85 protein-coding genes, 1 tRNA gene and 1 pseudogene are annotated in these 103308 nt (G+C 62.0%); 33 read left to right on the top strand and 54 right to left on the bottom strand.

The genetic code is table 11. From position 1 onward, the window contains the following. The 9 genes from CSQ95_RS29760 to CSQ95_RS24920 all read left to right on the top strand — a co-directional run. A partial coding sequence (locus tag CSQ95_RS29760) for a hypothetical protein (RefSeq protein ID WP_180279153.1) occupies positions 1–226 on the top strand: 226 nt, incomplete at its 5' end. Continuing rightward, on the top strand, positions 223–957 hold the full coding sequence (locus CSQ95_RS24955; RefSeq protein WP_099411445.1) for a hypothetical protein: 735 nt from the start codon (positions 223–225) through the stop codon (positions 955–957). The genes CSQ95_RS29760 and CSQ95_RS24955, both read left to right, overlap by 4 nt. Then, entirely contained in the window at positions 954–1664 is a 711-nt protein-coding gene (locus CSQ95_RS24950) for a type II secretion system protein (protein ID WP_099411444.1), read from the top strand. The genes CSQ95_RS24955 and CSQ95_RS24950 overlap by 4 nt, the downstream gene beginning before the upstream one ends. Next, positions 1664–2437: an ABC transporter permease gene (locus CSQ95_RS24945; RefSeq protein WP_180279152.1), complete on the top strand. Its 774-nt coding sequence runs from the start codon at positions 1664–1666 to the stop codon at positions 2435–2437. The genes CSQ95_RS24950 and CSQ95_RS24945 overlap by 1 nt, the downstream gene beginning before the upstream one ends. Continuing rightward, positions 2437–3156, top strand: coding sequence for a hypothetical protein (locus tag CSQ95_RS24940; RefSeq protein ID WP_099411443.1), 720 nt, complete (start codon positions 2437–2439; stop codon positions 3154–3156). The genes CSQ95_RS24945 and CSQ95_RS24940 overlap by 1 nt, the downstream gene beginning before the upstream one ends. An 86-nt stretch (positions 3157–3242) precedes the next feature. Continuing rightward, on the top strand, positions 3243–3815 hold the full coding sequence (locus tag CSQ95_RS24935) for a prepilin-type N-terminal cleavage/methylation domain-containing protein (protein WP_070291219.1): 573 nt from the start codon (positions 3243–3245) through the stop codon (positions 3813–3815). Positions 3816–3842: 27 nt separating this feature from the next. Further along, positions 3843–4208 carry a YgiW/YdeI family stress tolerance OB fold protein gene (locus tag CSQ95_RS24930; RefSeq protein ID WP_099411442.1) on the top strand — a complete coding sequence of 122 codons (366 nt, stop codon included), beginning with the start codon at positions 3843–3845 and terminating at the stop codon, positions 4206–4208. Between the two features lie 233 nt (positions 4209–4441). Beyond that, positions 4442–8926 (top strand): PAS domain-containing protein, encoded by a 4485-nt coding sequence (locus CSQ95_RS24925; protein WP_257218211.1) that lies wholly within the window; start codon positions 4442–4444, stop codon positions 8924–8926. Beyond that, positions 8923–9846: a diguanylate cyclase domain-containing protein gene (locus CSQ95_RS24920; RefSeq protein ID WP_099411440.1), complete on the top strand. Its 924-nt coding sequence runs from the start codon at positions 8923–8925 to the stop codon at positions 9844–9846. Before CSQ95_RS24925 ends, CSQ95_RS24920 begins: the two co-directional genes overlap by 4 nt. Positions 9847–9931: 85 nt before the next feature. On the opposite strand, the gene CSQ95_RS24915 is transcribed toward CSQ95_RS24920, so the two are convergent. The 6 genes from CSQ95_RS24915 to CSQ95_RS24890 form a co-directional block, all read right to left on the bottom strand. After that, entirely contained in the window at positions 9932–10387 is a 456-nt protein-coding gene (locus CSQ95_RS24915; RefSeq protein ID WP_099411439.1) for a MaoC family dehydratase, read from the bottom strand. Then, positions 10380–10868 (bottom strand): MaoC family dehydratase, encoded by a 489-nt coding sequence (locus CSQ95_RS24910; RefSeq protein WP_099411438.1) that lies wholly within the window; start codon positions 10866–10868, stop codon positions 10380–10382. The genes CSQ95_RS24915 and CSQ95_RS24910 overlap by 8 nt, the downstream gene beginning before the upstream one ends. Further along, positions 10865–12010: an acyl-CoA dehydrogenase family protein gene (locus CSQ95_RS24905; RefSeq protein ID WP_099411437.1), complete on the bottom strand. Its 1146-nt coding sequence runs from the start codon at positions 12008–12010 to the stop codon at positions 10865–10867. The genes CSQ95_RS24910 and CSQ95_RS24905 overlap by 4 nt, the downstream gene beginning before the upstream one ends. 16 nt (positions 12011–12026) lie before the next feature. Continuing rightward, positions 12027–13217, bottom strand: coding sequence for an acyl-CoA dehydrogenase family protein (locus tag CSQ95_RS24900; RefSeq protein ID WP_099411436.1), 1191 nt, complete (start codon positions 13215–13217; stop codon positions 12027–12029). 183 nt (positions 13218–13400) lie between these two features. Then, a complete protein-coding gene (locus CSQ95_RS24895) occupies positions 13401–13751 on the bottom strand; it encodes a VOC family protein (RefSeq protein ID WP_099411435.1) in 351 nt (116 codons plus the stop codon). 430 nt (positions 13752–14181) lie between these two features. Further along, a complete protein-coding gene (locus CSQ95_RS24890) occupies positions 14182–14769 on the bottom strand; it encodes a TetR/AcrR family transcriptional regulator (RefSeq protein ID WP_070222914.1) in 588 nt (195 codons plus the stop codon). Positions 14770–15001: 232 nt separating this feature from the next. Between CSQ95_RS24890 and CSQ95_RS24885 the strand changes: the two genes are divergently transcribed. Further along, positions 15002–16210: an MFS transporter gene (locus CSQ95_RS24885; RefSeq protein WP_099411434.1), complete on the top strand. Its 1209-nt coding sequence runs from the start codon at positions 15002–15004 to the stop codon at positions 16208–16210. 12 nt (positions 16211–16222) lie between these two features. Here CSQ95_RS24885 and CSQ95_RS24880 read toward each other — a convergent pair whose 3' ends face one another. The 3 genes from CSQ95_RS24880 to aceE all read right to left on the bottom strand — a co-directional run bounded on the left by CSQ95_RS24880 (position 16223) and on the right by aceE (position 21351). Then, a complete protein-coding gene (locus tag CSQ95_RS24880) occupies positions 16223–17812 on the bottom strand; it encodes an aspartate:alanine exchanger family transporter (protein WP_099411433.1) in 1590 nt (529 codons plus the stop codon). A 230-nt stretch (positions 17813–18042) separates the two neighbouring features. Then, positions 18043–18663 carry a glutathione transferase GstA gene (gstA, locus tag CSQ95_RS24875; protein WP_099411432.1) on the bottom strand — a complete coding sequence of 207 codons (621 nt, stop codon included), beginning with the start codon at positions 18661–18663 and terminating at the stop codon, positions 18043–18045. Between the two features lie 18 nt (positions 18664–18681). Continuing rightward, complete coding sequence (gene aceE, locus CSQ95_RS24870) at positions 18682–21351, bottom strand: pyruvate dehydrogenase (acetyl-transferring), homodimeric type (protein WP_099411451.1); 2670 nt, start codon at positions 21349–21351, stop codon at positions 18682–18684. A gap of 134 nt (positions 21352–21485) precedes the next feature. On the opposite strand from aceE, the gene CSQ95_RS24865 reads away from it, so the two are divergent. Beyond that, complete coding sequence (locus CSQ95_RS24865; protein ID WP_099411431.1) at positions 21486–21965, top strand: MarR family winged helix-turn-helix transcriptional regulator; 480 nt, start codon at positions 21486–21488, stop codon at positions 21963–21965. On the opposite strand, the gene CSQ95_RS24860 is transcribed toward CSQ95_RS24865, so the two are convergent. Next, on the bottom strand, positions 21950–23068 hold the full coding sequence (locus CSQ95_RS24860; protein ID WP_099411430.1) for a pyruvate dehydrogenase: 1119 nt from the start codon (positions 23066–23068) through the stop codon (positions 21950–21952). The two genes, CSQ95_RS24865 and CSQ95_RS24860, sit on opposite strands and share 16 nt — an antisense overlap. Before the next feature lie 133 nt (positions 23069–23201). Between CSQ95_RS24860 and CSQ95_RS24855 the strand changes: the two genes are divergently transcribed. Next, positions 23202–23390 carry a hypothetical protein gene (locus CSQ95_RS24855; RefSeq protein WP_099411429.1) on the top strand — a complete coding sequence of 63 codons (189 nt, stop codon included), beginning with the start codon at positions 23202–23204 and terminating at the stop codon, positions 23388–23390. A gap of 161 nt (positions 23391–23551) precedes the next feature. Here the strand turns inward: CSQ95_RS24855 and CSQ95_RS24850 are convergent, their stop codons facing one another. From CSQ95_RS24850 to CSQ95_RS24840, 3 genes are all read right to left on the bottom strand, one after another. Beyond that, positions 23552–24049: a hypothetical protein gene (locus CSQ95_RS24850; RefSeq protein ID WP_099411428.1), complete on the bottom strand. Its 498-nt coding sequence runs from the start codon at positions 24047–24049 to the stop codon at positions 23552–23554. Between the two features lie 49 nt (positions 24050–24098). After that, a protein-coding gene (locus tag CSQ95_RS24845) for an IS5 family transposase (RefSeq protein WP_099411427.1) occupies positions 24099–24930 on the bottom strand; the annotation gives its coding sequence in 2 pieces (ribosomal slippage) (positions 24099–24566 and positions 24568–24930; 831 coding nt in all). A 127-nt stretch (positions 24931–25057) separates the two neighbouring features. After that, the gene (locus CSQ95_RS24840) at positions 25058–26545 is read right to left on the bottom strand and encodes an FAD-dependent oxidoreductase (RefSeq protein ID WP_099411426.1); all 1488 of its coding nucleotides are present in this window, start codon (positions 26543–26545) and stop codon (positions 25058–25060) included. A gap of 76 nt (positions 26546–26621) precedes the next feature. Here CSQ95_RS24840 and CSQ95_RS24835 point away from each other — a divergent pair, with 76 nt between their 5' ends. After that, positions 26622–27278, top strand: a complete 657-nt coding sequence (locus CSQ95_RS24835) for a TetR/AcrR family transcriptional regulator C-terminal domain-containing protein (protein WP_099411425.1) — start codon at positions 26622–26624, stop codon at positions 27276–27278. Positions 27279–27921: 643 nt separating this feature from the next. Here CSQ95_RS24835 and metE read toward each other — a convergent pair. Next, positions 27922–30210: a 5-methyltetrahydropteroyltriglutamate--homocysteine S-methyltransferase gene (gene metE / locus CSQ95_RS24830; RefSeq protein WP_099411424.1), complete on the bottom strand. Its 2289-nt coding sequence runs from the start codon at positions 30208–30210 to the stop codon at positions 27922–27924. A gap of 362 nt (positions 30211–30572) precedes the next feature. Further along, positions 30573–31790 (bottom strand): alanine transaminase, encoded by a 1218-nt coding sequence (alaC, locus tag CSQ95_RS24825; RefSeq protein ID WP_099411423.1) that lies wholly within the window; start codon positions 31788–31790, stop codon positions 30573–30575. A 308-nt stretch (positions 31791–32098) separates the two neighbouring features. On the opposite strand from alaC, the gene CSQ95_RS24820 reads away from it, so the two are divergent. Both CSQ95_RS24820 and CSQ95_RS24815 read left to right on the top strand, forming a co-directional pair. Further along, a complete protein-coding gene (locus tag CSQ95_RS24820; RefSeq protein ID WP_373632935.1) occupies positions 32099–32782 on the top strand; it encodes a pentapeptide repeat-containing protein in 684 nt (227 codons plus the stop codon). Positions 32783–33031: 249 nt separating this feature from the next. Continuing rightward, a complete protein-coding gene (locus CSQ95_RS24815) occupies positions 33032–34078 on the top strand; it encodes a hypothetical protein (RefSeq protein ID WP_099411421.1) in 1047 nt (348 codons plus the stop codon). 158 nt (positions 34079–34236) lie between these two features. Here the strand turns inward: CSQ95_RS24815 and CSQ95_RS24810 are convergent, their stop codons facing one another. Continuing rightward, complete coding sequence (locus CSQ95_RS24810; RefSeq protein ID WP_099411420.1) at positions 34237–35451, bottom strand: MFS transporter; 1215 nt, start codon at positions 35449–35451, stop codon at positions 34237–34239. 120 nt (positions 35452–35571) lie between these two features. Here CSQ95_RS24810 and CSQ95_RS24805 point away from each other — a divergent pair, with 120 nt between their 5' ends. Next, positions 35572–36498 (top strand): LysR family transcriptional regulator, encoded by a 927-nt coding sequence (locus tag CSQ95_RS24805; protein WP_099411419.1) that lies wholly within the window; start codon positions 35572–35574, stop codon positions 36496–36498. Between the two features lie 198 nt (positions 36499–36696). On the opposite strand, the gene CSQ95_RS24800 is transcribed toward CSQ95_RS24805, so the two are convergent. Continuing rightward, positions 36697–38964, bottom strand: a complete 2268-nt coding sequence (locus CSQ95_RS24800; RefSeq protein WP_099411418.1) for a carboxy terminal-processing peptidase — start codon at positions 38962–38964, stop codon at positions 36697–36699. A 521-nt stretch (positions 38965–39485) separates the two neighbouring features. On the opposite strand from CSQ95_RS24800, the gene CSQ95_RS24795 reads away from it, so the two are divergent. Both CSQ95_RS24795 and CSQ95_RS24790 read left to right on the top strand, forming a co-directional pair. Next, positions 39486–41456: a Cache 3/Cache 2 fusion domain-containing protein gene (locus CSQ95_RS24795; RefSeq protein ID WP_180279151.1), complete on the top strand. Its 1971-nt coding sequence runs from the start codon at positions 39486–39488 to the stop codon at positions 41454–41456. Between the two features lie 51 nt (positions 41457–41507). Next, the gene (locus CSQ95_RS24790; RefSeq protein WP_099411417.1) at positions 41508–41780 is read left to right on the top strand and encodes a putative signal transducing protein; all 273 of its coding nucleotides are present in this window, start codon (positions 41508–41510) and stop codon (positions 41778–41780) included. Positions 41781–41789: 9 nt separating this feature from the next. On the opposite strand, the gene CSQ95_RS24785 is transcribed toward CSQ95_RS24790, so the two are convergent. Then, entirely contained in the window at positions 41790–42338 is a 549-nt protein-coding gene (locus CSQ95_RS24785) for a thymidine kinase (RefSeq protein WP_034755172.1), read from the bottom strand. Between the two features lie 290 nt (positions 42339–42628). Between CSQ95_RS24785 and CSQ95_RS24780 the strand changes: the two genes are divergently transcribed. Both CSQ95_RS24780 and CSQ95_RS24775 read left to right on the top strand, forming a co-directional pair. Then, positions 42629–44020 (top strand): pyridoxal-phosphate dependent enzyme, encoded by a 1392-nt coding sequence (locus CSQ95_RS24780; protein ID WP_373632929.1) that lies wholly within the window; start codon positions 42629–42631, stop codon positions 44018–44020. Continuing rightward, the gene (locus tag CSQ95_RS24775) at positions 44017–45198 is read left to right on the top strand and encodes a PLP-dependent aspartate aminotransferase family protein (RefSeq protein WP_099411416.1); all 1182 of its coding nucleotides are present in this window, start codon (positions 44017–44019) and stop codon (positions 45196–45198) included. Before CSQ95_RS24780 ends, CSQ95_RS24775 begins: the two co-directional genes overlap by 4 nt. A gap of 107 nt (positions 45199–45305) precedes the next feature. On the opposite strand, the gene CSQ95_RS24770 is transcribed toward CSQ95_RS24775, so the two are convergent. Both CSQ95_RS24770 and CSQ95_RS24765 read right to left on the bottom strand, forming a co-directional pair. Beyond that, positions 45306–47525: an acylase gene (locus tag CSQ95_RS24770; protein ID WP_099411415.1), complete on the bottom strand. Its 2220-nt coding sequence runs from the start codon at positions 47523–47525 to the stop codon at positions 45306–45308. A 14-nt stretch (positions 47526–47539) separates the two neighbouring features. Then, complete coding sequence (locus CSQ95_RS24765) at positions 47540–48379, bottom strand: hypothetical protein (RefSeq protein ID WP_099411414.1); 840 nt, start codon at positions 48377–48379, stop codon at positions 47540–47542. Between the two features lie 112 nt (positions 48380–48491). Here CSQ95_RS24765 and CSQ95_RS24760 point away from each other — a divergent pair, with 112 nt between their 5' ends. The 4 genes from CSQ95_RS24760 to CSQ95_RS24745 all read left to right on the top strand — a co-directional run bounded on the left by CSQ95_RS24760 (position 48492) and on the right by CSQ95_RS24745 (position 50267). Then, positions 48492–48938, top strand: a complete 447-nt coding sequence (locus CSQ95_RS24760; protein WP_099411413.1) for a DUF2939 domain-containing protein — start codon at positions 48492–48494, stop codon at positions 48936–48938. Positions 48939–49063: 125 nt separating this feature from the next. Next, positions 49064–49567 (top strand): DUF2939 domain-containing protein, encoded by a 504-nt coding sequence (locus tag CSQ95_RS24755; RefSeq protein WP_070222954.1) that lies wholly within the window; start codon positions 49064–49066, stop codon positions 49565–49567. Between the two features lie 86 nt (positions 49568–49653). Then, positions 49654–49866, top strand: a complete 213-nt coding sequence (locus tag CSQ95_RS24750; RefSeq protein ID WP_086136650.1) for a hypothetical protein — start codon at positions 49654–49656, stop codon at positions 49864–49866. Positions 49867–49877: 11 nt separating this feature from the next. After that, complete coding sequence (locus tag CSQ95_RS24745; protein ID WP_099411412.1) at positions 49878–50267, top strand: DUF4440 domain-containing protein; 390 nt, start codon at positions 49878–49880, stop codon at positions 50265–50267. Between the two features lie 99 nt (positions 50268–50366). Here CSQ95_RS24745 and CSQ95_RS29360 read toward each other — a convergent pair whose 3' ends face one another. Next, entirely contained in the window at positions 50367–50558 is a 192-nt protein-coding gene (locus CSQ95_RS29360) for a hypothetical protein (RefSeq protein WP_143450071.1), read from the bottom strand. 21 nt (positions 50559–50579) lie between these two features. Here CSQ95_RS29360 and CSQ95_RS24740 point away from each other — a divergent pair, with 21 nt between their 5' ends. After that, a complete protein-coding gene (locus tag CSQ95_RS24740; RefSeq protein ID WP_099411411.1) occupies positions 50580–52313 on the top strand; it encodes a methyl-accepting chemotaxis protein in 1734 nt (577 codons plus the stop codon). Positions 52314–52748: 435 nt separating this feature from the next. Continuing rightward, positions 52749–55034: a TonB-dependent receptor gene (locus CSQ95_RS24735; protein WP_099411449.1), complete on the top strand. Its 2286-nt coding sequence runs from the start codon at positions 52749–52751 to the stop codon at positions 55032–55034. 98 nt (positions 55035–55132) lie between these two features. Here the strand turns inward: CSQ95_RS24735 and CSQ95_RS24730 are convergent, their stop codons facing one another. Further along, the gene (locus CSQ95_RS24730; RefSeq protein ID WP_143450070.1) at positions 55133–56950 is read right to left on the bottom strand and encodes a hypothetical protein; all 1818 of its coding nucleotides are present in this window, start codon (positions 56948–56950) and stop codon (positions 55133–55135) included. Positions 56951–57745: 795 nt separating this feature from the next. On the opposite strand from CSQ95_RS24730, the gene CSQ95_RS24725 reads away from it, so the two are divergent. Both CSQ95_RS24725 and CSQ95_RS24720 read left to right on the top strand, forming a co-directional pair. Further along, positions 57746–57832: transfer RNA gene (locus tag CSQ95_RS24725), tRNA-Leu, on the top strand. A gap of 169 nt (positions 57833–58001) precedes the next feature. After that, positions 58002–59009, top strand: coding sequence for a site-specific integrase (locus tag CSQ95_RS24720; RefSeq protein ID WP_099411409.1), 1008 nt, complete (start codon positions 58002–58004; stop codon positions 59007–59009). A gap of 173 nt (positions 59010–59182) precedes the next feature. Here CSQ95_RS24720 and CSQ95_RS29355 read toward each other — a convergent pair whose 3' ends face one another. Then, positions 59183–60607: a hypothetical protein gene (locus tag CSQ95_RS29355; protein ID WP_143450069.1), complete on the bottom strand. Its 1425-nt coding sequence runs from the start codon at positions 60605–60607 to the stop codon at positions 59183–59185. A 1008-nt stretch (positions 60608–61615) separates the two neighbouring features. Here CSQ95_RS29355 and CSQ95_RS24705 point away from each other — a divergent pair. After that, positions 61616–62065: a hypothetical protein gene (locus tag CSQ95_RS24705; RefSeq protein WP_143450068.1), complete on the top strand. Its 450-nt coding sequence runs from the start codon at positions 61616–61618 to the stop codon at positions 62063–62065. A 225-nt stretch (positions 62066–62290) separates the two neighbouring features. Here the strand turns inward: CSQ95_RS24705 and CSQ95_RS24700 are convergent, their stop codons facing one another. The 5 genes and pseudogenes from CSQ95_RS24700 to CSQ95_RS24685 form a co-directional block, all read right to left on the bottom strand. Continuing rightward, complete coding sequence (locus tag CSQ95_RS24700) at positions 62291–62929, bottom strand: SOS response-associated peptidase (RefSeq protein ID WP_099411405.1); 639 nt, start codon at positions 62927–62929, stop codon at positions 62291–62293. Positions 62930–62939: 10 nt separating this feature from the next. Continuing rightward, complete coding sequence (locus CSQ95_RS29350; protein WP_143450067.1) at positions 62940–63278, bottom strand: hypothetical protein; 339 nt, start codon at positions 63276–63278, stop codon at positions 62940–62942. Positions 63279–63782: 504 nt separating this feature from the next. After that, entirely contained in the window at positions 63783–63998 is a 216-nt protein-coding gene (locus CSQ95_RS24695) for a hypothetical protein (RefSeq protein WP_099411404.1), read from the bottom strand. Further along, positions 63995–65053: a phage portal protein gene (locus tag CSQ95_RS24690; protein ID WP_373632921.1), complete on the bottom strand. Its 1059-nt coding sequence runs from the start codon at positions 65051–65053 to the stop codon at positions 63995–63997. Before CSQ95_RS24690 ends, CSQ95_RS24695 begins: the two co-directional genes overlap by 4 nt. After that, a pseudogene (locus tag CSQ95_RS24685) lies at positions 65050–65946 on the bottom strand (terminase large subunit domain-containing protein); the annotation flags it as partial. The pseudogene CSQ95_RS24685 and the gene CSQ95_RS24690, both read right to left, overlap by 4 nt. A gap of 564 nt (positions 65947–66510) precedes the next feature. Here CSQ95_RS24685 and CSQ95_RS24680 point away from each other — a divergent pair. Then, positions 66511–71553, top strand: coding sequence for a diguanylate cyclase domain-containing protein (locus CSQ95_RS24680; RefSeq protein ID WP_099411402.1), 5043 nt, complete (start codon positions 66511–66513; stop codon positions 71551–71553). A 34-nt stretch (positions 71554–71587) separates the two neighbouring features. Here the strand turns inward: CSQ95_RS24680 and CSQ95_RS24675 are convergent, their stop codons facing one another. From CSQ95_RS24675 to CSQ95_RS24605, 17 genes are all read right to left on the bottom strand, one after another. Next, positions 71588–73087: a nucleobase:cation symporter-2 family protein gene (locus tag CSQ95_RS24675; RefSeq protein WP_257218207.1), complete on the bottom strand. Its 1500-nt coding sequence runs from the start codon at positions 73085–73087 to the stop codon at positions 71588–71590. Positions 73088–73556: 469 nt separating this feature from the next. Then, on the bottom strand, positions 73557–73721 hold the full coding sequence (locus CSQ95_RS29755; protein ID WP_180279150.1) for a hypothetical protein: 165 nt from the start codon (positions 73719–73721) through the stop codon (positions 73557–73559). Between the two features lie 128 nt (positions 73722–73849). After that, the gene (locus CSQ95_RS24665) at positions 73850–74176 is read right to left on the bottom strand and encodes a hypothetical protein (RefSeq protein WP_099411400.1); all 327 of its coding nucleotides are present in this window, start codon (positions 74174–74176) and stop codon (positions 73850–73852) included. Continuing rightward, positions 74173–74670: a glycoside hydrolase family 19 protein gene (locus CSQ95_RS24660; protein ID WP_099411447.1), complete on the bottom strand. Its 498-nt coding sequence runs from the start codon at positions 74668–74670 to the stop codon at positions 74173–74175. Before CSQ95_RS24660 ends, CSQ95_RS24665 begins: the two co-directional genes overlap by 4 nt. Positions 74671–74684: 14 nt before the next feature. Next, positions 74685–75113: a hypothetical protein gene (locus tag CSQ95_RS24655; RefSeq protein WP_034785835.1), complete on the bottom strand. Its 429-nt coding sequence runs from the start codon at positions 75111–75113 to the stop codon at positions 74685–74687. A 68-nt stretch (positions 75114–75181) separates the two neighbouring features. Beyond that, positions 75182–77167 (bottom strand): tail fiber domain-containing protein, encoded by a 1986-nt coding sequence (locus tag CSQ95_RS24650; protein WP_099411399.1) that lies wholly within the window; start codon positions 77165–77167, stop codon positions 75182–75184. Continuing rightward, positions 77167–77997 (bottom strand): hypothetical protein, encoded by an 831-nt coding sequence (locus CSQ95_RS24645; RefSeq protein ID WP_099411398.1) that lies wholly within the window; start codon positions 77995–77997, stop codon positions 77167–77169. Before CSQ95_RS24645 ends, CSQ95_RS24650 begins: the two co-directional genes overlap by 1 nt. A 33-nt stretch (positions 77998–78030) precedes the next feature. Continuing rightward, complete coding sequence (locus CSQ95_RS29345; protein WP_143450066.1) at positions 78031–78741, bottom strand: hypothetical protein; 711 nt, start codon at positions 78739–78741, stop codon at positions 78031–78033. Then, positions 78738–79028, bottom strand: coding sequence for a hypothetical protein (locus tag CSQ95_RS29340; RefSeq protein WP_143450065.1), 291 nt, complete (start codon positions 79026–79028; stop codon positions 78738–78740). The genes CSQ95_RS29345 and CSQ95_RS29340 overlap by 4 nt, the downstream gene beginning before the upstream one ends. After that, a complete protein-coding gene (locus CSQ95_RS24640; RefSeq protein WP_099411397.1) occupies positions 79025–79879 on the bottom strand; it encodes a hypothetical protein in 855 nt (284 codons plus the stop codon). The genes CSQ95_RS29340 and CSQ95_RS24640 overlap by 4 nt, the downstream gene beginning before the upstream one ends. Further along, positions 79876–81345 (bottom strand): hypothetical protein, encoded by a 1470-nt coding sequence (locus CSQ95_RS24635; protein ID WP_099411396.1) that lies wholly within the window; start codon positions 81343–81345, stop codon positions 79876–79878. The genes CSQ95_RS24640 and CSQ95_RS24635 overlap by 4 nt, the downstream gene beginning before the upstream one ends. A gap of 20 nt (positions 81346–81365) precedes the next feature. Then, the gene (locus CSQ95_RS24630) at positions 81366–85916 is read right to left on the bottom strand and encodes a tape measure protein (protein ID WP_099411395.1); all 4551 of its coding nucleotides are present in this window, start codon (positions 85914–85916) and stop codon (positions 81366–81368) included. 116 nt (positions 85917–86032) lie between these two features. After that, a complete protein-coding gene (locus tag CSQ95_RS24625; protein ID WP_099411394.1) occupies positions 86033–86368 on the bottom strand; it encodes a hypothetical protein in 336 nt (111 codons plus the stop codon). An 8-nt stretch (positions 86369–86376) separates the two neighbouring features. After that, a complete protein-coding gene (locus CSQ95_RS24620) occupies positions 86377–86829 on the bottom strand; it encodes a hypothetical protein (protein WP_143450064.1) in 453 nt (150 codons plus the stop codon). 76 nt (positions 86830–86905) lie between these two features. Continuing rightward, entirely contained in the window at positions 86906–88111 is a 1206-nt protein-coding gene (locus tag CSQ95_RS24615) for a phage tail tube protein (RefSeq protein ID WP_099411392.1), read from the bottom strand. Between the two features lie 329 nt (positions 88112–88440). Further along, positions 88441–88983, bottom strand: coding sequence for a zinc finger-like domain-containing protein (locus CSQ95_RS24610; protein WP_099411391.1), 543 nt, complete (start codon positions 88981–88983; stop codon positions 88441–88443). A gap of 25 nt (positions 88984–89008) precedes the next feature. Then, positions 89009–89422, bottom strand: coding sequence for a FeoC-like transcriptional regulator (locus CSQ95_RS24605; RefSeq protein WP_099411390.1), 414 nt, complete (start codon positions 89420–89422; stop codon positions 89009–89011). A 149-nt stretch (positions 89423–89571) separates the two neighbouring features. Between CSQ95_RS24605 and CSQ95_RS24600 the strand changes: the two genes are divergently transcribed. After that, entirely contained in the window at positions 89572–90285 is a 714-nt protein-coding gene (locus CSQ95_RS24600; protein ID WP_070220944.1) for a S24 family peptidase, read from the top strand. Positions 90286–90320: 35 nt separating this feature from the next. Here the strand turns inward: CSQ95_RS24600 and CSQ95_RS24595 are convergent, their stop codons facing one another. The 7 genes from CSQ95_RS24595 to prpB all read right to left on the bottom strand — a co-directional run bounded on the left by CSQ95_RS24595 (position 90321) and on the right by prpB (position 101255). Further along, complete coding sequence (locus CSQ95_RS24595; RefSeq protein WP_099411389.1) at positions 90321–92216, bottom strand: propionate--CoA ligase; 1896 nt, start codon at positions 92214–92216, stop codon at positions 90321–90323. A gap of 60 nt (positions 92217–92276) precedes the next feature. Next, the gene (locus CSQ95_RS24590; RefSeq protein ID WP_099411388.1) at positions 92277–93503 is read right to left on the bottom strand and encodes a hypothetical protein; all 1227 of its coding nucleotides are present in this window, start codon (positions 93501–93503) and stop codon (positions 92277–92279) included. 12 nt (positions 93504–93515) lie between these two features. Then, positions 93516–95051, bottom strand: coding sequence for an MBOAT family protein (locus tag CSQ95_RS24585; RefSeq protein WP_099411387.1), 1536 nt, complete (start codon positions 95049–95051; stop codon positions 93516–93518). 144 nt (positions 95052–95195) lie between these two features. After that, complete coding sequence (prpF, locus tag CSQ95_RS24580) at positions 95196–96395, bottom strand: 2-methylaconitate cis-trans isomerase PrpF (RefSeq protein ID WP_099411386.1); 1200 nt, start codon at positions 96393–96395, stop codon at positions 95196–95198. Positions 96396–96515: 120 nt separating this feature from the next. After that, positions 96516–99110, bottom strand: a complete 2595-nt coding sequence (gene acnD / locus CSQ95_RS24575; RefSeq protein WP_099411385.1) for a Fe/S-dependent 2-methylisocitrate dehydratase AcnD — start codon at positions 99108–99110, stop codon at positions 96516–96518. Positions 99111–99133: 23 nt separating this feature from the next. Then, complete coding sequence (prpC, locus tag CSQ95_RS24570; RefSeq protein ID WP_099411384.1) at positions 99134–100288, bottom strand: 2-methylcitrate synthase; 1155 nt, start codon at positions 100286–100288, stop codon at positions 99134–99136. Between the two features lie 79 nt (positions 100289–100367). Then, positions 100368–101255 carry a methylisocitrate lyase gene (gene prpB / locus CSQ95_RS24565; protein ID WP_034783951.1) on the bottom strand — a complete coding sequence of 296 codons (888 nt, stop codon included), beginning with the start codon at positions 101253–101255 and terminating at the stop codon, positions 100368–100370. Positions 101256–101305: 50 nt separating this feature from the next. Here prpB and CSQ95_RS29335 point away from each other — a divergent pair, with 50 nt between their 5' ends. Continuing rightward, positions 101306–101578, top strand: a complete 273-nt coding sequence (locus CSQ95_RS29335) for a hypothetical protein (RefSeq protein WP_143450063.1) — start codon at positions 101306–101308, stop codon at positions 101576–101578. Positions 101579–101606: 28 nt separating this feature from the next. Here the strand turns inward: CSQ95_RS29335 and CSQ95_RS24560 are convergent, their stop codons facing one another. Both CSQ95_RS24560 and CSQ95_RS24555 read right to left on the bottom strand, forming a co-directional pair. Beyond that, positions 101607–101855 carry a hypothetical protein gene (locus CSQ95_RS24560; protein WP_034751890.1) on the bottom strand — a complete coding sequence of 83 codons (249 nt, stop codon included), beginning with the start codon at positions 101853–101855 and terminating at the stop codon, positions 101607–101609. Between the two features lie 121 nt (positions 101856–101976). Then, entirely contained in the window at positions 101977–102213 is a 237-nt protein-coding gene (locus CSQ95_RS24555; protein ID WP_070257673.1) for a hypothetical protein, read from the bottom strand. A 178-nt stretch (positions 102214–102391) separates the two neighbouring features. Between CSQ95_RS24555 and CSQ95_RS24550 the strand changes: the two genes are divergently transcribed. Further along, positions 102392–103249, top strand: a complete 858-nt coding sequence (locus CSQ95_RS24550) for an MBL fold metallo-hydrolase (RefSeq protein ID WP_099411383.1) — start codon at positions 102392–102394, stop codon at positions 103247–103249. Positions 103250–103308: the final 59 nt, after the last annotated feature.

Here is a 103308-nt window from a genome sequence, read left to right as displayed (position 1 = left end):
GGCCCCGCCCGTGGAATTGAATGGCGTGGTACAGCGCAGCAGCGGCCGCTCTACCGTCTGGCTGAACCAGGAAACGCAAAACGAACCGCACAACCGCCTTGCGCGCGAGAAGTCCGGCACGCCCGGCGCCCTGACCTTGCGCCTGTCGAACGGCCAGGTGGTGCTGCTGAAGCCCGGCCAGCGCTACGACCCGGCCAGCGGCACGGTCACCGAGGCGCAGCCATGACGCCGCGCCAGGCGCATCGCCAACCCCGTCGCCAGCGCGGCGCCGCCCTGTTGCTGCTGGTGGCCGTGCTGGGCCTGGGCGCGGCCAGCCTGCTGATCGGCGCCTTCGGGCGCAACACGGGCGAGGCCGAACGCCAGCAGCGCACCCTGGCCACCCTGGCGCAGGCGCGCGACGCCTTGCTGGGCTTTGCGGCGGCCAATGGCCGCCTGCCCCGCCCTGCCGCGTCCGCCCTCGACGGGCGCGAGCGCCCCGCCGACTGCGCCGGCGACGCCGAGTGCAGCGGCTTTTTGCCGTGGGTGGCGCTGGGCGTGGACGGCGTCGACGCCTGGGGCAAGCTGCTGCGCTACAGCGTCACGCCGGAAATGGCGCGCGCCCCCATCGTCTCGTTTTCCGCTGTCGCCAACAGAGTCGTGCTCACGCGCGACGGGCGCGGCGCATTCGCCTTCGTGGCGGGCCAGGACCAGTGCGACGTCAGCGCGCAATGCCTGCCCGCCGTGCTGTTCTCGCAAGGCAAGAATCACTACGGCACGGCCGCCAGCGGCGTACCGCAGATCAATACGGCACGCGGCAATATCGACGAAGCCGCCAACGACGGCGCCAGCCGCCGCTTCATTAACCGCCCCGCCACCGAGCTTGCCACGCCGCCCGGTGGCGCCTTTGACGACATGCTCACCTGGATTACCTTGCCCACCCTGTATCAACGCATGCGCGCCGCGCGCAACCTGCCATGAGCGCCCTCCATGCGCGCCGCCAGGGCGGCTTTTCCCTGATCGAGATCGCCATCGTGCTCGTCATCGTCGGCCTGATGATCGGCGGCCTGGTCACGCCCTTGACGGTGCAGCTGGAACAGCGCAAGGTGGCCGAGACGCAACAGGCGCTCAATGAAGCGAAGGAAGCGCTGACGGGCTACGCGCTGCGCTACGGCTACCTGCCGTGTCCCGCCATCTCCGCCGGCAATGGCCTGGAAGACCGGCGCGGCGCCCGCTGCACGGGCGAAAAACGTGCGGGCTTCCTGCCCTGGGCCACCCTGGGGCTGCGCCAAGGCGACAGCTGGAACAATCTGTTCCGCTACAGCGTGACGCCCGCCTTCAGCGACAGCGAGCAGCAATTCAACCTGGGCACGCCGCGCGACATCAGCATCGTCACGCGCAATGGCGGCGCGCTGCTGCAGGCGACGGCATTAAGGGACATCCCCGCCATGATCATGTCCCACGGCAAGAACGGCTTTGGCGCCACGGGCGTGCAGGGCCAGCGCCAGGCTGTTCCTTTCGGCAACAATGTCGACGAGCGCAACAATGCATCGAACGCCACCACTGTCATCAGCCGCGCCGCCAGCGGCCCGCAGCAGCCCGGCGGCGAATTCGACGATATCGTCGTCTGGCTGTCGCCGAACATCCTGTTCAACCGCATGGTGGCGGCGCAAAGGCTGCCCCGCTGATGCCGATGCTCTGGCCCGCCCTCACCATCGCCCGCTACACGCTGCTCGAAGCGCTGCGCAGCCGCCTGCCGTGGCTGTTCGTGCTGGCCGCCTGCGCCGCCGCCGGCCTGGCCGGCTTCCTGCAGCAACTGGCGCTGACGGAAAGCGGCGCCGTGCAGGCGGCGCTGCTCGCGGCCGCCTTGCGCCTGGCCAGCGTCTTCCTGCTGGCCACGTTCATCATCACCAGCATGGCGCGCGAAGCGGCCGACCGGGCCCTCGAGCTGCTGCTGGCCTTGCCCATGCCGCGCGCAGCCTACCTGCTGGGCAAATTGCTGGGCTACGGGGCGCTGGCGGCAGCGCCCGCCGTGCTATTCGGCTTGCTGATGGCGCTGTTCGCCGCGCCCGCGCAAAGCGCGCTGTGGGCGCTGTCCTTGCTGGGAGAATTGTGGATCGTCGCCGCCTTCAGCCTGCTGTGCGCGGCCAGCCTGCAGCAGGCCCTGCCCGCGCTGGCCGCGACTAGCGCTTTCTATGTGCTGGCGCGCATGCTGGGCAGCCTGCAGCTACTCGCGCACGGCCCGCAGGCGGGCGACTCCCTGGTGCAACGGGCCACGGCAGGCGCCATCGACGTGCTGGCCCTGCTCTTGCCCCGCCTCGACGCCTTTGCGCGCACGGAGTGGCTGCTATACGCCACCGGCGACTGGCAAGCCCTGGCCAATGTGGCGGCGCAAACGGCCATCTATGTGGCCTTGCTGGCCAGTTGCGCGCTGTGCGACTTTTACCGCAGGAACATCTGATGGCCGCCGCCCAGCGTCCGTGGTCGAGCGTGCCGCGCCCCCTGTGCTGGCTGCTGGCGGCCTGCTTGCTGCTGCAGCTGGGCTGGCGCCTGGCGCAGCAGCAGGCACCGCCACAGGCGCGGCCCCTGCCTGCCGCGCCGTCGGCAGCCGTGGCACGCCTGGCCAGCCTGGGCGAGCCGCTGGCCATGGCCAAGGCCATGCTGCTGTACCTGCAATCGTTCGAAGACCAGCCCGGCGTCAGCCTGCCGTGGCGCAAGCTCGACTATGACCGCCTGGCCGGCTGGCTGGAGACGGCGCAAACACTCGACCCGCGCAGCCGCTACGCGCTGGTGGCCGCCAGCGAAGTGTACGCGGGCGTGGCCGATCCGCAGCGCGCGCGGCGCATGCTCGATTTTGTCGCCGCCAGCTTCGCCGCCGACCCGCAGCACCGCTGGCCCGCCATGGCGCAGGCGGCGCTGGTGGCCAAACACCAGTTGCACGACCTGCCGCTGGCGCTCGCCTATGCACGCGACCTGCGCCGGCTGGCGACGGGGCCGCAAGTGCCAGCCTGGGTGCGCGAAATGGAAGCGTTCATCCTGGAAGACATGGACCAGCTCGACAGTGCCCGCCTGGTGATCGGCGGCCTGATCGCCAGCGGCCAGATCAGCGACCCGCACGAACTCGCTTTTCTCGCGCGCAAGCTCGATGCACTGGCCGACAAGAAAAAGGCGGCGCCATGAGCGGCCGTCCGACATGCCGTGCGCGCGCGGCGCCATTTGCAGTAAACTGCCATCCCAAGCACCAGCACTTTTTCCAAGGAAATCCCATGCTCCCACGCCGCCAGCACGGCTTTACGCTCGTAGAAATCGCCATCGTCTTGGTCATCATCGGCTTGCTGCTCGGCGGCGTGCTCAAGGGACAAGGCTTGATCGACAGCGCCAAGGTGAAAAACATCATCCAGCAGTCGAATGCGCTGACGGCCGCCGTCAACGCCTACCAGGACAAGTTCCGCGCCCTGCCCGGCGACGATATCCAGGGCACCGTGCACGTACCCAATTCGGCCGGCAACGGCAATGGCGACGGCCAGATCGGCGACGGCCAGCCGCGCGAATTCACGCTGGCGCCGCAGCACCTGGCACTGGGCGGCTTCATTACCGGCTCGTTCAACGGCACCTCGCAATTCATGACCAGCGCCCAGGGCGGCGCCGTCTACCTGTACAACGATGAAGTGGGCGGTCGGGCCGGCAACGGCATTCGTTTCGACAACCTGCCCGAAGGCTACGCCGAGCAGATCGACAGCAAACTCGACGATGGCGTGGCCAGCACGGGCAGCGTCCGGGCGAACATGCCCTATGGCAATACCGGTGCTATCATCCCCCGCACCGCCGTCTTTTTCTGAGCCGCCACTCACTATCGAAGGAATACCATGTCCCTGCACCGCCAACTCATCGTCTCCCTGGCCGCCGCCTGCGCCTTGCTGGCCGGCGGCGCGCACGCCCAATACGTGGGGCCGTCGGCCGGCCCGGCCGCGCCCGGCAATGTGGCCGCCATCCTGAAAAATCCCGTCGACGACCAGGCCGTCGTGCTGCGCGGCAACCTGCTGCGCAAAGTGGGCAACGAGAAATACACGTTTTCCGACGGCACGGCGGAAATCCGCGTGGACATCGACGACAAGGTCTTCATGAACCGCAAGATCGACGCCAGGACCCGGGTGGAAATTCGCGGCGAAGTGGAAAAGGATTTCATGGAAAGCCCGGAAATCGATGTCGACGTGCTGACCGTGGTCCCCTAAGTTTCCCTGCCCTCCCGCCGCCACGGCGGGAGGGGCGTCACCTCCCTTCTGTATGCCTTGCGCAACCTTTTTTCCATCCAAGAAACTAGGCTTGTCAGAACAATCAATTTCGTCTAGCATCTTTTCATTCAAGGTCAGCCAGCGCCAGCGTGAGCCTGCCTGTCGACTCATCCATTCTGGGAGCTTTCCGGGTGCAAGATTTGCCTTCGATACGCTCAAGAATTTCATGGCTGGTGCTCGCCTGGGTCATTCCGACGGCCCTCGTGTTTCTCCTGCTCGTGGCGCAAAGCTACACGCGCGAACGCGACCATGTCGTCAGCGAAACGGCACAGGCGGCGCGCGCCGTCTCCGCCGCCATCGAACGCGACTTGAGCGGCGCCCAGATGGCCGCAAGCCTGCTGGCCGCCTCGCCCGCCCTGCAAGACGACGATATCGGCGCCCTGCGCACGCTGGCCGGCAGCCTGCTGCAGCCGGGCCTGGCCGTCAGCGCCTTCATCGTCTCCGACGCCAAGGGACGCCAGCTCATCAATACATCGCTGCCCGCCGGCCAGACACCGCCCCCTTTGCCGCAAAAATGGGCCGCCAGCATGGACCGCGCGCGCGACTACGGCAAGCCACGGCTGACCAGTTTGCTGACGTCGCCGGACGAGGTGCCGCGGCTGGCCCTGAACCAACGCTTGCCGCGTAACAAGGGACCCGCCTATGTGCTGACGGCGCTGTACCCGCCCGACTACCTGCCCTTGCTGCTGCGCGAGCTGCACCTGCCGGCCTACCTGGGCGCGGCCATCGTCAACGCCGACGGCATCAACGTGGCGCGCACCTTGGCGCCGCAGCGCTATGTGGGCCAGCGCAGCCCGGCCCCCCTGCTGGAGCAGATACGCCAGCAGCGCGAAGGCGTGCTGCGCCACGCCACCCTGGAAGGCATCGACGTGTATACGGGCTTTCGCCGCGCGCCGGACGACGCCTGGACGGTGGCCGTCACCATCCGCACCAGCACGGTGGCCGAAGCCCTGCTGCGCTCCGTCGTCACGGGTTCCCTCATCCTGGCCCTGCTGCTGGGCGCCGGCTTTGCCCTGGCCTGGCGCGTGGGCGGCCGCCTGGCCAGCACCCTGCAGGAACTGACCGTGCAGATCCATGCGCTGGCGCAAGGCAAGCCCCTGCTCTCGCACCGGCACACGGACCGCGAATCGGCCGACATGGCAGCCGCGCTGGGCGCGCTGGAACGCGACTTGCGGCGCCACCGCACACAGCTCGAAAGCCTGGTGAGCGAGCGCACCCTGGCCCTGGAAAAATCCACGCGCCTGCTGGAAACCGTCTACGCGACGGCTCCCATCGGCATGCTGTTCGTGGGACTGGACTTGCGCGTCGTCATGATCAACCAGTACCTGGCCGCCATCCACGGGGCCAGCGTGGCGCAGCATCTGGGCCGTCCCGTGGGCGCCATGCTGTTCGACGACGCCGTGCGCATGGAGGTGGAACGCTGCGTGCGCCAGGTGCTCGAGACGGGATCGCCCATCGTCGACCTCGAATTGCAGGGTCATGGCGGGCGGCAGCGCGAGCAGCTGAGTCACTGGATCGTCTCGTATCACCCGATTTTCGGCCCCGAGCAGCAGTTGCTGGGCGTGTCGGGCCTGTGGCTCGACATTAGCGAGCGCAAGCGCAGCGAAGCGGAATTCCGCCGCTCGAAACACCTGTTCGGCACCATTATCGAAAACATCCCGGCCATGGTCTTCGTCAAGCGCGCCGACAAGCTGAGCTTTGAAATGGTCAACCGCCACGCGGAACTGACCCTGGGACGCTCGCGCGAGCAATTGCTGGGCAAGACCGACCACGACTTCTTCCCGCCGCCGCAGGCGGCCGCCTTCGTCAGCGCCGACCGCAAGCTGCTGGCCACGGGGCAGATGGTGGAAATCGAACAGGAGCCGATCAACACGGCCGACGGCACCACGCGCCACTTCACCACGCGCAAGGTGGTGCTGCGCGACGACGCGGGGCGCGCCAGCCACGTGCTGGGGGTGTCGATCGACATCACGGAACGCAAGCGCGCCACCGAGGTGCTGCACGCCACCACCTTGCGCCTGGAACAGAGCGAGCGCTTCATCCGCACCGTCACCGACAACCTGCCCGGCATGGTGTCGTACTGGGGTGCCGACTTGCGTTGCCGATTCGCAAATAATTTCTATAATGAATGGTTTGGCCGCAGCAGCGCCGAACTGGCCGGCATCCACATGAGCGAATTGCTGGGACAGGAACTGTTCGACGTGTATGCGCCCCACGTCGAGGGCGTGCTGGCGGGCCGGCCGCAAAGCTTCGAGCGCGACCTGCTCGACCCCACGGGACAGGTATGCCATACGTGGACCAATTACATCCCCGACGTCGACGACAGCGGCGGCGTGCGCGGCTTCTTCGTGCTGGCCTCGGACGTCTCCGAGCTCAAGCGCACGGAATTGCGCCTGCACGAACTCAACGAGCAGATGGTGCGCGCGCGCGACAAGGCCGAGGCGGCCAGCACGGCGAAGAGCGAATTCGTCGCCAACATGAGCCATGAAATCCGCACGCCGATGAACGCCATCATCGGCCTGGCGCGCCTGCTGGAAGAGTCGCCGCTGGAACGGCGCGAGCGCAGCTACGTCGGCAAGATCCAGATGGCCACGCAGTCGCTGCTCCATATCGTCAACGATGTGCTCGATTTTTCCAAGATCGAGGCGGGACAGATGGTGCTGGAACAGCGCCGCTTCCAGCTCGAACGCATGCTCGGCAGCGTCGGCGTGCTGCTGGCCAGCAGCGCCTGGGCGCGCGGCGTGGAGCCCGTGTTCGTGCTCGACCCGGGCGTGCCCGATGAACTGATCGGCGACGCCCTGCGCGTGGAACAGATCCTGATCAACCTGGTGGGCAACGCCGTCAAATTCACTTCGCATGGCGAAGTGGTGCTGGCCATCGACATGGCGGCCGAGGACGCGGCCAGCGTGACCCTGGAGTTTTCCGTGCGCGACACGGGCATCGGCATCGGCGCGGCCGAGCAGGAACGCATCTTCGACGCGTTTTCCCAGGGCGACAGCGGCACCAGCCGCAAATACGGCGGCACGGGACTGGGGCTGGCCATTTGCCGGCGCATGGTGGAATTGATGGGCGGCCAGCTCAGCGTGAAAAGCGCGCTGGGCCAGGGTTCCGACTTCCGCTTCCGCTGCCGCTTCGGCAAGGCGGCGGCGCCGCACGAGCCGCGCCGCAAGGGCGCGCCCAGGGCCCTGTCGCTGCTGATCATCGACGACAACGCCAGCGTGCGCGCCATGCTGGAAGACTGGTGCGCGGCGCAGGGCTGGCACAGCCGCAGCGCCGACAGCGGCGCGGCCGGCCTGGCCTTGCTGCGCCAGGCCGGTGGCCCGGACGGCTTGCCGCCGGCAGACCTGGTGCTGCTCGACGCGGCCATGCCAAGCATGGATGGCATTTCCATGCTCACCGAGGCGCGCGCCGACGAACACCTGGCGCTGCCGCCCGTGATCATGCTGGTGGCCGACCAGGACAGCGAAAACCTCGAACGCCTGGCCGACAGCCTGATGCTGGCCGGCATCGTCTCGAAACCGGCCACCCCGGCACGCCTGCTGGCGGCCGTGACGGCCGTGCGCGAAGGCCGCAGCGCGCCTTCCGCGCTGCCCGTTTCCACGCCCTTGTCGGGCTTGCTGGAAGGCATGCGCGTCCTGCTGGTGGAAGACAATGAAATCAACCAGGAAGTGGCGCAGTACATCCTGCTGCACTCGGGCGCGCGCGTGGCCGTGGCCGCCAACGGCAGGCTGGCCGTCGACTTGCTTGCCAGCACGCCGGACGCCTGGGACGTGGTGCTGATGGATTTGCAGATGCCCGTCATGAACGGCTACGACGCCACCCTGGCCATCCGCGCGCTGGGCTTGCCGGACCTGCCCATCGTCGCCATGACGGCCAATGCCATGGACGAGGACCGTCTGCGCGCCATCGCCAGCGGCATGAATGCGCATGTGGCCAAACCGATCGATGTCGACGACATGATCGAGACCCTGACCCGGCTGGTGCCGGCGCCGCCGGGTGCGGGCACTGGCGGCAGCGCCATGCCGGCCGCGAACGCCGTCGCGTGGATGGCCGATGTGCCGGCCACGGTGCCCGGCATCGACCTGGCGGCGGCCCTGCACCGCTTCGGCGGCGACTACGGCGCCTTCCTGGCCCTGCTCAAGCGCTTTGAAAATTCGCAAGGCGACGCCGTCGAGGACACGCGGCGCCTGCTGGCCGCCGGCCAGACGCGGCAGGCGGCGCAACTGCTGCACCGCGTGTGCGGCGTGGCGGCCAACCTGGGCGCCGCCCACGTCGCCAACCTGGCAGGCGAGGCGGAAAAAACGCTGAAAACGGCGCAATCGCACGCGACACCCGCCTTGCTGGGACAGCTGGAACTGGCGATGGCCGAAGTCATCGAGGCGGCGCGCACCCTGCCCTCGCCCCTGCGGCGCGGGAAGCCTGCACCCGCCGCACCCGGCAGCGCGCCGCCCGACCTGCGCGCCGGCCTGGCCGACTTGCTTGTCCTGATCCGCAACAATAACCTGAAGGCGCTGGCCCAATTCCACGCGCTGCACCCCGCCCTGCAACAATCAGACCGGGAAGCGGCCCTGGCGCTGGCCAACGCGATCGAAACCCTGAATTTTTCCGAAGCGGAAAAACTCGTGCTCGATCAGCTGAAACGAGAGGAAAACAAGTGAGCTGGACCAACCTTGCCATGAACGGGCGCATCCTCATCGTCGATGACGCCATGGAAAACATCCAGATCCTGCACCAGTTGCTGCGCGAGGAACACGACGTGCTGTTCGCCCTGAGCGGAGAGAAGGCGCTGGAGATTGCGCATAATCAACTGCCGGACCTGATCCTGCTCGACGCCGTCATGCCCGGCATGGATGGCTACGCCGTCTGCAATGCGCTGCGCGAATCGGCCATCCTGAGCGCCATTCCCGTCATTTTCGTCACGGCCCTGAACCAGCCCGAGGACGAGACGCGGGCGCTGGAAGCGGGCGCCGTCGATTTCATCACGAAACCGTTCAACGCAGCCGTCGTGCGGGCCCGCGTGCGCAGCCAGCTGACCATCAAGCGGCAGGCCGACGCCATGCGCGAGCTGTCGCTGACGGATACGCTGACGGGCGTGGCCAACCGGCGCAGCTTCAATGACACGATGGACAGCGAATGGCGGCGCTGCGCGCGCGACGGCGTGCCGATGGCCCTCATCATGGCCGATATCGACCACTTCAAGGATTACAACGACACGTATGGCCACCAGGCGGGCGACCTGTGCCTGCAGCAGGTGAGCGCCGCCCTGCGCCGCTGCGCCGTGCGCCCGCCCGACCTGCTGGCGCGCTACGGCGGCGAGGAATTCATCATCCTGCTGCCGCAGGAAACGCGCGACGGCGCCGAAGTGGTGGCCCAGCGCATCCTCGACGAAGTGCGCGCGCTGGAAATTGCCCACGCCAGATCGAGCGCCGGCCCGCACGTCACCGTCAGCCTGGGCGTGGCCAGCGTCATGCCCACGGAAGGCATGGACCCCAGCGCCCTGATCCGCGCCGCCGACGCCCTGCTGTACCGCGCCAAGCAGACGGGGCGGGACAGGTATTGCGCGTCGGAGGGGGAGTAAAGAGGGGCGCGCGCACCTGCGTCGGCTTACGCCCTGCGGGCTAAGCCGACCTACGCCGACCTGCGATGCGGGCTCAGCTTGCCGCTCAGGGATAGCAGCGCATCAGAAATTCCGCCACGCACACGGGTTTGGTGTCGCCTTCCCTCTCCATGGTCACGGCCCAGTTCACTTGCGCCCCTTCCGGCACATCCTCGACGGAGAGGATGTCGAGCCGCGCGCGCAGGCGGCTGCCGACGGGCACGGGCGCGGGGAAGCGCACTTTGTTCAGGCCATAGTTGATGGCCATGCGGATGCCGGCCATGTGCAGCGCACCCTGCAGCATGGCGGGCAACAGGGACAAGGTCAGAAAGCCGTGCGCCACGGTGCAGCCGTACGGCGACTCGCGCGCGCAGCGCTCGGCGTCCACATGGATCCACTGATGGTCGTCCGTGGCGTCGGCAAAGGTGTCGATGCGCTGCTGGGTGATGGTGAGCCAGTCGGAAACGGCCACGTGCTGACCCGCCAATGCCTGGAAACCGGCGATGCCGGCGATATCACGCATGGTGCTCTCCTGCCGGACGGCGCCCGAACATACCCATGCCTTCGACGGTGGTCACCACTTCGCCATGCTGGTTGCGCACGCTCCACACAGAAATGACGATGCCGCGGTCCGGCTTCGACGTCGACGGGCGCACTTCCTTGACCTGGTAGGTCAGCTGCAGGGTGTCGCCCGCGCGCACGGGTTTGAGCCAGCGGATGCTGTCCAGGCCGGGCGAGCCCATGCTGGACGAATGCTTGAGCAGGTTATCTACCACCAGGCGCATCATCATGCCGCAGGTATGCCAGCCGCTGGCGATGACGCCCTTGAAAATGGTCTTTTCCGCCGCAGCATGGTCGACGTGAAACGGCTGCGGGTCAAAATCCGTGGCGAAGGCGATGATTTCCTTTTCTGTCACGTGGCGCTGGCCCAGGTCGATTTCCAGGCCTAGCGTAAAGTCTTCGAAATACCAGTGTTTCGGGGCAATAGCGGTCGATGCGGTCATGCGGTCTCCGTCGGCAAGAAGCCCGGCTGGGCGATAAAGCGCTCGATGTGATGGTCCACGTCGCCCAGGGTCAGGGCGATCATGGAGAGGCGCTTGAAATGATGGGCGGCGGGCAATTCGTCCGTCACGCCCATGCCGCCATGCAATTGCACGGCTTGCTGGCCGACAAAGGTGGCGGCCAGGCCCACCCGCGCCTTGGCGGCGGACACGGTACGGCGGCGCTCAGACGCGTCCTCGCTATCGGCCTTGGCGGCGGCCAGCATGGCCATCGAACGGGCTTGCTCCAGGTGGATGAACATGTCGGCCATGCGGTGCTGCAGGGCCTGGAATTTGCCGATCGGTGCGCCAAACTGCTGGCGCGTCTTCAAGTAGTCGAGCGTGGCGGCAAAGATGGCGTCCATGGCGCCCACGGCTTCCGCGCACAGCAAGGCGGCGCCATAGTCGAGTGCGGCATCGAGCACGGGCCAGCACTGCCCCTTTTGTCCGACCAGCGCCTCATGCCCCAGCACCACTTGCACGAGGGTCACGGTGGCGGCGCGCTGGCCGTCGATGGTGCGGCAATCGCGCACGGAAACGCCGGGCGCGTCGACGGGCACGAGGAACAGCGAAATGCCCTCCGTCTCATCCTGGCCGCCGCCGCTGCGCGCCGACACGATCAGGGAATCCGCCTGGGCGCCATGGATGACGACGGTTTTCTCGCCGTCGAGCACGAAACCGTCGCCGCTGGCCGTGGCCGTCGTGGCGATATCGTGCAGGTCGTGGCGCGACTGGCGTTCACCGAGCGCGCACGCGAGCTTCAGGCTGCCGCTGGCGACCTGTTCCAGCACCGCATCATGGCCGCCCGCCAGGGTCAAGAAGCGCGCGCCCAGCACGGTGGCGAAATACGGTTCGACCACGAGGCCACGCCCCAGTTCCTGCATCACCAGCAGCATATCGACGGCCGTGCCGTCGAAACCGCCCGCGGCGGCCGGCAGCGGCAAGGCCGTCATGCCCAGCTCGGCCAGAGTGGCCCAGGCGGCATCGGACGTACCGGTGGCGGAATGGATGATGGTTTGCCGCGTCTCAAACGGGTAATCCTTGTCGACCCAGCGCCGGAGCGCGTCGGCGAATTGCTGCTGTTCCTGATTAAAATGGAAGTCCATGTCGTCTCCTTCTGGCTTACAGGCCCAGGATCATCTGCGTGATGATGTTTTTCTGGATTTCATTCGAGCCGCCATAGATCGATGTCTTGCGGTAATTGAAGTAATACGCGGCCAGCGGTGCGGCCAGGTCGTCGCCAGCGCTGCTGTGCGGCGCCCCGCCGTCAAGAAATGCCGGGTCGAATGGCAAGGCTTGCGGGCCGATGGCTTCGACCATCAGTTCCGTCAGTTGCTGCTGCAGTTCCGAGCCGCGCACCTTCAGCATCGACGCCTGCGGTCCCGGCCCCTTGCCCTCTTCGCTGATGACGCGCAAGACCGTCATTTCCAGCGCCATCAATTCGATTTCCAGGGTAGCGACCTTGGCGGCAAACGCGGGATCGTGCAGCAGCGGCGCGCCGCGCTTGGTTTGCTGCATGGCCAGCTGCTTGAGGAAAGTCAATTCGCGCTTCGAGCGGCCCACGGCGGCGATGCCCGTGCGCTCGTGCCCCAGCAGATACTTGGCGTAGGTCCAGCCCTTGTTTTCCTGGCCGACCAGATTGCTGACGGGCACGCGCACATTGTCAAAAAAGACTTCGTTCACTTCGTGCTCTTCGTCGAGCATGATGATGGGGCGCACGGTGATGCCCGGCGTTTTCATGTCGATCAGCAAGAAACTGATGCCTTCCTGCTTGCGCACCGTGCTATCCGTGCGCACCAGGCAAAAGATCATGTCCGCATGCTGGCCCAGGGTGGTCCAGGTTTTCTGGCCATTGACGACGTAATGGTCGCCGTCGCGCTCGGCCGTGGTTTTCAGCGAGGCGAGGTCGGAACCGGCACCGGGCTCCGAATAGCCCTGGCACCACCAGTCGTCGCAATTCAAAATGCGCGGCAGATAATATGCCTTTTGTTCGGCGTTGGCGAAGGCCATGATGACGGGCGCCACCATGTTGATGCCGAACGGCAAAATCGGGGGCGTGGCGGCGCGCGCGCACTCGTCTTCCCAGATATGGCGCTGCACGGACGTCCAGCCCGTGCCGCCGTATTCGACGGGCCAGGCCGGCGCGGCCCAGCCTTGTTGCGCGACAATCTTGTGCCAGCGCACATAGTCGTCCTTGACCAAGCGCAAATGCTGGCGCACCTTGCGTTGCAAGTCCGCCGGCAGATGGGTGTCGAGGAAGGCGCGCACCGTGTCGCGGAACGCCGTCTCCCCGGCCGTGTAATGCAAGTCCATGTCTGTCTCCTTGTTCTTATGAGTTGCCGTGATGCCTGCACGCAAGGAAGCTCAGCGCACAAAAAAGCACGACCGTTCTCAATGATTGTACAACAGATTGGGAGGCGCGCCAGCCCTTTTACACAGGCCGGCTCCGGGTGGCATTGGCCCGCTGGCGGCGCGAAGCCGGCGTTGGCATCTCGTCTATGTGTGCGACAGAATATTGATGAGCTTGCCGAAAGGGTCGCGCACGAAAAAGCGCCTGACGCCCCAGGGCTCATCGCTCAGCCCATACTCGATGGCAAACCCTGCGGCAACCATGCGTGCAAATGCGGTATCGACGTCATCGACTTCAATCGACAGGTCTGGCACGGCCGTGTTCGAGCCGCCTTGCTTGGCGAAGCTCACTTGAACACTCATCTCGGTTTGCGCACCATACGTCATGATCCAGCCGTGGTCCATCAGCAGGCTCAGGCCCAGCACCTCCTCGTAAAACCTCCGCGCCAGGCCCGGATCCGACACGGGGACATTGGCAACGATACGCTTGACTTGCATATTTTTCCTCCGTGTTAATGATTGAACCATTCAAAGCTCACCCCTGCCATTCCACATCCACAACCGCACCCAGAAGTGGTGGCGAATCGAATTGAAATTCATTCCATGGCAGATAGCCAATTCCACCACCTGCCGATAGTAGGCAGCCAACTCGCTCTCTCGTCCGCCAAGTTCGGACGTAAGTACCATGGATGGTTCAGACCGTGGAAATGAAGGCGGCTGAAGGCACTGTGTACATGTTGACGTGTCCACGCCTGCATGTCTGTCCGGACCGAAATAGAACTCTTTCTTCAAGAGAAAGCAAAGCTCTACATTCAGCAACGAAACTGGTTTGGCTTCAGTCATCCAAGGTTTCATATGGTTGCAATAAAATTAATCTCAAGGGTTCTACGGAAAGGTCCGCTTCTGATGAGATTGCCACTTTTCACGATTACCTCTTTAGTAACAGCCCACGTAGAAGCAAATCCAATGCCGCAACTCCTTTTATCAAGCGCGCATTGCCTTCGTCACCGTCGGCGATCCAGAACGCCGCTTCTGCGAGACTGCCGTAGATCATCGAAGCCAGTGCCTCTGGGCAAGTGTCGGCCACGATGCCTTGATGAATCAGCTCGCGGATAAGCCCTTGCATCGACTCGAGGCAATGACGCTGCGAGTCCGGTGAAGCGCCTCCCAGCACCGCCCTGGCATCGCGTAAAACGATGCGCTGAATTTCCGGCTCCAAGGCCATCTCCAGATAGGCACGGCAGCGATGGCGAAAGCCTTCCCACAGATCGCCAGCGCTGTCGGAGATGCTTTGCAGGCGACCATCCATTTCCGCGTCGATCTGCTCTACCACCGCCAGCAGCAAGCCCTTCTTATCGCCGAAGTGATGATACAGCGCACCACGCGTCAGTCCTGCCTGCGCGGTGAGGTCGTCCATTGACGTATCGGCATAACCGCGCTCGCTGAACACTGTGCGGGCGGTAGCCAGCAACGATGCCCGGGTTTCTTCCATCTCCACACGCGTGCGGCGAACCATTGCTTTCTCCTTACATACATAACGTATGATTGTTTACATACAGTGCGTATGAATATATACTATTCATACGCGATGTATGTATTATCACTGGGACGCGTCTCCGCTGCAAGCATCGCATGCAGGGACCGATATCGATCCCCTTTGGCATCCGCTGCCACTGCATAGCAGCGGTCCGACGCCGCCTTTACCGGCACAAGCCGTTTATCGAATGATCAAATGAAGGATATGCACCATGAGTACGTCCCCCTACGCTGCCGCAGAAACGGCTGTCCGCCACCCGTGGCTGGCGGTCAGCGCTGTCGGCATGGCCACCTTTTCGGTCGTGACGACGGAAATGCTGCCGGTCGGCCTGTTGACGCCGATCGCTGACACCCTGGGCACCGCCACCGGAACCGCCGGGCTGATGATCTCGCTGCCGGCATTGCTGGCGGCCTTGTTCGCGCCGCTGGTCGTGATCGTCTCGGGAAACCTGGACCGGCGCACAATTCTCTGTGGCTTGCTCACTCTATTGTTGCTCGCAAACATAGCCTCGGCTCTGGCGCAGAACATGGCGTGGATGCTGGCGGCACGTGTTCTCGTCGGTTTTTGCATGGGCGGAATCCGGGCCATCGCCGGCGGTCTGGCGTCCCGGCTTGTTCCTGCCCGCTCGATCGGCCTGGCAACGTCGATTATCTTCGGTGGCGTGGCGGCCGCTTCCGTGCTGGGTGTGCCGCTAGGCGCACAAATCGGCGACGTTGCAGGATGGCGCTGGGCCTTCGGCGCCATGGCGCTGTTCAGCGGCCTGGTACTGGTGCTGCATCTGGCTGTCATTCCCGCCCTGCCCGCTGCCGGTTCGACGACCTTGCGCCAATTCGGCAAACAGCTGCACAACCGGCAGTTGCAGGCGGGGCTGCTCCTGACCCTGTTGCTTGTAACCAGCCATTTCACGGCCTTTACCTTCGTGCGCCCGCTGCTGCTGTCGATATCGGGGTTTAATGCGCAATGGCTGGGCACACTGCTGTTTTCCTATGGCTTCGCGGGCATCATTGGCAACTTCCTGGCCGGCGGCGTTGCGGCGCGGCGCGCAGCGCCAACCATCCTAGCCATCGCGGGCGGCCTGCTGCTCACGCCACTGCTGTTTCTGGCTGTCGGCGACTCCAGCATCGCTGGCGGCGTGGTCTTGCTGGCTTGGGGACTGGCCTACGGCGGCGTATCGGTCGGCCTGATGACCTTGATGCTGAAGGCGGCGCCCGGGGCCGTGGAGATCGTCGCCGCGCTGTATGTGGGAGTCTTCAATATCGGCATTGCGCTCGGGGCGTGGGCCGGCGGTCAAGCCGTGGACAGGCTGGGCCTCTCGGCCAACCTCTGGCTTGCCGCAGGTTTCGCCGCTGCTGCTTTGCTGCTGGCTTTTGGCATCAACTTTGTTAATGCCAACAAACAACTTGGCCCTGCACGAGATTGACTCTTGCCGCCATCAGCCATACAAATGCAGCAACACCTGCACGGCGACGATCTTGACGATGGTCATGCTGGGGAAAATCATCGCGTAGCCGAGGTTCGGGCGGTCCGACCTGGCCAGTCGGTTGGCGAACACCAGCACGGCCGGGTTGCCCGTGGCGCCGGCCGCGATACCGAGCAATTCGGGAAACGGCAGGCGCAGGAAGACCTTGCCCAAAATCACCACGAGGGCCACCACCACCAGCACCGTGACGGCCCCGAGCGCCAGCATGGGCAAGCCGTCGGCGCCCACCTGCTGCACGAAAGGCAAACCGGACGCCATGCCGACGGAGGCGAGGAAAATCGTCAAGCCATAGTTGCGCATGACCAGGTTGGCCGACAGGGGCAGGCGCCAGCTGATCTTGCCCACCCTGCCCAGCCGTCCCAGGATCAGCGCCATCACCAGCGGACCGCCGGCCAGGCCCAGGCTGAACGAGCCTATCCACGGCAAGGGGATGGGCACCAGGCCCAGCAGCACACCCAGCACCATGCCCATGCCCAGCGACACATAGCTGAACTCGGCCGTGGCCGTGATGGAATTGCCGAACAGCTTGCGCACGTCGGCCGCATGTTTGGCCGGCGCAATGGCCATCACGCGGTCGCCAAATTCCAGGGTCAGGAAGGGATGGGGCAAAATCATGGCGTCGCCACGCCGGATGAAGGCGATCTGCAGCGGGAAGTCTTTTGCCAGGTTCAGCTCGCCCAGGGGCACGCCGACGATTTCCGCGTCTGACACGAACACTTCCGTGCCGTCGAACGCGCTGCGGTCCTTCATCAGCCGGCCCGGGTCCAGGTGGCCCAGCGCCGTGCGCGCCGCTTCCACGCCCGCCACCGTGCCCGACACCATCAGCGCGTCGCCCACGCCGAGCACCAGCGAGGGATCGGGCAAGCGGTTCTGGTGACCCTGGCGCACGCCGATCACTTGCACGCCGGCCAGCGGACCGTCGGCCAGTTCGGACAGGGCCGCGCCCGCCAGTTTCGCTTCGTCGATGGTAATTTCCGACACGACGATGGGCGCCGGCGGCGGCGTCAGCACGGGTTTCAGGATGCGCCCGGCCAGGTACAGGCCCAGCATGGGGCCGACGACGCCGAACGGATACGCGACCGCATAGCCGACGGCCGCGTCGCCATTGCCGTGCGACGCTTCCAGCGCCGCCTGCAAGGCGGCCGTGCTGGTCATGGCGCCGGCAAACACGCCGCTGGCCATGCGCAGCGAGATATCGATCCACTGCCCGCCCCAGACGGACACGGCCAGGCCGCCCATGACGGCGGCAAAGGCGATCAGATTGTGTTTTTGCCCCGCCCCGCGCAAGCCGGCGAAAAACTGCACGCCGTACTGCACGCCTATGCCATACAGAAACAGCAGCAGGCCGATCGAGCCGACCATGGGCGGCGGCACGGAACCGGGAGCAAATGCGCCCAGCGCCAGCCCCGCGAACAGCACGCCGCCCACGCCCAGCGAAAAGCCGAACACGCTGATGCGCCCCAGCGCATAACCGGCGCCGATGACGAGAAACAAGGCGAGGATGGGGGTGGACTCCAGCGTGTGGCGAAATAATTGAAGCATCAGAAACCTTGGTCTGGGGAAGGCCCAGTTTAGCATGCACAAAAGCAACACGATGGCGATGATGACAAGCAAGCGTGCGCAGGTTTGCACCTTTAGAACGGGCAAAAAAAAGCCCGCTGCGGGAGCGGGCTGAATCTAATTCCTGTGAGGAAGTAGAGGAGACAGGTGAATGATGCCGCATCGCAGCATATCAATCCAATTGCATGTTGTGATGATGGAAATATGATTTGTTAATATCTGCTCGCCTCCTCGCGCAGCGCCTGGCGCACGGCGGGACGCTCGCCGACGCGTTCGATCAAGCGCCTCACTCGCTGGAAGGCCGACAAGTCCACCTGCGTATGCGCTGACCAGCTGAGGATGGTGTACAGATAGGCATCCGCGATGGAATAGCGCTCGCCCAGCAGATAAGGCCCGCTGGCCGCCAGTTGCCGTTCGACATAATCGAGGCGTGCGGCCAGGCGTGAGCGGGCCACGTCCTGCGCCTGCGTGCCGTATTCCGGGTGGAACAGCCAAGGGCTGAACACCTTGTGCAGCTCAGTGGCAATAAACCCCAGCCACGATTGCAGTTGCACGCGCGCCAGCGAACCCGGCGGCGGCGCCAGGCCGCTGTCCGGCGCCAGGTCGGCCAGGTATTGCACGATGGCAGTGCCTTCCAACAAGATGGTGCCATCGTCCAGCGCCAGCGCAGGCACATACAGGTTCGCATTCACCTGCGCATAGTCCGCGCCCGTTTCCGTGACGCGTGGAATCTTGCGAATATCAATGCTTTCCAGCTCCAGCGCGATGCCCGCCTCGATGGCCACGATGTGCGGCGACAGGGAACACGTTCCCGTTGCGTAATACAGTTTCATAATGCACTCCTCGAAAAGTTACACGGACGCGGGATCAAGTTTTTCCACGTCGATGCCGTATTTGGCGATGGCCTCGCCAATCTTGCTTCGCGGCAACCGCCCCCCTTCAGCCAGCGCCGCCAGGGCGGCCAGCACGATGAAATGGCGGTCCACTTCAAAGAAGGTGCGCAAGGATTCGCGCGTATCGGAGCGGCCGAAGCCATCCGTGCCCAGGGCAACGAAGCGCCGGTCGTGCACGAAGGGGCGCACCTGGTCGGCCACGATCTTCATGTAGTCGGTGGCGATCACCACCGGACCTTGCCGACCGGCCAGGCATTGCTCGATATACGGCAGGCGGGGAGCGCTGTCCGGGTGCAGCATGTTCCAGCGCTCCACGGCCAGGCCGTCGCGCCGCACTTGCGTCAGGCTGGTGGCGCTCCATACGTCGGCCGCCACGCCGAAATCCTGCTGCAGCAAAAGGCCGGCGGCCAGCACTTCGCGCAGGATGGAACCGCTGCCCATCAATTGCACGCGCGGTGCCGTGGGTGCGGCAGGGCTTTCCTGCAGCAGATACAAGCCCTGCAAGATGCCCGCCTCGGCTCCTTCCGGCATGGCCGGATGCGGATAGTTTTCGTTGAGCAAGGTGATGTAATAGAAAATATCCTCTTGCTCGGCAAACATGCGGCGCATGCCGTCCTGGATGATCACGGCCAGCTCGTAGGCATAGGTGGGATCGTACGAAATGCAGTTGGGAATCACGGACGACAGCACGTGGCTGTGGCCATCGTCATGCTGGAGGCCTTCGCCCATCAGCGTCGTGCGTCCCGAGGTGGCGCCCAGCAGGAAGCCGCGCGTGCGGGCATCGGCCGCCGCCCACGCCAGGTCGCCCACGCGCTGCAGGCCGAACATCGAATAGAAGATGTAGAACGGAATGGTCGCCAGGCCATGGTTGCTGTAGGACGTGCCGGCCGCGATCCACGAGGAAATGGCGCCCGATTCGTTGATGCCCTCCTGCAAGATCTGCCCATCCTTGGCTTCCTTGTAATAGCTGAGCTGGCCCGCATCCTGCGGCGTGTACAGCTGGCCCAGGTAAGAATGGATGCCGATCTGGCGGAACAGGCCTTCCATGCCGAAGGTGCGCGATTCGTCCGGCACGATGGGCACGATGATCTTGCTCAAGGCGGGGTCTTTCAGCAGGGTGCCCAGGATGCGCACGAAGGCCATGGTGGTGGACGCGCCCCGCTCGCCGCTATCCTTGAGCTGGCTGGCGAACGCGGACAGCGGCGGTATGGGCAAGGGAGCCACCTTGCTGATGCGGGCCGGAATGTAGCCGCCCAGCTGCGCCCGGCGCGCGGCGAAGTAACGCGCTTCCTCGCTGTCCGGCGCCGGCTTCAGATACGGCATCTCTTCCAGCTGGGCATCGCTGACGGGCAACGCGAAGCGGTCGCGAAACGCGCGCACGGCGTCGGCGCTCATCTTTTTCAGTTGATGGTTGATGTTCTGCCCTTCGCCCGCCTCGCCCATGCCGAAGCCCTTGACGGTTTTCGCCAGGATCACGGTCGGTCGGCCCGGCGTGCGCATGGCTTCCGCGTAGGCCGCGTGGACTTTTTCCGGGTCGTGGCCGCCGCGCGTCAGCTGCCAGATATCGTCGTCGGACATGTGCGCCACCAGCGCCAGCAGTTCCGGATACTTGCCAAAGAAATGCTCGCGCACATAGGCGCCATTCTGCGATTTGAAGGTCTGGTAATCGCCATCCACGCATTCCATCATGCGCTGGCGCAACAAGCCGCTGGTGTCGCTCTGCAATAACACATCCCAGCCGCTGCCCCAGATGACCTTGATGACATGCCAGCCCGCCGCGCGGAAGGTGCCCTCCAGCTCCTGGATGACCTTGCTGTTGCCGCGCACGGGGCCGTCGAGGCGCTGCAGGTTGCAGTTGACGACAAAGATCAGGTTATCGAGGCGCTCGCGGCCGCCCAGGGAAATGGCGGCCAGCGATTCCGGCTGGTCCATCTCGCCGTCGCCGAGGAAGGCCCACACCTTGCGGCCCTGGTGCGGCTTCAAGTCGCGGTACTCGAGGTAGCGCATGAAACGGGCCTGGTAGGCGGCCGTCAGCGGCCCCAGGCCCATCGATACCGTCGGGAATTGCCAGAAATCAGGCATCAAACGGGGATGCGGATACGACGACAGGCCCTCGCGGCCCGCCTCCCGGCGGTAGTTGTCCAGCTGCGCTTCCGTGATGCGGTCTTCCAGATAGGCGCGGCCATAGATGCCGGGTGCGGAATGGCCCTGGATGTAGACCAGGTCGCCGGCAAACTGGTCCGTATGGCCACGGAAGAAATGGCTGAAGCCCACGTCGTACAGCACGGCCGCCGACTGATAGGTGGCGATGTGGCCGCCCACGTTCGAGTGCCTGGCCGCGCGCAACACCATCACCATGGCGTTCCAGCGAATGTAGGCATTCAGGCGGCGCTCGATGGCCAAGTCGCCCGGATAAGCGGGCTGGCGCGCCGTGGCGATGCTGTTGGTGTAGGCGGTGGTGACGCGGCCGTGCATGCCGCCGTGCTGCGCGGCATCAATATCGACGAGCTGGTCGAGCAGGTAGTGGGCGCGCGGGCGCCCTTCCACGGCGACGACGGCCTGCATCGCCTCCAGCCATTCTTTGGTTTCCTGCGGATCGATATCGGGTACAGCGAGGGATGAGGTCATGGCAGTCTCCTGGAGGTGGGCATTCATCGGCATGATCGATTGCCATTGCAATCATTGCATTTGCAATCGCTATGCCGGCCATTGTATAGCGCTATAATTGCATTTGCAACTGTGATCGTTCTGGAGGAATACCGATGTCTGCAACTGAGTCCGCAAGCAAGTCCGCAACGGCGCCCGACCTGTGGTTTTCGTTCGTGCGCACGCACCGTGTGATGATCCGCGAGATCGAACGCCGTCTGGCGGCGGCCAACCTGCCCGTGTATGCGTGGTATGACGTGTTGTGGGGACTCGAAAGCGGCCCCGACGGTTCGCGCCGCATGCACGAACTGGCCGACGCGCTGGCCATCGAGCGCTACAACCTGACGCGCCTGGTGGACAAGCTGGAAGCGGACCGGCTGGTGACGCGCACGCGCTCGATGGAGGATGGGCGCGCCGCCTTCGTCGCCATCACGGAAGACGGGAAAATCCTGCGCAAGAAGATGTGGGCCGTGTACCAGGCCGCGGTGGCCGACCTGTTCCTGGCGCAGTTTACCGGCGGCGAGCAGCAGGACTTCAGCGCCGCCCTGGCACGCGCCGCCGACGCGGCACGCGATGCCGCTCAGAGCAAGGCGTAACGCCGCAGCGCGTATTCGACGAACTGCACCGGCAGCGCACCGTCGTCGGCCATGGCCTTCAACGCAGTGACGGCCAGCCATGGCGCGCTGACCTCCATCATGGCATCCGCGCCGACGGCGATAAAACGCCCGCGCACATGGCCGCCGATCTGCCCCGCGATGTGCTGCCCGTAGCCGGTGACGGCGATGACGGGTGCGGTGTTGTCATCGAGACAGCGCCGCACATGGGCCAGTCTTGGCGTGGCGCGCGGGTGACGCAGGTTCCACTGCTCTGCCGCCTGCGCATCGCGCGCCAGGCGCGTGTAGCTGGGGCAACTCCACACTTGCGCGGCGATATCCCAGTCTTCCTTCAGCAAGCGGGCGGCAGCGGCTACGACGGCCAGCATCCTGCCCGCCCCGCACAGACGCACCCGGCATGGCGCCGGATCCGGCAGCGACACGCGGTACATGCCCAGGCTGGCCGCTGCCGCATCGGCGACCGACAGGGGCGCCAGCACCACATCCGCATCTTCATGCGCATCTTCATCATGTATGGCCAGATAGTAATAGCCAGGCCGCTGTTCCAGGTACAGCGTTTCCAGTGCCGAGCGCAGGATGGCGCGCACTTCCTCGCCCGTCGCCGGGTCGAACGGCATGCAATTATGCTGTGCGGCCAGCCAAGCGGGCAGCGCGGGCTGCACGCCTTTCGGCCAGCGCGAGGCGTGCGTTTCCGCATCGCTGCAGACGATGCCGCGCTCACCCGATTCGACCAGCAACGCACGCAATGCCGGAAGCGAGGCTGGGCTGCACAGGTAGAGCAGCGGCTTTTCCGTCTGCGTCGCGGCAGGGCGATAACGCACAGCCCAGGCGCCCGCAGCCGCCCCCACGTCCCAAGAGTCGCCGTCCGATAAGGGCGGCGCCTGCACGCCCACCTTACGCATCAGCGCCACCATGGCGCCGCCCTGCTTCAGGCTGCTGGCCATGGCGCCCAGCGCGCGGCGCGGCGAAGCGTGTGGTGATGGCGATCCTGACGCTGGCGCCAGCGCGGCCAGGCAGGCTTGAACGGCATGGCGCGTCTCGCCGCTTGGGCGCGGCGCAGCGGAATATGAAGGGGGCGTATGCATGGCGGCTCCTGTCTCGGTATCGCTTGCGCAAGGCAGACATTGCCTATACGATTGCAAATGCAATTATTGTAGTTGCAATTATTCGCGTGCACAAGGGACGCGAGCCAACCGAATCCAGTCCTCAAGGTGAAAAATGACACTGAACAATTCTGAAACCGTGCGCATGGCCTATGCCGTGAAACTGACGAATGCGCAGGTCGAGGCGGCAAAGCGCCTGTATGCAGCGCATTTCGGCACCATGGACAACCCGCAGGCGCTGGCCGCCATCATCGCAGCGCTGGCGCGCAATTACAGCTCGGCCGTGGCGGCGAATGTGCTGTAGCGCATCACGCATGACACGGGCAAAAAAAAGCCCGCTATGGAAGCGGGCTGAATCTATTTCCTGTGAGGAAGTAGAGGAGACAGGTGCAATGATGCCGCGTCGCAACATATAAATCCAATTGCATATTGTGATGATAGAAATATGCTTTATCAATATCTCGTTCAGGCCGTGCCAAAAATGACGAGTTTTCGATGCGATCGTTGTTCACGCGTCACCAGCACGCGGGCTTGCTCCACGCTTACGCAAACCTGCGGCGCAAACCCCGCTGGCAAGGTCTGCGCATCGCGCGCGATGCGTGGCGGCTCATTGATCACGTCATAATCTGCACGCTTGAAAAACAGTTGCTCGATACCGGCACCGGCGTTTTCCGCTGGCTGCGGCTTGACGACGATGAGCGACCAGTTCTCGTCACCGAGAAACTGCTTTTGCTTCAGGAAGGCGTTGACCCTGTCCGCAGGCGGCGCCGAACCGGGCAACTCGTTCTGATACAGCGCCAGCGGACACAGCAGCGTGCCGGCCGGCCACCCCATATCAGGCAACGCTGCGACCGTATCCGGCCGCAATTGGAGCAGCTGGCGCTCAAGCGGATGCCGCTCGTCCGAGCAGGCGCCCAGCGCCATCAGCGCGAGCATGCCCGCGGCGCGAAACAAAGGTTGCATCAACTTGTCTCCTTGTATGTTTATGGTTAAGCAAGCTTATATTAAGAGCTTATTTCAGTAGGCCAGCAGCACGCCAGGTAATCACGGCGCAGGCGATATGCAGAAAGGCGAGATAGGTTGTGGCGAGCTTTTCCCATCGAACCAAGATGCGACGGAAGCGGTTCATCCAACTGTGCGTGCGTTCAACAACCCAGCGGCGCGCACGGAAACTTGCCTCTCGTTTAATACGCCACGCCTCCTCGCCACGCGCGTGCAGATGGAGGGTAAAGCCGAACTGGGCGACCGTTTCACGCACTTCGGCATAGCCGTAACCTTGATCGAGGCAGAGGCCTTGTGGATGCGCGGCAGTCGGCTCGGGGCGCTCCAGCATGAGCGCTGACAGGGTATCCCCGGCCAGCCGCATATCGTGACGGTTGGCCCCGTCAATGACGAGCGAAATGGGGATGCCGTGCGCCTCGGTCAGGACGCTGCGCTTGCTGCCGCCTTTGCCGCGATCCGTAGAATTGGGGCCGGTTTTTTTCCCCTCCCAGCGGCGCCTTCGCCATTGCGCCATCCATTGCCAGCCAGGACCAGTCTATCCCGTCCAAGGCATCGACGGCGAGCAATCCCAAACGCCAGCATTGCTCAAACACGCCGGCATCGACCCATTCGCGGAAGCGGCGGTAGGCGGAACTGCACGAACAGATGCCGGTCGCATCGAGCGAGTTCCATTGCGCCCCGGTGCGCAGCACATAAAAGATGGCATTCATGGCCGCACGGCCCGACACGCGCGGCTTATGGCAACCCAGCGGATGAGATTTGCGTGGCGGCAAAAGCGGCTCCAACTGCGCCCACATCGCATCCGGCAAGCGCCAACCATCGTCCTTGTTCAGCATGCCCATGATTTTTCCTCCTGCAGAAAAATCATGGACTTCATAACATCACAATGGTTCCAGCAGGATGCCTACTGAAATGTGCTCTTAGAATGTGGTACTTACAGTGCATGCAGATTCGGCCTGACGATGGTTATCACGCGTTCCCTTTGATGCCCACAGCGTGATCCACGTAGCCGTCGGGACGTATGAGCAAGGCATGCGCGCCTGCCGGTGTTACTTGGGAGTCCGCAGGCACAGCTTTGATCGTATCGACCCATCGCATATCGAGCTCAGGCGTGTAGTTGCCACCCTCGCGATCCTCACTGGTCGTCAGGTGCAGCAGTAGCCAATGGCCACTCCGCAAAAAACTGAACAGCGAGGCTTGACCACCGTTATCCAGTTTTAGCTGCCAGTCAGGCAGCCGCCGCCCTGTCCAATCGGGCAGCAGCGCCCATCCCTGCGGAACATCGACAACTGAGGTCGGGTATCGAATCCCGTAGCCGGACAAGTCATGCGCAAGCACTGCATTAAGAGCGGGAATTTTCATCAGCTCACTGAACGTCTCTCGCAGCGCCTGTCCCGGAGCATCAAACGAATTCATCATTAGTGCACTTTGCGCCAAGGTATTTTGGTACAGCGCGGCACCAACGGCATGACGCTCTTTGTGGTAGCTGTCTAGCAGCGACTCTGGCGCATGTCCGTTCACTACGCCCGCCAGCTTCCAGCCCAAGTTCATCGCGTCCTGCATGCCCACGTTCATACCCTGGCCGCCCGCAGGAAGGTGGATATGTGCGGCATCACCGACCAGCAAGATTCGATCTTTGCGGTAGACACTCGCCAGGCGGGTTTCATTCGAGAAGCGTGATAGCCACGTCGGTGCATGCAGACCAAAGTCCTGTCCCGCCACCCGTGCGGTCGAATCAGACAACTCTTCGAGCGTGACGGGCGTGGTCGCAGGCACATCAACTCGGCCGGTATCGATCACGATGACGCGGAACATACCACGACCTAAGGGAACGATCATTAATCCACCTGCCGCGTTGCCTACACTGAATCCCGGCGCAGACGGCGGTGCGCTCAGACGAACGTCGCCAAGCATGACAGTCTTCGTAGCCGGCAGACCATGGAAGGCGATGCCTGCGTGCTGGCGAACCAGACTGCGCGCGCCGTCTGCACCGACCACGTAGCTGCCAGAAATATCGAAAGGGGTGCTGTGCTGTTGCCCCATCACGGAAATGCCATCGGCCGTTTCGACAATGCGCTCCACCGTAGCATTCCTGCGCAATTCAACCCCTAGCTCAAGCGCCCATGTCTCCAGCAGTTGCTCGGTCACGCTCTGTGGGATGAACAGTGTGTAAGGATAGGTGGTGTCGATCACCGAAAAGTCAAGTCGCGTCTTCAATCCCGCAAAATGCCCGCTGGGAATCTTTATGCCGTTCGCCAGAAAGCGCTCAGCCACGCCACGTTGGGCCAGCATCTCCACCGTCCTGCCGTGCATGGTTAGCGCGCGCGACTGCGCTATTGGCGCGTCACGGCGCTCCAGTACTGTGACGCGTATGCCTGCCAACCGCAATTCGCATGCCAGAGTTAAACCTACAGGGCCTGCACCTACTACGATCACATCCGCATTTTCATTTTTCATTTGCACCTCAATCTAACATCGTTAGTTAAAAAATTTATGTTAATCTAACGTCGTTAGCCTGTCAAACAAGAAGTTTATGAAAATCCAACGTGAAGCCGTAATTGCCACCGCTTTGAACCTGCTGGACGAGGTAGGTATAGAGGGTCTTACAATGCGCCGTCTTGCCCAGGAACTGGACATCAAAGCAGCATCACTGTATTGGCACTTCACCAATAAGCAGGCTTTGATGAATGGCATAGCCGACGCTTTGATTGAAGGGGTCGCGCATGGGCATCCGGACGAACTGTCCCCCTCGACTGCTTGGTTCAATGCGGTCAGCCTGACCGCACATGAGATTCGAAATGCGCTGCGCAAGCGGCGGGACGGTGCACGCGTATATGCTGGCACCTACGTCATCACCGACAACACACTTCGCGTTGCCGAGGCGTTGATCGGCCCTTTGTGTGAGGCTGGGGCCTCCACTCGGTTGGCGTCTTGGGGTGCCTTCAGCATCATCTATTACGTAATGGGCTTCGTGATGGAAGAGCAACCGCTGGCTGACCCTAGTGAAATATCGCTGGCCATCGCAACTCACCGTGACCAGTTTGAAGCTCTGGCGGCTAAGGGCTATCCACATGTTTTGGCAGCGGCAGCGGATTTATTCAACCCGGATTTTGATGCGCGATTTGACGCTGGCCTCGATCTGCTTATCACCGGTCTTCGCATGAGGATCGCAGAAAGTTCCCATGCTTGAACTAATTATTAACTTTTTTTACTTCACACTTGCTCCGCGAACCTATGTCATACCCTTTGGAGGGTTATAGGTCGAGGAACACGATTTTTCTTCAAGGATTTATACTAAGCGAGCGAGCTGCATTGATTCTCACGTATTGCACGGCATGTCGCCAGGTCGAGCGATGCAGTATCTGGAGCCCTGGAATTCCTCGCCGTGGCGTTTTCAATACGAGGTGACGTATTAGCCACATCACGCGTTTTAAAGTCTGCTTTCGGCCGAAGCGGAAATTGCCTCTGAGGTATTGTCCGTACAGGTAAACCCATGCGAGGCGCCGCATCGAGACGATTTTCATGCCTCACATGGGTTGGTACGGAACCTTCGAGACATTGGCGCCCGATTGTCTAGACCCAAACGAGACGATGTCCATGGCCTTCGGGTGCTTGCACTTAAGAGATGCGGCCGTGGCAGCCCGCGCGATAAGGCGCAAGGGCAAAAAAAAGCCCGCTGCGGGAGCGGGCTGAATCTAATTCCTGTGAGGAAGTAGAGGAGACAGGTGCAATGATGCCGCGTCGCAGCATATCAATCCAATTGTATGTTGTGATGACAGAAATACGATTGTTCTATATCTCAGCCATAGCGGCCGCCCCTGCCCCTGCGATTCCTATGCCACGGTATCGGCACGCAAGGTTTTCGCGGCTGCCACCATGTTGGCCAGCGCGGGAATCACTTCTTTCCAGCCGCGCGTTTTGAGGCCGCAATCGGGGTTGACCCACAGGCGCTGCGCGGGAATGCGTTCGGCCGCCTTGCGCATCAGATTCACCATCTGTTCCTGGCTCGGAATATTGGGCGAGTGGATGTCGTAGACGCCGGGGCCGATGTCGTTCGGATATTTAAAATCATCGAAGGCGTCGAGCAATTCCATGTCGGAACGCGAGGTTTCGATCGTGATGACGTCCGCATCCATGTCCGCGATCTGCGCAATGATGTCGTTGAATTCCGAATAGCACATATGCGTGTGGATCTGCGTTTCATCGGCCACGCCGTTGGCCGCGATGCGGAACGATTCCACGGCCCAGCGCAGGTAGTCGGCCCAGTGCAACTTGCGCAGTGGCAAACCTTCGCGCAGTGCCGCCTCGTCGATCTGGATCACGCGGATGCCGGCCCGCTCCAGGTCCAGCACTTCGGCGCGCATGGCCAGCGCCAGCTGGTGGCAGGAGACGGAACGGGGCTGGTCGTCGCGCACGAAGGACCAGTTCAGGATGGTGACGGGACCCGTCAGCATGCCTTTCATCGGCTTGTCCGTCAGCGACTGGGCGTAAGTGCTCCACTCGACCGTCATGGCGCGGGGGCGGCTGATGTCGCCAAACAAAATGGGCGGCTTGACGCAGCGCGAACCGTACGATTGCACCCAGCCGAACTGGCTGAAGGCATAGCCGTCGAGCTGTTCGCCAAAGTATTCCACCATGTCGTTGCGTTCCGCTTCGCCGTGCACGAACACGTCCAGGCCCAGGGTTTCCTGTTCCTGCACGCAATGGGCGATTTCCGCCTGCATCAGCTTTTTGTAGCTGGCTTCGTCCAGCTGGCCGTTGCGGAACTGGCTGCGCGCCTGGCGGATTTCCGCCGTCTGCGGGAAGGAGCCGATGGTCGTCGTCGGATACAGCGGCAGTTGCAGCAGCGCAGCTTGCTTGACGGCACGCTCGGCATAGCCGCTCAGGCGCTGGCCCAACGTCGCATCGATGCGCGCCAGGGCCGCTTTCACGTGCGGATTGTGCACGCGGGTCGACTGGCGGCGCGCTTGTACGGCGGCATGATTGGCGTCCAGAGCCGTCTGCACGGCGGCGCGGCCGTTATTCAGGGCGCCTGCGATGGTATGCACTTCATCGAGCTTCTGGCGGGCGAAGGCCAGCCAGGATTGGATATCGGCATCGAGCTTTTGCTCGCTGTCCAGGTCGACAGGCACGTGCAGCAGCGAGCACGACGGGGCGATCCACAAACGGTCTTGCAGGCTGGCGTGCACGGGCTCCAGCCACGCCAGCACTTGCGTCAAATCCGTCTTCCAGATATTGCGGCCATTCACCACGCCCAGCGACAGCACGCTGGTGGCGGGCAATTGGGCGACGACTTGCTCCACCTCATCGCGGGCGTTGACGGCATCGAGGTGCAAGCCTTGCACGGGCAGCTTGCACGCCAGCGGCAAATTGTCTTGCAGCTTGCCGAAATACGTGGCCAGCAACAGTTTGACGTGCTTGACCTTGCTCAAGGCATCATAGGCCGTGACGAGGGCCTGCTGCCACGCGCCGTCGAGTTCCGTGACGAGTATCGGCTCATCGATCTGCACCCACTCCACGCCCTGGCCCGCGAGTTCCTGCAGCAATTGCACGTAGACGGGCAGCAAGCCTTGCAGCAGCGCCAGCTTGTCGGAATCATCCTTGGCCTTGCCCAGCCACAAATAGGTGACGGGGCCGATCAGCACGGGCTTGGCTTTCACGCCGAGCTGGCGCGCTTGCGCCAGTTGCCGCAACAGGCGGCTGCTGTCGAGCTTGAATTGCGTCTCGGCCGAAAATTCCGGCACGATGTAGTGATAGTTGGTGTCGAACCATTTCGTCATTTCACCGGCGTGGACGCAGCTGCAATCGCTGTCGCTGGCCGAGCGGCCACGGGCCACGCGGAAATAGTTGTCGAGCGCGGCACCTGCCAGGCCGCGCACGCGCTGCGGCAGGTTGCCCAGCGTAAAACTCAGGTCCAGCACCTGGTCATAAAAGGAAAAGTCGCCCACGGGCGCGAAGTCCAGCGCGCGCTGGTCTTGCCAGTGACGCTGGCGCAACTCAGCACCCTGGCCTTCCAGCGCGTCCAGGCTGCTTTGCCCCTTCCAGTAGTCTTCCAGGGCGAATTTCAGTTCGCGTTTGGCGCCGATGCGCGGGTAGCCCAAATTGTGTGTCGTGACGGTCATGGTGATTGCCTCCCAGTGAAGTGTGGGGTCATCATAGAGGCTTTCATCCATGAAAAATAATGGTAAAACTTCATACATCCATTATTAATACTCATGTATGAGCATGCTGAACGTATTCACGAGGCCGTGCCGCGCGGAGTCGGGCACCTCGTTCGCCGCGCGTGCCGGCCGGTGCCCAGGACCAAAACGACAGGCAAAAAAAAGCCCGCTGCGGGAGCGGGCTGAATCTATTTCCTTGGAGGAAGATAGAGGAGACAGATGAATGATGCCGCGTTGCAGCATATAAAACCACTTTATATTCGTGATGTCAGAAATACGCAGCAGTGATATTAGGGGCAACAGACAATTCCATGCGGAAACTTTTATGCTGCCACTTCCGTCTTTCCGTCGCCGGAACGCAACATATTCTTGATGCCGCGCAAGGCTTGCCGCACCCGGGCCTCGTTTTCGATCAGGGCAAAGCGCACGTATTCATCGCCGTACTCACCGAAGCCGATGCCGGGCGACACGCTCACCTTGGCCTTTTGCAGCAGCAGCTTGGCAAATTCCAGCGAGCCCAGGTGACGGTAGGCTTCCGGGATATGCGCCCAGATATACATCGACGCCTTCGGCTTTTCCACCATCCAGCCTGCTTCATGCAAGCCTTTCACCAGCACGTCGCGGCGGCGCTGGTACTGCGCGCAGATTTCCGTCACGCAGCTTTGGTCGCCTTCCAGCGCGGCGATGGCCGCCACTTGCACGGGCGTGAAACTGCCGTAATCGTGATAGCTCTTGATGCGCGCCAGGGCCGCCACCAGTTCCGCATTGCCCACCATGAAGCCGATGCGCCAGCCCGCCATGTTGTAGCTTTTCGACATGGTGAAGAACTCGACGGCCACGTCGCGCGCACCGGGTACCTGCATGATGGACGGCGCCTTCCAGCCATCGAAGGTGATGTCGGCGTACGCCAGGTCGTGCACCACCAGGATATTGTGCTGCTTAGCCAGCGCGACGACGCGCTCGAAAAACTCCAGTTCCACGCATTGCGCCGTGGGGTTGGACGGGAAACCCAGCACCATCATCTTTGGCTTCGGGTAGCTTTCGCGGATCGCGCGTTCCAGTTCGGCAAAGAAATCCACGCCCGGCCCCATGCGCACGGAGCGGATATCGGCGCCCGCGATGACGGCGCCCCAGATGTGGATCGGGTAGCTGGGGTTCGGCACCAGCACCGTGTCGCCCCGGTCCAGGGTCGCCAGCATCAAATGGGCCAGGCCCTCTTTCGAGCCGATGGTGACGATGGCTTCGCTGTCCGGGTCGATGTCGACCTCGTAGCGCTTCTTGTACCAGTGTGCAATCGCGCGGCGCAGCCGCGGAATGCCCTTGGACGCGGAATAGCCATGCGTGTCGGGACGCTTGACCGTCTCGACCAGCTTGTCCACGATGTGGGCCGGCGTGGCGCCATCGGGATTGCCCATCGACATGTCGATGATGTCCTCGCCACGGCGGCGCGCGGCCATCTTGAGTTCGGCGGTGATATTGAAAACGTAGGGGGGAAGACGATTGATGCGCGAAAAGCTGCGCGGAGCTTGGCTGTCGGTCATGGTATCTCTATACGTAAGCGCCCGGATCCGTCCGAGCGACGTTGGCGCAATGAGTGCGCCTGCAACGATACTAACCCGGTTTATCCAGCACTGGCAAGGGTGCTGCAGAGTCGTTACAATGCAGGCTGATCGAAAATGAGCGCACCGGTTGGTAACCCGGTAAGTGCCCGGCACAGTCCGGCATGCTCCCGCCCACGCGGACCCACGGCGCTGACCCTTGGCTGTTACACCAGCCGGGGAGGTGTTCTGGTTCGTGCATTTTCCCGCCGCGCCATCCCTCCCCTGCTTTGATTAGGAATATAAAACGGATGGCAACACACGACACCGCAGTAACTGGCATGACCCTGGACCGGGCCGGCATCGAGCAGCAACTGGCCCTGCCGGTGCGCCACTTCATCGATTGCGCCTTCGATGGCGAAGACCTGTCGCGCCTCGACTTGCAGGGCTGTACGTTTGAACGCTGCACCTTTGCCGACGCCAATTTGTTCGCCAGCAAGCTGGCGCGCAGCACCTGGCGCCGCTGCCGCGCCGGCAGCGCCGATTTCGAATCCGTCGACGCCGTCGACGCGAATTTCGAAGGCTGCGACCTGAACAACACGAAATGGCGGCGCGCCAAGCTGGCCTCGGTCACCTACCGCGGCTGCAAGCTGACAGGCGCCTCGTTCGAGGAAGCGGCTCACCTGGGCTTGACCTTCGAAGACAGCCTGCTGGTGGGCGCCGACTTGCGCGGCTTTTCGTTCCGCAAGGCAATACTCAAACAGCTCGATTTTTCCGACGCCTACCTGGCCGGCTGCGACTTCCGCGACGCGGTTTTCGAAGGGGGCAGCTTGCGCAACGCCACCATCAAGCTGGCGAAGTTCCAGGGCGCGGACTTGCGCGGCGCCGATATCGACGGTTTCAAACTGAGCGAAGCTGCGCTGCTGAAAGGCGCTGTCATCACGCATGCGCAGGCGGCCAACTTCATGCGCGCGCTGGATCTGGTGGTGATGTAAGCCTTGCCCCACAGCCGTTCTTGACAGCAAGCTTGCGGTAAAAGCGGGTTGCCGCAACCAAGGGTTCTGGGCTGGTGGTATTGCTTGTTCCATGTCCATCGCCCACGCTGTGTCGCTCGCCAGTGGTTTTTCAGGCGCACACAATTTCTCACGCCACGCGATTCACCGCAGTCCATGCCAAATAATGCGTGCTATATTCCGCACGCAGGTTTCCATTTAAACATCCGCCGACGATACTGCCCAATAACAATGATGAAGATAATAAAAATAATCTTATTCATACTGCTGTGCATCCTGACGTCCATCACCATTCCGCCAGCCGGAATAATCTTTAGTTTCATGGCGCTGCGTGAAAACAAGGAGAGCATCAGAAGATTTATCGTCAAGATATCTCCCGACACCGAAAAAATCATCCCTGCGCTGATCGAAAGATATAACGATCCCAAGACCATTATTTCACTTGTTATTTTTTCCATTGCCACGATAGGCGGCCTGATCCTCCTGGTTTCGCACCTGCATATCCAGGAAACAGATGATTATGTAAATTACATCCTCGAACAGGTGGCGCTCACAGGCATTCTCGTCGTTGGGGTGTCAGGCATTGCATGGGTACTCTTTTCGCTGAATTCCGTTTTTGCAAGCCTGCTGGCAAAAGTGGGGGTTTCCCTGGCGGTGTCTGCCTGCGTGATTTTTTCGCGCCTGAGCGCTGTCGATTTTTTTGCGGCCAATTTTCCTTTTCCGCCGTCCTACCTGCCCTTTTCGTTTGGCCTCGCCACCCTGATATTTGCCTTCTCGTTCAGCGCCTTTGCCTATGCTGTGCTGGCAATCATTTTCGAGGTCATTTTCCTGTTGTTCTTGTTTATTTTCGATTTCAAGACCAATAAAAAAACCACTTACTTCCTCTTTGCAATCTCCATTGCTGGCTTTATCGGAAGTTATTCGGCGGCCCAGGCCATGATCCAGGGCATCTCAAACAAGGGGCCACTGTTCATGATCAAGGCCGCTGAACGGTATGACTTCACTAGCAATCATATGTGCCAGGTGCAGGAGGGTGAAACTGTCCTCTTCATTGACAATGTAGCGGATCGCGCGATTGCAGCGACTTTCCCGCCGCCCCCGCAAGGCGAAAAAATTTCCCCTCGAAATATCTCTGACGCCACATTAAAAAGCTATCTGCCGACACATTTCCGCACCGTGCATTGCAACCAGCTAGCCGAAGCACAAAAGGAAGCTGGCTGGTGCGGCAGTCCCCAACGTTATGGCTATTGTGATGCCGATGGCAAACTGCGCAAATAAAGAGGCAAAAAAAAGCCCGCTATGGAAGCGGGCTGAATCTATTTCCTTGGAGGAGATAGAGGAGACAAGTGCATCTTGCGTCATCGCGGCATATCACGCCACTTTATATTCATGATGATAGAAATATCCATCAGTGATAATGAGATGCCATCAGGGTTTCAAGCCGTGCGGCGCGTGGCCAAGGGTAAAAATTCTGCCAGCCACACCAGCAGGGCCAGGCCCGGAAACGCCATGCCGGTCAGCAAGGTTGCCTGCCAGCCATAGCTGGCATACACCCAGGCGCCGACGGCCGAGCCGGCCGCGCCGCCGGCAAAGAACAGGGCGAAATACAGGCCGTTCAGGCGGCCCCGCACTTCCGCGCCCAGGCTGAAGATGGCGCGCTGGCCCAGCACCAGGTTGGCCGCCACGCCCATGTCGAGCACGATGGACGCCACCACCAGCAAGCCCAGCGCCACATGTTTCGATTCCGGCGCAAACATGGGCAAGGCAAACGCGGCGATGCCCAGCGCCAGCGCGGCGGCCGTGGCCGGCAAAGTGTGGCCCGCGTCCGCCAGGCGGCCCGCGATGGGCGAGGCGACGGCGCCCGCCATGCCCACCAGGGCGAAGATGGCGATGCCCGTTTGCGACAGGCCGAATGCAGGACTGGCCAGCACCAGCGGCGTGACGGTCCAGAACAGGCTGAAAGCACCAAACAGGCCCGCGTGATAGGCGGCGCGGCGACGTAGCACGGGCGTGCCCAGCAGCAAGTGCCACAGCGAGGCCATCAGGGCAGGATATTTCATGCTCGACACGGGTTGGCGCACGGGCAAGGCGCGGCGCAGCACCAGCGCCAGCACTACCATCAGCACGGCGGCGCCGCCAAACACCACGTGCCAGCTGGCGTGCGCGGCCACCAGCGATGCCACGGGACGGGCCAGCATGATGCCCAGCAACAAGCCGCTGACGACCTTGCCCACCGTCTGCCCCCGCGTCGCTTCCTGCGACAGGTGGGCGGCAAACGGCACGATCACTTGCGCCGCCACGGAACCGAGGCCGATGGTCAGGGCGGCGGCGAGGAAGACGATGGCGCCCGTGGAGAGGGCCGCCACCACGAGGGCCGTTGCCGTCACCAGCAAGGCCGTGACGATCAGGCGGCGGTTTTCCAGCAAGTCGCCCAGGGGCACGACAAACAGCAGGCCCAGGGTATAGCCCACTTGGGTCAGGGTGACGATCAGCCCGGCCGCCTTGGCCGACAGGCCCGTCGAGGCGCTGATGGGGCCGACGAGGGTTTGCGCGTAATACAGATTGGCGACGATGAGGCCGGAAGCGATGGCCAGCAACAGCACCATGGCCGGTGCAATGTCGTGGGGAGTGGAAGATGAGGCCTTGTTCATGTTGTTTCCTCGGTTCGATAGGGATGTCGCCATTCTAGGGAAAACGATGACAAAGATAATCAGGGCATAATCCACTTATACTTTTCACATAAAATGAACAATGAGAATGGAAGTTATCCTATGGACAAAATCAAGGCCATGCAGACCTTCGTGCGCATCGTCGAAGCCAACAGCTTTTCCAAGGCGGCCGAGACCCTGAATTTGCCCCGCGCCGCGCTGACGGCCACCCTGCAGAAACTGGAAGCCTACCTGGGCACGCAATTGCTGCAACGAACCACGCGCCGCTTGTCGCTGACGCCGGAAGGGGCGGAGTACTTTCACCATTGCATTGATATTTTGAAAGCCGTCGACACGGCGGAACTGGCATTTCGCGGTCCCGACGCGAAAAAACCGCGCGGCTTGCTGCGCATCAACCTGCCCAATACGGTGGGCCGCAGGTTGGTCGTGCCGCATATCGCGCACTTCCACGCCGCCTGGCCGGATGTGCAATTGCAGCTGAGCCTGACGGACCGCCTGGTCGACCTGACGCAGGAAGGCATCGATTGCGCCTTGCGCGTGGGCACCTTGCAGGATTCCGCCTTCATCGGCAAACAGATCGGCCTGATGCGCTTCGTTACGTGCGCTGCGCCCGCCTACCTGGCGCGGCACGGCACGCCGCAGACCCTGGCCGACCTGGCCACGCACCAGGGCATCATGCATTACTCAGGCCGCACGGGCCGCGCCTTCGACTGGGATTTCCAGCAAGGCAAGGAAGTGCTGCGCGTACAGATGGCCGGTCCCATCGCCGTCAACGATGCGGACGCCAGCGTCGATTGCGCGCTGCAAGGCCTGGGACTGGCGCAGGCGGCCGTGTACCAGGTACGCCAGCATCTCGACAGCGGCGCCCTGGTGGCCGTGCTGGCCGATCATCCGCCTACGCCGATGCCGATGTCGCTGCTGACGCCGCAAGGCCGCCTGGCCACGCCCAAGCTGCAGGCGTTTGCTGGCTGGATCACGGCCCTGCTGGCGGCCCAGCCCGACGTGCAAGCGCCCACGCACAGAATCTGAGGCAAAAAAAAGCCCGCTGCGAGAGCGGGCTGAATCTATTTTCTTGGAGGAGAATAGAGGAGACAAGTGCATTATGCTGCATCGCGGCATATCAATCCAATTGATTGTTGGAATGACAGAAATACGCCATACGGATAACTGATCGGGGCGAAAAAAAACCGGCTCCGCAAGGAACCGGTTTTCTAGTGCATGAAAGCCTTACTTCGCTGCCGTCACCGGCGTCGCCTTGCCATCGGCGCCATACGGCAAGACCTTGGCCGCCATGCGGGTATCGGCCTTGATCAGCGCCACTTCGTCGGCCAGGATGCGCGCCGCTTCATTCAGCAGCACGTCCTTGGCGCTCTTGGCGGCCGTTTCGGCATCGAGTTCGGCGCTCAGCGCGCGTTCGTCGCCCTGCAAGCCGTCGTCGGTGCGCAAGGCGCCCTTCACGGCGGCGATCTGCTTGGCCGTCTTGCTGGCCGCTTTCGCGCCCTTCAGCACGTCTTTCGGATCGGGAATCACCACCAGGTCGTCGGCCGGATTCGAAATCTGCGCGATCAGGCGTTTTTCACGGGCCTTGGCGCGCGCTTCCTGGGCATCGCGCTCCTTGCGGCGCACGGTTTCATTGAGCGATATCTGGTTTTCCTTGCGCTGCTTGACGACGAGAGCGATGTCATCGAGCAAGTACTGGAAATCCTTGTCCTTGGCCACGCGCGCTTCATGCTTCTTGTCCAGCAGCGGCACGATATCCTTCAGGTCGCCCGTCGGCATGTACGGCGCCGGCTTGATGGCCACCCATGGCAAGGCATTGTCATAGCTCGATTCGCCGAAGTTCTCCGTGTCCGACATGGCTGGCAGCTTGATGTCGGGTGTGACGCCGCGCAACTGCGTGGTGCCGCCGTTGATGCGGAAAAACTGGGCGATGGTCATCTTCAGCTCGCCGAAGCGGGCTTTCTCGCTGCCGCCGAAACGGTCGAGGTTGAACAGGGTTTGTACGGTGCCCTTGCCGAAGCTGCCTTCGCCGATGATGACGCCTCGGCCGTAATCCTGCACGGCGGCGGCGAAAATCTCGGAAGCGGAGGCGGAACCGCGGTTGATCAGCACGCCCATCGGGCCATCCCAGGCCAGGCCCGAGTTGGTATCGCTTTCCACGTCGACCTTGCCTTCGGCATTGCGCTGCATCACGACAGGGCCCTTGTCGATAAACAGGCCCGTCAGTTCGACGGCTTCGTTCAGCGAACCGCCGCCATTGTTGCGCAAGTCGATCAGGACGTTGTCGACCTTGTCCTTCTTCAGCTCGGCCAGCAAACGGCTGACGTCGCGCGTCGCGCTTTTAAAGTCTTTGTCGCCACGGCGGCGCGCTTCGAAGTCCTGGTAGAACGTCGGCAGGGCAATGACGCCGATGCGGCGCTTGACGCCATTTTCCCGCACTTCGATGATCGATTTCTTCGCCGCCTGCTCTTCCATGCTGATTTTCTTGCGCACCAGCGGCAAGACGACGTGCTTGGCATCGGGGCCGGCGTCGGCCGGCAGGATGTCGAGGCGCACGACGGAATCCTTGGCGCCACGGATCAGCTGCACCACGTCGTCGATGCGCATGCCCAGCACTTCGGTGATGGGGCCGCTTTCGCCCTGCCCCACGCCGACGATGCGGTCGCCCACTTTCAGCTTGCCCGACAGGCCGGCCGGGCTGCCCGGCACCACTTCGCGCACCACCGTGTACTCGTCGCGCGTCTGCAGCACGGCGCCGATGCCTTCGAGCGACAGGCGCATGGCGATGTCGAAGTTATCCGAAGCGCGCGGGCCCAGGTAATTGGTGTGCGGCTCGATCGACATGGCGTACGAGTTCATGAAGATCTGGAACACGTCTTCGCTGTTGAGCTTGCGCGAACGGGTCGTGTAGCTTTCATAGCGCTTGTCCAGCGTCTCGCGGATGGCCTTGTCTTCCTTGCCCGCCAGTTTCAGGCGCAGCCAGTCGTTCTTGACGCGCTTGCGCCACAGGTCGCGCACTTCCTCATCGTTCTTCGGCCAGGCGGCCTTTTCACGGTCGATCTGGTAGCTCTCGTCGGCGGTAAAGTCGAACTTGGTTTTCAGCAATTCACGCGCATACGCCATGCGCTCGTCGAAACGCTGCTGGTACAGGTTGTAGATGGCGAAGGGCGCCGTCAGGTCTTCATTGATGATGGCGTCGTCGAGCTTGGTGCGCAAGGGAGCAAAGCGGTCGATGTCGGCTTGCACGAAGAACAGTTTCTCCGCGTCCAGGGACTTGAAATAGCGGTCGAAGATTTTCTCCGACATGGCGTCGTCGAGCGGCATGGCCTTGTAATGGACGCGCGTCAATACGCGCGATGCCCACAAGGCGGCCTGCGTTTGCTGGGCCAGCGGCTTCATGGTGAGCGGAGGAGCGGCGCTCTTGTCCGTCTGGGCTGCGCCAGCGTGGGCTGACAGGGCAAGCACCAGGGTGACCAGCATCATTTGCTTCTTCATCGGCTTCTCCGAAAATTAGTTAAATCAATTCCAGGCGGCGCAGAGATGCATGCGCCAGCCAGCAAGACAGTAAGGGGAATACACGACTGGTCTGCATATTATTCTACAGGATACGGCCTGGCAGTCTCCCATGGAAGATCAGTTTCTTCCTGGAAGCTTAAACGCGGATTAAAGGCGGCGTCTCATTCATTACAAAGTGAAACATTCGTGAGAAAAATCGCATCATTCAGCAGCGATGAATATCAACATGCTCCCTTGAAATGCAAAAAGTCAATAGATTGAAGCGGCAATCCTTGATCTCGATGATGTTTTTATGCGAAAAAACGATTCCTGCGGGAAACACTTAGTAACAAATGGCAAGCAACATGCTATCATCGCGCCCTGAAATACAGCTTGCCTGCGCGCCGCTCCCACAGCCGGCGCGCCTCCGTTTCAACAGTACTCCCCACCAGATCCCCTCCCCGCGTGTCATGTCATGACCAGGAATGGCCGAGCTGATTACCCTTTGCCAGACTCACACTATGCCTACAATTTCCTTCTCCCCCCGCCACTGGAGTGTCGGCGGCAAGATTACCGTCTTCACGTTTGCCCTCGTCAGCCTGATCCTCGCCAGCCTGACTGCCTTGATGAGTATCAATACCTCGCGCGTGCTGGAACAGCGCGCCGAAGCGGCCGTCACCAGCGAACTCAATAGCGTCATGACGACCACGCAAGTCTTCCATACGGCCATGGTCAACGAAGCGGCCAGCTTTGCGCGCCTGTTCGCGGCCGAATTTCCCGGCCCGTTCACGGTCGACGCGGGCGCCATGGTGGCCGTGGCCGGCAAGGCCACGCCGGCCCTGGCCAACGGCGGCAAGGTGCTCAACCTCGATACGGCCGTGGTCGACCGCTACACGGCGCAGACGGGCGTGATCGCCACCATCTTTGCCGCCAACGGCGATGAATTCGTGCGCATCAGCACGTCGCTGAAAAAGCAGGATGGCGAACGCGCCATCGGCACCCAGCTCGACCACAACCACCCGAGCTACGCGCCGCTGCGTGCGGGCCAGCGTTTCGTTGGCATGGCAACTTTGTTTGGCAAGCAATACATCACGCAATACGACCCCGTGCGCGACGCGGCAGGCAAGGTGGTAGGCGTGCTGTTCATCGGCCTCGATATCAGCAAGAATCTGGCCATGCTGAAAGAGAAGATTCGCCAGGTCAAGATCGGCCAGACGGGCTACATCTATATCGTCGACACGGCTCCCGGTGCCAATTACGGCCACCTGGTGCTGCACCCGAACAGCGAAGGCAAGAGCGCGCTCGAGTTCAAGGCCAGCGACGGCCGCCTGTTCATCCAGGAAATGCTGGCGCAAAAAGACGGCGCCATGCGCTATACGTGGACGGCGCCCGGCGAAACGGCTGCCAGCGCGCGCGAAAAACAGTTGTACTACCGTCAATTCAAGGATTGGCAATGGATCATCGCGGGCGGCACGTTCACGGACGAAATCACCTTGGAAGCGCGCCAGCTGCGCAACCAGCTGGCCATTTCCGGCTTCATCGCCCTGCTCGTCTTCGCCCTGCTGCTGTACTGGCTGGTGCGCACCCTCGTCTCGCGCCCGCTGGCCGCCGCCGAAACGGCCGCTGCGCAAATCGCCGCCGGCGACTTGACGGTGCACCTCGATACGACCAGCCTGGACGAAATCGGCCGCCTGCTGCGCGCCATGAACCGCATCAGCGACAACCTGTCGCAAGTGGTCGGCAACGTGCGCGGCAGCGCCGGGCAAATCGCCACGGCGTCCGGTGAAATCGCCAGCGGCAACCTGGATTTGTCGAGCCGCACGGAACAGCAAGCCAGTTCGCTGGAAGAAACGGCCGCCTCGATGGAAGAACTGAGTTCCACCGTGCGGCAGAACGTCGATCACGCGCAGCAGGCAAGCCGGCTGGCGCACGACTCGTCCAGCCTGGCAGCCGAAGGCGGCGCGGCCGTGGCGCAGGTGGCCAGTACCATGGACGCCATCCGCAGCTCATCCGGCAAGATCGCCGACATCATCGGCGTCATCGACGGCATCGCCTTCCAGACGAATATCCTGGCCTTGAACGCGGCAGTGGAAGCGGCCCGCGCCGGCGAACAGGGACGGGGCTTCGCCGTCGTCGCCACCGAGGTGCGCACGCTGGCGCAGCGTTCGACGGCCGCCGCGAAAGACATCAAGGACCTGATCCAGGCATCGGCCGGCACGGTAGACCTGGGCCACGCCCAAGTGAGCCAGGCCAGCGCCACCATGGACACCGTGGTGGCCAGCGTGCAGCAAGTGAGCACCATCATGGCGGAAATCGCGCAGGCGAGCGAAGAGCAGCGCAGCGGCATCGAGCAGGTCAACCAGGCCATCGCCCAGATGGACCAGGTGACCCAGCAGAATGCGGCCCTGGTGGAAGAAGCGGCCGCGGCCGCCGACGCCCTGCAGGAGCAGGCGCATGAGCTGAACCAGGTGGTGGGCGTGTTCAAGCTGTAAGGTCATGCCTGGTGCTAAGATGGGGTCGAATCCACCTTGCCAGGAGACACGATGCACGACGACTATGTTTTGATTGCCCGGCTGATGATCCCCACGGATGCGCACGTCATCCGCGGCTGCCTGGCAGCGGCCGGCATCGACGTGCTGCTGACGGATGACCAGCACATGCAGGCCGACATGCTGCTGGCGGCCGCCATCGGCGGCGCCCGCGTCATGGTGCGCGAACACGACGTGGCGCGCGCCAATGACATCCTCGCCGCCTTCGAGCGGGGCGATCTGGCGCTGGCCGACGATGCGGACGTGGGAATGCCCGCCGCGGAATAAGGAATTAGCTTAGGAGTAGAAACAGCGCCCGCACGCCTGGCGGTAACTCTCGTTGCCGCCTATGCTGATCTGCTCGCCTTCCTTGATGCGGCGGCCCTGCTCATCCACGCGGATGTTCATCGTGGCCTTCTTGCCGCAAGTACAAATATTCTTCAACTCTTCGATATCGTCGGCCAGCGCCAGCAGATAGGCCGAGCCGGGGAACGGTTCGCCCTTGAAATCCGTGCGCAAGCCGTAACAGATGACGGGCACGCCCTTCACTTGCGCCAGCTGGTGCAATTGCTGCACCTGGGCCGTGCTGAGAAATTGCGCTTCGTCAACCAACAGGCAGGCTACCTGGGGAATATCATCGAGGAAATTCGTGTCGGCATGGAAGATATCGACCTGGCGCTGCGGCCCCAGGCGCGAAGTGACCCGGCCCACGCCATAGCGGCTGTCGATGGCGGCCGTATACAGGCGCACCTGCTGGCCCTGCTCTTCGTAGTTGTGCGCGACCTGCAACAAGGCCGTCGACTTGCCCGCGTTCATCGCGGAATACCGGAAATAGAGTTTTGCCACTGCCGCCTGCCCTGTCTGAGTAATTTCAATACTATTTAGTATCTTTTCGAGGCGTGATTATAAATCGCAATGGCGGGCTTGCGGCAGCTTAATAGTCGCGTCGTTGGTGCGGCAGGCGGGCCAAAAACGGCGCATACTCGAATCGCGCGCGTTGCAGCCGATATGCGCAACGCGCATATGCAAGCATGGAAACATTCGTTCGCCGCACTCGTCCACCCGCCTACACTGCGCGGCACGGAAGGCGGCTCGGGACACGATCCTGAGCGGCTGTTTCTCTGACAGGAGCCACCATGAATGATCGAATGCCATCCCCCTCCCAGCCGCCAGCGCTATACAAGCTGATCGGCAACACCCCGCTGGTCGAAGTCACCAGGCTCGACACGGGCCTGTGCCAGCTGTTCCTGAAACTGGAATCGCAAAATCCCGGCGGTTCCATCAAGGACCGCATCGGCCTGTCCATCATCGAAGCGGCCGAAGCCGACGGCCGCCTGCAGCCGGGCGGCACCATCGTCGAAGCCACGGCCGGCAACACGGGCATCGGCCTGGCCCTGGTCGGGCGCATCAAGGGCTACCGCGTGATTCTCGTCGTGCCCGACAAGATGTCGACGGAAAAAGTGCTGCACCTGAAGGCGCTGGGCGCGGAAGTGCACACCACGCGCTCGGACGTGGGCAAGGGCCATCCCGAGTACTATCAGGATTACGCGGCGCGCCTGGCGCGCGAACTGCCGGGCGCCTTCTTCGCCGACCAGTTCAACAATCCTGCCAACCCGCTGGCCCACGAAACGACGACGGCTCCCGAAATCTGGGAGCAAACTGGCCATGACGTGGACGCCATCGTCGTCGGCGTCGGTTCGTCCGGCACCCTGACGGGCCTGACGCGCTACTTCCGCAAGACGCAGCCCAAGCTGGAATTCGTGCTGGCCGACCCGCAAGGCTCCATCCTCACCGAATACATCGACACAGGAAAAATCAGCGACACAAGCGGCTCGTGGGCCGTCGAAGGCATCGGCGAAGACTTTATCCCGGCCATCGCCGACATGGACAGCGTCACGAAGGCCTATACCATCACGGACCAGGAAAGTTTTGATTCCGCGCGCGCCCTCTTGCGCGCCGAAGGTATTTTAGGCGGCTCATCCACCGGCACCCTGCTGGCAGCGGCCCTCAAATACTGCCGCGAACAGACTAGCCCGAAGCGCGTCGTCACGTTTGTCTGCGACACGGGGACGCGCTACTTATCTAAAGTCTACAACGATGGCTGGATGCGCGACCAGGGTCTGTTGCAGCGCGCGCGCTCGGGCGACTTGCGCGACCTGATCGGGCGCCGCTACGACGAGGGCGACGTCGTCAGCGTGGCGCCGGGCGACACCCTGCTCACGGCCTTCAACCGCATGCGCGCCAGCGACCTGGCCCAGTTGCCCGTCATTGATGCAGGTCAACTGGTCGGCATCCTTGACGAATCGGACTTGCTGCTGCACGTCTCGAGCGACGCCGCGCATTTCGCATCGCTGGTGGGCGCCACCATGACGACGCAGATCGAAACGCTGGCGCCATCGAGCGGCTTGCCCGCCCTGCGCGCCACGCTGGACCGGGGCTTGACGGCCGTCGTCGCCGACGATACCGGCTTCTATGGCCTGATCACCCGCTTCGACCTTCTCAACCACTTACGCAGGACACTATCTTGAGTAAAGAAACCACCCGCAAGAGCCATCTGGCCACCCGCGTCATCCACGCCGGCCAGTCGCCCGACCCGTCGACGGGCGCCATCATGCCGCCCATTTACGCCACCTCCACCTTTGTGCAGGACAGCCCCGGCGTGCACAAGGGCCTCGATTACGGCCGCTCGCACAATCCCACGCGCTGGGCGCTCGAGCGCTGCGTGGCCGACCTGGAAGGCGGCAGCGCGGCGTTCGCGTTCGCCTCGGGCCTGGCCGCCATCTCGTCCGTACTGGAATTGCTGGACGCGGGCAGCCATATCGTCGCCGGCGACGACATGTACGGCGGCACCTACCGGCTGTTCGAGCGCGTGCGCCGGCGTTCGGCCGGTCACGAATTCACGTACGTCGACCTGACGAATCCGGAAAACCTGCTGGCCGCGCTGCGCCCGGAAACGAAGATGGTGTGGGTGGAAACACCGACCAACCCGATGCTGAAACTGGCCGACTTGCGCGCGATTGCCGACATCTGCCGCGAACGGGGCATCATCGCCGTGGCCGACAACACATTTGCCAGTCCGCTGGTGCAGCGCCCCCTGGAACACGGTTTCGACATCGTCGTGCACTCGACCACCAAGTATCTGAATGGCCACTCGGACATCATCGGCGGCATCGCCATCGTCGGCGCGGAGGAACGCCAGGCGGAATGGCGCGAGCAGCTGGGCTTTTTGCAAAACTCGGTGGGCGCGATTGCGGGGCCGTTCGACAGCTTTCTTGCCTTGCGCGGCATCAAAACGCTGGCCATCCGCATGCAGCGCCATTGCGCAAGCGCCCTGGCGCTGGCGCAGTGGCTGGAGCAGCAAAAGGAAGTAAAAAAGGTCTTCTACCCGGGCCTGGCGTCGCACCCGCAGCACGCGCTGGCGCAGCGCCAGATGGATGGTTTCGGCGGCATCATCTCGATCGACCTCGACACCGACCTGGCGGGTGCGCGGCGCTTCCTCGAGCGCTGCGAAGTATTCGCCCTGGCGGAAAGCCTGGGCGGCGTGGAAAGCCTGATCGAGCACCCTGCCCTGATGACGCATGCCAGTATCCCGGCCGAACAGCGGGCCAAGCTGGGCATAGGCGACGGCTTGATCCGCCTGTCGGTGGGGATCGAGGATATCGAGGATTTGCGCCATGACTTGCGCACGGCGCTGGACGCGATTTGAGGGGAGAGGTGTCGGATTACGCTGCGCTAATCCGACCTACGGCATACCGAGGGCGGTAGGTCGGATTAGCTCGGCAACGCCGGGCGTAATCCGACACACCACAAACCTCACTCCCCCGGCCGATACCTGCGCTCCAGGTGCTTCGCCACGTCCTCCGGATAAAACAGCACCTCCTTGAATTCGCCGCGTGCATACATGGCCGCCTGGTCCTGGAAGTGCGGCGACTTCGGGTCGCCGCTCTGGCCGCCCGCGAGAATGCTTTTCGCCTTGATGCGGGGGCCAAATTCCACGGCCGCGACAAAGCTGTTGCCGCGTTCGCCGTAGATGCGCTTCGTGCTGCTCTTGCTGCTCTGGCCATACGCGGCCAGCGCGCCCCAGTTGCCCGACGCGTAAGGCACCGGCAAGCTCGGCTGCGCATCGTCGAACGGCTGCACGATGTCGCCCGTCAGGCGCTGGAAGCGGTTGATCTCGCCCCACGGAGTTTGCCAGTTGCCGAAATCGCGCTGCAGTTTGTCCGCCGCCGTCGCCAGGGCAGCCAGCCGCTGCGCCGCCGTGACCTTGTCCGTCGCCAGAAAATCGACCACGGGCACGCCTTGTTCCCGCGCCTGCTTGCCCGTCAGCTCGGCCAGTTCCTGGCCCCAGAACACGGCCAGGGACGTGGCCGTGGAAGTGAGCGAATAGCGCCAGTCCCACGCCCGCAGCAAGGCGATCTTGTCGGCCAGCGCCAGCTGTTGCGCGTCGCCCGCCGGCAGTGCATCGTAGGCGGCGAACAGCGGCGGCAGCAGCGCTTCGAAGGCCGTCAGTTCGCTGTCGTAGGAGGCGGCGATCAGGCTGTCGAGCGTAAAACCCGTCTTGTTCTGAAAAACCTTGACGGCATGCAGGCCGCGCGCGTTTTCGCCGTAGACCGACATGTAGGCGGGATAGTCCTGCTGGCGCGGGCTGTTGGCGCCGGCCGCCGAATACGGCCAGTTGTTCGTGTTCTGAATCCAGCCATTCTTCGGATTGAACAAGGTGATGGTTTGCGCCACCGTGTGCAGCCCTTTCCATTCCGTGGCAGGGTCGCTGCCGTCGACGGGCTGCTTCCAGTTGAAGCGCGGGTCGCGCACGGGGATAAAATTGCCGTGAAAGTAGGCGATATTGCCATCCCCGTCCGCGTACACCGTGTTGTTCGACGAATTCGTGCGCAGTTCCATCGTTTGATAAAACGCCGCGTAATCGCGCGCCTTGGTGCGCGTGTACGACTGCGTCAAAGCCTTCAACGGTTCATTCATCAGGCGCACGGCCACCCATTTACCGTCCTGCGCGCGCACGATGGGGCCGTGGTGGCTGTAGTAGACGGTGATGGTTGTCGATCCCATGCAGCCATCGGCCAGTTTATAGGGCAAGGTAATCGGCACGGCTTTCAAGGGGCGCAGCCCGCCGTCATAGCGGTAGAACCAGGCGCCATCCCGGTCGACGATGCTTTCCAGGTATTCGTCGACGACATCGCCGCCGCCCGAGGTATGCATCCAGCCCAGGCGCTCATTGAAACCCTGGTAGACAAAGAACTGGCCCCAGGTGACGGCGCCATACGCGTTCAGGCCTTCGCCGCTGGTGACCTGCACTTCGGGACGGAAGTAGAACGAGGTGTGCGGGTTGATCATCAGCAGCGCATGGCCGTTTTTGGTAATCGCGGGCGCGATGGCGAAGCCGTTCGAACCGCTCGGTTCGGGGTCCAGACCTGACGCCAACCTGGTCTCCACGCTGGCCAGCGCTACGGCGGCGGGCCTGGCCTGCTGGCCGTAGAACGCTTCGAGCTGCGTCAGGTTGACCGATTCGATATCGCCGCCGATGCTGCCCTCGCTGAAACTGAGGGCCATCCACGGCTCGAAATGCGTAATCAAGAGAGGTTTGACGTGCGGATGCGTGGCCAGGTAAAAATTCAGGCCATCGGCAAACGCATCCATCAGCTTGCGCAGCCACGGCGGGCTGGCGCGGTACTGCGCCTGCAGCTCCTGCGGATCGATGAAGAGCTTCATGCGCAGGTCGCGGTACAGCTCCCGCTCGCCCTCCACTTCCGCCAGCCGTCCCATGGCATTGATATAGTTCAATTCCACGCGGGGAAAATCGTCCTCGGCCTGCGCATACATCAGGCCAAAGACGGCATCGGCATCCGTCTTGCCCGTCACATGGGGCACGCCCCACGTGTCGCGCGCGATGCTGACGTTGGCAGCCTGCGCCTGCCAGCGGGCCATGTCCGTGACGGAAGCGGCTGGCACCGCCAGCACGGGAGGAGCGGTAACGATGCCGCAGGCGATGGCGGCGAACAAGGCACGGCGAACTGGCATGCACTACTCCAATATCAGGATGCGTCGATCAGGGTGGCGATACGCTGGTTGAGCTCCACATTTTCCGCCTGCAGCTGCGCCACTTTCTGCTTCAAGCTGGCGATCTCGCCGCGCAGGCGCTCCGTTTCGGACGGCGCCTGCGCCGCGTTTTCCGCCCACGGCTCGTTGCCCGTTTCCGGCGTGTCCTGCGAAACGTGAGGCGCTTTCGGCTCGCGCGGCGTGCGCGTGGCGGCGCGCTGTTCGCGGATTTCCTTGGCCGCCTGGCGCAGCAGCTTCTTGCCGCCGGCGACGGCCGCCACCTGCTCTTCGGGCGGCAGCGATGCCACGGTGGCCGCCGCATTGATGGAGATCGTGCCCGAACGGACGGCTTCCACCAGTTCGGGCGAAGCGGTTTTCTGGATCTTCTCGATCTGGCTGATCTGGTTGCTGCTCAATCTGGCCGCCTTGGCCACCTCTTCGCGCGTGCTCATGGGAGGCTTGGGCGCGTTTTCGCCATCGGGCGCGTCCTGGGCGCTGACGGGCGCCGGGCTGCGCGCGGCGACGATTTCCTTCTTGCGCAAGGCCAGCACGCCGCGCTGGAAGTCCGACACGCTGCGGCGCGCCAGGTGATTGTCGATCATCCATAGCATGACGTCGTCGAGCGAGGTAAAGCTGGTGTTCTGGATGGTCTTGAATTCGATGCCGTGCTGGCGGCAGATGGCGTAGCGGTTATGCCCGTCGATCAGCACGTCGTTCCACAGCACCAGCGCATCGCGGCAGCCTTCGGCCAGCAGGCTGCGCTCGAGCGCCGCATACTCGCTGGCGGTGAGCGGGTCGATATACGACTGCAGCACCTGATTGATAGTGATATTCATGGTTGTCCTCAATATTGCGGCGCGATGGTCCGCGCCGGCACGAATGCTACACCATCCGCCGTGCCTGGCCGGGTAAAATCACGGCGGCACAGCTCATACAAAAACACGGACCATGAAAAGAAAGTACGCCACCGCGATCATTTTTGCCGTCGCCGCCATCGGCTTCACCTGGGTCAGCCCCTACATCGCCATGTACCGCATCAGCATCGCGGCGAAATCCGTGCGCCTGGAAAACCTGGCGCAGCAGGCCGACCTGCCCGCAGTGCGCGCCAGCGTGGCGCGCCAGCTGCGCGCGGCCGGCGAAATGGCCAATGATGATGACTTCAAGGAAATGCTCGACACCATCGTCTCGCCGCCCGGCATCACGGTATTGATCTTGCACGGCAAGCAGGGGGCGGACGGCAAGCGCCACGACTTCGGCATGGCGTACCGCTCGTGGAATGAAGTGGTGCTGCGGCGCAGCGGTGCCGGACCCGCCGCCAGCCAGTTTCTGCTGCGCCGCCATGGCATCTGGGACTGGAAACTGATGGACATTACCCTGCCGCCGGAATTACTCTAAAGAAACTTGATCTAAAACAACACTTACCTAAACCGTCATATTGATTTTGGGAAATATTATGTAGAATGCCAACACCTCAGGCGCACCGGGTCGCCAGGCATCCGAGAGATTGCACGATGAAAAGAATGATGCTTCTCGCTGTAGCGGTACTGGTCGCGCTGGCCGGCGTCTTCTATGGCAGCCCGTACTTCACCATGAACAAGATCCGCGCGGCCACCATGGACGAGGATACGCAGGCGCTGGCCGCACAGATCGACCTGGCCCAGTTGCGCGGCAGCCTGGGGCAGCAACTGCACACCCTGTTCTCGGCGCCGGAAGTGGCCGACGATATCAATCCCGAGGTCATCGATCCCTTACTCGACACCATGCTGATGCCCGAAGGCATCGTCGCATTGATGAAGCTCAATGACCGCTACGAAAACCCGATCGCCAAGGTCAGCGACATCAGCGGCCGCAAGCGCAACACCAAGCCCGACTACAGGCTGCGCTACACCTCGTGGAACAGCGTCGTGGTCCAGCGCGCCCACAGCAAAAGCCATATCGGCGAACTGACCCTGACGCGCGACGGCCTGTGGCACTGGAAGCTGGTATCGGTGGCCCTGCCAAAAAACTTGCTGGCCGACGCGTAAAGTGCCCGCCCTTCGTGTCGTCAATCCAGCGGCTATCCGACACCGGACACTGCTATCATCGGGTTTTGATTTCCAACGGAGGCAGCATGTCAGACCTGGTACAACACGCCCTGACCCACGCGGGCAAACCGGCAACCACGCCCTGGGTGGTGACCCTGGTCGGCGGTGAAAAACTCACCGGCCCCATTTCCCCGCTCAGCGACGGCTGCTACGCCATCGGCCTGGGACAAATCAAGTACTTTTCCAGCGACAAGGTCGCCTGCCTGAATGTATCGGGCGCGGGCGCATTTCCTATCTGAAGACCCTGGCAATGGAAGACGCACAGGAGAATACGCAGGACAGCCTGGCGGTGCAGCTGCAGGCGCTGGAAGCGGCGCTGCAAAGCCAGGCGGTGCGCGCCGACAGGGCCAGACTGGCGGCCCTGCTGGCCGACGACTTCGTCGAGTTCGGCAGCTCGGGCAATCTCTGGACACGCGCGGCAACCCTGGCGGACTTGCCGGTGGAAGACTTTTGCCAGCGCAGCATCCGCGATTTTCAGGCCCGTTTGCTGGCCGACGATGTTGCCTTGGTTACCTACCGCTCGCAACGCCACGCCAACGGCACCCTGCCCGCCAGCGCCAGCTTGCGCAGTTCCTTGTGGAAATGGCGCGATGGCCGCTGGCAAATGATTTTTCACCAGGGCACGCCCATTCCCGGCTGATCCACCTCCCGGAAGATACTGTCCTGCGCCCGATCAAGCGGCGCAGGAATCAGCATCCATGCCGAAAAGTTGTTTTTTGACACGCAAAATCTCATTGATTTACTGAATTTTTTGTGCAACAATGAATTTAATAAATAAAACAAATAAATTATTGAAATCGGTTTTTTGAATTAATTCCATCCTCACACCACGAATCCGTGTTTTGGATAGAAAAGCACTGCGCAGGGCACGACCCGTCGCCAGGCAAGCGCCTGCCACCCGTCCCACGCAAGCCCCCTTTCTAATCATCATCACGTATTTGGGAGAGACATCATGGACAAATTCACCGTACGCACCCAGCTCACTCTGGCTTTCGGCCTGCTGGTCTTTTTCCTCATTGGCATATCGATCCTGTCCGTGCGGAACCTTTCCAACTTCAACGCCAGTTTTGACCAGTATGTCAACGGCATCACCGCCCGCGCCAATACGGCGCACCGCGTGCGTGACGCGATCGACATGCGTGCCGTGGCGGCCAGGAACCTGGTGCTCGTCACCAAGCCGGAAGACCTGGAAAGCGAACGCAAACAGGTCTTGCAGGCACAGGCCGATGTCGTCAAGAACATGCAGCATCTGCTGCAGCTGACACAGCAGCCCGAGGTATCGGATGAAGTGCGCGCCATAGTCAACAAGATCGACGGCATCGAAAAACGCTATTCTCCCGTGGCGCTGGCTATCGTGGACCTGGCGCTGCAAAAGAAAACCGAGCAGGCCATCGTCAAGATGAACGAGGAATGCCGCCCGCTGCTGGCCGCCCTCGTCGCCGCCAGCGATGAATATTTCGCCCTGACGGACCAGCGCTCTACCGCCATCTTGCAGGAAGACAACGAGAGCTACATTCTCAACAGGAATATCCTCATCGGCGCCAGCCTGCTGTCCATCGTGCTGGCAGGCCTGGCGGGCGGGCTCATCACACGCAGCCTGCTCAAGGCGCTGGGCGCAGAACCGAAGCAGCTGTGCGACGCCGTCAGCCTGCTGGCCGGCGGCGACCTGACAGGCAAACTCAACGTTGCACCGCGCGATACCGCCAGCGTGCTGTCGGCGCTGCAGCGCATGCAGGAGTCGCTGACCACGGTAGTGTCGTCCGTGCGCCAGGATTCCGACACCGTTTCCCTTGCCGCCGCGGAAATTTCCAGCGGCAACAGCGATCTGTCGCTGCGCACGGAACAGCAAGCCAGTTCGCTGGAAGAAACCGCGTCGTCGATGGAAGAGCTCACCAGCACCGTGCGCAAGAATGCGGAAAATGCCCGCGAAGCCAATGTGCTGGCCACGACGGCATCGGACGTCGCCAGCAAGGGCGGCGCCGTGGTGGGGCAAGTGATGGGCACCATGGACCTGATCAGCGAATCGTCGCGCAAGATTGTCGACATCATCAGCGTCATTGACGGCATCGCCTTCCAGACCAATATCCTGGCCCTGAATGCCGCAGTGGAAGCGGCACGTGCCGGCGAACAGGGTCGCGGCTTCGCCGTCGTGGCGACCGAAGTGCGCGGCCTGGCCCAGCGCAGCGCCAGCGCAGCCAAGGAAATCAAGGCGCTGATCGACGATTCCGTCAGCCGCGTCGATGCGGGCTCCAGGCTGGCGGCACAAGCGGGCACGACGATGTCCGAGGTGGTCGCCAGCGTCGCCCGCGTCAGCAACATCATCGCTGAAATCACGGTGGCCAGCCAGGAACAGTCCGCAGGAATCGAGCAGATCAATCAGGCGGTGACCCAGATGGATAGCGTCACGCAGCAAAACGCGGCACTGGTGGAAGAAGCGGCGGCGGCGGCCGAATCGCTGCGCGAGCAGGCCGGCCACCTGGTGGAAACCGTGAGCATCTTCAAGACGCATGACAGCCATGTGGCGGCACCCGCACCGGCGCCAGCACCGGCACGCGCCAGCCACAAGCCGCTGCGCCTGGTACCGGCAGCAGCGGCCAGCAGCCCCGCCAAGCGCCAGGCCGCCCCGGAAAAACCCCGTGCGGCGCAAGCGGAAGCCGTGACGGCCGGCGACTGGGAAGAGTTTTAAGCATATACAGGCATGCAGCCACGCATGCCCCGCTTCACACGCACAGGGGAGAGCCGCAGCCGGCCTCCCCTGTCGCGTTGCAACAACACGCCCCTCACATAAAAAATCCGCGGAAACTGTTGTATTTGTGCCGCCCCGGATCCCGCTACTACGCCGAAATAGCGCATGCTTTTTTGCGCCGCCGCAGGAAACCGCCTCGTTTTGCCCTGCCTCTTTTGCTCCTGCACAAGCCTGCCGGCACTCCACTATGCACCCGCCAGATAGTGACGACAAATACGATTTTATTCGCGTATTGAGTCGAAACGGATATGAATAGCCATCGTTGGAAAATGGCATGAATACCAAAATTTCCCGTGCTAGCATGATTTTTCGTTCAGCTGGCCAGCGCCAGCTTGCATGCCCCCAACAACCTTGACCGACAGGAGCCGTTTCATGATGACACCGCATGCCAGCACAGTACGTCACACCCTGATTGCCCTGGCAATCAGCGCCGCCTTTCCGCTGCAGGCGATGGCACAGGATAGCGTCCCGGCGCCAGCCGCCGACGCGCCTGCCGTCCCGGCGGCACAGACCGGTCCTGGCCAGCTGGAAACCGTGATCGTGACGGCGCAGCGGCGCGCGGAAAACATCAAGGACGTGCCCATGTCCATCGCCACCCTGAAGGGCGACAAGCTCGACACCCTGACGGCCGGCGGCGCCGACATCCGCTTCCTCAACAGCCGCTCGCCCAGCGTGTCCGTCGAATCGGATTACGGCCGCACCTTTCCCCGCTTCTACATTCGCGGCCTGGGCAATACCGACTTCGACCTGAACGCCTCGCAGCCCGTGGGCCTGGTGATGGACGACGTAGTGCAGGAAAACGCCATGCTGAAAGGTTTTCCCGTGTTCGACGTGGATCAGGTCGAAGTGCTGCGCGGCCCGCAAGGCACCTTGTTCGGCCGTAACTCGCCAGCCGGCGTGATCAAGTTCGATTCCGCCAAGCCCGTCTTCAAGACGGAAGGCTACCTGAGCGGCGGCTTCGGCAAGGATGGCATGAAGAACCTGGAAGGCGCGTTCAACGTGCCCGTCAGCGACACGGTCGCCCTGCGCTTTTCCGGCCAGACGCAGCGCCGCGACGACCGCGTGCACAACCCGCGCCCCACCGGCACGCGCGACTTCGAAGGCTATGAAGACAGCGCCGCCCGCCTGCAGGTATTGGTCAAGCCCACGCGCGACTTCACGGCCCTGTTCAACGTGCACGCGCGCAACCTCGACGGCACGGCCACCCTGTTCCGCGCGAATATCCTGAAACAGGGCACGAACGACCTCGTCGACGGCTTTGATTATGACAACTACCCGACCGACGGCATCAACCGCCAGCACCTGAAAACCAAGGGCGCCAGCATGCGCCTGAAATGGGACTTGCCCGGCGTGACCCTGCATTCGATCACCGGCTACGAAAAACTCGATTTCTTCAGCCGCGCCGACGTCGACGGCGGCTATGGCGCCGTGTACGCGCCGCCGATGGGTCCCGGCTTCATCCCGTTCGTCGTGGAAACGGCCGACGTGATCCCCAACCACAAGCAGATTTCGCAGGAATTCCGCGCCGAGTCGTCTGCCCGCGGCCCGCTGCAATGGATAGCCGGCCTGTTCTACTTCAAGGAAGATATCCAGATCGACAGCATCGGCTTCAACAGCCTGGCGCCCGGCAACCCACAAAGCCCGAACTACGCCACGCAAAACCAGAGCTCGAAGTCGTACGCGGCCTTCGGCTCGCTCAACTACACGGTCTCGGACGCCCTGAAACTGCGCGCCGGCCTGCGCTACACGACCGACAAGAAGGATTTCTCCGCCAAGCGGGTGGAGGCGACCACGGCCGGCCCCTTCGACTTGCACGACACCTCGCACAACGTCAGCTGGGACTTGAGCGGCACCTATGTACTCACGCCGGAAACGAATGCCTACGCGCGCATCGCCACCGGCTACCGCGCGCCGTCGATGCAGGGCCGCCTGAACGGCCTGGCCGACCGCCCTTCGTTTGCGGGCGCCGAGAAAGCGCTGTCCGTCGAGGCGGGCATCAAGCAAGACCTGTTCGACAAGCGAGCGCGCCTGAGCCTGGCCATATTCCAGTACCGCGTGAAGGACAAGCAACTGACGGCCGGCAGCGGCGCCGTCAACATGAACCAGCTGATCAACGCCGACAAGGCCACGGGCCGCGGCGTGGAACTCGATTTCCAGGCGAACCTCAGCGATTCGCTCAGCATGACCCTGGGCGGCAGCTACAACCACACGGAAATCCAGGACAAGAAGCTGTTCGTGCAAAGCTGCGGCAACGCGCAAAACAACCCGGCCAGCGGCTGCACCGTGACCGACCCGCTGGGCCCGTTCAAGGGCACGGCCTACATCGACGGCAACCCGCTGCCGCGCGCGCCGGAATGGCAAACCAACTTCACATTAAAGTACAGCATTCCCCTCGCCAATGGCGAGTTCTACGCCTACACGGACTGGGCCTACCGCACCAGCTACAACTTCTTCCTGTATGAAGCGAAGGAATACAAGGCCAAGGAACTGCTCGAAGGCGGTTTGCGTGTCGGCTACAAATGGGACAAATACGAACTCTCCGCGTACGGCCGCAACATCACCAACCAGATCCAGTCGCTGGGCGCGATCGATTTCGACAACCTGACAGGCATCGTCAACGAACCGCGCACGTATGGGGTGCAGTTCAAGGCGACATTCTGATAGCTGCGGGGAATGCATGCGCGAGCACCGCGCGCGGAGGAATGCCGTCAGCGCCAGCTGAGCGGCATTCTTTCAGGCCCTCCGTTGGCCACTCCGCTTTAGCGTCCTGCCAATGCGCCTATCGTGGCATTGTCGGGCGCGTAAGGCTGTCCGTCAAAGTATCGCCTGCCGATAGTCGACACTGCCTTCCCGATGTGTCCGGCTGCCACGATGCGCATGCTTTCGTCATGCATCCCCATACTGGCCACGGTCGCGTTACTACCGATGAAATACGGGCCAAAGATACTATTTTGATCAAAATTGCTGGTGGCCATACGCGCCTTATAGGTCACGATATTGTTCGTCGTTCCATCCGCTCCCGTGTAAAAACCGTCGCCGCTCATGCCGCTTCCTTCCGTGAAATAAATATTCCGGTCGCCCGTCGGACGGCCAGCTCCGGGGTTCAGATTGACCATGCGGGGGAAACGCGCCACCAGCGGATCGCGCTTAAAATATACAAGGTTGTTGCTGAAATTGACGAAGCCATCGGCTGCGGCCCCATCGATATACAGTGCCGTACACTGCTGCTTGCCTGCGGGATCGGTTAGCGCCTCATCGTAATAGATGGTGTTTTGATAGACATTCAAACCCGTCCCTCCCGATATGCGCACGCCGCGAAGTCCTGGCAAGACAATCATATTGTGATGCGCAACGTTATCGAAATTCCTGGTGTTCGTGGCATCGTTATTGGCCAGGCTACCGGCACTTTGATAGTTGTTGGCGAACCAAATACCGCCGGAAGCATAGGTAAGCTGGCGCCGGTCGCGCGTAGTGCTGTAATAGCCATAGTTGTAGCGGATAATGCTGTTATCGTTGGATGACCAGAGCTCCACGATTGAATTGCCGCCGCAATTGCTGCTGATATTCTTTTCAACGATAAGTCCGGAGGTGCAGCTGTACTCAATCGCGTTGTTAAGCACGTCGTCGATGCGGTTCCCTGCCACGTAGCCCCCCTTCAGGCGTATCGCATCTGACAGTCCAATCATAGTGATGCCGTCCGAGGCAAGCATAGGACCATCGGCGCCAGCCTGAGTGGCGCGGCAACCGACCAGGCTGATATCGTTGATGCTGACGATGGCATCGACCACTCCAGTCGTCGGAGGCGCCACCGAAATGGAGACATTGCGTGCCTTGCGCGCCTCGACGCCGCAGACATGGATGTACCCGGTGTGTGGCACGTTCGAGTAGTTGATCATGAGGGCATGCTGGCTACTCGAGACCTCCATTTGCCCCAGACGCGGATCCTCACCGGCATAGGGGCGCACGTACAAGATGCCGTTCACGTACGCACTGCTGCCTTCCGTGGTCAGGCTTGCCGCGGCGCTGCCCGCAAAGGTCTTCTTCCACAGACGCACCTCATTTTGCCAGCAGTCATGCTCGATGGCGCCCATGGGATAAGACCAGATATTCGCTGCGCCGTCCTCCAGCGTCCAGTTCAGGACGACCGCACCACTCGTAATGATGGGTAATGCTTCGGCATCGCCATAGGGACAAATGGTGAATGGCTTGCCAGGCGAACCGTACACATCCAGTTGCAGCCCCATTGTTCCCGTCACGCGCAAGGTCGTTCCCCGCTTCAAGCCCAGCACCTGCCCGGACATATTTCCATTGATTACCAGCATTAACTGGGCCTGCGTGAAATACGGATGTTTCAAGGTGCCCAATCCAAGGCTGGATGTGGCGCTGGGATCGAAAAACAAGGAAGGCCGGCGAACAAACCCCTTGTCGTACAGATCAATGCCGCTCAGGGTATCGTCGAGCCATGTCAATCCTTTCGGCACACTGAGATCAAGACTCAGCGGGACCGCATTCAATGCACGTCCGGCCTCAGAAGCAGTAATGGTGTGCGGTTCGGTACTAGCGACTTTTTTTTGCATGACAACTTTCAAACAAGAAATTAGGGAAGCGTTCCGGCGTGCGGGACACGTGATTCAAGTCTTGCGGGCAGTGACGACAAGGATCTGGCCGCATGACTGCGAGAAATGCTTGAGCACCTTGCCCAAGGCCCGCAATAATCCATCTGCCTCGCATGAGACGGAGGTGTTAATTTTTGGGCGTCCTCTTTGCATTGACCTTGCGGCCGTGAAAATCTATGGCTATCTATCCTATAGTTGCCCTCCTTTTGCAAGCTGATTTTGTATGATGTAAGTAGGCAAGCTTAACAACGCCTGACAAACCCTGGCGAGCGGAAAGAAGGCTAGGTGCCACCGTCGACTTGAGAAGCGCAACTGTACCAAGGTACTGGGGCGCTGAGCCAATAAGCATCGCAGACCGCAAATTACGACGCGCATTAGGTGTTGATAAGTGTTCCACATCTGTCCGGCGCCTGGCGGGAGATGACTCTCCACTCCACGATGAGAGTGACACCTGTCGGCTCTTAAAAGCCGCCGGGCTTTTTGCCGCCGAGTTGTTGCCAGCTTATCCGTCAGACCGGTGTGCCGTTCACGTCATCCAATATCCGCAGCCGCTGACAGATAAGCGTGCGACAAAAATCGCGCGCACGGTGGCGCGCCGAGTGCGTTTGCTGAGTCTCGTTTTTTGGCGCGACGACACACATGGCAGGCCGGCTAGCCACGCATCGATCTGACGAAGTAACTCGAGCAACAAGACTGACGCAAATGCGGCGCAACATGGCGCTATCGATATCACTTGTGCTAGAATCTCGCCGCGCTGCCCGGATGGTGAAACTGGTAGACACTGGAGACTTAAAATCTCCCGCCTGTAAGGGCGTGCCGGTTCGATTCCGGCTCCGGGCACCAGCGCACAGAATTCAGAAACATCAAAAAAGCCATTAAACCCAATAAAATCAACGGGTTAGTGGCTTTTTTTTACGTCCAGGCATTCGGCTTAATCCAGATTAAAACCGACAAAAACCAGTAGCGATTACGCCAAATTTACGCCATGATTACGCCTCAACGAGAGGGATGCATGGCTTCATTCAGGAAACGGGTTGGCGGTTGGCGGGCAGAGATCGCCATCCACGGCACTCGGGAATCTAAAACATTCAGCACCAAGGCCGAGGCTGCGGCCTGGGCGTCGGAACGCGAAACCGAAATCCGGCGCGGCGCCGACAGTGGCATCGTCATCGGGAAAAGCTGCGGCGACGCATTCGACAGGTATCTGGAAGAAGTCTCGATCCACAAGCGTGGCGAGCGATGGGAGCGCCTGCGCCTCAATGCCATTGGCGAAGTGGTCATTGGCGGCGAGAAAATTAGAGATATAAAACTGGCCAACGTGACACCTGAACTACTCGGCGCCTGGCGCGATCAGCGCATGACCGGGGAAAGCAAAGTCAGTGGCGCCACCGTAAATCGTGAGCTGAACTTGCTTTCCCACGTTTTTACAACTGCGCGCAAGGAATGGAAATGGCTTGCGGCCAGTCCGACCAGCGACGTGCGCCGCCCCAAACCTGCCGCCTCACGCGAACGCATTCCTAGCGAGGATGAAATCGAACGCTTGTGCAACGCACTTGGCTTCGCCGACGAGCCTGTGGCGACCAAGAGCCAGGCCGTGGCGGTCGCCTACCTCTTCGCCATCGAGACGGCCATGCGGGCCGGGGAAATTTGCGGGCTGATGCCCGCCTGGGTTGACGGTGCCGTCGCCCGCCTCCCCGCCTCGATCAATAAAAACGGCGTGCGACGCGATGTGCCCCTATCGACGCGCGCGCTGGAACTCCTGGCGCTGCTGCCGGACTCAGGCGATGCGCCATTGTTCGGCATTTCCACGGCCTCGCTCGATGCCCTATTCCGCAAAGCGCGCGAACGATCCTGCATCGAGGGGCTGACCTTCCACGACAGCCGGCATGCGGCCATCACACGTTTGGCCAAAAAATTGAACGTGCTGGACCTGGCGCGCATGGTTGGCCACAGGGATTTGCGTATGCTCCAGGTCTATTACAACGAGAGCGCCGAGGATATGGCGGCCAAGCTTGGGTAACTCCCGCCTGAAGCGGTGTAATGCACATATCGTGAATTGATGCCGCTTGTGGACCAATTCAAAAGCTTATACCGACACACATACCTACAACGCCACGTTACCCGACAGCGTCACACCGCTCTTATACGTGTTCACGACCGGAAGCAGTATAGCCAGCAGCATTGCTGACAGGATCAATCTTCCTTCTTGGGTTCATCCGTCGCCACGATTGACTTTGCTGTTTCGACAACCTTTACAGCTTCAGCCTTCGCACTCTTTGCTTGCTGAAGGCTTTCACTGATCAGCGCCATTATTTTCGCTGGTAGATCGGGCGCCTCTTTGATAGCGCCTTTTACCGTGTCAGAGTTGAGCAACTCGGACCAAGGAGAACCATGCTGCACCGCCTCCACCAACCTCAGCGGTGCCTCATCCAAACGCGTCAATGCGGAGCGGAAGAGCGTCGCCTGAAACTCAGGATCAAGAACAGCAGCCTCTTTCCTGTAACCTTCGTAGGCTTTGGCAACAGATGCTTTGAAGGCATAATCCTCCGACAAGCGGAATCGCTGGCCAATCTGTTTGGTGGCTAACCAAGAGAACCATAGGGGTGCGCCGACACCTAAGAAGGCAAGGAGTATCTGAGCAACTATGGCAGGCCAGTTTGGATTTTCTGCGCGCAGCTCCGCAGCCAATGAGGACAAACGGATGACACCAATTACAGATCCGGCGATCAAGGCAACAACCAAGCCCCCGACCCATAACTGCATAGAATTACCCAGCGAAGCAGCTTTTTGGTCAAATGCTCCTGCAAGTCCTTTGGTCGTTGTGATGTGGTAGGCCTCCTCACACTTTGCGATGAGTTTTTCAGCCACGTCTTCATTTTTTTTCATGCTCTCCAAAGTAGCCTGGACTTTCTTCTGCATGTCATCCAATGCATTCTCGGTTTTCACCTGAACCTCGCCCCAGGCAGTATTGGCTCTGCTCTCTATAAAATCGAGTACTTCCGCCGCCTTTGTTGCTGACTCGGCGCTTTTGGAGGCATTTCTGTCGGTTTCTTGAGCGGTCTGCTCGACTGCCTCCCGAGCCTCTCTCAAGGATTGCAAATCCAACTCAAGATTTTCTGCTACATGATGCGCGGTATTGATTGCTGCAACCTTCTCGGCCAGGCCTGGAATAGCTGACTCAATGTCTTCCACGCGACGTTGTGCGGCAACCGAGCGTCGGGCAAGCTGGGCTGGCAAAGAAGCATTAGATACGGCCACCCACCCTGACGAAGGTAGCAATTTATCACGTATATATTTTAGGGTTTCAAACATGGCTGGAAACCCCTGTACGCCTCCGTTGTAGGTATTCGGCAGCGTCTGGGTTTGCATTACAGAAATACGATGTGACAAATGCAATACCCATGGCTTCATCTCATCGGGGTACTTTTCGGCGTTCACGGAGCGTAGATCATCAGCAATACTGCGAACGACCCAAGAGAAATCTTGCCGGTTTAAGGCTGGGGCTGGCCACCCCCAGTAATCAGTGAAGATCTGGTCCGTATTATGGGGAAATGAACTCACTATTTCATCAGCGAACTGGTCGAGTGCGGTACACACTAAGGATAGATCTTGATGCATAGCTTGCTCCTCCCCGGAAACTAAATTATCCAAATGGTAACATGCGAGTGAGAGTAGCAAACAGAAATTGTCAATGCGACGCGAGGGGAATATTCGCCATCCAGACACGGGCTGACGCGCGGGGGCGTAGAAGCTGGCTAAGTCGGAAAGCAAATTAGGATCAATACCGCGCGTATGCGGCGCTCGAGGTCGCCGCGTAGCTGCAGTTTGAGGAATCGGAGTGGGCTGGGCCGGTAGGCCCATTCCTTCGAACGTCACGAACAGGTTAAGCCGTCGCTAGTTTTCAAGTCTTAAAAATATTCTTTATATATCAGCCACTTGCGGAATTTTTTATTCCGCAAGCAACATGATTTTAGCTCTTTGAAACACTGTGTTTTCAACACCCATCACATGAGATGCGGAAGCGATTTTCCAATGGCAACACCAAAAACCTGAGTACTAAATGCACAAATCTATCAGTGAAAGACGCCAGGAGTCCAGGCGTCTTTCAGATGAAAATTACCGCTTACTATCTGGCGTAATAGCAGTAGGAACCCAAACGCTGCCGGGCTTAGACGTAGGCGGTGCCTTGTGATGATCTGGGATCGTTGCGAAATTATCCTTCATGCCACCACGCGGCCCTTGCTCTTGGTAAATGCCGCCTTTGTTGCCAGGAGTAGTACCCGGCTTAATTGGAGTTTTTGCCATTGCTTGTCACCTTTCAGGATGATGCCGAAAGACAATTCTATCGACGGGTTAACAATTGGTGCTGGCCATCAATTTACAAGAGATAAATATTAAAATATTCATCATGCAAATGAATTATTTACAAGTATAAATTACACGAAGATCAGGTCTTCCGTCAGACGTGGACTGATGCGTTATGCGCTGTGACCCGGCACCGGGCAGAAAGCATATGGAGAAAGCTACGTCAATTCGGGGTTCCTGATGAACAGGGCAACAATGCATTGCAGAAAAAACAAAGGCGGGGTACGCTGCGATGGTTGCCAACTAATTAACGGAGCTAAAGTGAGAACAGTATCCCCGTATGAAATTATTTCCGCTGACGATGTATTGCCAGGGCAACTCATCTTGTTGACGATTGATGAGCAAACTACTACCGCATTCGCTATTCGCGACGCCAACAAGGACGTAGGATTTCTTATCTTGGCAGGTAATCACATCGGTGAGGTTGAGTACCTTGATAGAGAAAAAGTGCAACGATTGACTCAATCTGTTTACATGGAGCTACCAAGGGACGCTAGTGGTTGGGCAGGCCAGAAGCGCCCCGAAGACCCGTTGCTGGTAGCTATAGCTGGGGAGAAAACTTATTTCATTTATCAAAAACACGGACAAACAAGTGCTGTAGACATTGATACTGGACTGGTAAGTGATACTCCTAGAAACCCACTTTATCTGCACAAATGGGCGATTTATGAGGACGAATCCCACGAACTGCTTCTGCAAGGCGGCGCCTAAACCTCATGCGAGCGTCTGCACAAGCTAAACCACAGTCTCGCGCGACGCTCATAATTCCCGTATGGCCGTTCCCCTTCACGTAGCACCCTGGGCAACGGAGGAGAGGTAGATGGTTCGGAGCGGGGCGGTTTCAGGTCAAGCCCTCCAGAATTTAGCGGACACTCTAATCCGCACGACAGGGTAACGCGACGGTGTCGGGTTGCACATAGCAACACGGGTTCGTGCTTATTTTTTCACACGCGGCGGAAGTGGATCAGCCACAGCAACGAGGCGTTCTGCTGCATACTGCTGGAACAAATCCTCTTCACTCACAAGGGAACCATCGAGCCAGCCGTGATACTGGTCCGGGTCGAGAATCATCACCATCCGTTTTTCATCATCCGGCTTATGGAAGCGCTGCATGAGCGGGTGGCCATCGGCGTTTATCGTCAGCATCGAGAACGACAGCAGCAAGTCTTGCGGCCGGAACTCCCATATCCCGGCGATGGCGGCCGGCATTCCATCGGCGCGCTCGATGCGCCAACGGATCGGCTTCCCTGTTTCGTAGCAGGGTTCAAAGAAGTTATCGGCAGGGATAATGCAGAACTGTTTGCGCTTCCAGGCATTGCGGAATGATGGCTTCTGCGCCACAGTTTCGGTACGTGCGTTGTAGGTCTGGCGCGCCAGCTTCATATCGGCCCAATGGGGCACCATCCCGAAACATGCCGGCGCGACTTCCAGCTCGCCGGGCATGTCGTGCGAGGCGCGAATGATCGGCGCCATGTAGCCTGGCCAGGCTTCCGGCGGCAGATCAAATTGAGGGAAACGGACAGCAAAATGCTGTTCGATTTGATCGCTACGGCTGGGGGTATAGTCGGCGCACATGCAAATTATTCTACCTGCCTTCCGGCATAGGTGGCGGCTCCGTCCCGACAAAACACAGCCAGGACTGCGCATAGTCGCAAAATTGCATATCTTTTTTGCTGCGTTCAAACCCTGATAACACCATGCGCCCATCCCGATACCAGAGCAAATTGACATCGAAAAGTGTGTCAACGTATTTTCCGCTCTCTCCGTAAGTGAAGCGGGCCAGCCTTACCAGACGGTGTAAGCCCTGGTCTGTCGTTTCAACAACTTCCAACGTTCCGGGCCGTGCTGAGTTGTAGCGATCATGCAGCCGTCGCTTGGGCACCTCTACACCAGCAAGGCGCATCTTTAACATTTTAACAATCATTGTGACACCTGAGTAAAATACTGTATATACATACAGTATATCAAGAGTTCTTGAGGCCGCAATACCCGGCAATGATGCGAGGGCGTGAAGATGAATGATGCGCAGAATGCAGACGCCAATACATGGGCCAGAACCGCGCTAGGGCGCGGCGCAGCGCGAAAATAGCGCCGCTCCCACGGTTCCACACCACCCGCACCAAAAAACGCTCAAAGTGCGTCAAAATGCGTCAAATCGCGCCCCCACTCTTCACCCCGCCGCGCCAGTCCTCATGCGCCTTCGGCCATGGTGCAAATTTGAGTCAAAAGAGCCCTATATAGCGGGCAGGTGTGGAGGGGGGACAACTGCGCGCGCCGGGCCGAAACGGGCCCTTTTTTTGCTTCAAGAGCAACATCAATCGTCAGGACGTGAAAAAGCCGCCTCATGGGCGGCTTGTGCGGTGGCTGGGGCGCTCCGGCGCGGCTGGGCTATCGCGGCCCTGCCCTGCCGGTCAGCGCGGCGTGGCGGTCATCCTGGGCGACCGGCGCGCGCCTTCGCCGCCTGCTGCTTCTCGTAGTCGTCGCGGCAATCGACGTTGCAGAATGGTAGGCCGGGCGCCAGCGGCTCGTCGCAGTAGTGGCAGCAGCCGCGCGCCATGAGGGCGGGCCGGCGCCGCACGGCGGCCAAGCCGCGAGCCACCTCTGCGAAGATGATCTTGTCGGTGTTATCGATGTGGTCGCTCATTGCGCGCCCTCCCCGCCTGTGGCCAGGTCATACGGGGCAAACTTCACCACTTCCACGCCGGCCCACTCGTTGATCGCTTCGAACTGCGCCTGCAGCGGCACCAGTTCATTGCGGGCGAAGACGCGCGCGGCCGGTTCCACGGCGCCGAAGCCGCCGGCATTGTTCGGCAGGATGCCCATCAACTGCGGCGGCACGCGGTGCGCGGCCAGCTGGTCATCGCGCGTGACGCTCTTGATGTTGAAAAACTCGTCCTTGGCGGCCACGTCCGACACGGGCAGAATCTGGATGCCATCCTTCTTGCCGTTCGGCGCGTACATGAACAGGTTGCGGAAGTTGCCTGGCCCCTTGCTGTCACGCATGGCCTGGCGCAGGTTGTCCACGTCCTGGGTGTTGGCGGCCGCGTCCGTCATGTAGAACACGAAACCGGCGTGCGAACCGTTCTTGTAGTACTTGCGGCGGAACAGCGTGGCCGCCTCGTTGAGCCAGGCCGATTGCAGCGCGCTCAGGTACTGCGGCACGCCGTACAACTCCTGGTTCACGTCCGGTTCCATCAGGTGAAACACGCGGCCCTTGTCGAACTGGTGCACGGCCTGGTAGCCGTTCACGAAAAAATAGGTATCCAGATCGACGCCGCGCCGCATGTACTTGGCCAGCGCGTGCTGGTACGCCAGCGCCTTGCCGCTGCGGCTGGGCCGGTCTTCCAGGTAGGCGTTGCCGAAGGTCAGATAGTCCAGGGCCATGCGCTTGAAGCCATCGCGCGACAGGTATTTCGTCGGCATCAAGGTGGAGGTCAGCACGTTGGCCTTGAAGTGGATGGCGCTGCTGTGGTGCACGCCGGCATTGAAGGACTTGGCCAGGCCGGCCAGGTTGACGGGCGGCTCATACCAGTGGCCGTTCTTCCAGCATTCGAAGCAGTCGAGAATGTCGGCGTGCTCGAGCACGGGCGTGGGGTCGCCGAAGGAAAACGCCTCGATGCCGGCGGCGGCCGGCGCCGTGGCCGCTGTGGATGGCGCGCTCTCGGCCTGCCGGCCGCGCAAGTGTCGTGCTTTGCTCAAGAATAAATCTCCATGAATGAGTGGTGGTTGTCGGTGGTGCCTTCGAAGGGCTCGTGATCGAGGGCGTGCATGCAGGCCCACGCCAGATCGGCGTGGCCGGTTTCGTCGCTACGGCCGGCGACATAGGTCACATGCCGCCCGCTGGGGGTGAGGGTCTTGTGGATGGCCATGAACGATTGCGCGATGTCCGTCCAGCCGGCGTCAAACTCCAGCCGCCCCTTACTGATGATGTTTTTGGCCTTCAAGACCATGCGGGTTTTGACTTCGGGCGAGTAATTCAGGGCCGTCACGGCGGGGAAGAAGCCGCGCACGATGGGCAGCACGCCGATGCCCATGCCAGTCGTGTCGATGCCGATGTATTCGACGTTGTAACGCTGCGTCATCTGGCGGATGGCGTCGGCGTGGTCCTCGAAGCTCTGCCCGCGCCACTGGTGACGCTCCAGGATGCGGAACTTGCCGCCGGCCGTCATGGGCGGCGCCAGCACCACGCAGCCGGCGCTGTCGCCGTTCAAGGCCGGGTCGTAGCCGATCCACACGGGCCGGTTGCCGAACGGGCGCAGGCCCAGCAAGGGCTTGTAGTCGTCCCACTCGACCCAGGAATCGACCATGCAGCGCTGCAGCTCGGCCAGCGGGAAGACCGAGGCCGAGTCGTCAATAAAATTGCACATCAGCAGGTTGTCGAACTGGTCCGGGCTGTATTCGAAGTTGCGCAGCTCGTCGATGTCGAACAGGTTGCAGCCGCCTCGCTCGGCGTCCAGGATCGTGACGATCTGGCGCCAGATCTTGTCCTCGCCCGTAAAGCCCGACGAGAGGCGGCCGTGGCTCACATCGATATTCACCTGGTCGACCTTGGCGCGGCGCTTGTTGAACAGCTCGCCCGTCCAGAACGGGTACCCACCTGCAGGATTCCTGCATCCGTTTTTTGATCGACGAGTTCACTTTGCGGTTGAAGGGGTTGGTCGCTCGTTATCCCGGCCGCGTTCGTCTTGTCGATAGTCGCGGCACCTTAGGTGACGACGACTGGGCTAACGAGCTTCATCCAACGTCGACGGGTTTCGAAAAAATTGCGCACAATGTGTGGCTACCCATATTGCAAGGCGATGGACTTGCACCTAAGTGATAACTAGTTCAAGAAAGGTATGGAGGCTTCCTCAATTCCAGAAAATCCTCTTGTATCTTGCCCAATAGCATGTGCTGGCCGAGGTGCGGCATCTACGCGTAACTCTTCCTTGTCTGTAAATTCCGACACCTCCATCACCTCTACTTCTTCACCTTGCCGCGACTGTCATCACGATCAATTCCCACACCCGGGCTAACCTGCTCCCACTGACGTTTTTACAACACCCCGCCCCCCTCTCCCTCCTCCAAAGCCCCCTACTGATATAATACTTACAATCAAGTAATATTCCGAAATGTGCGCCTCCAGGCTCCCGCAACCGTCTGTGTACTGCTAGCCCATGCGCTCTCTTTTCGACCACGAGATCATCAAACAGCTGCACAGCGGTGTCCGCTCACGGGTTTACCGTGCCAGGGCTGCCGATGGCACCGCGCTGATCGTCAAGCAACCCAATCAGCAGTTCCCCTCCTTTCAGCAACTGGCGCAATTCAAGCGCGAGTATGCGATCGCGCGCCGCTGCCGCCATCCTGGCGTGGCGCATCCGCTGGCGCTGCAGCTGCACGGCGGGTGCTGGACGATGATCGTGGAAGATTGCGGCGGCCAGGCGCTCGACCAGGTGTTGCGTGCGCAGGTGGCGGCGCGCAGGATGCCGTCGCAACCCGCCTTGGCGCTGGACGACTTTTTCGACATCGCGTTGCAACTGTGCGCGGCGCTGGACGAGGTTCATCGTCAGGGCGTGATCCACAAAGACATCAATCCCGCCAATCTGGTGTGGAATGGCGACCGGCGCCTGCTGCAGCTGATCGACTTCGGCATCGCCTGCGAACTGCCGTACGAAAGCCATGGCATCGCCAATCTCCAGACGCTGGAAGGCACGCTGCGCTACATGGCGCCGGAACAGACCGGACGCATGAACCGGCGCGTCGATTGGCGCGCCGATTTCTATGCGCTGGGCGCCACCTTCTACGAGCTGCTGGCCGGCCAGGCGCCGTTCGAGACGGGCGACGAGATGGAACTCGTGCATTGCCACATTGCGCGCAGTCCCGACTGGTCGCACCCGGCGCTGGCAAGCTTGCCTGGCCAGCTGCTGCCGATCATCCAGCGGCTGCTGGAAAAAAATGCCGATCAGCGCTACCAAAGCTTGCAGGGCTTGCGCAGCGATCTCGAAGCATGCCGCGCGCAAAAGCCGGCGCAGACGCTCAAGCTGTCCGACCACAACGGCCATTTCCTCGTGCCGCAAACGCTGCACGGGCGCGAGGATGCCATCGCCGTGCTGCTGGCGGCATTTGAACGCAGCGCCGCGGGCAGGTGCGAGATGCTGCTGGTGGCCGGCCATTCGGGCATCGGCAAGTCGGCGGTCGTCAACGAAGTGCAAAAGCCCATCATCGCGCGGCGCGGCTGCTTCCTGTCCGGTAAATTTGACCAGCTCCAGCGCGACGTGCCGTATGCCCCGCTGATCCAGGCCTTCCAGGAGCTGGTGCGCCAGCTGCTCGGCCAACCCGAGGAAACGCTGCGGCAGTGGTCCGCCAAACTGCACGAGGTGCTGGGCAGCGGCATCGGCATGCTGATCGAACTGATTCCCCAACTGGCGCTGATCGTCGGCCCCACGGACGCAGTGCCCGCGTCGGACCCGGCACAGGCCCAGCTGCGCCTGGACCGCCTCTTCCCCCGCTTCGTCGAAGTGTTCGCCTGCGCCGGGCATCCGCTGGTGCTGTTCCTCGACGACCTGCAATGGGCCGATGCGGCCACGTTGCGAATGATCGAACTGCTGATGGTCTCCTGCCACAAGAGCTGCATGCTGTTCATCGGCGCGTATCGCGACAACGAGGTGAGCGCCGACCATCCGCTGATCGCGCTGCGCGACAAGCTGCTCGCCCGCGAGGTACGCCTGTCGACGCTGTTACTGAGCGCATTGACCGAGCCGCAGGTGGCGCAAATGGTCTCGGCCACCGTGCGCGTGGCAACCCACGATTGTGCGCCGTTGACCAGTATTTGCTACCGCAAGACGGCCGGCAATCCCTTTTTCCTCAACCAGTTCCTCGCTTCGCTCAATGAGACGGGCCATCTGCGCTACCGGGCCGACGACGATTGCTGGGACTGGGACCTGCCCGCGATAGAACAGGCCAAATATACCGACAACGTGGTCGAGGTGCTGCTGGAAAAAATCCGCCGCCTGCCCACGGTGACGCAGCATCTGCTGCAACTGGCCGCCTCCTGCGGCAACCGCTTCACGCTCGATACGCTCGCGCTTGCAATGGACCGCGCTCACCGCAAAACGCAGCAAGACCTGTGGCCGGCGCTCAGGGCAGGCTTGATCCAGCCGCTCGACGAACGCTATAAGTACGTCAGTGGCGACAGCGATGCGGCCAACAGCGGCGTCGCTTACCGCTTCCTGCACGACCGGGTGCAGCAGGCCGCCTACCTGGTCGCCGACGACGCTACGCGCGTGGCCAACCATCTGCTCATCGGCCGCTTGCTCCTGCGGCATACGGCGCCGCAGCACCAGGACGCAACACTGTTTGAAATCGTCGAGCAGCTCAACGCCGGTCGCGCGCTGATCAAAGATGCGGACGAGCGCGTGCAGCTGGCGACGCTCAATCTCCAGGCCGGCGTCAAGGCACGGCGTTCCGCCGCGTTCCAGTCCACGCTGGAACACATGCGCATAAGTCTCGAGCTGCTGCCGGAGCACGCATGGAGCGTCCACGCCAGCCTCTGGCTCGACCTGCAGCTGGGCGCGGCCGAAGCGGCTTACCTGTGCGGCCAGTTCGATACGGCCGAGGCGATCTATCCACTGGTACGCGCCCGCTCCCTGAGCCCCTTGCAGCAGGTGCGCTGCATTGCCATCCAGGCGCACCAGTATCAATTGCAGGGCCGCCTGCTCGACGCCATTGCCGTGCAGCGCGACGGCCTGGCGCTGCTGCACATCGACATTCCGCACGATGTGGCGCAGATGAAGGCGCGCTTCAGCGACATTCTCGCCGACATCGGACAGCAGCCTGGCGCGCACGCGCCCGACACCCTGCTGGCGGCCGATGACATGTGCGAGCCGGACGCCGTGGCCGCGATGCAGATGATGCAGGGCCTGTGGATGGCCAGCTACTACGCCGGCCAGCAAGATCTGAGCGCGCTGATGGTGGTGTCGATGACGCGGCTGTCCATGCAGCGGGGGAACAGCGATTTCAGCGCTGTCGCCTATGTCGGCTACGCGATGATGCTTGCACTGTACAGCGGCGACATCGCGCGCGGCTACGCCTTCGGGGCGATGGCGATGGCGCTGGCCAGGCGCCGTGCCAACCTGCAGACGCGCACGCTCACGGGCCTGATGTTCGGCGCGCTCAGCAACCACTGGACGCAGCCGCTGCGCAGCTCCGACGCCCTGTACGAAGAAGCGTTTGGCTGGGCGCTGGAAATCGCCGACTTCGTGCAGGTCGGCGTGGTGGCGGCCGTGCGCGCCACCGACCGTATCATCCTCGGCGACTACCTGCCGCACCTGATGCACGACATCGAGCACGACCTGGCGCTGATGCGCGCCAACGGCCAGCAGGCGATGGCCGATTGCTGCGTCGCCGCCGCGGTCCAGCCGATCAAATGCCTGATGGGTCTCCTGCCCCGTCACGACAGCTACGACGATGGGGTCTTCAGCGAGGCGCGCTTCCTCGATCAGTATGGCGGCTCGCAGCTGTACCGCGCCTACTTCTTGCAGGGGAAAATACGCAACGCCTACCTGTTCGACAGCGCCGACGCCGAGCCGCTGGCCGGCCAGCTTGGCAGCGTCACCCAGATCATGCGCGGTCAGGCCAAGGTTGCCGAGTGCAGCTTCTACGCCGCGCTGATCCTGATCCGCGCCTTGCGGCGCGATCCTGCGCGTGCCGATGCGAACGATGTGCAGGCCGTGGTCGACACGCTGCAAACGAGCCTCGCCGAGTGGGCCAGGCAAGGCTCGGACAATAGCGACGCCAAGCATCTGCTGGTGATGGCCGAGATGGCACGCTACCGGGAAGACCTGCAGCTGGCCACGCGCTGCTACCAGCAGGCGATCGACGCGGCCGGCCTGGCGGGCTACGTCAACATGCAAGCGCTGGGCAATGAACTGTGCGGCGAATGCTGGTTAGATCAGGGCCACGCGCGCGTGGCCGGCGTCTTCATCCAGGACGCCATCGCGCACTACGGCCAGTGGGGCGCGCAGGGCAAGGTGGCGCAGCTGCAGGCGCGCCATGGCGCACTGCTGTCAAGGATGGATGGCCGCGGCGCACAACGTCATTCCGTCTCCCACACGCACGGCAGTTCAGCGCTCGACCTGGCGTCGCTGCTGAAAGCGTCGCAGATCCTGTCGAACGAAGTGGGCCTGCGCAGCGTGCTGACGCGCCTCATTACCATCGTGTGCGAAAACGCCGGCGCGCAGGTGGCGCGCCTGCTGCTGCTGTCCGAAGGCAGCTACCAGCTGGAGGCCAATATCGATGGCGATGTCGTCACTGTCCTGCAATCGCGCCAGTTCGACCTGAACGCCGCCAGCGACCCGCAGTTCCCGCTGTCGCTGCTGCGCTACGTCATTCGCACCGGCGCCGAGGTGATCGAAGACTGCATCACGGGCGCCTCGCGCTTTGCCGCCGATCCGTACGTGCAGTTGCACCTGCCGCGCGCCGTCATGTGCCTGCCGATACGGCACGGCGGCCAGATCGGCGGCATCCTGTATTTCGAGAACCGGCTTGCAGAAGCCTCGTTCACGGAGGAACGCGTGGCGTTCCTGCGCATGCTCGGCGCCCAGGCGATGATCTCGATCTCCAGCGCCAGGCTGCATGACAGCCTCGAACGGCGCGTTGCCGAACGCACGGAACAGCTGGAAGACGCCAACCGCAAACTGGCGACCTTGTCCATCACCGACGGTCTGACCGGCCTGGCGAACCGGCGTCATTTCGACGACGTATTGCGTGCCGAATGTGCGCGTGCCACGCGCGTCGGCCGGCCGCTTGCCGTCATCATGCTCGATGTCGACTACTTCAAGCGCTTCAACGACAGTCACGGCCACCAGGCCGGCGATGCATGCCTGGTGCGGGTCGCGCATGCGCTGGCGGCCGGCATGCGGCGCGCGGGCGACCTGACGGCGCGCTATGGCGGCGAAGAGTTTTCGATCGTGCTGCCCAACACCGGCGCGGACGAGGCGCGCCAGATCGGCGAAGCACTGCGGCGGGCGATCGAAGATCTGGGTATCTCCCACGCGAACGCGGAGGCGCGGCAGGTGACGATCAGCGTCGGCATCGCGGTCCAGCCGGCACCGGGAGCCGCCGATCCGGACGCCCTGCTGCGCCTGGCCGATGCCGCGCTGTACCACGCCAAGGATGAGGGGCGCAATTGCGTGGTGCTCAGGGTGCTGCCGCCTGGCTGACCGGCAGCGCCGCGTTAACGGCGCCGACGGTGCCTCAATCGCTGCCATGACTGTTCTCGCGCGCCTGCTGCCGCGCTTTTTCGCTTGACGCCAGCCCGTTGAAGAACAGATTGAGCAGCACGGCAACGATGGCGGCCAGCAGGATGCCGCTGTGCAGCAACGGTGACAGGACTTTCGGCATGTGCTGCGCATATTGCTCGGCCACCAGCGGCAGCATGCCGAAGCCGATAGCCAGGGCCACGATGAACAGGTTGTTGCGGTTGCTCTTGTAGTCGACGCCGGCCAGAATGCGGATGCCCGTGGCGGCGACCATGCCGAACATCACCAGCCCCGCCCCGCCCAGCACGAACGCCGGCACGGCTTCGGCCGTCTGCGCGATCTTCGGGATCACACCCATGATGAGCAGGAGGATGCCGGCCGCCACGCAGACCCAGCGGCTACGCACGCCCGTCACGCCCACCAGGCCCACGTTTTGCGAAAACGACGTATACGGGAAGGTATTGAAGATACCGCCGATCAAGGTTCCCAGACCATCGACGCGCAAGCCGCGGCTGATGTCGGCCTGTTCGATACGCTTGCCCGTCATCTCGCCCAAGGCCAGGAACATACCGAGCGACTCGATCATGACGACGATCATCACCAGGCTCATGGTCACGATGGCAACCAGGTCGAAAGTCGGCATGCCGAACTGGAACGGCGTAACGATGGCGAAAGCCTTGGCGCTGGCTACCTTGGCGAAGTCGGCCTTGCCCAGCGCAAACGACAGGGCCGTGCCGGCGATGATGCCGATCAACACGGCGATATTCGACAGGAAACCACGGCCATACTTGGCCACCAACAAGATGACGGCCAGCACGAAGAAGGCGATACCCATGTTGTCCAGCGCGCCGTAGCCGGGGTTGGCGATCATGGGCACGGGGCCAGGCGGCGCGGGCAAGCCGGCCGCCGTGGCGGCAGCGGCCATCTTGAGGAAAACGGGATCGGCGATCTGCGCCATGGCGGGCGGCCCGCCCATGGCCCAGTTCACGCCCACGCGCATCAGCGACACGCCGATCACGGCGATGATGCTGCCCGTGACCACGGGCGGGAACAGGGCCAGCAGGCGGCTGATGAAGGGCGCGATCAGCATGGAAACGACGCCGGCGCCGATCACGGCGCCAAAGATGCCGGTGATGCCCAGGGCCGGATTGTTCGCCATGGCCAGCATGGGACTGACGGAGGCAAAGGTCACGCCCATCATGACGGGCAGGCGGATGCCGAAATGTTTGCCGATTCCCAAGGACTGAATCAGGGTCACGAGGCCGCAGCAGAACAGGTCGGCACTGATCAGCGCCGCCACCTGCTCGGGCGGCAGCTTGAGCGCGCGGCCGACGATCAGCGGCACGGCGATGGCGCCCGCATACATGACGAGTACGTGCTGCAAGCCCAGGGTGAACAGTTTCCCGGCCGGCAGCACTTCATCGACGGGGGACGGAGCGGCAGGCGTGGTACCGGGCACGCCGCGGTGGATGGATTTCAGACGGGGAGAGGCCATTTACGCTCCATTTCCTGGGTTACCGCGGCCCGGATGGGTGCAGGTGAAAAGGAAAAGCAAGACAGAAACGGGACGACAGAAACACACTAGCGGCCGATGATGCATGCGAAGCTCCTTGGATGGAATGACCGAGGTAGCCATGCACGCTTCGTGCCAGGTGATTGTATACAGAGATTGTGCCGAAAGTCACCAGAAATCAACTAATTAGGCGGTGAATGCACCGTTTTCTCGCATGCCGCCCCGCATCTGCACCAGAAGGCGGCGGCGCTGGCAGGCCACTGGTGAATGGGGACTGCTGCCTGGAACGCCTGTCAAAAACCAATGCGCGTCGTCATTTGCGGCCGGCGATGCTCACTGCCTCGGCGGCACGCTGCTTCGTGCAGTGGCGTTTCTCGGGCCAGCGGGGCGCCGGACGTTCCCTGCGCTCGTCACGGTTTTGGTGGGCGCTATCAGGCGCCATCAGGCGTTGTTAGCCGCCGGTACAGGCATCGAGCAGCGCTTCCAGCTGACGCACATGGGCGGCACGCAATTGCTCGCGCGCCAGCAAGGCTTGCACTTGCTCGAAGATGCCGTGGGCTGGCACCGCCGGCAAGGCGGGCGAGGCGGGGCGCGTGGCGATGCATGGCGCGCTCACCGGCCACGCTTGCACCTGCGATGCTGGCCCCCATGCCGCACAGCCGGTCAACAAGCTTACCAGCAATAAACTGGCTAAACGGTTGGCGAGGCTGCCTGCATGCCTTCCGGCACGTTCGCCTGGCGGCCTCATGGCATTTCTCTGGCGATCAAGGCCTCGGCGGCACGGCAGGCGTCGCCTTCGGGCGGCAGCGCCAGGATGCGCGCTGCCGCCGCTTGCGCCTCTGCCTGCCCGGTCTGCGCCGTGGCCAGCGCCTGGCGTACCCGCGCCGACCGGCGTGCGCCCTCTTCCCGCATCGTGTCGAGCGCCTGGCTCTGGCGCCGCAATACGGCTTGCACTTCGAGTACTTGCGCCGCGCACGCGGCACGGCCCGTTTCGCGGCCCCAGCGCTGGGCGCAAAACACGGCCGTGCCCAGCAACAGCAGCATGGCCACAATGCTCCAGGACGGCTTCATGCCAGCACCTTGCGCGCAGCCTGGTACAAGGCCAGGCGTTCGGCCAGGCCGTTCACGCCACCGTTGACGCGACGCGTCACCCGTTCCTGGTCGCCCGCATCGGCCAGGCGGTTCAAGCCGCGCGATTGCCAGAACCAGCCCGCCGAGCGGCACGCGAAAGTCGTCTGCTCCAGCAACTGCGGCGCCGCCAGCAAGTCGATATCCAGCGCCACGCCGCACGCCGCGTAGTTGGCGCGCCCCGTCACCTGCAGCAAGCCGCGCCCCTTGAAGCGCACGCCATCGCCAGCGACCACATTACCCAGGTCCGCGCGTCCTTCATAGGCAGTGCCGCTGGCCAGCTCGCGCACATAACGCAACTGTCCCGATTCGTGCCCCACCTGCGCCAGAAACGCCGCTTGGCGCAGCGGCGTATCGATGCTGAACTCGCTCATCGCCGCATTCAGCGGAGCCATGAACAGCGTAGCGCGGCGGCCGGCCAACGGCATGATCTGCATCAATTGCGCGCCTGTCACAGCATGCCCCGCACATCCTTGACGGCAGCGGCCGCATCGGCCGCCAGTTCGCCGATATCCTTGCCGCGCCGCTTGTCGAACCAGCGCACGCAGGCGCCCAGTACCCACCAGGCAGGCAAGCCGGCCGCCACCATCAGCGGCGCGGCGATAAATAAAAATCCCGTGGCCGGGTCGCCGCCATACAGGCCCGCCACGGTTTTCGCACTGTCGAACAGGCTGGGCCACCACGACAGCACGGCGGCCACCAGCACGGGGCCGAGAAAGGTGGAAATGATGATGCTGGAACAAAAACGAATAAATGCCTCCTTGGTGGATTGGGGCCACATGAACATGAAGCCCAGCGACGTGGCGGCGGCGCCGGCCAGCACGGGCACGCCAAACAGTTTGATCAATGCGCCGCCGGCGGCGGTGGTTTCGAGGGCCATGGTTGCCTTTCAGGTGGTGGAAATGAAAAAACCCGCCGAAGCGGGTTACAGTGGTGAAAAGTAGATGGCTAGGCAGCAAGCTCGAGTGCCGCCAGCCGCAGTTCCAGCTGATCCTGGCGGGCGGCCTGGCCGCGTGCAATGAACAGATTTAACTCATCAGGACGAAAACTGTACATGCTGCCAGCGAGTTGGACTTCCGTTCGAGCAGGCTGAACTTCACCGGGTTCGGTATACCCCTCTGTGAGTACCTCGTCGTATGCTTCGGCTGTCTCTGTGGCTGCATGGCGGACCACGACGGGTGGGTGCACTTTGTCCGGCACCTGGATCTGCGGATGCTCGGTGGTCTTTTCATCCCACTCGTCATAGCAAATAAAGCCGTAGGCGAGCGGATCCAGCCGGTGGCTTTCCATCACTTCGATTGCCCGCTGCACCGTCATGCCAATATGCTGACGCGCTGCCGTTCCCTTCTCCCTCACCGCTTCCAGGAAGCGATATTTTCCTATTTCTCTGGCCAATTGGGTGGCAGCGGCGATTTCATTGCCAGACAAGGCAACGACTGCCGTTTTATGCCGGGCATCGGATGTCTGGACCACGCCAGTAGAGGCGTATATATTGGTCCAGCGCCGGTTAAAGCTGCCGAGTCCAATTACATTGTCTTCCCAAGGGTAGACGTAGTCTCCTTGCACGCATAATACGGCAGTTAACACTCCGGCTCGCTTTACTGCGATAGTGAAACTTCCCAGTGTTGCATTATTATCAAACCAGACACGTCCATGTTCGATCGCGTTGTTATAACTGAAAATATACGATGCCTGGCCCTGCGCTGCGTCCAGCGCCAGCGCTGTGTAGCCCCCTAAAGATTTGACGGCCACTGTATTCTGGCCAGGCGCATTGACCTGAAAGCCTCCCGGAAACAACGTCGCGTCTGACGTACTGGTTTTGAAGTAAATGGTTCCGGCGCTGCTCGACTCATAGTTAATAATCGAAAACTGACCGTTGGAGTTCTTCAGGATATCCGCCGAGGTGGACGCGCCCCCCGATGCCGCCTTTGTAATCAGCCGTATGATCGAACAATTGCCCGCTCCGCCGGCCTCGTTCACCACATCCAGATACCGGTAGCCGACAACCGGACGCTGCTCTCCCACGCTCACGTTACCGTTAATACCAAGAGTCATGGTGTTCGTATTACCCGTATAAAACTTCAATGGAAGAAAGCTTCCCGTACCAATTTGCGCAGACGACAGCCTGACACTATCAGCCCTGACGACGCCCAGCGCGGCCAAGGAGGTATTCTGCGGATTGTCGTCGGCATAGGCATTGAATTGCGCGACCGTACCGGTACCGTTAGGAATTGCGCCAATAATAGTGGAACTATTCGCTGTTGTCGTACGCAACAGCACCCGGGCATCGTGGTTCGCATTGGAAAAATCCCCACCGATGACACCGCCAAACACCGCGTTATATGCATTGGCTTTCAATGACAACGCACTGTCCACCGCAGCGCTAACTGGTTTTGCCGCGTCTGCCGTATTGTCTACATTCCCCAAGCCAACATCAATCTTGTTACCGGAAATGGCCACCTTGGCCAGACTGGTGGTTGTCGCCTTTTTCAGCTCAAGCTCATTCAACGCCGCCTGCACATTCGTCGCAATAATCCCCCCCACCGGCGTGCTGCTTATCTGCGACGCCACGTTGGACGGTATCGTTACCCAGGCGCCAGCCTGGAATACGCGCAGGCAGCCGCCGTTCAGCACCGTGTCCCAGTAGGTCGCGCCGGCCAGCAGCGCTGCGCCAGCGTTGTCCGATGTCGGCGCCAGCGCTTTAGCACCGAGATAGCGCGCGTCGAGCGAAGCAAACGCGGCGCTTGCGGATGCGGCCTGCGCGGATGCTTTAACTGCATCTGCGCTGGCGCTGGTAGCGGCCTGTCCCGCCGCTGCCGCACTGGCCGCAGCAGCAGCCGCATTGCGCGGAATATCCGCGACATCCTTAGCAAGCGCCAAGTCGTTGAGCTTGCGCAAATAGTCAGTCTGCCCTGGATAGAAATTGGCTGGCATTAGATTTCCTCTACAGTAATGGATGTGGAATAACGTTCGAATTGCGGCGTGGCGACGGCAGCCGCATCGGGCAGCTTGCCGTACACCTGGTGATCCTGCTCCAGCAAGGGGTCGTCGGATTCCGGAAAGAGGCTGATGAACACCGGACGCGACTTGCCATTGCCGCGCAAGATGGCCATCAACTTGCTGCGGTCGGGTGGCGACATGGCAGTCAGGCTCAGAGCCAGCTTGCGGCTGCGCGGTCCCACATTCGTCAGCAAATCACCGCCTTCATTGCGGTAATGCTGGCTGGCATCGTCGGCCGTCACCGAAGCACCATAGTCGGCATTGCTTTCAGGCGACCAGTACATGCCGGCGACAAGGCGCGACGCCTCGATGTAGCCGGCAGGATTGAGCGCGTCATCGATGTCAATTTCCAGCTTTTCCACCCAAGCCGGTGCAAACCAGATGCGCCCGTAGGCGCCGCCGCCATACGAGAAGGCATTCACGCCCAAGGGTTCCAGGCCCCAGTCCCAGGCGCCAAGCGGCTGGTGTGCACAAGCCTGCACCGTGCCCGTGTCGAATGCGGGTATCGAATCGCTCGCCAATACGTAGCCGCGCACACGCAAGGTGGCGGCCGAACTCAAGTTGCAAAATGGCAGCGCTAAGGCGCCGATCAAAGCGGTCGAGGGAAAAACAGCGCGCAGGGTGGCGCTCGTGCCTGTCGACCGCCATACTTCGGATTTAATGTCCGTCAACAGGTTTGCTGCGGTGAGCCCCCCCGACTGGCTCGATGCCGTGATGACGCCCAGGTCAGCCGCATTGTGGTGGATGATGCGTAAATTCGTCATGACATATTCTTTCCTGAAATTTGCAAAATATCTCTACGGCAGGAAGCTTCCATCTATTACCAGGAATGGCGAAGGATGACTTACCGTTGAGTCTTTACCCCGCTGACCTTGCGATTCAATCCTCTTGAATGTGAGCCCTGCCGAATATCCCACTGTATTGTTCGCGGTGCGCAAAAGAAAATAGCGGCTATTCGTCAGGATGTAGCCAGGCTCAAGATCAAAATACGAAACATTGTAGAAAGGTGCATTTCCAATGGCGATTGGACGATCAACGGGAGGAATCCGGACACTTTCACCCAGCGATCCGGACGCAATCGGGAAAGTGATATTCGGTGTGCCAAAATCATGGGTCACGTAGTGCTCCTTACTATGCCGTAAGATCAAACCAAACTTTGAGCGTGCCTGGGATATGGTGGAAAAGGCCCAAACATCCACAGCTTCCTGCCTGTCAAATTTTTCCCAATCTCCTCCGGTACCGCAATACACCCCCACCGTATGGACACCATCCTGATACGATGTGCCAAAAATGCCGACACGCCGGCCAAGCGGCAAATCGAACGCCCACAGCACCGGGCGATCCGTCGCAAACGTATATTGTGAGTAGCCCGTCTGCCATGCGCTATCCTTGTAGTAAGGCTGTACAGTTTTCAAGAAATTCGCTTTACCTATGCAGGCGGTGCCAGGGGTATCGCTATCGACCACGAGATCGCCAGCGGCATTCAAAATGCGCAATGTATTTGTCATTTCAAATACACTCCCGCAGTCGTCATACTGGTTGATGGCAAACCGCTGCTAACGGGGAAAATAAAACGCGGATAGCCAGGTGTTTCGTCATAGGACCACTCCACATGATTTTGCCCATCGCCATACACCACCATTGGCATGCGGCCACGCGGCAAGCCAGGAAAGATGATGGTTTTTCCTGTCGCCGGAATGGCGAAGATCCCAAGACAGACTCCGCCTGCCGCCTGCCGTGAATCGAATATCACCCGGCCTGTATCGGTACGAAGTATCAACGCGGCGGCCCTCATAAAGCCATCCCCAGTTCTATCACCGCCCGGCCGTCTTTATTGAACACGTAAAATCCGTTCGCATTGAGTTCAATTCGTTGATATCCAGTCACCTCGCTGGGCGTCGAACGCAAATAAAACGTGCCATCCGCATTAATGACGACATTGCCATTGGCGGACTTACAGGTATCGCTGAACGTCAACGCCCCCGTCTTGGTCGAAATCGCCTCCAGCGAGCCAAACTTGGCATAGTTCTGGAAAGGAGTCGTCCACACAGTCTGGTTGGTTACCGGATCGTAGTTGCCGCTGGACTGGAACCACACCTGCCGTTCCGCCGGGGCGCCATTGATGGCCGCGCCCCAGGGGCGCGTCTCGCCCCAGGTACCCACGGGGGGATAAGCGTCGCCCTGCACCGTCACGCTGGCCGGATTGAAGGCCAGCGCATAGCCGTCGATCAGCGTGAAGCACTGGCGCGCTGACTTGCCGCTGCTGCCATTCGATCCAGGCACGCCATTCACGCCGTCCTGCACCTTGTTGACGATCTGCTGCGCCGTGAACGTCACGCCGCTGTCGTGCAGCAAAGTGGCGGTCACGGTGACCTGCTGCACCGACATGGCGCTATAGGCCAGGCTACGCGTGTTACCGCTACCGCTCAGGACGCCGCCAGCGCTGCAGCTCCATTGCACGGTGCCGGGCAAATTGATTTGCGTGGCCTTGAAATTGATGGCGGCCGGCGAGCCGGCGCCGCTGGTGCTGACGTGGAACACGGGCGTGTCCACCGTCAGCAGCAGCGCGGCCCCCGCTTCCGGCGCCATCAGCCGTGGCGACGTTGCCTGCAACAGCACGTCGCGGTCATTCATGATGGTACTCATACGACAAACCCCACTTTCACATGTCCAGTCAACCAATCCGGGGCCAGTGATACAACCTGCCCCGCCACGCCGTTTTCCATGCCAAAGCGTGGATGCGTGACTGTCACGGCCTGTCCCAATTCCAGCGCCAGCATCTCCGCCGTGCCGTCGAATTCGTAAACCATGCGCGGCACGCGGCCAATCGCCAGGCGACGCTGCGCCTCTGCCTCGGCATCGACGCGGCGCAGCAGCATGGTGTCCTGCTGCAGCGGTTCCGCGTCGAGCCGGTAGGCCGCCTGTATCGCACTGTCCACAAGGGTGGCCGTCAGCCACTCCGTTTCAAACAAATCCTTGTGCTGGACTGGGATACCTGTCAGCAAACCCGTTTGCACGGTCCAGTTCTTGCAGAAGCCCAGCTTGACGGATGCCATCGGCGCGCTGCGGCTGACTGGCGTCAGGCTGCCCGCCACCATGTGCTTCGGCCCTACCTGCGTCGGCGAGCCGGCGGGAGGCAGGCTAAGTTGCAGCAGCCGCAGCTGCCCCAGGCGGGACATCACCAGCTGCGCACCCAAGCTGGACGCCAACATCTGGCAGGCATTGAGCACATTCGTGCGGCCGGCCAGGAACAGGCCCACCGCTTGCGGATGCGCGGCATCAAACGCCGCCAGGTTGGCCGTATCGAGGTCGCCATCGGCAAAGCGGTCGCCCACCTTGCCGTAGGCTGTCGCCAGGCGCCGCACCAGCGCGGCCACCGTATTGGCATAGGCGCCAGGACGGTCGCCCTGCACAGTCACGGTAACTGTCCCGGTGGGTGGCGCCGCCAGGACGACGGTGCCCCTGGCCTTGTCAGCCGTGATTCGCACCGGCAACCCGTTGTCGCGCACTTCGATGATCCCTTCGATGGCGCCGTCATGCACCTGGTATTGAAGCAAGGCCGGATCGGCCAGCAGCGGCGTGATGTTGTGCACCTCGCCAAAAACCAGTGGCAGCACGGCATCCTTGTTCGGCGTCGCGCCCCCCAGCTTTGCCTCGCTGACAGGCGTATTCAGGCGTTGCAGCTTGTCGCGCAGTTTCAGCGCCAGCTTGTCGCGGCCTTTCGGCGCGATGTCGGCCACCACGCCATTGAAGATCATGCGAAAGTCGCTGCGGCGCCAGCGCGGATCGCCGATCCAGGCACGAATCGGACGGTTCATCCACACGTCATCGAGCCAGGCATCACGGATGCCGGACGGATTGTGGATCTCGATATCGCCCGCCGACAGGCTGGCCTCACCGCCCAGCGACAGCTGCTCGGTGAACTGCATGCCCGTCGAGACGATGGACTGGTAGGCTAGGTTAGGCGGCGTGTCATCGGGGGCCGTGACATAGGCGCCCGTGCTGAGGAAGCGCGTGCTTTCCTGGCCAGCGCTACGCACGGCCACCTCTATCAGCACCAGACGCCGCGCCGAGGCGTTGCGCAGCCACGCGGTGAACTGCGCGTCGCTCATGGACCCATTCAAGGTTTCGTTCATACTATGCTCGCTTTCGATTGACTGGCCCAAACCGAGGCGCGGGCCGCTTCCGACGCGCCGGCCGACACCTTGTCGGCGGCGCGTTCATTGGCGTCGTAATTGCTGCTGATGATGGCGCCCGTCTGCTGGTCCTGATCGGCGCGCAGCTGACGCACTTCCTCGCGCAAGCCCTTGATCTCTGCCACCAGCGCTTCGTTGACGCCATCGCCGGCACTGAAATAGCGCTGCATCGCTTGCGCCGCCGGCGCGTCGACCACCACCTCGTCAACGGCGGCAAGCGGCATGCCGAAAGCGGATGCGAACTGCATCCCGCCTGTAATATCGACGTTGCCACCTGCCCGCAATGCAGCGCCCAGCGCATCGACCGCTTCCTGGATGCCCACCGCCGTCTTGTTTAGATTGATCAACTGCCCCACCTGCGTGTCGAGGGCCGTCAACTGCTTCTGCGCATCGCTCATCTGCGTGCCGGCAATCGCCGCCAGCGCCGCCAGGTCGGCCTGCACCCGCGCCGCATCGGCCGCATAGGCGTCGCTCGACGATTTGACTACCTGATTCGCCGTCAGGTACGCCGTGGCCGCCGCCGTCAGCGCCGATTGCGCCGCCGCATCGCCCGTCTTCGCCTTGGCCAGCGTTTCCTCATATTGGCGCTGCGCCTCAGCCATTTTCTGCATCGGCGTCAGGGTCGACAAGCTGCCCAGGAGCAGGGAATCCTTGAAAGAGCGGATGCCATCGCCGAAGGTTTTCAGGCGGTCGATGGTGGATTTGAGGGCGGAGGATTCCGTCTCGTAGGCGCTGGCGATGTCTTGCCGCGCCTGCAGCTGGTCATATAGCGCCCGGTTGGAAGCATCGACCGAAGTACGCTCGCGGGCACGCAATTGCGCCGACGTCATCGTCATCTGGTCAAGTTTTTCCTGGATGCTCTTACGCTCGTCGGCGATACCCTGCTCCGATTTGGTCAGGTCTTCCGTCGCCGCATGCGTCTTCGCAAACGCATCGGCCAGCGCCATCAGGCCCGCATACTGCTCGGCGCCCGTCTTGGTGGCCAAGGCGCCGGAATTGGCCAGTTGCAATACCGTGTCCTTGAATTGCGCGCGCGTGGTCACGCTGGCATAGCCCAGGGCTGCCATCTGTTCCGTCACGTGTTTTTGCACGGGCGCCAGGCGCTCGGCTTCGGTCAGGTAGTTTTCGGCAAAGAACGCAGTCCGATTGCCCAGTGCTTCAACGCCGCCGGCGGCCTTGACCAATTGCTCGCGCGCCGCCAGGGATGCCACGCCGACGGCGCCAAATGCCTGCTGCGAAGTGCTGCCCAAGGTAGCCAGCACGGCGTCAACAGTGGCGTAACTACCCGCCAGGCGCTGCAGCGCAGCGCTCGCCGACTCGCCTTTCAATTTGAGCTGCGACAAGGAAGGAACCAATTCCATGGCCATGGCATCGCCGACGCCGGTAAAGAAGTCGGCAATGGCTTTCTGATTGGCCGCATCGTCCTTGGTCATGACAATATTGAGCGACTGCGTGCGCGTGGCCAGGCCATCCGTATTCACGCCCAGTGTGTTGGCGAACGTGCCCGTCACCGCCTTCATCTGCGCGTACGTATCGCCTAACGATGCGGCCAGCTCGGCATCGACTTCAGAATGGTCGGTACCCTTTTTATTCTTGCGGAAAAGACCGCCTTTCTGGGTCCAGTTCGAATAACTCTCGCCCGTAAAGCCATCGACACCGAGACTGCCGGAAATACCTGCGCTGCTGACCTTTTTCTCGCCCATGCCGAACAGGCGGTTCGCGGCGCCTCCCAGCAAGCCGCCGACCAGGGCTCCCATCGCCGTGCCTACCAAAGGAAAGACCACAGTTCCTAGCCCTGCGCCAATGGCCGTACCGGCATTGACAACGCCGTTGCGACCATATTCACCCGAAATCATCTTGCCGCCGTACACGCCACCCATGACGCCGGCGGCAACGCTTGCCGCCGCGCCTACACCGGTGGCGAACGAACCATTGGCACTGACAAACGGAGAATAGGAGGTACCTTGCAGCATGTTGATTCCACGCTGCACCCCATCGGCCACCGAGTTACCGATGCCGGACAGCCCCGTCGACAGCGAATCGTAGATGCCCTTCGCCGAGCTCATGAACGCCTGAATACCCCCGCCGTTGGCCACGCTGCCCTGCGCCTGCGCCGCACCCGGATTCAGAAACGAGGCAAAGCCGGCCGCAATGGGAGACATGATCGGTTGCAGCACGAGGTTGTTGAACATGCTCTTCAACTTGTCCTTGAACATCGTCGCCAGGTTCTTGCCGCCTTCGAAGCCGTTCATGAAGGCGTCAGTCAGCGATTTTTCGATGTCCTTGGCGCTGGCGGCCCAGTCATCCGAGGCCTTCTTGGCCGCAGCGGCAGACGCTTCCTTGGCGGCCAGTTCTTCCGTCGCCGTCATGCTGCGCTGCTTGGCATCGATCAAGGCATTCAAATACTCGATCTGCGCCGCATTTTCCTTGCCCACCGCCAGCGCGGCGCGCTGTTCCTTCAACAACGCCATTTCATTTTGCGCGATAGCGGTCTTGCTCATGCCATACACCGCTACCAGCTTTTCGCCAGCCTCCGCTTCCTTGACGGCATCGGCAACGGCCTGCGTCCGCGTATCGGACAGCGCTTTCGCGTCCGCCTGCGCCTGCTCCGCCACTGCCTTGGCTTGCTTGTCCACCTCGATCTCATCGAGGCGAGTTTGTATCACTTTGCGTGCAACCTCGAATCCCGCCTGCTGTGCTGCGGTCACCTTTTTCGTCCGATCCGCCAGGAGTTCCTTCAACCGATAATCGAACTGTTGCGCCTCGTTCATCTCGGCATAGCCGGCAACTTCGCGCTTCAGGTCGCGGGCCTTGCCGCGCATGTCATCCATCATGGCTTCGAAAGGCGTTGGCGGAGCGGGAAGTGATGGCGCGCCTGTACCAGTTCCGCTCGTCGGTTTACCCGACGCGCCTTGCTGCTCAAGCTGCTTGAGCTTGCCCTGCAGCGCATCGAATTCGGCTTGCAGCCTTGCCATGTTGCTGTCCCGCGCCGCCTTGTCCAGGGACTGATATTTTCCCGTGCGATTGCGCACTGCATCCATCTCCGTCGATATCTCTGCCATGCGCTCGCCAGCCGGGGTATCCAATCCTTTTTCCGACACGCCCAGCTTTGCCAGCTCATTGCGCTTTGCCAGCTGGACCATCTGCTTGTCGAGTTCAGCAATGATATCCTTGGTACTTTTGCGCATTGGCTCTACGGCCTTCTCCGCATTGTCCTTCGATGAATTCCCCCACATGGCCCAGGCAGTTGCACCCAAGCCCAGCACCGTGACAATCAAGCCGATTGGGCCACCCAGGAATGCCAACGCACCGCGCAACACGCCAGCGGTGACGGACGCGGCACGCATTGCCGCCGTCTGCGCCACCAATGCGGCCGCATGGGCCTCGGTGGCAACTGCAGCGCGGGCCTGGGCCGGTATCAGGCCATTGGTGGTCAGCGCCAGCGCCACGTCGGCCTGGCTGGCGCGTATCGTCGCTTGTAATTCAGCTACCCGTGCAGCCGCCAGTGCCGAGGTGGCGGCGGTCGCCGTCACGTCGGCATTCGCCGCCGCCAGGGTGGATGCAAGCAAGGCCCGGTTGGCCGCGACCTTGCTGTAAGTAGCCACTACGACGCCGGCAGCCCAGGTGGCAAACTTCGCGGTGGTCAGCGTTTCCAGCACGCCAACGACCAGGGTCAGGTTATTCGACAAAAATTCGAGACCGCTCGTCATCAGGCGCACGGCGCCGCTCGACTCCGCCTGCCTCGCCGTGAATTCCATCACGTTATTGCTCAGAACGGTAAAGCTGCCGCCGATAGTTTCGAACTGCACGGCTTCCTTGCGCAACTCGCCCAGCGCATTCGGCAGCGCGATGGCCATCACCTCGGCGGTGATCAATCCTGCGCCGGCAAACCCGGCAAGCGCTTCTTTCGACACGCCCAGGCCGGCGGCCATTGCCGCCATGACCTCAGGGGCGGCCTGGCTGATGGCGTTAAATTGCTGGCTGCTCAGGGCACCATCGGCGAAGGCATCGGACAGCCCTTTGAAGACGGTAGCGGAATCGGCTGCCGATGCACCGCTGATCTTGACGCCCAGATTGAGGGCCTCGGTGATGCCGGCCACTTCGGCCTGGCTGATGCCCAATTTCTTGGTCGCATCGTTCATTTGGGTATACAGACCCGCCGTAGCGGCGAGATCCGTTTGTCCCGAGGCTGCAATACGCTTGACATTGTCGTACGCCTCGCCATATTCCTGTGTAGAGCTGGTCGACATGCGCAGTTGCGCTGTCAATTTCGTATATTCATCAGTTAATTTAACGATCTGGCCGATATTGTTGGAAATACCCAGGCTGGAGAGTATCTCCGTGTATTTTTTCGTGACATCTTCGAGTTTCAGAGTCGACTTGGCGGCCTTCTCGCTGGCCTCGCGCATGCGTTCCAGGTCATCTGCCGCGATGCGCACATTGAGCGTATCAATGCGTATCTGTAGTGTTGCAATATCAACGGTCATAATTTACCCATAAAAAAAGCCACCGAAGGGTGGCAATGCAAATCGAGGCCACCCTGGCGATGACAGTTGTGTTTTTGGCGTCACCTCTGCTATAGATAGGCCGGGTAAAGGCCAGCCTAATGAGAACTGTTTTGATGGACCATGTAGGCCGCGTCAAGCTGATCGACCAGCTCTTCTTCCCATACCGCCAGGCGTATGCGGTGTCGCAACTGCCAAGCCAGGATATCGAGGCTGCTCAAGGGATTGACCGCCATGCTGTTTTGCCGCTTGCGGCTCATCTGCACGAAAAACTGCCACACGTGCGCCAGTTCAAACGGCAGTTGCGCGCAAACGGGAGCCTGCGGCTCCCGGTAGAGTGGATGACGCTTCGCGGCATCCAGGTGCTCGCCTTTCGCATTGCCATCAGCCGCCTTCGCCGAACGCTCAAACTGTTCGTCGGCAAAGAGCAGCAAGGCGGCGGCTAGACCGTCAAAAAATTGCCGTCCGCCTCAAGCGCAGCCAGCACTTTTTCCTGCCAGGACGGCATTTTTTCAAAAATCGCCTTCAGCAAAGCCGGGGACGGTTGTACCGGCACGCCCTTGTCGACGAAACCAGGCATGCCCACCACCACCGCGATGGCGATCTTCATGCTGCGGTTTTCCGCCAAGTCATACAGTTCCGCAGCGCCTTCGTCGGTCTTCGCGTCGATCTGCTTGCTTTTTTGCACCGAGCGCTTGATCGCCACCACCGACGTTTCGCGGATCACGGCACGGTACTGGTCGGAATTTTTGCTGACGATTTCAAAGCCCGCCTTGTGCGCACCGTCTTCGTCGAACAGGACGGACACCAGGTGCACCTGGTCCACAGGCTTGTTACCGTCATTCAGCAGGGAGATATCAAAACCAGCCGAGGCGATCATTTGTGCGTTGTTCATGTGTATTTTCTTTCTTGATAAAGGTAAAAAGTAAAAAGGCCGCCCTCACGGCGGCCCCGGGTCAAGCGTCAGCCGCTTACAGCGCGCTGTCCTGGATGCTCAAGGTGGTCGCTTCATGCTGCGCATCGGCGCCCTTGTAGCGCAGGACGTCGAAGGCGCAGGTGACGATCTTGTTTTTCTCGCCGTCGTCGATCTTGGCCGAGGTGATCTTGATGCGGCCCATGGCCAATGCCAGCACGTCGGCGGTTGGCGCCGTGCCCGACGCCATGGCGTAGGCCAGCGGGATTTCCGTCTCGGACTTGAAGTAGTCGAGGTAGGTGGCGTCCTGCAGCAGCACCGTGAACTGGCCCGAGCCCATGACCTTGCCGCGTGAGGCGGCCGTGGCGTACTTCGAGCCGATCACCGGGTCGACCTTGACCTGGCCGTCGAGCGAGACAGACATGCCGGTGCAGATCTGCGACGGGATGCCGTTCACGGACAGCATCGCCGTGGCGCCCGAGAACTTGCCGGTGCCCGGCGCGGCCAGCGGCGTGGGGAAGTACGGCACGGCCGTGGTCGGGCCTTCCGCCTTGCCCATCAGGGTGAAGTCCAGGCTGGTGATGCCGTTCGGCTGGACGGCGATATCCATCTTGCTGACCAGCTGATCGACGAAGCTGCGGTGTACACCGATCTTCGGGTCCTGCACTTCGGCCGTGAACCAGTCGGTGGTGTGGCCGCTCAAAGGGGTGAAGCTGCGCTTGCCCACGGCCGCCACGCCGACCGGGTCGCCGGCCGCCTTGACGATCATGGCCGAACCGTCCATGAACTGGCCATTCAGGTTGGTCGCCGTCACCGACGTGACGAAGAAGTTCTTCGCGTTGTTGGCGGCGGCCGGCGCCGTCATGCCGGTGATGCGCACCACGCTGCCGGCGCGGAAGCCTTCTGCCAGCCAGGAACCGGCGCTGCGCGTCAGGCCGGAGGCGGCGGCAGCGATGGTGGTTTGCGCGGCAGCAACGCCGCCGGCCGTGAAGTCGCGGCGCAGCAGCGCCGCCATCAGCGGCGCGTAGGTACCGCACGCCGCTTCGGCCTTGATGGCGCCCGTGGTGCGGAAATTGCCCAGGCGGGTATCGCCCTGCTGCTGGCTGGCGTCGATCTCGGCGCTCGCATATTTGTCCGCTTCCGTGTCGAAGGTGGCCGTGACGCGGGGATAAATCTGGCCGCCGCCGGCGGCGGCCTTGCTGCCTTCGGCGCTTTGTTTGCTGATAACGATCAAGCTGTCGATGCCGTTTGCTGTCGATGCCATAAGTAATACCTTTCGTGGGATGAAAACCGCCGGGGCGGTCTTGTGGGAGAAACTGAAAAATGGGAGATGAAACGAAAAAGCCCGCGCGCGGTGAGACGGCGGGCTGGCGTCCGGATGGCATGGGGCCATGCCGGATGGATGTTGGGCGAAGGGGCCATGAAGGCCGTTCGCTGCGCTGATTTCCCCTATCGGTGTCGCGCCGAAAGCGCGTCTATTACGAGTGGAGAAGCATGTGGTCCTGCGGTGTTGCCGGTGTTGCTGTTACTGCGTGATCGAGACTCTATTGTAGGGGCATTTTTTTCAGCGTCAGGCATATTGCAAAAAACTTTTCAGTGCCCCAGGCGGCGCATGGCGCGGGCCCCGTGCGACTGGAAGATGCCTTCCAGCTCGCTGACCATATCCTTGATGCGTTCGAGCTCGAAGCCGCCGGAGCAGCTGATGGCCGCTTCGCCGGCGCCGTGGCACGCTTTGCAGACGACGGGCGCGCCAGCCTGCATGGCGGCGACGACGCCCGTGCCGTGGCAAACCTTGCATTTGCTGTCGAGCCAATGCGCGAGCGACGCTTCGGCCACGCGGCGGTACAAGGTATTGGCGGCCTGCGCATCCCAGGCCGTCTGCGCCTTGACCCAGCGCCGCGCGCGGCCCTTCTGCGTCACGGCCGCCGTCCAGGCGCGCAGCAGCTGCGCCAGGTTGCCGGCATTGCCCTCGAACAAGCGGCTGACGGTGCCGTCCACGTATTTGACGCGGCACAGCAAGGCGCCCATGTCGCCGGCCAGCGCCGCGGCCGCGATCACGTCCAGGTCGTGGTGGACGGCATCGTCGCGCAGGTTCTGCGACGACAGCGATGCGATGAATTTTTCTGCAAACCCCATGATTTTCTCCTCGTTGATTCTTGTCTTAGTTTTCCCGCGCCGGCCCGAACAGGGCCGCCACCAGCGGATCGCGGCGCGCCGCACCGCGTGGCCAGCTGGCCACGCGGCGCACCTGCGGCGGCAGTTCGGCCCAGCCGTCGACCTCGTCGTCCTGCTCGCCCAGCGCGTACAGGGCGGGCCGCTGGCGTCCCGGCTCCGTGCAATGGCGCTGCGCCAGGTGGATCTGCCCCATGCCGCACATGTGGCGCAAATAGCGGCTCATGGTGCCCGCGTCGAGTCCCAGCAAGGCGGACAACTGCGCCGCGCTGGCCTGGCCCTGCTCGCGGATGTACTGCGCGATGCGGGCGATATGCAGCTGCGACTTCTTGCTGCGTCCCTGTAACTGGCGCCCCTGCCGCGGCACCGCCCTGCTTTCAACCGACTGACTGCTGTTCAACATCTGCCTGACCTCCCGTGGTGTCGCCAACCGGCAAACGCTGTAGTGCGTTTGCGACAGGCAACGAGTGGACTTTATCAATCGCTAATGTTAAAGTCAAGCATTTGGTAATTTATCAAACGGTAAATTTCAGGTTTAATGTGGAGATGAATATGTATCAATACAGACGCGACCGCCTGCTGGCCCTGATCCGCGAGCACTACGACAATACGCGCAAGAAAATTTCCGACGTCAGCGGCTGGAGCGAGGCGCGCATCTCGCAAATCCTCTCGCCCACCTACCGCGAGGGACGCGCGTTCAGCGAAAAGATCGCGCGCAAGCTGGAAGCGGATCTGCAGCTGGACAGCATGTACTTCGACCAGGGCGCGGCGCCCGACCAGGCGGCCATGGCCGCGCGCGCGCTGGCCGGCGTGCAGCCCGTGGTCGTGGAAGATGGCGAAGATGAACGCTTCTACCCGATCCGCAAGGTGAAGCTGCGCCTGTCGGCCGGCATCACGGGCTTTGCCATCGAACCGGAAACGCACGACGGCAGCACCATCAGCGTGCCGCGCAGCTGGGTCGAGCGCAATGGCTACCACCCTGAAAAACTGGTGGCGATCAAGGTCAAGGGCGAGAGCATGGAGCCGGCCCTGTACGAGGACGATGTGGTGATCATCAATACGGCCGACAACCGGCCGGCCGACGGCATCGTGTTTGCCATCAATTACGAAGGCGAACCGGTGGTCAAGCGCATGGCGCGCGACATCGGCGAATGGTGGCTGACGTCGGACAACCCCGACCAGCGCAAATACCACCGCAAGCTGTGCCGCGGCAATGAATGCCTGATCGTCGGCAGGGTCGTGCGCAAGGAAAGCGACCGGATCTGAGAACGAAGTTTATCAATTGATAAACTTCGTTCCCATCATGGCGCTGACGCCAATGCTGCCTGGATCTGCTGCAGCGATGCCGGATCGTCCATCGACGTCAGGTCCCCCGGACTGCGTCCTTCGCAGATGGCCTGGATCGAACGGCGCAGCAGCTTGCCCGAGCGCGTCTTCGGCAACTGCGCCACGAACAGCACGCGCGCGGGCCGCGCCACGGCGCCCAGCTGGCGGTCGACCACGGCCATCACTTCGCGTTCCAGCGCCGTTTTCGCCTCGACGCTGTCGAAACCCCGCGGGTCCTTGAGGATCACGAAAGCCATCGCCACCTGGCCTTTGAGCTTGTCTTCCACGCCCACCACCGCCACTTCCGACACGTTCGGATGGCTGGTGATGCTTTCCTCGATTTCGCGCGTGCCCAGGCGGTGGCCAGCCACGTTGATCACGTCGTCCGTACGGCCCAGAATAAAATAATAGCCGTCCGCGTCGCGCACGCCCCAGTCGAAGGTGGAATACACTTGCCGTCCGCTGAAGGTGGACCAGTAGGTGTCGACGAAACGTTCGTCGTCGCCGTACACCGTCTGCATGCAGCCGGGCGGCAGCGGACCTTCCAGCACCAGCACGCCCTTCTCGTTCGCGCCGCACTCCTCGCCCGTCGCCTCGTTGAGCAGCTTGACGCGGTAGCCGTACATGGCCTGGCCGGGGCTGCCCAGGCGCGTCGGCGTGTCGGCCACGCCTTTCGCCACCGAGAGAATGGGCCAGCCCGTCTCCGTCTGCCAGTAGTTGTCGATGATGTCCACTTTCAGTTCGTCGGCGATCCACTGCGACGTGGTTTCATCGAGCGGCTCGCCCGCCAGATACAGCGCCTTCAAGGACGACAAGTCGTATTTGCGCATCAGTTCCACCGGGTGCTTGCGCAGCACGCGGATGGCCGTCGGCGCCGAGAACATGCGCGTGACCTTGTATTTCTCGACGATGCTCCACCAGATGCCCGCATCGGGACAGATGGGCAAGCCCTCGTACAGGATGGTGGCCATGCCGGCGATCAGCGGGCCGTAGACGATGTAGGAGTGTCCCACCACCCAGCCGATATCCGAGGTGGCAAAGAAGGTTTCGCCGGGCTTGCCGCAAAAGTTGTACTGCATCGACGACGCCAGCGCCACCGCATAGCCGCCCACGTCGCGCTGCACGCCCTTCGGTTTGCCCGTCGTGCCCGAGGTGTACAGCACGTACGACGGCTCGTTCGATTCGAGCCAGGCGACGGGCACCCGCGCGTCCAGGTGCCGTTCGCGCAGGGCCGCGTAATCGACGTCGCGGCCCGGCGTCCGTTCCATCGGCACCAGATGGCGGTCGACCAGCAGCACATGCTGCGGCTTGTGCGCGGCGATGCGGATGGCTTCGTCGAGCAGAGGCTTGTAGGCAATCGCCTTGCCGTTGCGCGAACCGGCATCGGCGGAAAATACCAGCTTGGGCTGCGCATCGTCGATGCGGCTGGCCAGGCTGTTGGCGGCAAAGCCGCCGAACACCACGGAATGCACGGCGCCGATGCGGGCGCACGCGAGCATGGCAAACGCCGCCTCGGCGATCATCGGCATGTAGATCAATACGCGGTCGCCCTTGACCACGCCCAGCGACTGCAACATGGCGGCGCAGCGCTCCACTTCGCGCTGCAGCTCGCGAAAGCTGTAGCTGCGCTCCGTGTTCGTTTCGGTGGAAATGGCGATCAGCGCGGCGGCATCGCCCTGGCTGTCCACCCAGCGGTCGACGGCGTTGTGGCACAAATTCGTGGTGCCGCCGACGAACCATTTGGCGAACGGCGGGCGCGAATAATCGAGGACCTGCGAAAACGGGGTATGCCAGTCGATCTTGTCGGCTTCCTCGCGCCAGAAAACGTCAGGCGTGTCGATCGAGCGTTGATAAAATGCTGCGAAATTCATGTCTCCTCCGGTAGGCGTGCAATCTGTGTTTTTTTGTTCGTGCATGTTCTGCTTATCTGTTCATCTGCTTCCTCCAGTGTGGCTATGCTGTGTGGCGAGCAGCTGCCTTGAAAACAATGCCGGCTGCGCCGCCGCGCAACTGTTGCGTTCCTGCGCGATCCGCGCGCGGTTTTCCTCGAGGCTGGCATCATCGAGCGGCATGCCAAACTGCCCATCGCCAGACGCAACATCCTGCGGCGACATCACGCGCTGCAATACGATATCGCCCAGCGCCTTCTTGAAATGTCCGGCCTCCCAATACCAGCGCGTGGCAGTGCCGCGCTCATTGGCGGCGGGTATCGGCTCGCAGTTGTATGCGCCATAGCCGCTGAAATCCGTGAGGGAAATATGCGCATCCGGGTAGCGCGCCTTGACCGCGCCAATTTCCCGCACCAGCTGTGCTTTCCATACGTCGAACAGGGGCCACAACCCCGCAGCCTCGAACATGGCCAGCATTTGCGCGTGATACGGATAGATCACCAGCTTGATATCGGCCTCGGTGGCCGCCATCGCCAGCAAAAAGGTGCGCAGCAATTGAAAGTCTTCGGTGGCAAGGCTCCGCGTCGATTTGCGGCGCAAGTTGGCGGCACTTTCCTGCGCCCGCTGCGTGAACATCTTGTGGTAGCCATCCCGGCGCGCATGGGCGCCGTACTCCAGCAAGGGATTGAAGCCATCGGCCGACAAGGTGGCCGCCTCATCGTCGTGCTGAATGCGCAGCGTGTGCACGGCATCCTTGACGGAGGCCAGCGAAAAGAGCGCATCGAAGCGCCAGAACGCGCGGCCATGCGCCGGCGCGGGGGCCGCTGGCGCCTGACGTGCGGACGGTGCGACGGCGGGATTGAGAAAATCGATGAATTCCATGCCCACGATGACCGTGCGTGGCCGGACGCCGGCCTGGCGCAGTTGCGCAAACTGGCTGGCGGATGTCGCCAGGCCCGTGCCCGGAATCGCCAGATTGTAGCCGGCGCCCAGCGCCGACAAGGCGCTGGCGCGCGGATCGAAGCCGATCTCCGCGCGCGAATTGCCAAGGATGATGAAGCGCGGCTGCCTGCGCAGCGCATGTTCCTGCTTGATCTGGTTCTGGTAGCGGCTCAGGCCCGGCTTGACGGCATTGAAATTATCGCGCCGGACGACGCCATACAGGCCATAAGGGTCGACAACGAAAACGAAGGCGCCCGCCAGCACGGCGCCCCCCGCCAGCACCAGCGCCAGTACGGCCAGATAGGATTTAAAAGGGGATGCCGTCATGATGCGCCCTCTCTAGAATTGAAAATACAGGAATTCAGCGGGCCGGTTCAGGGCCAGCATGCTCGCCAGCGCGAGCACGGCGATGGCGGCCGCCCACGCAGGCGAGGCGCGCCAGGTGAGCCAGGCACGCAGGTGTCGCCCACCGGCAGGAAAATCCAGCGCCGGATCAAAGTGACGCATGATCTGCTGCGTATTCGGCATGGAAAAAGTAATCAGCGCTGCCACCGCTATCCACGTCCAGCTTTCAATGAACACCGTGCCGCCGCCCAGGTAATAGCCCATGCCCATGGCGGCCAGCACAGGCTGAAGCGGCAGCAAATGGGGCACCAGCGCATCGGGCAAATCCAGGCCAAAGCCGCCCGCCATACCTTGGATGATTGTCAGGGCGGTTGCCATGTCGGGTGCGCGAAAGAAGACCCAGGCGACGCAGACGGCAATGAAAGTGAGGGCCGTCGCCAGGATGTTGCCAACGCGCGTATCGGACGGCAGGTGCAGCTTGCGCGTCACCGTGCTCCAGGCCTTGTGGATCGCCAGGTAAGCGCCATGCAGCGCGCCCCAGACGATGAAATTCCAGCCGGCGCCATGCCACAGGCCGCCCAGCACCATGGTGATCATCAGGTTCAGGTAGCGCCGCACGGGCCCGCAGCGGTTGCCGCCCAGCGGGATATACAGGTAGTCGCGCAGGAAGCGCGACAGGGTCATGTGCCAGCGGCGCCAGAATTGCGCGATATTGCGCGCCTTGTAGGGCGAAGCAAAATTCAGCGGCAGCCGTACGCCAAATAATCTCGACAAGCCGATGGCCATGTCGGAATAGCCGGAGAAATCGAAGTACAGCTGGAAGGCATACGCGAGCACGCCAGCCCAGGCGATCAGCAAGGATCGCGCGGCGGGATCACTGAACAAGGGCGCCGAATAGGCGCCGATATTGTCGGCAATCAGCACCTTCTTGGCCAGGCCGATGAAAAAAATCGTGCTGCCGATGGCGATATTGCTGGCCGACAGGCGGAAGGTACGCCGGTCGGCGAATTGCGGCATCATTTCCTTGTGATGCAAGACAGGACCGGCAATCAGATGCGGGAAATACGTGACGAACAGCAGATAGTGGACGAAGCGGCTTTCCTGCGCCTTGCCCTTGCAGGTGTCGACCAGGAAGGCGATCTGCGTAAACGTGAAAAACGAGATGCCGATCGGCAGAATCACGTGCAAAGCGGGAATTGGCTGCGCCAGCAATTGCGCCAGGCTGGCAACGAAAAATCCCGCGTATTTATAGTAGGCAAGCAAGCCGAGGTTGGCGGCAATGGCGGCAGCCAGTATCCATTTCTTGCGCGGCCGGGGGCTGGCCGCCAGCCAGGCCGCGGAGCCATAGTTAAAGACGACGGAGCCCAGCAACAGCGGCAGGTAGCGGTAATCCCAGTACGCGTAGAAGAACAGCGACGACGACGCCAGCCAGGCGGCGGCCCATAATTCGCTGCGCCGTCCCAGGATGAAAAAACCGGCCACCGTGATGGGCAGATACGCGAACAGGAAGACGTAAGAGTTAAATAGCATCAGTTCACCCGTCGGGAAGTATGGGAGGTCGCCAGCGTCTGCGCTGCACGCATCGCGGCCGGCGCTCCCCCATTTTCCTTGCCGTTCAGTTTCTTTGCTAGCAGAAATATCAACTGATCTGCCTGCGCATCGGCCTACCTGGCCTTAAAACGCGTCGCCAGGGATGCGCACACGCCCTTCCATCAGCACGCGCGCGCTGCGGCTCATGATGGCCTTGGTGACGCGCCATTGGCCATCGACCTGCTGCGCTTGCGCGCCCACCGTCAGGGTGCCGGACGGGTGGCCAAAGCGCACCGAGTTGCGGGGTCCGCCGCCGGCCGCCAGGTTGACCAGGGTGCCGGGAATAGCCGCCGCCGTGCCGATGGCAACTGCCGCCGTGCCCATCATGGCGTGGTGCAGCTTGCCCATGGACAGAGCGCGCACGAGCAGGTCGATGTCGCCCGCCTCCACCTTTTTCCCGCTCGACGACACATAGCCGGCCGGTTTGGCGACAAAGGCCACCTTCGGCGTGTGCTGGCGCTTCGCCGCTTCATCGAGATGAGAAATCAAGCCCATGCGCAGCGCGCCATGCGCGCGGATGGTCTCGAAGCGGGCCAGCGCGGCCGGATCGCCATTGACGGCGTCCTGCAGTTCCGTGCCCGTGTAGCCGATGGCGTCCGCATCGACGAAAATCGTCGGGATGCCGGCGTTGATCATCGTGACTTTCAACACGCCGATGCCGGGCACGTCGAGGTCATCGACGAGGTTGCCAGTAGGAAACATGGCTGAGCTGCCACCATCGCCGCCCTCCTCGTCCGCGGCCGGATCGAGAAATTCCAGCTTCACTTCGGCGGCCGGGAAGGTCACGCCATCGAGTTCGAAGTCGCCCGTTTCCTGCACTTCGCCCTGCGTCATGGGGACGTGGGCGATGATGGACTTGCCGATATTGGCTTGCCAGATGCGCACCGTGGCGATGCCATCGGCAGGCACGCGGGCCGCGTCCACCAGGCCGCTGGCAATGGCGAACGAGCCGACGGCGGCCGACAGGTTGCCGCAATTGCCGCTCCAGTCCACGAAAGGCTTGTCGATCGAGACCTGGCCGAACAGGTAGTCGACGTCGTGCTCCGGCTGCGTACTTTTCGCCAGAATCACCGTCTTGCTGGTGCTCGACGTGGCGCCGCCCATGCCGTCGATCTGCTTGCCGTAGGGGTCGGGGCTGCCGATCACGCGCAGCAGCAGCGCATCGCGCGCCGCGCCCGGCACTTGCGCGCTGGCGGGCAAATCCTGCAGACGGAAGAACACGCCCTTGCTGGTGCCGCCGCGCATGTAGGTGGCGGGGATCTTGATTTGGGGTACGTGGGTCATGAGTTTTCCTGGAAGAGGTAGGTCGGATCAGCGTGGCTTCGCCACGCGTAATCCGACACATTGTTGGCGCGTTTTGGCAGATAAGGTCGGATTATGCGCAAGCGCTAATCCGACCTACCGTTACGCGGCTTTCGAAGATTCGAGGAAATCCTGGGCAAATCGCTGCAGCACGCCGCCCGCCTCGTAAATCGACACCTCTTCCGCCGTATCGAGGCGGCAGGTGACGGGCACGTCGACCGTCTCGCCGTTCTTGCGGTGGATGACGAGGGTCAAGGTGGAGCGCGGCGTGCGCTCGCCCACGACGTCGTAGGTTTCGCTGCCGTCCAGGCCCAGGGTCTTGCGGTTCACGCCAGGCAAAAACTCCAGCGGCAAGACGCCCATGCCCACCAGGTTGGTGCGGTGGATGCGTTCAAAACCTTCGGCCACGATGGCTTCCACGCCGGCCAGGCGCACGCCCTTGGCGGCCCAGTCGCGCGACGAACCCTGGCCATAGTCGGCGCCGGCGATGATGATCAGGGGCTGCTTGCGCTCCATGTACACCTCGATGGCTTCCCACATGCGCGAGATTTTGCCTTCCGGCTCGATGCGCGTGAGCGAACCGGCCTTCACCTTGCCGTCCTCGATGACCATCTCGTTTTTCAGGGTCGGGTTGGCGAACGTGGCGCGCTGCGCCGTCAAATGGTCGCCCCGGTGCGTGGCGTAGGAATTGAAGTCTTCTTCGGGCAAACCCATCTTCGCCAGGTATTCGCCGGCCGCGCTGTCGAGCATGATGGCGTTCGATGGCGACAAGTGGTCGGTGGTGATGTTGTCGCCCAGGACGGCCAGCGGACGCATGCCTTTCAAGGGCCGCGCGCCTGCCAGCGCGCCTTCCCAGTACGGCGGACGGCGGATGTACGTCGTCTGCGGACGCCAGTCGTACAGCGGGCTGACCTTGATGCCGTCGTCCGCCTGCTTGGCGAACATCGGAATGTACACCTTGCGGAACTGCTCCGGCTTGACGCTGGACGCGACGATAGCGTCGATTTCCTCGTCCGACGGCCAGATATCCTTGAGCAGGATAGGCTTGCCGTCAGCGTCATGGCCCAGCACATCCTTCTCGATATCGAAGCGGATGGTGCCGGCGATAGCGTAGGCCACCACCAGCGGCGGCGAGGCGAGGAAAGCCTGTTTCGCGTACGGGTGGATGCGGCCGTCGAAGTTGCGGTTGCCCGACAGGACGGCCGTGGCGTACAGGTCGCGCGACACCACTTCGTCCTGGATGACGGGGTCGAGCGCGCCCGACATGCCGTTGCACGAGGTGCAGGCGAAAGCCACCACGCCGAAGCCCAATGCTTCGAGTTCCGGCATCAGGCCCGCTTCCTGCAGGTACAGTTCCACGGTTTTCGATCCTGGCGCCAGCGACGATTTGACCCATGGTTTACGGGTCAGACCCAGGCGGTTCGCATTGCGCGCGATCAGGCCGGCCGCGATCATGTTGCGCGGGTTGTTCGTATTCGTGCAGCTGGTGATGGCGGCGATGATGACGGCGCCGTCCGGCATCTTGCCCGGCTCGTTTTCCACCACGCCGGAAATCCCGCGCGCGGCCAGTTCCGACGTCGGCACGCGGTTGTGCGGGTTCGACGGCCCGGCGATATTGCGCACGACGGACGACAGGTCGAAGCTCAAGACGCGCTCGTACTGGGCGTCCACCAGGCTGTCGGCCCACAGGCCCGTTTCCTTGGCGTACAGCTCCACCAGTTTGACCAGTTCGTCGTCGCGGCCCGTCAGTTTCAGATACTTGATGGTTTGCGCATCGATGTAGAACATGGCGGCCGTGGCGCCGAATTCCGGCGCCATGTTGGAAATCGTGGCGCGGTCGCCCAGGGTCAGGTGCGACGCGCCTTCGCCGAAGAATTCCAGGTAGGACGAGACGACCTTCTGCTTGCGCAAAAATTCCGTCAGCGCCAGCACCGTATCGGTCGCCGTGATGCCCGGCTGCGGCTTGCCCGTCAGCTTGACGCCGATGATATCGGGCAGTCGCATCCACGAGGCGCGGCCCAGCATCACGCTTTCCGCTTCCAGGCCACCCACGCCGATGGCGATCACGCCCAGCGCATCGACCATCGGCGTATGCGAATCCGTGCCCACCAGGGTGTCGGGATAGGCCACGCCATTTTGCACCTGGATCACGGGCGACATGCGCTCGAGGTTGATCTGGTGCAGGATGCCGTTACCGGGCGGGATCACGTCAACGTTTTTAAAGGCCTTCTTGGTCCAGTCGATGAAGTCGAAACGGTCTTCATTGCGGCGGTCTTCGATGGCGCGGTTCTTGGCGAAGGCGTCGGGGTCGAAACCGCCGCATTCGACGGCCAGCGAATGGTCGACCACCAGCTGCGTGGGAACCACCGGATTGACCAGGGCCGGGTCGCCGCCCTGGGCCGCGATGGCGTCGCGCAGGCCGGCCAGGTCGACCAGGGCCGTCTGGCCCAGGATGTCATGGCAGACGACACGCGCGGGAAACCAGGGGAAATCGAGGTCACGGCGGCGTTCGATGAACTGGCTCAGCGAGGCATTCAGGGTGGCCGGGTCGCAGCGGCGCACGAGGTTTTCGGCCAGCACGCGCGAGGTGTAGGGCAAGGTGGCATAGGCGCCTGGGGCGATCGCATCGACGGCGGCGCGCGTGTCGAAGTAGTCCAGCCCTGTTCCCGGCAAGGGTTTGCGGTACAGGGTATTCATGGGGGTACTCATTGCGGTGCTCATTATTTGCGGTCCTTGATCGGCACGAATTCCAGGTCTTCCGGGCCCACGTAATTGGCGCTCGGGCGGATGATCTTGTTGTCGATGCGCTGCTCGATGATGTGGGCGGCCCAGCCCGAGGTGCGCGAAATGACGAACAGCGGCGTAAACATCGCCGTCGGCACGCCCATCATGTGGTACGACACGGCCGAGAACCAGTCCAGGTTCGGGAACATGTTCTTGATTTCCCACATGACCGATTCCAGGCGCTCGGCGATGTCGAACATCTTGGTCGATCCCGCTTCCAGCGACAGATTGCGCGCCACTTCCTTGATGACCACGTTGCGCGGGTCCGAAATCGTGTAGACGGGGTGGCCGAAGCCGATCACCACTTCCTTGTTGGCCACGCGCTCGCGGATGTCCGCTTCCGCTTCGTCGGCATTGTCGTAGCGCTTCTGGATGTCCAGCGCCACTTCATTCGCGCCGCCGTGTTTCGGGCCGCGCAGTGCGCCGATGGCGCCCGTGATGGCCGAGTGGATATCCGAACCCGTGCCGGCGATGACGCGGCTGGTGAAGGTCGAGGCGTTGAATTCGTGTTCCGCGTACAGAATCAGCGAGGTATGCATGGCTTTTTCCCACGACGCCGACGGCTTTTCGCCGTGCAGCAGGTGCAGGAAGTGGCCGCCGATCGAGTCGTCGTCCGTTTCCACCTCGATGCGCTTGCCGTTATGGCTGTAGTGATACCAGTACAGCAGCATGGAGCCGAACGATGCCATCAGGCGGTCGGCGATGTCGCGCGCGCCCGGCGCGTTATGGTCGTCCTTTTCCGGCAAGGTGCAGCCGAGCACGGACACGCCCGTGCGCATCACGTCCATCGGGTGGGCGGCGGCCGGCAGCGCTTCCAGCGCCGCTTTCACTGCCGACGGCAAGCCGCGCAAGGACTTCAGCTTGGCCTTGTAGCCTTTCAGTTCCGCCAAGGTTGGCAGCTTGCCGTGCACCAGCAGGTAGGCGATTTCCTCGAATTCGCAGCTGTCGGCCACGTCCAGGATGTCGTAGCCGCGGTAGTGCAAATCGTTGCCGGTCTTGCCGACAGAGCACAGCGCAGTGTTGCCGGCGGTGACGCCGGACAGGGCGACGGATTTTTTAGGCTTGAAAGTGGCGACTTGCGGTGCGGTCATTGTGTTCTCCAGATTGAATAGTCTCGGTTGCGTCACTGCGGGACCGGCATGCGGTCCCTGCTTCTTTACTTATTTCTGCTTATTTCTTTTGCGCGGCGAACAGCGCGTCGAGCTTTTGTTCAAAATCATGATAGTTGATCGATTCATACAGCTCCATGCGCGTCTGCATGGTGTCGACGACGTTCTTTTGCGTGCCGTCGCGGCGCAGCGCCTGGTAGACGTTTTCCGCCGCCTTGTTCATGGCGCGGAAGGCCGACAGCGGGTACAGGGCCAGGCCCACGTGGGCGCTGCGCAGTTCGTCCAGCGTGAACAGCGGCGTGGAACCGAATTCCGTGATGTTGGCCAGGATCGGCACGTTGACGGCCTTGGCAAACGTGGCGTACATGTCCAGGTCCGTGATGGCTTCCGGGAAGATCATGTCGGCGCCCGCTTCGACGCAGGCGACGGCGCGCTCCAGTGCCGCTTCCAGGCCATCGACGGCCAGCGCATCGGTGCGCGCCATGATGACGAAATTCGGGTCCGTGCGCGCATCGACGGCCGCCTTGATGCGGTCGACCATCTCTTCCTTGCTGACGATTTCCTTGCCCGGACGGTGGCCGCAGCGCTTGGCGCCCACCTGGTCTTCGATGTGCAGGCCGGCCGCGCCGAACTTGATCATCGATTTCACCGTGCGCGCCACGTTGAAGGCGGAGGAACCGAAGCCCGTGTCCGCGTCGACCAGCAGCGGCAGGTCGCATACGTCGGTGATGCGGCGGATGTCGGTCAGCACGTCGTCCAGGCTGGAAATGCCCAGGTCTGGCAAGCCCAGCGAGCCGGCCGCGACGCCGCCGCCGGACAGGTAGATGGCCTTATAGCCGGCGCGCTTGGCCAGCAAGGCGTGGTTGGCGTTGATGGCGCCGACGACTTGCAACGGGGATTCTTCCTGGACGGCCTTGCGGAATGCGGCACCTGCGGAGTATTGAGTCATGTGTTCACCTTATGGGTTTCGGATGGTCCCGAATGTTTCACGGAGTGGCTATGAGCATCAGTACAGCAAATGCCGTGCCAGGGCTAGCCTGCCAGGCGGAAAAGCCACTGCCGCAGAGTGTAAACGCAGGGAAGATGCCGATCAGGCGTCGCGTCGGGGCTGTCACGCCGCGGAACAGCGATGTCACGTTTGACGTCAAAAATGTTTCACTATTGTTTCATGTAACGCATCTTGCAACATTAGATGAAACATGCAACAGGCATGAGGAGAGCACGATGAAAAGGACGCGCAATAAAAACAGCCGGCGGGTGCCGGCTGAGTGAGCTATACAACTAAGACTAACAGGGAAAACTAGGCCAGCCGCACCAGCGGGTTGGCGATGATGTTGTCGATCTGGCGCACGGCTTCTTCGCAGGCGGCGGCAATGGCGCCCTCCTCGTCGTCGCGCACGAATTGCATGGTCGAGCCTTCGAACACCTCCAGGCCTTCCGCCGTGGCGCGTTCGATGTCGCAACTGGCCGACCATTTGCCATCGGTGGTGGGCACGGCCAGGGGAACGATTTCCCAGCCTTTATAGTGAATTTTAGAACTGCTATTCATGGGGTGCCTCCTTTGACTGACTCAATACTGGAAATCGTAGCACGAAGCGCTGCCGGCAGCGACGTGTTTCACGCGCCGGCCGTAGTCAGGCGCGTTTTCGGGCTAAACGATTTACGCTGGCTCAAGGGCGCAGCAGATTATCCACTTCCGTCCTGGCCACTTCCAGGCCCGCCGTGCAAGCGGTCTCGGGCGCCGCGTAGCCGCCCAGGGTGCGGCTGCGCGTGATCGCCTGCGCTTCGGGTTCGCCCTCGCGCTGCAGGCGGTAGGTAAAATCCCATAAATCGTCGTTATCCTTTTGCGGGGTCACGGAAATCGTAAAACCGCGGTACTGTTCGCTGCGTGCAGTGATATCGTTCATGAATTCCTCCTTGGAAGAATGAGGTTACCATGCTGCAAGCGCGAGCGTGCGCACGGCTGCGACGGAGGCATGCATGCCCGCTTATCTGTTTTCCGCATGTCAAATGTCAATTTGCAGCATTTTTTTGGCGAACTCTGGCGATATAATGCCATTCCCTTGCCCGTCCCTTGCCGCCGTGATGACTCCACAAATCCAAGCCTTCTTCGACCCGACCACCGCCACCGTCACCTACGTTGTCTACGAAGCGGATGGACGGGACTGCGCCATCATCGATTCTGTGCTCGACTACGACCCGAAGGCGGGCCGCACCTCGACCGCCTCGGCCGACAAGGTAATCGCCTTCGTGCGCGAACACGGCTTGCAGTGCCGCTGGCTGCTGGAAACCCACGCGCACGCCGATCATCTTTCCGCCGCGCCCTACCTGCAGCAGCAGCTGGGCGGCGACGTGGCCATCGGCGCCGCCATCCAGACGGTGCAGCAGGCCTTCGCGGCCGTCTACCACCAGGACGGCGCCAAAGCCGACGGCTCGCAGTTCGACCAGCTGTTCGCGCCAGACCAGGTGTTTCATATCGGCAAACTGGAAGTACGCGCCCTGCACGTGCCCGGCCACACGCCGGCCGACCTGGCGTACCAGATCGGCGACGCCGTTTTCGTGGGCGACACCCTGTTCATGCCGGACGTAGGCTCGGCCCGCTGCGACTTCCCCGGCGGTTCCGCTACCCTGCTGTACCGCTCCGTGCAGCGGCTGCTTTCGTTGCCGCCGCAGACGCGGCTGTTCATGTGCCACGATTACCCGCCCAACGGCCGCGCGCCGCGCTGGGAAGTGACGGTGGCGGAACAGCGCACCAGCAACATCCACTTGCGCGACGGCATCACGGAAGAACAATTCGTGGCCATGCGCACGGGCCGCGACGCCACCCTCGACATGCCGACCCTGATCCTGCCCGCCATCCAGGTCAACATCAACGCGGGCAAGCTGCCCGAGCCGGAAGACAACGGCGTGCGCTACCTGAAGATTCCGCTCAACGCGCTGTAATTTCGCGGGGCCACGCTCCGCCCCCTCCATCCCGCCTCATCGCACCTCCCCCTGGCGCC

This window comes from Janthinobacterium sp. BJB304 (genome assembly GCF_002735765.1).
Classification (GTDB): domain Bacteria; phylum Pseudomonadota; class Gammaproteobacteria; order Burkholderiales; family Burkholderiaceae_D; genus Janthinobacterium.
This window is presented reverse-complemented; position numbering and strand designations above follow the sequence as displayed.

Coding starts and splice junctions, on each gene's coding strand:
- CSQ95_RS24840 (WP_099411426.1), bottom strand. CDS start 26,545: ATGAAAAATGAAAATGCGGATGTGATCGTAGTAGGTGCAGGCCCTGTA.
- CSQ95_RS24810 (WP_099411420.1), bottom strand. CDS start 35,451: ATGAACAAGGCCTCATCTTCCACTCCCCACGACATTGCACCGGCCATG.
- CSQ95_RS24800 (WP_099411418.1), bottom strand. CDS start 38,964: ATGAAGAAGCAAATGATGCTGGTCACCCTGGTGCTTGCCCTGTCAGCC.
- prpC (WP_099411384.1), bottom strand. CDS start 100,288: ATGACCGCACCGCAAGTCGCCACTTTCAAGCCTAAAAAATCCGTCGCC.
- CSQ95_RS24550 (WP_099411383.1), top strand. CDS start 102,392: ATGACTCCACAAATCCAAGCCTTCTTCGACCCGACCACCGCCACCGTC.
- CSQ95_RS24560 (WP_034751890.1), bottom strand. CDS start 101,855: ATGAATAGCAGTTCTAAAATTCACTATAAAGGCTGGGAAATCGTTCCC.
- CSQ95_RS24890 (WP_070222914.1), bottom strand. CDS start 14,769: ATGGTTCGCCGCACGCGTGTGGAGATGGAAGAAACCCGGGCATCGTTG.
- CSQ95_RS24605 (WP_099411390.1), bottom strand. CDS start 89,422: ATGTTGAACAGCAGTCAGTCGGTTGAAAGCAGGGCGGTGCCGCGGCAG.
- CSQ95_RS24815 (WP_099411421.1), top strand. CDS start 33,032: ATGATGAAGATAATAAAAATAATCTTATTCATACTGCTGTGCATCCTG.
- CSQ95_RS24770 (WP_099411415.1), bottom strand. CDS start 47,525: ATGCCAGTTCGCCGTGCCTTGTTCGCCGCCATCGCCTGCGGCATCGTT.
- CSQ95_RS24905 (WP_099411437.1), bottom strand. CDS start 12,010: ATGGACTTCCATTTTAATCAGGAACAGCAGCAATTCGCCGACGCGCTC.
- CSQ95_RS24680 (WP_099411402.1), top strand. CDS start 66,511: ATGCGCTCTCTTTTCGACCACGAGATCATCAAACAGCTGCACAGCGGT.
- CSQ95_RS24745 (WP_099411412.1), top strand. CDS start 49,878: ATGGAAGACGCACAGGAGAATACGCAGGACAGCCTGGCGGTGCAGCTG.
- CSQ95_RS24640 (WP_099411397.1), bottom strand. CDS start 79,879: ATGAGTACCATCATGAATGACCGCGACGTGCTGTTGCAGGCAACGTCG.
- CSQ95_RS24930 (WP_099411442.1), top strand. CDS start 3,843: ATGTCCCTGCACCGCCAACTCATCGTCTCCCTGGCCGCCGCCTGCGCC.
- CSQ95_RS24750 (WP_086136650.1), top strand. CDS start 49,654: ATGTCAGACCTGGTACAACACGCCCTGACCCACGCGGGCAAACCGGCA.
- CSQ95_RS24650 (WP_099411399.1), bottom strand. CDS start 77,167: ATGCCAGCCAATTTCTATCCAGGGCAGACTGACTATTTGCGCAAGCTC.
- CSQ95_RS24615 (WP_099411392.1), bottom strand. CDS start 88,111: ATGGCATCGACAGCAAACGGCATCGACAGCTTGATCGTTATCAGCAAA.
- CSQ95_RS24885 (WP_099411434.1), top strand. CDS start 15,002: ATGAGTACGTCCCCCTACGCTGCCGCAGAAACGGCTGTCCGCCACCCG.
- CSQ95_RS24780 (WP_373632929.1), top strand. CDS start 42,629: ATGAATGATCGAATGCCATCCCCCTCCCAGCCGCCAGCGCTATACAAG.
- CSQ95_RS24765 (WP_099411414.1), bottom strand. CDS start 48,379: ATGAATATCACTATCAATCAGGTGCTGCAGTCGTATATCGACCCGCTC.
- CSQ95_RS24790 (WP_099411417.1), top strand. CDS start 41,508: ATGCACGACGACTATGTTTTGATTGCCCGGCTGATGATCCCCACGGAT.
- CSQ95_RS24695 (WP_099411404.1), bottom strand. CDS start 63,998: ATGAGCGACCACATCGATAACACCGACAAGATCATCTTCGCAGAGGTG.
- CSQ95_RS24660 (WP_099411447.1), bottom strand. CDS start 74,670: ATGCAGATCATGCCGTTGGCCGGCCGCCGCGCTACGCTGTTCATGGCT.
- CSQ95_RS24675 (WP_257218207.1), bottom strand. CDS start 73,087: ATGGCCTCTCCCCGTCTGAAATCCATCCACCGCGGCGTGCCCGGTACC.
- CSQ95_RS24860 (WP_099411430.1), bottom strand. CDS start 23,068: ATGCATACGCCCCCTTCATATTCCGCTGCGCCGCGCCCAAGCGGCGAG.
- CSQ95_RS24910 (WP_099411438.1), bottom strand. CDS start 10,868: ATGACCGCATCGACCGCTATTGCCCCGAAACACTGGTATTTCGAAGAC.
- CSQ95_RS24700 (WP_099411405.1), bottom strand. CDS start 62,929: ATGTGCGCCGACTATACCCCCAGCCGTAGCGATCAAATCGAACAGCAT.
- CSQ95_RS24955 (WP_099411445.1), top strand. CDS start 223: ATGACGCCGCGCCAGGCGCATCGCCAACCCCGTCGCCAGCGCGGCGCC.
- metE (WP_099411424.1), bottom strand. CDS start 30,210: ATGACCGTCACGACACACAATTTGGGCTACCCGCGCATCGGCGCCAAA.
- CSQ95_RS24720 (WP_099411409.1), top strand. CDS start 58,002: ATGGCTTCATTCAGGAAACGGGTTGGCGGTTGGCGGGCAGAGATCGCC.
- prpB (WP_034783951.1), bottom strand. CDS start 101,255: ATGACTCAATACTCCGCAGGTGCCGCATTCCGCAAGGCCGTCCAGGAA.
- CSQ95_RS24585 (WP_099411387.1), bottom strand. CDS start 95,051: ATGCTATTTAACTCTTACGTCTTCCTGTTCGCGTATCTGCCCATCACG.
- CSQ95_RS24760 (WP_099411413.1), top strand. CDS start 48,492: ATGAAAAGAAAGTACGCCACCGCGATCATTTTTGCCGTCGCCGCCATC.
- CSQ95_RS29335 (WP_143450063.1), top strand. CDS start 101,306: ATGAGCATCAGTACAGCAAATGCCGTGCCAGGGCTAGCCTGCCAGGCG.
- CSQ95_RS24555 (WP_070257673.1), bottom strand. CDS start 102,213: ATGAACGATATCACTGCACGCAGCGAACAGTACCGCGGTTTTACGATT.
- CSQ95_RS24880 (WP_099411433.1), bottom strand. CDS start 17,812: ATGCTTCAATTATTTCGCCACACGCTGGAGTCCACCCCCATCCTCGCC.
- CSQ95_RS29360 (WP_143450071.1), bottom strand. CDS start 50,558: ATGATGATTAGAAAGGGGGCTTGCGTGGGACGGGTGGCAGGCGCTTGC.
- CSQ95_RS24865 (WP_099411431.1), top strand. CDS start 21,486: ATGTCTGCAACTGAGTCCGCAAGCAAGTCCGCAACGGCGCCCGACCTG.
- aceE (WP_099411451.1), bottom strand. CDS start 21,351: ATGACCTCATCCCTCGCTGTACCCGATATCGATCCGCAGGAAACCAAA.
- gstA (WP_099411432.1), bottom strand. CDS start 18,663: ATGAAACTGTATTACGCAACGGGAACGTGTTCCCTGTCGCCGCACATC.
- CSQ95_RS24595 (WP_099411389.1), bottom strand. CDS start 92,216: ATGAATTTCGCAGCATTTTATCAACGCTCGATCGACACGCCTGACGTT.
- CSQ95_RS24915 (WP_099411439.1), bottom strand. CDS start 10,387: ATGCGTGATATCGCCGGCATCGCCGGTTTCCAGGCATTGGCGGGTCAG.
- CSQ95_RS24635 (WP_099411396.1), bottom strand. CDS start 81,345: ATGAGCGACGCGCAGTTCACCGCGTGGCTGCGCAACGCCTCGGCGCGG.
- CSQ95_RS24805 (WP_099411419.1), top strand. CDS start 35,572: ATGGACAAAATCAAGGCCATGCAGACCTTCGTGCGCATCGTCGAAGCC.
- CSQ95_RS24945 (WP_180279152.1), top strand. CDS start 1,664: ATGCCGATGCTCTGGCCCGCCCTCACCATCGCCCGCTACACGCTGCTC.
- CSQ95_RS24820 (WP_373632935.1), top strand. CDS start 32,099: ATGGCAACACACGACACCGCAGTAACTGGCATGACCCTGGACCGGGCC.
- CSQ95_RS24950 (WP_099411444.1), top strand. CDS start 954: ATGAGCGCCCTCCATGCGCGCCGCCAGGGCGGCTTTTCCCTGATCGAG.
- CSQ95_RS24795 (WP_180279151.1), top strand. CDS start 39,486: ATGCCTACAATTTCCTTCTCCCCCCGCCACTGGAGTGTCGGCGGCAAG.
- CSQ95_RS24620 (WP_143450064.1), bottom strand. CDS start 86,829: ATGAACAACGCACAAATGATCGCCTCGGCTGGTTTTGATATCTCCCTG.
- CSQ95_RS24645 (WP_099411398.1), bottom strand. CDS start 77,997: ATGACGAATTTACGCATCATCCACCACAATGCGGCTGACCTGGGCGTC.
- CSQ95_RS24590 (WP_099411388.1), bottom strand. CDS start 93,503: ATGACGGCATCCCCTTTTAAATCCTATCTGGCCGTACTGGCGCTGGTG.
- CSQ95_RS29350 (WP_143450067.1), bottom strand. CDS start 63,278: ATGATTGTTAAAATGTTAAAGATGCGCCTTGCTGGTGTAGAGGTGCCC.
- CSQ95_RS29345 (WP_143450066.1), bottom strand. CDS start 78,741: ATGACAAATACATTGCGCATTTTGAATGCCGCTGGCGATCTCGTGGTC.
- CSQ95_RS24655 (WP_034785835.1), bottom strand. CDS start 75,113: ATGGCCCTCGAAACCACCGCCGCCGGCGGCGCATTGATCAAACTGTTT.
- alaC (WP_099411423.1), bottom strand. CDS start 31,790: ATGACCGACAGCCAAGCTCCGCGCAGCTTTTCGCGCATCAATCGTCTT.
- CSQ95_RS24610 (WP_099411391.1), bottom strand. CDS start 88,983: ATGGGGTTTGCAGAAAAATTCATCGCATCGCTGTCGTCGCAGAACCTG.
- CSQ95_RS24835 (WP_099411425.1), top strand. CDS start 26,622: ATGAAAATCCAACGTGAAGCCGTAATTGCCACCGCTTTGAACCTGCTG.
- CSQ95_RS29355 (WP_143450069.1), bottom strand. CDS start 60,607: ATGCATCAAGATCTATCCTTAGTGTGTACCGCACTCGACCAGTTCGCT.
- CSQ95_RS24755 (WP_070222954.1), top strand. CDS start 49,064: ATGATGCTTCTCGCTGTAGCGGTACTGGTCGCGCTGGCCGGCGTCTTC.
- CSQ95_RS24935 (WP_070291219.1), top strand. CDS start 3,243: ATGCTCCCACGCCGCCAGCACGGCTTTACGCTCGTAGAAATCGCCATC.
- prpF (WP_099411386.1), bottom strand. CDS start 96,395: ATGACCCACGTACCCCAAATCAAGATCCCCGCCACCTACATGCGCGGC.
- CSQ95_RS24730 (WP_143450070.1), bottom strand. CDS start 56,950: ATGCAAAAAAAAGTCGCTAGTACCGAACCGCACACCATTACTGCTTCT.
- CSQ95_RS24855 (WP_099411429.1), top strand. CDS start 23,202: ATGACACTGAACAATTCTGAAACCGTGCGCATGGCCTATGCCGTGAAA.
- CSQ95_RS24630 (WP_099411395.1), bottom strand. CDS start 85,916: ATGACCGTTGATATTGCAACACTACAGATACGCATTGATACGCTCAAT.
- CSQ95_RS24740 (WP_099411411.1), top strand. CDS start 50,580: ATGGACAAATTCACCGTACGCACCCAGCTCACTCTGGCTTTCGGCCTG.
- CSQ95_RS24940 (WP_099411443.1), top strand. CDS start 2,437: ATGGCCGCCGCCCAGCGTCCGTGGTCGAGCGTGCCGCGCCCCCTGTGC.
- acnD (WP_099411385.1), bottom strand. CDS start 99,110: ATGAATACCCTGTACCGCAAACCCTTGCCGGGAACAGGGCTGGACTAC.
- CSQ95_RS24895 (WP_099411435.1), bottom strand. CDS start 13,751: ATGCAAGTCAAGCGTATCGTTGCCAATGTCCCCGTGTCGGATCCGGGC.
- CSQ95_RS29340 (WP_143450065.1), bottom strand. CDS start 79,028: ATGAGGGCCGCCGCGTTGATACTTCGTACCGATACAGGCCGGGTGATA.
- CSQ95_RS24900 (WP_099411436.1), bottom strand. CDS start 13,217: ATGGACTTGCATTACACGGCCGGGGAGACGGCGTTCCGCGACACGGTG.
- CSQ95_RS24600 (WP_070220944.1), top strand. CDS start 89,572: ATGTATCAATACAGACGCGACCGCCTGCTGGCCCTGATCCGCGAGCAC.
- CSQ95_RS24665 (WP_099411400.1), bottom strand. CDS start 74,176: ATGAAGCCGTCCTGGAGCATTGTGGCCATGCTGCTGTTGCTGGGCACG.
- CSQ95_RS24735 (WP_099411449.1), top strand. CDS start 52,749: ATGACACCGCATGCCAGCACAGTACGTCACACCCTGATTGCCCTGGCA.
- CSQ95_RS24850 (WP_099411428.1), bottom strand. CDS start 24,049: ATGCAACCTTTGTTTCGCGCCGCGGGCATGCTCGCGCTGATGGCGCTG.